At 66.6% G+C, this 115,343-nt stretch carries 103 protein-coding genes (2 of these 103 cut by a window edge); 50 read left to right on the top strand and 53 right to left on the bottom strand.

All coding sequences use genetic code 11. The features are described 5' to 3' along the window. Window positions 1-1,101, top strand: partial view of an MFS transporter gene (locus ABIA65_RS14245; RefSeq protein WP_354523937.1) — the 3' portion only. Its footprint begins 177 nt before the window's first position; only the last 1,101 of its 1,278 coding nucleotides appear in the window; its start codon lies beyond the left edge, outside the window; its stop codon occupies window positions 1,099-1,101. Window positions 1,102-1,156: 55 nt separating this feature from the next. Beyond that, the gene (locus ABIA65_RS14240; RefSeq protein WP_241405237.1) at window positions 1,157-1,630 is read left to right on the top strand and encodes a DUF309 domain-containing protein; all 474 of its coding nucleotides are present in this window, start codon (window positions 1,157-1,159) and stop codon (window positions 1,628-1,630) included. On the opposite strand, the gene ABIA65_RS14235 is transcribed toward ABIA65_RS14240, so the two are convergent. Together ABIA65_RS14235 and ABIA65_RS14230 are read right to left on the bottom strand one after the other, a co-directional pair. Then, window positions 1,627-4,392, bottom strand: coding sequence for a glycoside hydrolase family 2 protein (locus ABIA65_RS14235; protein WP_354523936.1), 2,766 nt, complete (start codon window positions 4,390-4,392; stop codon window positions 1,627-1,629). The genes ABIA65_RS14240 and ABIA65_RS14235 overlap by 4 nt on opposite strands. A 100-nt stretch (window positions 4,393-4,492) precedes the next feature. After that, complete coding sequence (locus ABIA65_RS14230) at window positions 4,493-5,125, bottom strand: TetR/AcrR family transcriptional regulator (RefSeq protein ID WP_241405235.1); 633 nt, start codon at window positions 5,123-5,125, stop codon at window positions 4,493-4,495. A gap of 59 nt (window positions 5,126-5,184) precedes the next feature. Between ABIA65_RS14230 and ABIA65_RS14225 the strand changes: the two genes are divergently transcribed. Next, window positions 5,185-6,024 carry an alpha/beta fold hydrolase gene (locus ABIA65_RS14225; RefSeq protein ID WP_354523935.1) on the top strand — a complete coding sequence of 280 codons (840 nt, stop codon included), beginning with the start codon at window positions 5,185-5,187 and terminating at the stop codon, window positions 6,022-6,024. A gap of 9 nt (window positions 6,025-6,033) precedes the next feature. Here ABIA65_RS14225 and ABIA65_RS14220 read toward each other — a convergent pair whose 3' ends face one another. Continuing rightward, entirely contained in the window at window positions 6,034-6,777 is a 744-nt protein-coding gene (locus ABIA65_RS14220; RefSeq protein ID WP_241405233.1) for a glucose 1-dehydrogenase, read from the bottom strand. A gap of 97 nt (window positions 6,778-6,874) precedes the next feature. Between ABIA65_RS14220 and ABIA65_RS14215 the strand changes: the two genes are divergently transcribed. Next, window positions 6,875-7,951, top strand: a complete 1,077-nt coding sequence (locus tag ABIA65_RS14215) for an NAD(P)H-dependent amine dehydrogenase family protein (protein WP_241405232.1) — start codon at window positions 6,875-6,877, stop codon at window positions 7,949-7,951. Here the strand turns inward: ABIA65_RS14215 and ABIA65_RS14210 are convergent. Further along, the gene (locus tag ABIA65_RS14210; protein WP_354523934.1) at window positions 7,948-8,388 is read right to left on the bottom strand and encodes an ATP-binding protein; all 441 of its coding nucleotides are present in this window, start codon (window positions 8,386-8,388) and stop codon (window positions 7,948-7,950) included. The genes ABIA65_RS14215 and ABIA65_RS14210 overlap by 4 nt on opposite strands. A 67-nt stretch (window positions 8,389-8,455) precedes the next feature. Further along, a complete protein-coding gene (locus ABIA65_RS14205; protein ID WP_241405231.1) occupies window positions 8,456-8,848 on the bottom strand; it encodes an STAS domain-containing protein in 393 nt (130 codons plus the stop codon). A 222-nt stretch (window positions 8,849-9,070) separates the two neighbouring features. Here ABIA65_RS14205 and ABIA65_RS14200 point away from each other — a divergent pair, with 222 nt between their 5' ends. Continuing rightward, window positions 9,071-9,808: an HAD family hydrolase gene (locus tag ABIA65_RS14200; protein WP_354523933.1), complete on the top strand. Its 738-nt coding sequence runs from the start codon at window positions 9,071-9,073 to the stop codon at window positions 9,806-9,808. Here the strand turns inward: ABIA65_RS14200 and ABIA65_RS14195 are convergent. Continuing rightward, window positions 9,768-9,950, bottom strand: a complete 183-nt coding sequence (locus tag ABIA65_RS14195) for a (2Fe-2S)-binding protein (protein ID WP_241405229.1) — start codon at window positions 9,948-9,950, stop codon at window positions 9,768-9,770. The genes ABIA65_RS14200 and ABIA65_RS14195 overlap by 41 nt on opposite strands. Then, entirely contained in the window at window positions 9,950-10,591 is a 642-nt protein-coding gene (locus tag ABIA65_RS14190; protein WP_241405655.1) for a fatty-acid--CoA ligase, read from the bottom strand. Before ABIA65_RS14190 ends, ABIA65_RS14195 begins: the two co-directional genes overlap by 1 nt. Before the next feature lie 195 nt (window positions 10,592-10,786). Between ABIA65_RS14190 and ABIA65_RS14185 the strand changes: the two genes are divergently transcribed. The 4 genes from ABIA65_RS14185 to ABIA65_RS14170 all read left to right on the top strand — a co-directional run bounded on the left by ABIA65_RS14185 (window position 10,787) and on the right by ABIA65_RS14170 (window position 15,333). Then, window positions 10,787-11,920 carry a nitronate monooxygenase gene (locus ABIA65_RS14185; RefSeq protein WP_241405228.1) on the top strand — a complete coding sequence of 378 codons (1,134 nt, stop codon included), beginning with the start codon at window positions 10,787-10,789 and terminating at the stop codon, window positions 11,918-11,920. A gap of 139 nt (window positions 11,921-12,059) precedes the next feature. Further along, window positions 12,060-12,623 (top strand): TetR/AcrR family transcriptional regulator, encoded by a 564-nt coding sequence (locus ABIA65_RS14180; RefSeq protein ID WP_354523932.1) that lies wholly within the window; start codon window positions 12,060-12,062, stop codon window positions 12,621-12,623. Further along, entirely contained in the window at window positions 12,620-14,854 is a 2,235-nt protein-coding gene (locus ABIA65_RS14175; RefSeq protein ID WP_354523931.1) for a molybdopterin-dependent oxidoreductase, read from the top strand. The genes ABIA65_RS14180 and ABIA65_RS14175 overlap by 4 nt, the downstream gene beginning before the upstream one ends. 92 nt (window positions 14,855-14,946) lie before the next feature. Continuing rightward, complete coding sequence (locus ABIA65_RS14170) at window positions 14,947-15,333, top strand: hypothetical protein (RefSeq protein ID WP_354523930.1); 387 nt, start codon at window positions 14,947-14,949, stop codon at window positions 15,331-15,333. 16 nt (window positions 15,334-15,349) lie between these two features. On the opposite strand, the gene ABIA65_RS14165 is transcribed toward ABIA65_RS14170, so the two are convergent. The 10 genes from ABIA65_RS14165 to ABIA65_RS14120 form a co-directional block, all read right to left on the bottom strand. Next, a complete protein-coding gene (locus ABIA65_RS14165) occupies window positions 15,350-16,507 on the bottom strand; it encodes a TRAFAC clade GTPase domain-containing protein (RefSeq protein WP_354523929.1) in 1,158 nt (385 codons plus the stop codon). Continuing rightward, window positions 16,504-17,433, bottom strand: coding sequence for a hypothetical protein (locus ABIA65_RS14160; RefSeq protein ID WP_354523928.1), 930 nt, complete (start codon window positions 17,431-17,433; stop codon window positions 16,504-16,506). The genes ABIA65_RS14165 and ABIA65_RS14160 overlap by 4 nt, the downstream gene beginning before the upstream one ends. Next, complete coding sequence (locus tag ABIA65_RS14155) at window positions 17,433-19,379, bottom strand: SaeA-related protein (protein WP_354523927.1); 1,947 nt, start codon at window positions 19,377-19,379, stop codon at window positions 17,433-17,435. Before ABIA65_RS14155 ends, ABIA65_RS14160 begins: the two co-directional genes overlap by 1 nt. Before the next feature lie 2 nt (window positions 19,380-19,381). Further along, a complete protein-coding gene (locus tag ABIA65_RS14150) occupies window positions 19,382-22,000 on the bottom strand; it encodes a hypothetical protein (protein ID WP_354523926.1) in 2,619 nt (872 codons plus the stop codon). A 2-nt stretch (window positions 22,001-22,002) separates the two neighbouring features. Then, window positions 22,003-25,533: a tubulin-like doman-containing protein gene (locus ABIA65_RS14145; protein WP_354523925.1), complete on the bottom strand. Its 3,531-nt coding sequence runs from the start codon at window positions 25,531-25,533 to the stop codon at window positions 22,003-22,005. After that, window positions 25,533-28,247 (bottom strand): VWA domain-containing protein, encoded by a 2,715-nt coding sequence (locus ABIA65_RS14140; RefSeq protein ID WP_354523924.1) that lies wholly within the window; start codon window positions 28,245-28,247, stop codon window positions 25,533-25,535. Before ABIA65_RS14140 ends, ABIA65_RS14145 begins: the two co-directional genes overlap by 1 nt. A gap of 14 nt (window positions 28,248-28,261) precedes the next feature. Continuing rightward, on the bottom strand, window positions 28,262-28,612 hold the full coding sequence (locus ABIA65_RS14135; protein WP_354523923.1) for a hypothetical protein: 351 nt from the start codon (window positions 28,610-28,612) through the stop codon (window positions 28,262-28,264). Window positions 28,613-28,796: 184 nt separating this feature from the next. Continuing rightward, complete coding sequence (locus ABIA65_RS14130) at window positions 28,797-29,480, bottom strand: DUF4190 domain-containing protein (protein ID WP_241405217.1); 684 nt, start codon at window positions 29,478-29,480, stop codon at window positions 28,797-28,799. Between the two features lie 40 nt (window positions 29,481-29,520). Then, complete coding sequence (locus ABIA65_RS33495) at window positions 29,521-29,997, bottom strand: hypothetical protein (protein WP_502919563.1); 477 nt, start codon at window positions 29,995-29,997, stop codon at window positions 29,521-29,523. Between the two features lie 1,011 nt (window positions 29,998-31,008). After that, a complete protein-coding gene (locus ABIA65_RS14120) occupies window positions 31,009-31,584 on the bottom strand; it encodes a hypothetical protein (RefSeq protein WP_354523922.1) in 576 nt (191 codons plus the stop codon). A gap of 251 nt (window positions 31,585-31,835) precedes the next feature. Here ABIA65_RS14120 and ABIA65_RS14115 point away from each other — a divergent pair, with 251 nt between their 5' ends. Then, window positions 31,836-33,119: a cytochrome P450 gene (locus ABIA65_RS14115; RefSeq protein ID WP_241405214.1), complete on the top strand. Its 1,284-nt coding sequence runs from the start codon at window positions 31,836-31,838 to the stop codon at window positions 33,117-33,119. On the opposite strand, the gene ABIA65_RS14110 is transcribed toward ABIA65_RS14115, so the two are convergent. Further along, on the bottom strand, window positions 33,076-33,420 hold the full coding sequence (locus tag ABIA65_RS14110) for a hypothetical protein (protein ID WP_241405213.1): 345 nt from the start codon (window positions 33,418-33,420) through the stop codon (window positions 33,076-33,078). The genes ABIA65_RS14115 and ABIA65_RS14110 overlap by 44 nt on opposite strands. 110 nt (window positions 33,421-33,530) lie before the next feature. Here ABIA65_RS14110 and ABIA65_RS14105 point away from each other — a divergent pair, with 110 nt between their 5' ends. From ABIA65_RS14105 to ABIA65_RS14090, 4 genes are all read left to right on the top strand, one after another. Further along, window positions 33,531-34,301 (top strand): helix-turn-helix domain-containing protein, encoded by a 771-nt coding sequence (locus ABIA65_RS14105; RefSeq protein ID WP_241405212.1) that lies wholly within the window; start codon window positions 33,531-33,533, stop codon window positions 34,299-34,301. A 70-nt stretch (window positions 34,302-34,371) separates the two neighbouring features. Beyond that, window positions 34,372-34,995: a peroxidase-related enzyme gene (locus ABIA65_RS14100; protein ID WP_241405211.1), complete on the top strand. Its 624-nt coding sequence runs from the start codon at window positions 34,372-34,374 to the stop codon at window positions 34,993-34,995. Between the two features lie 64 nt (window positions 34,996-35,059). Next, on the top strand, window positions 35,060-35,782 hold the full coding sequence (locus ABIA65_RS14095) for a FadR/GntR family transcriptional regulator (RefSeq protein ID WP_241405210.1): 723 nt from the start codon (window positions 35,060-35,062) through the stop codon (window positions 35,780-35,782). Beyond that, window positions 35,779-36,435: a sterol desaturase family protein gene (locus ABIA65_RS14090; RefSeq protein WP_354523921.1), complete on the top strand. Its 657-nt coding sequence runs from the start codon at window positions 35,779-35,781 to the stop codon at window positions 36,433-36,435. Before ABIA65_RS14095 ends, ABIA65_RS14090 begins: the two co-directional genes overlap by 4 nt. On the opposite strand, the gene ABIA65_RS14085 is transcribed toward ABIA65_RS14090, so the two are convergent. From ABIA65_RS14085 to ABIA65_RS14075, 3 genes are read right to left on the bottom strand one after another with little or no spacing between them, the layout of a single operon-like run. Further along, window positions 36,422-37,174 carry a L,D-transpeptidase gene (locus ABIA65_RS14085; protein WP_241405208.1) on the bottom strand — a complete coding sequence of 251 codons (753 nt, stop codon included), beginning with the start codon at window positions 37,172-37,174 and terminating at the stop codon, window positions 36,422-36,424. The two genes, ABIA65_RS14090 and ABIA65_RS14085, sit on opposite strands and share 14 nt — an antisense overlap. A gap of 47 nt (window positions 37,175-37,221) precedes the next feature. Beyond that, window positions 37,222-37,827: a Pr6Pr family membrane protein gene (locus ABIA65_RS14080; RefSeq protein WP_241405207.1), complete on the bottom strand. Its 606-nt coding sequence runs from the start codon at window positions 37,825-37,827 to the stop codon at window positions 37,222-37,224. Between the two features lie 12 nt (window positions 37,828-37,839). Beyond that, window positions 37,840-39,156 carry a DUF7159 family protein gene (locus ABIA65_RS14075; RefSeq protein WP_354523920.1) on the bottom strand — a complete coding sequence of 439 codons (1,317 nt, stop codon included), beginning with the start codon at window positions 39,154-39,156 and terminating at the stop codon, window positions 37,840-37,842. A 141-nt stretch (window positions 39,157-39,297) separates the two neighbouring features. Between ABIA65_RS14075 and ABIA65_RS14070 the strand changes: the two genes are divergently transcribed. After that, entirely contained in the window at window positions 39,298-40,761 is a 1,464-nt protein-coding gene (locus ABIA65_RS14070; protein WP_354523919.1) for a peptide MFS transporter, read from the top strand. 5 nt (window positions 40,762-40,766) lie between these two features. Here ABIA65_RS14070 and ABIA65_RS14065 read toward each other — a convergent pair whose 3' ends face one another. Further along, the gene (locus ABIA65_RS14065) at window positions 40,767-41,714 is read right to left on the bottom strand and encodes a threonine ammonia-lyase (RefSeq protein WP_354523918.1); all 948 of its coding nucleotides are present in this window, start codon (window positions 41,712-41,714) and stop codon (window positions 40,767-40,769) included. A 62-nt stretch (window positions 41,715-41,776) separates the two neighbouring features. Here ABIA65_RS14065 and ABIA65_RS14060 point away from each other — a divergent pair, with 62 nt between their 5' ends. Genes ABIA65_RS14060 through ABIA65_RS14050 form a run of 3 tightly spaced genes read left to right on the top strand, consistent with a single transcriptional unit; the run spans window position 41,777 to window position 43,686 of the window. Continuing rightward, a complete protein-coding gene (locus ABIA65_RS14060) occupies window positions 41,777-42,235 on the top strand; it encodes an acyl-CoA thioesterase (RefSeq protein ID WP_354523917.1) in 459 nt (152 codons plus the stop codon). Beyond that, a complete protein-coding gene (speB, locus tag ABIA65_RS14055; protein WP_354523916.1) occupies window positions 42,232-43,284 on the top strand; it encodes an agmatinase in 1,053 nt (350 codons plus the stop codon). Before ABIA65_RS14060 ends, speB begins: the two co-directional genes overlap by 4 nt. Before the next feature lie 24 nt (window positions 43,285-43,308). Then, the gene (locus ABIA65_RS14050; RefSeq protein WP_241405201.1) at window positions 43,309-43,686 is read left to right on the top strand and encodes a thiol-disulfide oxidoreductase DCC family protein; all 378 of its coding nucleotides are present in this window, start codon (window positions 43,309-43,311) and stop codon (window positions 43,684-43,686) included. Between the two features lie 9 nt (window positions 43,687-43,695). Here ABIA65_RS14050 and ABIA65_RS14045 read toward each other — a convergent pair whose 3' ends face one another. Both ABIA65_RS14045 and ABIA65_RS14040 read right to left on the bottom strand, forming a co-directional pair. After that, window positions 43,696-44,568, bottom strand: coding sequence for a cyclopropane mycolic acid synthase family methyltransferase (locus ABIA65_RS14045; RefSeq protein ID WP_354523915.1), 873 nt, complete (start codon window positions 44,566-44,568; stop codon window positions 43,696-43,698). Window positions 44,569-44,964: 396 nt separating this feature from the next. Further along, window positions 44,965-45,846, bottom strand: a complete 882-nt coding sequence (locus tag ABIA65_RS14040) for a TIGR03854 family LLM class F420-dependent oxidoreductase (RefSeq protein WP_241405654.1) — start codon at window positions 45,844-45,846, stop codon at window positions 44,965-44,967. A 61-nt stretch (window positions 45,847-45,907) separates the two neighbouring features. Between ABIA65_RS14040 and ABIA65_RS14035 the strand changes: the two genes are divergently transcribed. Next, window positions 45,908-46,375, top strand: coding sequence for an SRPBCC family protein (locus tag ABIA65_RS14035; RefSeq protein ID WP_354523914.1), 468 nt, complete (start codon window positions 45,908-45,910; stop codon window positions 46,373-46,375). Here the strand turns inward: ABIA65_RS14035 and ABIA65_RS14030 are convergent. Together ABIA65_RS14030 and ABIA65_RS14025 are read right to left on the bottom strand one after the other, a co-directional pair. After that, on the bottom strand, window positions 46,372-46,815 hold the full coding sequence (locus tag ABIA65_RS14030) for a hypothetical protein (RefSeq protein WP_371747053.1): 444 nt from the start codon (window positions 46,813-46,815) through the stop codon (window positions 46,372-46,374). The genes ABIA65_RS14035 and ABIA65_RS14030 overlap by 4 nt on opposite strands. 600 nt (window positions 46,816-47,415) lie before the next feature. Further along, window positions 47,416-49,356, bottom strand: coding sequence for a flavin-containing monooxygenase (locus tag ABIA65_RS14025; protein ID WP_354523913.1), 1,941 nt, complete (start codon window positions 49,354-49,356; stop codon window positions 47,416-47,418). Between the two features lie 95 nt (window positions 49,357-49,451). Between ABIA65_RS14025 and ABIA65_RS14020 the strand changes: the two genes are divergently transcribed. Beyond that, window positions 49,452-49,892 carry a hypothetical protein gene (locus ABIA65_RS14020; protein ID WP_241405197.1) on the top strand — a complete coding sequence of 147 codons (441 nt, stop codon included), beginning with the start codon at window positions 49,452-49,454 and terminating at the stop codon, window positions 49,890-49,892. On the opposite strand, the gene ABIA65_RS14015 is transcribed toward ABIA65_RS14020, so the two are convergent. Continuing rightward, complete coding sequence (locus tag ABIA65_RS14015) at window positions 49,889-51,460, bottom strand: PPE family protein (protein ID WP_354523912.1); 1,572 nt, start codon at window positions 51,458-51,460, stop codon at window positions 49,889-49,891. The two genes, ABIA65_RS14020 and ABIA65_RS14015, sit on opposite strands and share 4 nt — an antisense overlap. 220 nt (window positions 51,461-51,680) lie before the next feature. On the opposite strand from ABIA65_RS14015, the gene ABIA65_RS14010 reads away from it, so the two are divergent. Beyond that, entirely contained in the window at window positions 51,681-52,964 is a 1,284-nt protein-coding gene (locus ABIA65_RS14010; RefSeq protein WP_241405195.1) for a cytochrome P450, read from the top strand. A gap of 35 nt (window positions 52,965-52,999) precedes the next feature. Here the strand turns inward: ABIA65_RS14010 and ABIA65_RS14005 are convergent, their stop codons facing one another. The 6 genes from ABIA65_RS14005 to ABIA65_RS13980 all read right to left on the bottom strand — a co-directional run bounded on the left by ABIA65_RS14005 (window position 53,000) and on the right by ABIA65_RS13980 (window position 59,203). Beyond that, the gene (locus ABIA65_RS14005; protein WP_241405194.1) at window positions 53,000-53,449 is read right to left on the bottom strand and encodes a hypothetical protein; all 450 of its coding nucleotides are present in this window, start codon (window positions 53,447-53,449) and stop codon (window positions 53,000-53,002) included. A gap of 194 nt (window positions 53,450-53,643) precedes the next feature. Beyond that, window positions 53,644-54,873 carry an acyl-CoA dehydrogenase family protein gene (locus ABIA65_RS14000; RefSeq protein ID WP_354523911.1) on the bottom strand — a complete coding sequence of 410 codons (1,230 nt, stop codon included), beginning with the start codon at window positions 54,871-54,873 and terminating at the stop codon, window positions 53,644-53,646. A 46-nt stretch (window positions 54,874-54,919) separates the two neighbouring features. Beyond that, window positions 54,920-56,263, bottom strand: a complete 1,344-nt coding sequence (locus tag ABIA65_RS13995) for a glutamine synthetase family protein (protein WP_354523910.1) — start codon at window positions 56,261-56,263, stop codon at window positions 54,920-54,922. Then, window positions 56,263-57,699 (bottom strand): APC family permease, encoded by a 1,437-nt coding sequence (locus ABIA65_RS13990; protein WP_354523909.1) that lies wholly within the window; start codon window positions 57,697-57,699, stop codon window positions 56,263-56,265. The genes ABIA65_RS13995 and ABIA65_RS13990 overlap by 1 nt, the downstream gene beginning before the upstream one ends. Window positions 57,700-57,810: 111 nt before the next feature. After that, window positions 57,811-58,233 carry a hypothetical protein gene (locus tag ABIA65_RS13985; RefSeq protein ID WP_354523908.1) on the bottom strand — a complete coding sequence of 141 codons (423 nt, stop codon included), beginning with the start codon at window positions 58,231-58,233 and terminating at the stop codon, window positions 57,811-57,813. Window positions 58,234-58,282: 49 nt separating this feature from the next. Next, a complete protein-coding gene (locus tag ABIA65_RS13980; RefSeq protein WP_241405189.1) occupies window positions 58,283-59,203 on the bottom strand; it encodes a dienelactone hydrolase family protein in 921 nt (306 codons plus the stop codon). Window positions 59,204-59,270: 67 nt separating this feature from the next. Between ABIA65_RS13980 and ABIA65_RS13975 the strand changes: the two genes are divergently transcribed. The 4 genes from ABIA65_RS13975 (at window position 59,271) to ABIA65_RS13960 (ending at window position 63,889) form a co-directional block, all read left to right on the top strand. Continuing rightward, entirely contained in the window at window positions 59,271-60,194 is a 924-nt protein-coding gene (locus tag ABIA65_RS13975; RefSeq protein WP_241405652.1) for an SDR family oxidoreductase, read from the top strand. Window positions 60,195-60,258: 64 nt separating this feature from the next. After that, window positions 60,259-62,046 (top strand): N-acyl-D-amino-acid deacylase family protein, encoded by a 1,788-nt coding sequence (locus tag ABIA65_RS13970; protein WP_241405188.1) that lies wholly within the window; start codon window positions 60,259-60,261, stop codon window positions 62,044-62,046. Window positions 62,047-62,062: 16 nt separating this feature from the next. Further along, the gene (locus ABIA65_RS13965) at window positions 62,063-62,479 is read left to right on the top strand and encodes a nuclear transport factor 2 family protein (RefSeq protein WP_241405187.1); all 417 of its coding nucleotides are present in this window, start codon (window positions 62,063-62,065) and stop codon (window positions 62,477-62,479) included. A 21-nt stretch (window positions 62,480-62,500) separates the two neighbouring features. After that, window positions 62,501-63,889, top strand: a complete 1,389-nt coding sequence (locus tag ABIA65_RS13960) for a cytochrome P450 (RefSeq protein WP_354523907.1) — start codon at window positions 62,501-62,503, stop codon at window positions 63,887-63,889. On the opposite strand, the gene ABIA65_RS13955 is transcribed toward ABIA65_RS13960, so the two are convergent. The 5 genes from ABIA65_RS13955 to bfr all read right to left on the bottom strand — a co-directional run bounded on the left by ABIA65_RS13955 (window position 63,815) and on the right by bfr (window position 69,446). Further along, entirely contained in the window at window positions 63,815-64,936 is a 1,122-nt protein-coding gene (locus tag ABIA65_RS13955) for an amidohydrolase family protein (protein ID WP_354523906.1), read from the bottom strand. The genes ABIA65_RS13960 and ABIA65_RS13955 overlap by 75 nt on opposite strands. Beyond that, window positions 64,937-66,277, bottom strand: a complete 1,341-nt coding sequence (locus tag ABIA65_RS13950; protein ID WP_354523905.1) for a type I glutamate--ammonia ligase — start codon at window positions 66,275-66,277, stop codon at window positions 64,937-64,939. A 21-nt stretch (window positions 66,278-66,298) separates the two neighbouring features. Next, a complete protein-coding gene (locus ABIA65_RS13945; protein WP_241405183.1) occupies window positions 66,299-66,781 on the bottom strand; it encodes a carboxymuconolactone decarboxylase family protein in 483 nt (160 codons plus the stop codon). 55 nt (window positions 66,782-66,836) lie between these two features. Continuing rightward, window positions 66,837-68,888, bottom strand: a complete 2,052-nt coding sequence (locus tag ABIA65_RS13940; protein WP_241405182.1) for an MDR family MFS transporter — start codon at window positions 68,886-68,888, stop codon at window positions 66,837-66,839. A 78-nt stretch (window positions 68,889-68,966) separates the two neighbouring features. Further along, window positions 68,967-69,446: a bacterioferritin gene (bfr, locus tag ABIA65_RS13935; RefSeq protein WP_241405181.1), complete on the bottom strand. Its 480-nt coding sequence runs from the start codon at window positions 69,444-69,446 to the stop codon at window positions 68,967-68,969. A 527-nt stretch (window positions 69,447-69,973) separates the two neighbouring features. Here bfr and ABIA65_RS13930 point away from each other — a divergent pair. Then, complete coding sequence (locus tag ABIA65_RS13930; RefSeq protein WP_241405180.1) at window positions 69,974-70,189, top strand: (2Fe-2S)-binding protein; 216 nt, start codon at window positions 69,974-69,976, stop codon at window positions 70,187-70,189. Between the two features lies 1 nt (window position 70,190). On the opposite strand, the gene ABIA65_RS13925 is transcribed toward ABIA65_RS13930, so the two are convergent. The 3 genes from ABIA65_RS13925 to ABIA65_RS13915 are packed head-to-tail and all read right to left on the bottom strand — an operon-like array spanning window position 70,191 to window position 72,107. Beyond that, window positions 70,191-70,979, bottom strand: a complete 789-nt coding sequence (locus ABIA65_RS13925; RefSeq protein WP_241405179.1) for an enoyl-CoA hydratase/isomerase family protein — start codon at window positions 70,977-70,979, stop codon at window positions 70,191-70,193. Continuing rightward, on the bottom strand, window positions 70,972-71,412 hold the full coding sequence (locus ABIA65_RS13920; protein ID WP_354523904.1) for a TIGR03618 family F420-dependent PPOX class oxidoreductase: 441 nt from the start codon (window positions 71,410-71,412) through the stop codon (window positions 70,972-70,974). The genes ABIA65_RS13925 and ABIA65_RS13920 overlap by 8 nt, the downstream gene beginning before the upstream one ends. Then, on the bottom strand, window positions 71,409-72,107 hold the full coding sequence (locus tag ABIA65_RS13915; RefSeq protein ID WP_371747052.1) for a hypothetical protein: 699 nt from the start codon (window positions 72,105-72,107) through the stop codon (window positions 71,409-71,411). Before ABIA65_RS13915 ends, ABIA65_RS13920 begins: the two co-directional genes overlap by 4 nt. Before the next feature lie 75 nt (window positions 72,108-72,182). On the opposite strand from ABIA65_RS13915, the gene ABIA65_RS13910 reads away from it, so the two are divergent. Further along, complete coding sequence (locus tag ABIA65_RS13910; RefSeq protein ID WP_241405176.1) at window positions 72,183-74,168, top strand: FUSC family protein; 1,986 nt, start codon at window positions 72,183-72,185, stop codon at window positions 74,166-74,168. Window positions 74,169-74,185: 17 nt separating this feature from the next. Here ABIA65_RS13910 and ABIA65_RS13905 read toward each other — a convergent pair whose 3' ends face one another. Then, entirely contained in the window at window positions 74,186-74,803 is a 618-nt protein-coding gene (locus tag ABIA65_RS13905) for a PaaI family thioesterase (RefSeq protein WP_241405175.1), read from the bottom strand. Window positions 74,804-74,839: 36 nt separating this feature from the next. After that, on the bottom strand, window positions 74,840-75,484 hold the full coding sequence (locus ABIA65_RS13900; RefSeq protein WP_502919562.1) for a DUF5701 family protein: 645 nt from the start codon (window positions 75,482-75,484) through the stop codon (window positions 74,840-74,842). Window positions 75,485-75,637: 153 nt separating this feature from the next. Between ABIA65_RS13900 and ABIA65_RS13895 the strand changes: the two genes are divergently transcribed. From ABIA65_RS13895 to ABIA65_RS13875, 5 genes are read left to right on the top strand one after another with little or no spacing between them, the layout of a single operon-like run. Further along, window positions 75,638-76,225 (top strand): TetR/AcrR family transcriptional regulator, encoded by a 588-nt coding sequence (locus ABIA65_RS13895; RefSeq protein WP_241405173.1) that lies wholly within the window; start codon window positions 75,638-75,640, stop codon window positions 76,223-76,225. A gap of 13 nt (window positions 76,226-76,238) precedes the next feature. Next, entirely contained in the window at window positions 76,239-77,348 is a 1,110-nt protein-coding gene (locus ABIA65_RS13890) for an ABC transporter permease (protein WP_502919561.1), read from the top strand. Continuing rightward, entirely contained in the window at window positions 77,278-78,966 is a 1,689-nt protein-coding gene (locus ABIA65_RS13885; protein WP_354523903.1) for a tetratricopeptide repeat protein, read from the top strand. Before ABIA65_RS13890 ends, ABIA65_RS13885 begins: the two co-directional genes overlap by 71 nt. Before the next feature lie 38 nt (window positions 78,967-79,004). Further along, on the top strand, window positions 79,005-79,484 hold the full coding sequence (locus ABIA65_RS13880; RefSeq protein WP_241405171.1) for a nucleoside deaminase: 480 nt from the start codon (window positions 79,005-79,007) through the stop codon (window positions 79,482-79,484). Continuing rightward, a complete protein-coding gene (locus ABIA65_RS13875; protein ID WP_354523902.1) occupies window positions 79,481-80,812 on the top strand; it encodes an alpha-amylase family protein in 1,332 nt (443 codons plus the stop codon). Before ABIA65_RS13880 ends, ABIA65_RS13875 begins: the two co-directional genes overlap by 4 nt. On the opposite strand, the gene ABIA65_RS13870 is transcribed toward ABIA65_RS13875, so the two are convergent. Further along, window positions 80,809-81,237 (bottom strand): DUF1810 domain-containing protein, encoded by a 429-nt coding sequence (locus ABIA65_RS13870; protein WP_241405169.1) that lies wholly within the window; start codon window positions 81,235-81,237, stop codon window positions 80,809-80,811. The genes ABIA65_RS13875 and ABIA65_RS13870 overlap by 4 nt on opposite strands. 99 nt (window positions 81,238-81,336) lie before the next feature. Between ABIA65_RS13870 and ABIA65_RS13865 the strand changes: the two genes are divergently transcribed. From ABIA65_RS13865 to ABIA65_RS13850, 4 genes are all read left to right on the top strand, one after another. Next, the gene (locus ABIA65_RS13865) at window positions 81,337-83,514 is read left to right on the top strand and encodes an adenylate/guanylate cyclase domain-containing protein (RefSeq protein ID WP_502919560.1); all 2,178 of its coding nucleotides are present in this window, start codon (window positions 81,337-81,339) and stop codon (window positions 83,512-83,514) included. Next, entirely contained in the window at window positions 83,511-84,911 is a 1,401-nt protein-coding gene (locus tag ABIA65_RS13860; RefSeq protein ID WP_354523901.1) for a mechanosensitive ion channel domain-containing protein, read from the top strand. Before ABIA65_RS13865 ends, ABIA65_RS13860 begins: the two co-directional genes overlap by 4 nt. Window positions 84,912-84,920: 9 nt before the next feature. Continuing rightward, on the top strand, window positions 84,921-86,165 hold the full coding sequence (locus tag ABIA65_RS13855; RefSeq protein ID WP_354523900.1) for an alpha-hydroxy acid oxidase: 1,245 nt from the start codon (window positions 84,921-84,923) through the stop codon (window positions 86,163-86,165). 203 nt (window positions 86,166-86,368) lie between these two features. Continuing rightward, window positions 86,369-87,364 carry an esterase family protein gene (locus ABIA65_RS13850; RefSeq protein WP_241405649.1) on the top strand — a complete coding sequence of 332 codons (996 nt, stop codon included), beginning with the start codon at window positions 86,369-86,371 and terminating at the stop codon, window positions 87,362-87,364. Window positions 87,365-87,526: 162 nt separating this feature from the next. Here the strand turns inward: ABIA65_RS13850 and nagB are convergent, their stop codons facing one another. After that, a complete protein-coding gene (nagB, locus tag ABIA65_RS13845) occupies window positions 87,527-88,327 on the bottom strand; it encodes a glucosamine-6-phosphate deaminase (protein ID WP_354523899.1) in 801 nt (266 codons plus the stop codon). Window positions 88,328-88,493: 166 nt separating this feature from the next. Here nagB and ABIA65_RS13840 point away from each other — a divergent pair, with 166 nt between their 5' ends. Next, entirely contained in the window at window positions 88,494-89,348 is an 855-nt protein-coding gene (locus ABIA65_RS13840; protein ID WP_354523898.1) for a GntR family transcriptional regulator, read from the top strand. 19 nt (window positions 89,349-89,367) lie between these two features. Here the strand turns inward: ABIA65_RS13840 and ABIA65_RS13835 are convergent, their stop codons facing one another. The 3 genes from ABIA65_RS13835 to ABIA65_RS13825 all read right to left on the bottom strand — a co-directional run bounded on the left by ABIA65_RS13835 (window position 89,368) and on the right by ABIA65_RS13825 (window position 93,025). Beyond that, the gene (locus ABIA65_RS13835) at window positions 89,368-91,089 is read right to left on the bottom strand and encodes a dipeptide ABC transporter ATP-binding protein (RefSeq protein WP_354523897.1); all 1,722 of its coding nucleotides are present in this window, start codon (window positions 91,087-91,089) and stop codon (window positions 89,368-89,370) included. Next, window positions 91,086-91,970 (bottom strand): ABC transporter permease, encoded by an 885-nt coding sequence (locus tag ABIA65_RS13830; protein WP_241405163.1) that lies wholly within the window; start codon window positions 91,968-91,970, stop codon window positions 91,086-91,088. Before ABIA65_RS13830 ends, ABIA65_RS13835 begins: the two co-directional genes overlap by 4 nt. 98 nt (window positions 91,971-92,068) lie before the next feature. Next, on the bottom strand, window positions 92,069-93,025 hold the full coding sequence (locus ABIA65_RS13825) for an ABC transporter permease (RefSeq protein WP_354523896.1): 957 nt from the start codon (window positions 93,023-93,025) through the stop codon (window positions 92,069-92,071). Window positions 93,026-93,224: 199 nt separating this feature from the next. Between ABIA65_RS13825 and ABIA65_RS13820 the strand changes: the two genes are divergently transcribed. Genes ABIA65_RS13820 through ABIA65_RS13795 form a run of 6 tightly spaced genes read left to right on the top strand, consistent with a single transcriptional unit; the run spans window position 93,225 to window position 102,261 of the window. Next, a complete protein-coding gene (locus ABIA65_RS13820) occupies window positions 93,225-94,868 on the top strand; it encodes an ABC transporter substrate-binding protein (protein ID WP_241405161.1) in 1,644 nt (547 codons plus the stop codon). Next, the gene (locus ABIA65_RS13815) at window positions 94,865-96,340 is read left to right on the top strand and encodes a leucyl aminopeptidase family protein (protein ID WP_354523895.1); all 1,476 of its coding nucleotides are present in this window, start codon (window positions 94,865-94,867) and stop codon (window positions 96,338-96,340) included. Before ABIA65_RS13820 ends, ABIA65_RS13815 begins: the two co-directional genes overlap by 4 nt. A gap of 40 nt (window positions 96,341-96,380) precedes the next feature. Next, window positions 96,381-97,760, top strand: a complete 1,380-nt coding sequence (locus tag ABIA65_RS13810; RefSeq protein ID WP_354523894.1) for an aspartate aminotransferase family protein — start codon at window positions 96,381-96,383, stop codon at window positions 97,758-97,760. 28 nt (window positions 97,761-97,788) lie between these two features. Then, window positions 97,789-99,252, top strand: a complete 1,464-nt coding sequence (locus tag ABIA65_RS13805) for a xylulokinase (protein WP_354523893.1) — start codon at window positions 97,789-97,791, stop codon at window positions 99,250-99,252. A gap of 31 nt (window positions 99,253-99,283) precedes the next feature. Further along, on the top strand, window positions 99,284-100,579 hold the full coding sequence (lysA, locus tag ABIA65_RS13800; RefSeq protein WP_354523892.1) for a diaminopimelate decarboxylase: 1,296 nt from the start codon (window positions 99,284-99,286) through the stop codon (window positions 100,577-100,579). After that, window positions 100,576-102,261 (top strand): serine hydrolase domain-containing protein, encoded by a 1,686-nt coding sequence (locus ABIA65_RS13795; protein ID WP_354523891.1) that lies wholly within the window; start codon window positions 100,576-100,578, stop codon window positions 102,259-102,261. Before lysA ends, ABIA65_RS13795 begins: the two co-directional genes overlap by 4 nt. Before the next feature lie 29 nt (window positions 102,262-102,290). Here ABIA65_RS13795 and ABIA65_RS13790 read toward each other — a convergent pair whose 3' ends face one another. From ABIA65_RS13790 to ABIA65_RS13780, 3 genes are read right to left on the bottom strand one after another with little or no spacing between them, the layout of a single operon-like run. Beyond that, window positions 102,291-102,506, bottom strand: coding sequence for a tautomerase family protein (locus ABIA65_RS13790; protein WP_241405155.1), 216 nt, complete (start codon window positions 102,504-102,506; stop codon window positions 102,291-102,293). 25 nt (window positions 102,507-102,531) lie between these two features. Further along, window positions 102,532-103,290 carry a 2-keto-4-pentenoate hydratase gene (locus ABIA65_RS13785; protein WP_354523890.1) on the bottom strand — a complete coding sequence of 253 codons (759 nt, stop codon included), beginning with the start codon at window positions 103,288-103,290 and terminating at the stop codon, window positions 102,532-102,534. 60 nt (window positions 103,291-103,350) lie between these two features. Next, window positions 103,351-104,409, bottom strand: coding sequence for a YncE family protein (locus tag ABIA65_RS13780; RefSeq protein WP_241405153.1), 1,059 nt, complete (start codon window positions 104,407-104,409; stop codon window positions 103,351-103,353). Window positions 104,410-104,541: 132 nt separating this feature from the next. Here ABIA65_RS13780 and ABIA65_RS13775 point away from each other — a divergent pair, with 132 nt between their 5' ends. The 7 genes from ABIA65_RS13775 to ABIA65_RS13745 all read left to right on the top strand — a co-directional run bounded on the left by ABIA65_RS13775 (window position 104,542) and on the right by ABIA65_RS13745 (window position 112,115). Continuing rightward, window positions 104,542-105,486: a LysR family transcriptional regulator gene (locus ABIA65_RS13775; RefSeq protein ID WP_354523889.1), complete on the top strand. Its 945-nt coding sequence runs from the start codon at window positions 104,542-104,544 to the stop codon at window positions 105,484-105,486. 112 nt (window positions 105,487-105,598) lie between these two features. Further along, a complete protein-coding gene (lon, locus tag ABIA65_RS13770) occupies window positions 105,599-107,950 on the top strand; it encodes an endopeptidase La (protein ID WP_241405151.1) in 2,352 nt (783 codons plus the stop codon). An 89-nt stretch (window positions 107,951-108,039) separates the two neighbouring features. Next, the gene (locus tag ABIA65_RS13765) at window positions 108,040-109,095 is read left to right on the top strand and encodes an LLM class flavin-dependent oxidoreductase (protein ID WP_354523888.1); all 1,056 of its coding nucleotides are present in this window, start codon (window positions 108,040-108,042) and stop codon (window positions 109,093-109,095) included. Window positions 109,096-109,098: 3 nt separating this feature from the next. After that, on the top strand, window positions 109,099-109,845 hold the full coding sequence (locus tag ABIA65_RS13760; RefSeq protein WP_354523887.1) for a DUF72 domain-containing protein: 747 nt from the start codon (window positions 109,099-109,101) through the stop codon (window positions 109,843-109,845). 11 nt (window positions 109,846-109,856) lie between these two features. After that, window positions 109,857-110,186, top strand: coding sequence for a TfoX/Sxy family protein (locus ABIA65_RS13755; RefSeq protein WP_354523886.1), 330 nt, complete (start codon window positions 109,857-109,859; stop codon window positions 110,184-110,186). A gap of 40 nt (window positions 110,187-110,226) precedes the next feature. After that, window positions 110,227-110,874, top strand: a complete 648-nt coding sequence (locus ABIA65_RS13750) for an HhH-GDP family DNA glycosylase (protein WP_241405147.1) — start codon at window positions 110,227-110,229, stop codon at window positions 110,872-110,874. A gap of 11 nt (window positions 110,875-110,885) precedes the next feature. Beyond that, window positions 110,886-112,115 (top strand): NAD(P)/FAD-dependent oxidoreductase, encoded by a 1,230-nt coding sequence (locus tag ABIA65_RS13745; protein ID WP_354523885.1) that lies wholly within the window; start codon window positions 110,886-110,888, stop codon window positions 112,113-112,115. A gap of 4 nt (window positions 112,116-112,119) precedes the next feature. On the opposite strand, the gene ABIA65_RS13740 is transcribed toward ABIA65_RS13745, so the two are convergent. Together ABIA65_RS13740 and ABIA65_RS13735 are read right to left on the bottom strand one after the other, a co-directional pair. Continuing rightward, window positions 112,120-113,595 (bottom strand): acetyl-CoA acetyltransferase, encoded by a 1,476-nt coding sequence (locus ABIA65_RS13740; RefSeq protein ID WP_354523884.1) that lies wholly within the window; start codon window positions 113,593-113,595, stop codon window positions 112,120-112,122. A 41-nt stretch (window positions 113,596-113,636) separates the two neighbouring features. Next, window positions 113,637-115,343, bottom strand: partial view of a CaiB/BaiF CoA transferase family protein gene (locus ABIA65_RS13735; protein ID WP_354523883.1) — the 3' portion only. It continues 702 nt past the right edge of the window; only the last 1,707 of its 2,409 coding nucleotides appear in the window; its start codon lies off the right edge, out of view; its stop codon occupies window positions 113,637-113,639.

Raw genomic sequence — 115,343 nt, 5'->3', positions numbered from 1 at the left:
ACGGTGACTGTGTACGCGATCGGTTCCGCCATCGCCGCGGTGCCGCTCACCGCAGTGACCATCGGCTGGGCGCGCCGACGGCTACTGCTGTTCGCAATAGCGGGATTCGCGATCGCTAACACGATTACCGCCGTCTCCAACAGCTACGCACTGACCCTGGCCGCACGTTTCGTCGCAGGCGTCGTCGCGGGACTGCTCTGGGCACTGTTGGCCGGGTATGCGCGCCGCATGGTTGCTCCGCATCAGCGCGGCAAGGCCATGGCGATCGCGATGGCCGGCACTCCGCTCGCGCTGTCAGTCGGTGTGCCCGCCGGTACGTTCCTCGCGGGGCTCGTCGGCTGGCGGCACACGTTCGGGATCATGACGGTGCTGACCCTGGTCCTGATCGGCTGGGTGCTCGCGGCCGTGCCGGGCTTTCCCGGCCAAACCGAGGACGCGCGGCTGCCGCTGCGCCGCACCATTGTGATCCCCGGCGTCGCCGCAGTGCTGTTCGTGACCCTCACCTTCGTCCTCGCACACAACATCCTCTACACCTACGTCGCCCCCTACCTCGCACCGCTCGGTCTCGCTGATCGCGTTGATGCGGTTCTGCTCACCTTCGGCGTCGTGTCACTGCTGAGTATCTGGTTCACCGGCATCGTCATCGACCGATACCCGCGGCAGCTGACGATTGCCAGCTGCACCCTGTTTGCCGTCGCCGCCCTCGCGCTGGGACTCCTCGCCGCCACGCCGTGGTTTGTTTTCGCCAGTGCCGCAGTGTGGGGCCTCGCATTCGGTGGCGCGGCGACGCTGCTTCAGACAGCGTCCGCGGAGGCCGCCGGGGCGGCCGGTGATGTCGCGCAGTCGCTGGTGGTCACCTGTTGGAACATCGGCATCGCCGGCGGCGGAATCATTGGCGGCCTCCTCCTCAGTGGCGTCGGGCCGGCCTCGCTGCCCTGGGCTGCGCTTGTTCTGCTGATTCCAGCTCTCGTCGTCACCGTGTCCGCGCGCCGACACGGATTCCCCGGACTCCGCGGGGGCAACGACATTGCCAGGCAGCCCCCGTCATCGACTCCTGCTACGCGGCCGGCGACGAGGTCGTTGAGACATGGCGTTGAATAACAGGTACCCGCTGTCATGATCGACACCATTTTGATGCGACTGAACGGGAGGAACAATGGCTCGGGACCGCGACGAAGCAGGCCGTGCGCGCAACGCGCGAGCCCGCGACGAACTGGGCCGACCGCTGCCGCGAGGGGTGCAAGGCGTCCCCCGTGTCCCAGACGACGCGGTCTTCACACCACCGGAAGCCCTCACCGCAGCCCAGGACTACCTCGATCGTGGACAGGCATTCCACGCGCACGAGGTCTTCGAGGCCATGTGGAAGCAGGCTGATCCCGCCGAACGCGAGCTGTGGCAGGGACTCGCCCAGCTGGCGGTGGCGATCACCCACGTCCAGCGGGGAAACCGCAAGGGCGCACTCGCATTGCTGCGACGCGCAACCGAGGCCATCGATCAGCCAGAGACACCCCATGACATCGACACCGTCGGACTGGTCGGTTATGCCGAGAAACTGATCGACGACCTGCAGGCCGACGGCGAGATCGGTGCAGATCGATTACGCCCAGGAGTTCGACGCCAGGCGCGCTAGGTGACCGGCACAAGCACCGGAGCCGAGTTGTAGCCCGCCACCCGCACCCAGTTCGCCGTCACCTGCGGGCTCGGCACGACGGCCCTCAGCTCGACCGTCTCGCCGGGAAAGACCGACACGTAGTTATCGCTGTACTCGATCGGCAGGATCTCATCACCGTCGCGGGTTGCGGTTACCTCTGCGCGTTGGAAGAACGCGACCTTGGTGGTGGGGTTGGTCAGGCGGATTGTCACGGTGTTCTGTCCCGCGCCGTTCGCGCTGCGTTGAGCGGTCACGCCGAGCCGTACGCGGGCCATGTGGTTGAGCGGAGTCATATCGGCCCAGCTCTCCTGTCGTAGCTCGAAGGCGAAGTCCTCGTTCGGGTCTCCGACATCGTCGTCACGTTGCGACTGCCAGTAGACGTTCTCGGTGATGACATTGCCCGCGTCATCGAGCAGTTGGCAGCGGACGAAGTAGACCTGCGCGTCGCGCGCCAGCCGGGGCAACGTCATGGCCGGTGCGGTGCCACCCGATGGCACTGTGAGAGGCCCGCTGGTGCGATCGTCTCGCACCTTGCCCTGCAGGTCGTAGGCGCGGACGCGGACACGCAGACCCGTTGCGGTGCTGGGCCTCTGATTCACCGCGGTGACGTTGGCGACGTCGTGGTCGCCGGTGGCGTACGAGTCGAAGACCACCGAGAGCGGTCGCAGTCCCTTCTTCGCGCCGTAGTACGCGCCGCCGGGGCGCAGGTAGTAGTCGAAGACGTTGCCGAAGAACGACGGCCAGTGGTTGTTGAGCATCCAATAGAGCGTCATCTTGTGATCCGCCCAGCCCAGGGCGGCGAAAGACTCGAACTGGGCCCGTGTCGACTCATAATGCGCGAGTTGGGCTTTGCGGGTGAACTCCTCCGCGCCGCTGGAGTAGCCGTATCGTCGGTTGATTGCCCGCTGGATGCTGCGCAGCGCGGCGTTACCCGGGTTGGACCCGGCGTGGAAGTACCAGTAGTCGTTGATGGGCCACAGCTTGTCCGGCGGGATGAACTGCTTGAGGCTCGCCAACGGCGGAATGTGCTCGTTGTCGCCCTGTTCGGCCGAGGCGCCGCGGGCCGCACGGTACCGGCCGCTGAACCAGTACGTCGGCGGCCGCCACGTGTACGGCCCGGCCATGTGGATCCCGTCCCACAGCCGTTCACCCGTTTCATCTGTGGTGTAGGACGACACACTGTCAACGACGGCGTTCTGCCAGTGCAGATCTCGCAGAATTCCGTGGTAGGCGTCCATGACCGGCGGGGGTGGGCGTCCATCGCTGGCGTTGGCCCACACGAATGCCGAGGCGTGCGATCGCAACATCGCAACCTGTGACCGCAGACTGTCCTTGGCGACCGCGAGATCCTCGGCATCCCACTGCGGCCACTTCTCCCACTGGTTGCAGCACATCCAACCCACCATCAGCGGGATGCCGAGCTCGTCGGCGGTCTGCACGAAGCGTTCGGTGGGGATCTTCGACTCGAGTCGAAGCATGTTGAGGCCGAGGTCGCGGGTGTAGCCCAGGATGGCGTCCTCGCGGTCGGGGTCGTAGTCGTAGAGAAGGTCGGGTGTGTACGTCGCACCGCGAACCAGGAAGTCGCGCCCATTGACCTGGAGATAGAAGTTGCCTCCGCGACCCAGCTCGGGGAACTGGTCCTGGGCGTCGCGGAACTGCGACACGGTGCGGACGCCGAAGCGCAGGGTCGACTCATCCACCGAGCGGTTGTACTGACGGAACTCCAGGCGCAGGTCATACAGGTTGGGCTCACCCATCGTGTACGGCCACCACAGGTCGGGGTTCGACAACGTCAGATCGTCGAACTCGTCTGGGCTGAAGCCGACTTCACGATCGTCGCCCGGCGCGAGAGACACCGGCTGTTCCACCCGGACCGTGTCCCGGCCCGGCCGGGTGATGGTGGCCCGCAGCACTCCACGCACGCGGTCGGTGGAGAAGTTCTGCAGCCGGGCGAACACGTGCAGCCGGGCCGAGTCGGTGGCAGGTAGCGGCAGTTCGGTGTTGACCGTGGCGTCCGCAATCGCCACGGGCCCAGACATCCTCAGGTAGACCGGTTTCCAGATACCAGCATTCCGATCGGCGACGAAGGAGTTACCGTTCGCCGGGTTCTTGTCGGCCCCCTGATATCCCAGATAGTTCCAGTTGATCCAGTCGAACCAGCTGTCGGCGAGTTCCACACCGTCGACGTCCTGGATGGCGCGCTCCGGTGTCACCTTGACGGCCAGCGTGTTCGGCCGCCCCGGCTCGATCCATGGCGTCACGTCGAGGTCATGCTCGACATACATGCCCACCACCTGGTCGTCGTCGGCCACGAGGTGCCCGTTGAGCCAGATCTGGGCGCGGTAGTTGATGCCTGGGAAGCTCAGCTGGTAGGTGCTGTGGCCCGCCGGCGCCTCGAATGTGGTGCGGTACCACCAGTCCTGCAGATAGAGGTCCTGCGGAACCTCCTCAAGCAGGTTCTTGCCGTAGTACAGGTTGGGGTAGGTGCCATCGTCCTGCAGGGCCGCCAGTACCGTCGCGGGCATGCTGGGCACCTGGTGCCACGCCGAGTCCTGGTAGTCCGGCCGGGACACTTCCGCACCGTCCGCAGTGACGTCGCGTGCCGAGGCGAGACTCCAGCCGTCGGCGAGTTCGATCTGCGCCGAGGCCTGCTCCGGGCCGGAGAAGCGTGGAATGTCGCCGGCGCAGACGACCAACAGCAGCAGAGAGATGACGACGCCCAGCACGACGGTGCGGCGCATCTCGGTCGCGATGGCGCGTCTCCCTCTGGTCGGGCTTGGGTGGATCGCGCGATGCGCGGGGTTTGGGCTCCCATTCTGCCCAGGGATGCGCGGCGGCGCGTCAGGTGCCTGCGATCCCGCTGATCATCCGGTCGCACACCGAGTACATCTGGCGCAGCGCCGCATCGGCGTCATCGGCGCGCGCGACGAACAGCGCCGCCTCGTCCAGCGCCCCCAGCAGCACGTGCGCGGTGGGGCGCAGCGGCTGTTCGGGGATGACCCCGTCGGAGATGGCCTGGGCCAGCATCGCCTCGATCACACCGAGGCCGTACTTCTCCCCCACCTCGCGCCACCGCTGCCAGCCGAGCACCGACGGCGCATCGATCAGGACGATGCGTTGCACACCGGGGGCCGAGCACTCCTCCAGGAACAGTCGCGCCCCCACGCGCATGGCCTCGAGTTGGTCGGTGGGACCCGCGGCGGCGATCCGCGCCGAGATTGCCGCGACGATGTCCTGTTCGACCTGCTCGTAGACCTCGGAGAACAAACCCGTTTTGTCCCCGAACTGGTGATACAGCGCCCCGCGCGTCACGCCCGCGGCATCGACGATGGCCTGCGTGGAGACCGCGGCGTAACCCTGCGTGGCGAAGAGTTCGCGGCCAGCCGCCAACAGCAGGGCCCGCGTCGCGGCGGTGCGCTGAGCCTGTGTGCGACGCGGTGCCGAGGGGGCAGTCTGCTGGCCGTTGACTTTCATACAGTGTGCACGTAACTTTCATACGAAGTGTTCGTAAGTTTGAGAGAAGGGTAGCTGAGATGTCGCAAGTGACAGTGCAGGGCGCGACAATCGAGTACCGCGTGTTGGGCCCTTCGGACTCCCCTCATCCGCCGGTGGTGTTCGTGCACGGCATCCTCGTCGACCATCGGCTGTGGACCCGGGTGGCAGAAGATTTGGCGCGCAACGGATATCGCTGCTTCCTGCCCGACCTGCCGCTCGGCTCGCACACCGTCCCGGTCGATGACGAGGTACTACGCACTCCCGCGGCGGTGGCCGAACTGGTGCACGACTTCATCGTCGCGCTGGACCTCGATGACGTCACCCTGGTTGGCAACGACACCGGTGGCGGGCTCTGCCAGTTGCTGATCGACGCTCACCCGGACCGCATCGGAAGACTGGTCCTGACCAACTGCGACGCCTTCGACAAGTTCCCGCCGTTCCCGTTCAACGTCGTCTTCGCGACGATGCGCGGGCCTCGGTCGATCAAGGCGCTCGCCGGCCCCATGCGGATTCCGGCGCTGCGCCACTCACCGCTGGGCTATGGCCTGCTGCTGGAACGCAACGACGACCTCACCGCGGCCTGGATCAGGCCGTGCGTCTCCGACCGTCGCATCGCGCAGAACCTCGCCACCCTGCTACGAGGCGTCCGCGCAACGGATCTCACCGACGTCGCCACCCGGCTGCACCGGTTCGACAAGCCCGTGAGCGTGGTCTGGGGTCAAGCGGACCGCAGCTTCACACCCGCGCTCGGCCGGCGGCTCGCGGCGCTCTTCCCGAACGTGACGATGGTCGAGGTGCCGGGCGCACGCACCTTCGTCGCGCTGGACGCGCCGACGACGGTGGTGAATGCGATCACCACCGTCGGGGCAGCGCGTTAGCGGGTTTCGCTAGAGGAGGTCCCGGTGCGGTACGTCGGTGACGAGGCCGCCGTCCATCACGAACTCGGCGCCGGTGGAGAACGACGACTCGTCACTGACCAGGAACACCACGAACGTGGCGACCTCCTCTGAGCGCCCGGGGCGGCGCAGCGGCGCGGTGACCATATCGTCGGGAAAGTGCTTGGTCATCGGCGTCCGAATGAAGCCGGGGTGGATCGAGTTCACCCGGATGTTGTCAGGTCCGAGCTCGATCGCCGCGGACTTGCTCAGGCCGCGCACGGCCCACTTGGACGCCACGTAGGGATGCACCATCGGCGCGCCACGCAGGCCCTCAATCGAGGACACGTTGATGATCGAGCCGTGGCCAGCTGCCTTGAGCTGCTCGACGACGGCCTGCATGCCAAGCATCGTGCCGGTGAGGTTGACGTCGATCACGTTCTGCCACTTGGCCATGTCGAACTTGCCGATCTTGCCCAACGCGACGATTCCGGCGTTGTTGACCAGCGCGGTCAGACCACCGAACGCGTCGACGGCAACCTTGACCGCGGCGTCCCACTGCTCGGCGTCGGTGACGTCGAGGTGGACATAGCGGGCGGCGTCACCGAGATCGTCGGCCAGCGCCTGGCCCGGCTCATCGAGGATGTCGCCAATGACGACCTTCGCTCCCTCGGCCACCAGCATTCGGGCGTGAGCCTCGCCCATACCGCGTGCGCCACCGCTGATCAGTACGACTTTTCCGTCTACCCGTCCCATGGGGCGTCAGGCTACCGTACGGAATCGAGACTAGAACCTGTTCCAATTCAGTGGCTCAGCACGCATACTGCGTTTCATCCCTAGGAGGAGGCAACGTATGGCGATCCGCGTCGCACTCATCGGCACCGGCAATTGTGGCAGCCTCGCGTTACGGCAATTGGTGACCGATTCCCGCTTCGAGCTGACGGGCGTCTGGGTGTCGTCTGAGGCGAAGGTGGGCAAGGACGCGGGCGATCTCGCGGGCCTCGAGATCTCCACCGGCGTACGCGCCGTCAACGACCTCGACGCCATCGTGGCGGCCAAACCCGACTGCGTCGTGTACTGCGCCATGGGCGATGTCCGCCTGCCCGCGGCCATGGCCGACATCAGGTGTTTTCTCGAGGCGGGTATCGACGTCGTCGGCTCGGCTCCCGGCGTCCTCCAGTACCCGTGGCAGGTCATCCCGGACAAGTACATCGAACGCGTCGAGGCGTCTGCACGACAAGGCGATTCGAGTGTGTTCATCACCGGCGTCGACCCCGGCTTCATGACCGACCTGGTGCCCTTTGCGCTGGCCGGCACGTGCCAGAGCATCCAGCAGATCCGCACCATGGAGATCGCCGACTACGCCACCTACGACGGTGCGACGGTGATGTTCGACGTCATGGGCTTCGGCAATCAGATCGGTGACTTCCCGATGCTGTTCCAGCCTGGTGTGCTCAGCATCGCCTGGGGCACGGCCATCCGGGCGCTCGCGGCGGGCCTCGGCGTCGAGGTCGACGAGATTCGGGACTCCGTGGAACAGGAACCCGCGCCCGAGGACCTCGACGTCGCCGTGGGGCGGATCGCCAAGGGAACGGTCGCGGCGCTGCGCTTTCAGATCGAGGGGCTGGTCAAGGGTGAGCCGGTGATCGTGGTGGAGCACGTGACCCGCCTGCGCGGTGACCTCCGCCCCGACTGGGCCCAGCCGGCGCAGGAGGGTGGCTCCTACCGCGTCGAGATCGTCGGCGAACCGTCGTACGTGGTGGACGTCTGCCCAACCAGTCGCAACGGCGACCACAACTACGCGGCGATCCTTGCTGCTGCGGGACGGATCGTGAACGCGATTCCGGACGTCATCGCCGCCGCACCCGGTATCCGCACCACCCTGGATCTGCCGCTGGTCACCGGCAGGGGTGTCTACTCGGGCGCCTAGCTGGCGGCGCGGAGACCCACGTCGCTCCACTCCATGTGGACGCGGGTGCCCTCGTCGGTGGTATCGATCGACGCGTGGTCCGATAGCGCCGCGATCAGCGGAAGGCCCCGCCCGCGACTGAGACTTCGAGGTGATTGCGTACTGCGCCACGCGCCGTGGTCGGACACGGTGACGACCAGCTTGAACTTCGCCGGGTCGTAGCGCGCCTGGATGTCCATGGTGCCCGCGCCGTCCGTGCCCACGTACGCGAATTCGGCACTGTTGGCGAGCGCCTCATAGACGGCCAGGACGAGATCGTTGAACCGCGCGGCATCGAGATCGAAGAAGTGTCCCAGCCAGGAGGCGAACGCACGTCGCGTCTGAGTGGCCGCGCGTGCGTCCGCGATGACGCCGATCCGCTCGAAGCGCTCAGCGTCTGCGACGTCGGTGATGGGCATTGAATAGATCATGGCAGCGGTTGCCTACCCGATTGGCGTGCGCTGTAAGCGTGTCGCGCAGCTGGATTTATGACTGCAGTGCGGCGAGTGCCTCATCGAGCGTGGCGTACAGCGGCACGATATCCGCGATTCCCACCAGTTTGAGGGGTCGGCTGGTGGCCGGACCCTCGGCGACGACACAGAAGTTGGTGGTCGAACCGACCTCGTCATGAGTCGCGACGATCACACCCATACCTGCTGAGGCCAGGAACTCGACCGCGGTCAGGTCTACGACCAGTGCCGTCGGCTTCGTCGCCACGGCCGCACGGATCGCCGCCTCGAGTTGCGGGGCGGTCAGCATGTCGACCACACCTGCGGGGGCGACCACGGCCACCTCACCAACACGCCGCTCGCTGACCTCACACGTCGATGCCGACGAGGAGGTCGCTTCCGCGGCCGCTGCTTCGCGTTGTTCGTCCAATGCCCAACTTTCCTTTTCGGCCGCACCGCTGGCTGCGATATCGGCACCACTTTCATGCTCGCGAGGCTTCAGGCTGAACCTGGCAAGAACAAAAACTGCCGGTCTCGAACCTAGCCGATGGAGGCGCCAAAGCGTTGATCGGCCGCCAAACGACACTCATCGGCCACGGTTCGGCCACGGTCGCGGCGGCGAACGTCGGGCCTCGATGCTCCAATGGAGGAGATGACCCCGCAAGAACACCTGTCGCAGATCGCGGCGAGCCCATCAGATGCCGCGGTCGGAGCGTTCTTCGACCTCGACGGTACGTTGGTGCCCGGATTCACCGCGACCGTGCACGCCGGGCACCGCATCCGCAGACGTCAGGCCGGAATCGGCGAGATGCTCGGGGTGATCGAGGCGGCCCTGCGGTACCGGCTCGGACGCATGGAGTTCGAGCGGCTCATCGTTCGTGCAGCGGGATATCTGCGCGGAGAGTCGGCCGACGAGCTCGCGGAAACCGGCGAGTACCTGTTCCGGAGTCACATCGAGGACCGAGTCTTCGATGTGATGCGGGACATCGTTGCCGCCCACCAGGAGCGCGGCCACACGGTGGCGCTCAGTTCGTCCGCGCTCACCATGCATGTCGAGCCCGTCGCCCGCCACCTGGGCATCGAGCACGTCATCTGCAACCAGTTCGCCGTCGACGACCGGGGCCTGCTGACCGGCGGGATCGTGGCGCCCATCGTGTGGGGCGCACGCAAGGCCTCGGCTGTGCGTCACTTCTGCGCGGACAACGACGTGACCCTGCAGCGGAGCTACTTCTACGCCGACGGCGATGAGGACATTGCGCTGATGCGCGAGGTGGGTCTGCCCCGGCCGGTCAACCCCCGGTCCGGGCTGGCCGCCGAGGCGGGCAGGCTCGGTTGGCCGGTACTGAACCTCACCGGGCGGGGCGGTCGGCGGCTGTTTGGGCGTCGATGATCGCGCGCACGGTGCGCCGGCACCTGCCGCACTCCGAACCGGCGCCGCACGCATCGGCTATGTCCTTGGACGTCCGTGCGCCTGCGCACACGGCGTCGGCGACGGCTTGGTTGGTGATGCCCGCGCACAGGCACACATACATCAGGACCCGCCCGTTGAGTCCCGCTCGGCGATCTGCAGTACCCGCCGCAACCTGCCGACGAACACCGGTGGGTAAGCCCCGATGCCGGCCTTGCCCAACCACTCCGAGGACAGGTCGGTGTCGCGCAGCCAGTGTCGGGCATGGCTCTCATCGTCGATCCGGAACACCATCATGGCTTCATGAGGGTTGTCAAAGGCGCTGAACACCAAGAGATTTCGCACTCCGGCCGCCCGCAGGTCATCGAGCGTGGCGTGAATGTGCGCGATCAGCGCGGTGATGTCCTCGATGGGCGTGACAACCGAAACCATGGTCTCCGGCGCGGAGGGGTTGGTCTCGCCGACCAGGTCGACGCTGTCGACCACCTCACCCGCGAACAGCGCCGGAATGTCCTCGACTCCGACGGCGTCGAACCAGTCGAAGAACACCCGTGACCGCAGGAGTTCGAGCACGGTGTCACGCGTGTGGATGGCCATGATCACCATCACCCGCTCCGGGTCGCTGGTCGACGTGTACACCAGCACGTGGTGTGCGCCCAGTTCGGCGAGCATGTCCTGCCGTCGCTCGAGAAGCGGCGCCACCCGGTCAGGGTCGGGGATGCGGTAGTCCGAGGAGACAACGAGCGAGTGGTTGAGCCAATGCATCACGGCCTGCATTCCTTCGGCGACACGATCATCTGGCTAGCGACGATCGCAAAAACGGTAGTGGGCTTACCTGCCGGTGTCGAGTGTCGACACTCACCGGCGGGACGGCGTCATCTGTTCCCGAGTCGCACGTGGTCTACTAAACTAGAACACGTTTCACTTTTCCCGTCGCTGACGCCCCACCTAGGAGCTGGCATGCATACTTCCCTCTGCGATCAACTCGGCATCGAGTTTCCGATTTTCGCCTTCACGCACTGCCGTGACGTCGTGGTAGCCGTCAGCAAGGCCGGCGGCTTCGGCGTGCTCGGCGCGGTCGGCTTCACCCCCGAGCAGCTCGAGATCGAGCTGAACTGGATCGATGAGCACATCGGTGACCACAACTACGGCGTCGATATCGTCGTCCCCAACAAGTACGAGGGCATGGACTCGAACCTGTCCGCCGACGAGTTGGGCAAGATGCTCGCGGACATGGTGCCCCAGGAGCACCTCGACTTCGCCAAGAAGATCCTCCTCGATCACGGTGTGCCGCTCACCGCGGAGGACAACGAGAGCACGTTGCGCCTGCTCGGCTGGACCGAGGCGACGGCCACCCCGCAGGTCGAGATCGCCCTCAAGCACCCCAAGATGACGCTGATCGCCAACGCACTCGGCACTCCCCCCGTCGACATGATCGAGCACATCCACGCTGAGGGCCGCAAGGTCGCCGCGCTGTGCGGGTCGCCGAGCCAGGCGCGCAAGCACGCCGACGCGGGCGTCGACATCATCATCGCCCAAGGTGGCGAGGCCGGCGGGCACGCAGGCGAGGTCGGCTCCATCGTGCTGTGGCCCCAGGTGGTCAAGGAGGTCGCCCCCATTCCGGTGCTCGCCGCGGGTGGTATCGGCAGCGGACAGCAGATTGCCGCGGCTTTGGCACTCGGCGCCCAGGGCGCGTGGACGGGTTCGCAGTGGCTCATGGTGGAGGAGGCCGAGAACACCCAGGCGCAGCAGGCCGCGTACATCAAGGCCGGCAGTCGCGACACCGTGCGCAGCCGCTCGTTCACCGGCAAGCCGGCCCGCATGCTGCGCAATGACTGGACCGACGCCTGGGAGAACCCGGACAACCCGAAGCCGCTCGGCATGCCGCTTCAGTTCATGGTCTCCGGGCTCGCCGTCTCCGCGACGCACAAGTACCCCGACGAGACGGTCGACGTCGCGTTCAACCCGGTTGGCCAGGTCGTCGGTCAATTCCATAAGGTCGAGAAGACCTCCGCCGTGATCGAGCGATGGGTACAGGAGTACCTCGAGGCGACGACCACACTGAACGACCTCAACGAGGCAGCCAGCACCTAGCCCGCTCCCCCGCAGTCGAGACCCACGAAATGGCTGCGTGAACCTCGGTTCACGCAGCCATTTCGTCGCTTTGGGGCGCCATTCGACCGTCGATTATGTAAGGTGACATACATAGTCGACCGGTGAAGGGATTCTCGACGTGGTCACGCCCCGCGAACGGATGGTCATCTCGACAGCGCTGCTGATCCGCGAACGCGGCGCTCACTCGACGGCGATCGCCAATGTTCTCGAACACAGCGGCGCGCCCCGCGGGTCGGCCTACCACTACTTCCCCGGTGGCCGAACGCAGCTGCTGTGCGAGGCCGTCGACTACGCCGCAGACTTCACGTCAAACCGAATCGCGAGTGCCGCAAGTAGTCTCGAGGCGATCGACCACATCGTTGACGGGTTCCGGACGCAGCTGGTGGAGTCCGACTACCGGGCCGGCTGCCCCGTCGTCGCCGTCGCGGTGGAAGCAGACAACCCCGAGGTCATCGAGCGCGCCGCAGCCGCGTTCACCCGGTGGACGGGCCTGATCGCCGACCGGCTGACACACGACGGTGTCGCGACGGACCGCGCCGACGAGCTCGCGATGCTGTTCATGTCATCGATCGAGGGCGCAATCGTCGTCGCCCGCTCCACTCGTGACGTCAAACCCCTCGAGATCGTCCATCGGCACCTGCGCGCCACAGTGGCGGCAGAGTTCAAGGAGTCCCGACCATGACCACTGACTGGCAGCCGACCGCCTGCATCCTGTGTGAGTGCAACTGCGGAATCATCGTTCAGATTGAGGACCGCTCCATCGCCAAGATTCGCGGCGACAAGGACCATCCCGCGTCGCAGGGTTACACCTGCAACAAGGCGTTGCGGATCGACCACTACCAGAACAACCGCAACCGTCTGACGTCGCCGCTGCGTCGTCGCGATGACGGCACATATGAGGAGATCGACTGGGACACAGCGATCGCCGAGATCGCCGCGGGGTTCAGTAGAATCCGCGATGAGCACGGCGGCGACAAGATCTTCTATTACGGCGGCGGCGGTCAGGGTAACCACCTCGGCGGTGCTTACAGCGGCGCGTTCCTCAAGGCGATCGGATCCCGCTACCGCTCGAATGCGTTGGCCCAGGAGAAGACTGGCGAGTTCCTCGTGGACTCTCACCTCTACGGTGGGCACACGCGGGGTGAGTTCGAGCATGCCGAGGTGTCGGTCTTCGTCGGCAAGAACCCCTGGATGTCGCAGAGCTTCCCCCGCGCGAGGGTGGTGCTCAACGAGATCGCGAAGGACCCGCGCCGGTCCATGATTGTCATCGACCCGGTCATCACCGACACGGCGAAGCTGGCGGACTTCCACCTGCGTGTGCGGCCCGGCACCGACGCGTGGTGTCTTGCCGCCCTCGCCGCGGTGCTGGTGACCGAGAACCTGTGCGATGAGGCGTTCCTGGACGCGCACGTGACGGGCGCGGATGCCGTGCGCGCCGTGCTGCGTGAGGTGTCCATCGCGGACTACGCGCGGGAGTGCGGTGTCGAGGAGGAGTTGATTCGGGCCGCCGCCCGCCGGATCGCCGCCGCCGCCAGCGTGTCGGTGTTCGAGGATCTGGGCATCCAGCAGGCGCCCAACAGCACGGTGTGCTCCTACCTCAACAAGATGCTGTGGATCCTCACCGGGAACTTCGCCAAACGCGGTGGACAGCACCTCCACTCGTCGTTCGCGCCGCTGTTCAGCAGCGGAGGTGTCGGACGAACACCCGTCACGGGGGCGCCCATCATCGCGGGACTGGTCCCGAGCAATGTTGTGCCGCAGGAGATCCTCACGGACCACCCGGACCGTTTCCGCGCGATGATCGTCGAGAGCAGCAATCCGGCCCATTCGGTGGCAGATTCGGCGGCCGTGCGTGAAGCGCTGCAATCGCTGGAGCTATTGGTGGTCATCGATGTCGCGATGACCGAGACGGCGCGCCTCGCCGACTACGTCCTTCCCGCGGCGAGCCAGTTCGAGAAGCCCGAGGCGACATTCTTCAATCTCGAGTTCCCGCACAACACCTTCCACCTCCGGCACCCCGTGCTTGACCCGTTACCGGGAACCCTCGCCGAGCCGGAGATCTGGGCCCGGCTGGTCCGTGCCCTCGGCGTCGTCAGCGACGAGGAGCTCCGACCGCTGCGCGCCGCTGCCGAGCGCGGTCTGGAGGCGTACACCGAGGCCTTCCTCGTCGCGGTCAGCGGCAACCCGGCACTGGGTCGGGTGCTTCCGTTCGTGCTCTACGAGACGCTGGGGCCGAGCCTTCCCGACGGGCTTGCGGGAGCGGCGGCGCTGTGGGGACTAGCCCAGAAGGCGGCGATGACGTACCCCGCCGCGGTGCAGCGCGCCGGGCATGCCGACGGTAACGCGCTGTTCGAGGCCATTCTGAAGAGTCGTTCCGGCGTGATGTTCACCGAGCACGAGTATGAGGACGACTTCGCGTTGATCACGCACGCCGATCGCCGTATCGCGCTCGAGATGCCCGATATGTTGGCCGAGGTCGCGGCGCTTCGTACCGCGGCGTCGGTCCTGACCACGGGCGAGTTCCCGATGGTCCTCTCGGCCGGCGAGCGCCGCGCCTACACCGCCAACGACATCCTGCGGGACCCGTCCTGGCGCAAGCGCGACACCGACGGGGCGCTACGGATCAGCAGCACCGACGCTGCCATGTTGGGCCTGGTCGACGGCGGTCGGGCGCGAGTCACCACCGCTGGGGGTTCAGCGGTGGCCACCGTTGAGGTGACCGACGTGATGTTGCCGGGCCACGTGTCGCTGCCCAACGGCTACGGCTTGGACCACGTTGACGCAGAGGGGCACTCACACACGCCGGGTGTCGCGCCGAACGCTCTGACGTCAACGGGTTGGCGTGACGCGTACGCCGGGACACCATGGCACAAGCACGTGCCAGCCAGGATCGAAGCCGCCACCGCGCGCTGACCGACGTCAGGGCACCATCGCGCGGGTTGTGTCAGAACCGTCGCGTGAACACAATGGAGTTCTGCGGTTCCGCACAGCGGAGGGGGTGCCCGATGGTGTTCATCGTGTTCGGTATCGCCGTCATCGCGCTGCTGGCGCTGGTTGTAGCCATCGTGTTCGGAAGCATTGTCTCGGGGTGGATCGCCATCTGGGTCAGCGCAGTTGGCCTCGTGCTGCTTCTCGTCGACGGACTGCGTCACTACGAGAGAGAGGATGCCCAACAGGATGTGGAGATCGCACCGTCGCCCCGGTTGGACGTCACTCCGCCGGACAATGAGGCCCCCAGCACTGCACCGGAACCCACGGATGACGTAGTGCAGTTGCATCCGGACATCTGGCCGCCCGAACATGCCATGCACGAGGCACCGGGCGACGACAGTCGGCTCGAGCCGCGACGCGCGCGCGAGGGAGAATCGCTGCATCCCGACATCTGGCCGTGACGCCTTGCACAGATGCCTACAACACGCCGACCGATGACGTTATCCATCGCAGCGGATCGGTACAGCGAAAGGGCGTGATACCCCGAGAACTCACCCGGTCACCCGCGTGCGGCTGCCCCAGCGCCGAGACGACAAAGTAGCGGTACGTCAATTGCATCGCAGCGGAATGGCTTTCGATCGCGGTGACGATCGACCTCGCATGCAGTCGGAGTAGCAGGCTGCGCACCTCCTCGTGCAACAGCTCTCCGTCGTTGTCGTCGTAGTGGGTGGCCGCCGAGTTCTCTCGCAGGTACGCGGCGCCGGCATTCGACATGATCTGGCTCCACTCCGATCCCTCCACCTCGCCGAGCGCTCGCAATGCGTCGAACTTCGAGAGGACGACCGCGAGCCTCGGCCGGCCCGCACCGATGGCGAGCAGTACGTTGCTCAGCAGCGCCCGGGGGTCTCCTGCGCTGTAGGACTGGGCGGGCAGCAGATCCTGCAGCTGATCGCGAATGTCCTTGACCCGTATCGGATCTAACATGAAGAACACGGCGTCGGCGTTGGCGAAGTACCGGAACTGCGGTGACTGCATGTCACCGGACTCCAGGTCCTCACCGGCGATGTCACGGATGACCAGAAATCGTCGTACCCCATCTCGGATACCAAAGCTGAATATCAATGGAAGGCGCTGGTTGGGTGCCTGGATCTGGAACGTCGGCGTCGGCGGAACCATGCCGCGCAGGTCGTAGAGCGGCTGCTCGTAGTTCAACGCATACGCGTCGGCACTGACCCGGGTGGCGGGCTCCATCGAGACACCGAGGCCTTCGCACAGCATCTGCATCTGCCTGATCAACACCGCCAGGTAGGTGCTCTTGCCGGTGGACGGGGTTCCGGCCATGGCGATGCAGATGGCATGGCCTTGTCGCCAACCGTCGGGCAGTACGAAGTGGCATACCGGACAAATCTCCACCACTGGTGCCGCCAATGCCGCGGCGGCATCGGAGACCGACAGCAGCGGGCCGCGGAAGCCCGGGGGTCTGGTCACGCTGTAGATCGGTCCGGACTCAGAGTCGGCGCCGGCGAATGCGGAGGCCACTGGATCGATGTACCGTTGCCCGCCGGCGAGCGGCGACACCGACCACGCGTACTGGTCGTCGTGCAAATCGGAGAAGCACCGCGGGCACTTGTTCATCGCAACGCACGCACCAGTGACGATGTGATCCTATCCAGCTCGGACGAGTTCGCGAGCAGCTCGATGTCACTCTGCAGCCCGGGGGGCGGGGGTGACATGCGTACGCAGCGTTTGTCGAGTAGTGGGCTCTCGGTGAGTGCCATAACGACGCACCGCTGCACTGTGATTCGGGTCGGAAAGTCGGTGCACGCAACAATGCGGCCGCTGGTGTGTGGCAGGAGCGACCAGCGCGCGCCTGCGCTCCATCGCGGTGTGGCATGGCTGACCGCCGCGGCTAGCTGGGCGGCCGTGCCACACATCACCGGGACGGGTTCGGCACCGACGAATATCGCCGATACGTCGTTGATCCCGACGGCGGCGGCGACACCGACGATGACATCGACGGCAGCAGCGGCCCCGCCGCCTGCGAACGTGGCCAGCATCGAGGCCGACGTGTCCAGCGCCACCAGCACAGGGCCGCGAGCCGCGCGGCGCTTGCCGTCAAGGACTCTCCGCGCCGACGTGCGTGCCGCTGACCCCAACGGACTCATCGGGGTGTCCACGCCCGCTGCGGCCGAGACCAGGACCCCAGCACCGTGCGGGATGAGCCTGGCCAGCTCCACGGCCGAATCGCCGGTCACATCAACAGGATCGAATAGCACCTGCACCGGGTCGAGGTCGGTGGCGGTGTCGTGTCCGATGGCGAGGCTGACTTGGGTTCCCGGCGCGAAGAGGCTTGCCCCTGCGGCGGGGACGACGGTGACCGATACCGGTCCGCTCACCCGCGGCAACACAGCCAGGTGCGAATTGGGTTGCATCGTCACCTGGTCGTCGCTCGCGCGTATCACCAGCGAGGCGCCCCGAACAGAGCCGCTGACCGACACTGTCAGCGCCTGGTCCGGAATCTCCACGGAGCGGTTGCGGGGGCCCAACACATAGATCGGCATCAGATCGGCGATCCTGTCAGTCGCAACGTCGACACCGGCGGATCGAGCAACGCCAGCCGGCGCAGCCGCTTCGGGTCGCCGAGATTGGCGAATAGCCGGATCCATCCCGTGCGGTAACGGACATCACCCACCCACAGTTCGCCGCAGCCGTACGCGGTTATCGACGAGTATCGGATCTCCTTCGATGGCGGTGAGACGTACTCTCCCCGCTCGTTCACCGGGGCAACATCGACTGGCTGACCATCGTTGACGCTCAGTGGAATCCGGTCAGGATTGTGCACGAGCACGAACGGCGGTGAACCCCTGACGTCCACTTCGGCCCGCACCGCCAGGGCAGCGGTCATCGGCCAACCTGCCGAGTCCCGTCCGATCTGCACCGAATACCACAGCCGTAGCAGTCCGTCGTAGATGATGCTGGTGACATCTCCGAGGACACGCCGACCCGCCGAGAAGGCGACAGCGGCGAGGTGCAGCGAGCAGCCGCCCGGAGGCAACTCACCGGTGAACTGCATGCCGCCGTATCGCTCGTAGTCCTCCAGCGTGATCTCGTAGGAGCGACCGCTCAGCCCGGTGCGAGGATCGTGCGCCTTTCCTGCCAGATGGACGATGACGGCCGCCGCGCCATCCGGCCATCCGAATGTCAGCACCTGCTTGTTGCAGTACTCGATGAGCGCGACATCGCGGATCGGCGCGGTTCGCACAATCGACGCCGTCTTGCCGAGTCTGGCCCGCCCGCCCACCAACGTCACCGGGGTGAAGTAGGCGCGGCTCCAGTCGTGCGGCCACGGCACGCCGGTTATCACCGCCCGCGGGCGAGCGTGCGCATCCACCTCCTGTGAGACCGGGTGCGTCAGCCGGTGTTCGGGATGCAGGCCAGCCTGCTCCATCGCCCTCTCGGGCATCTCGTCTGCTTCCGCGCCCGCTCGGGGGCCGACTGCGGTGCGGAATATCGCGACCCGTCCTCCGGGTGGTGGCGTCCACGCCAGGTCGACTGTTACCGGGTCGCTGGCACGCACGGTCAGCGAGAGGTCGGCAACAGGGATGAGCAGAGTCGTGACGGCGACCTCTGCCTCGGTGGCCTCCGAGAGGCGGCCGACTCCGTCGACGATCACCTCGCAACGGGCCCGATATATGTACCGGCGCCCGCCTTCGGCTTCGGCGTCGACGAATCCCCCGAGGTTCTCCTCACCCGCCAGAATGCGATAGTGCGGTCCACCCAGGGCGGACTCGTCGAACGGGATTCGTTCGACGTGCACCGTCCGTACGCCGGGAAAGACAGTCCACTGCCCGATCACGCGACCGAAGTCATCCCGCACCGCCATCCCGCACACGCCAGCCACCACCAGTCCAGTCGCGTGCATACGTGGTTGTGCAGCAAGGGCCTCCTCGCGCGTGGTGCCCGCGTTGACCCATACCTGGTAGTGACGCACGGCGGCGGCTGCCTCGCGTTCGTCCACGGTCTCCGCTGAGATGGTGGCGGCCACCATGTGTGCCCGATCCGGGGAGTACGGCGCCTCCTCCTCGCTGCTGACCACGCGATACACGACGAACGGCGCCTCGTACGTTGGCCACGAGAGTTCGAGAGTTCCGTCGCCGCCGCGCCGCAGCGCGATCGGCGCTGGGGCGCCACCCTGGCCGATGGGCGTGTAGTGGGCGAATTCCTCTGGAGCAAACGATATTTCGCCTGAGCGCACCGGAGCACCGTCGCCGGGAACCTCGGCGAGCACTAGCGCCATCGCGTCGGCGTGCTCGCCCACCGGGTCGGGCAGCATCATCCGGATCTGTTCGGCGTCGGTGCGGCCGGACCGCAGCACCATCCTCACATGTGCCTCTTTGAAGGCCTGCGCCGACACCGCGCCCGACGCGATCAGCTGTTGGCGCCATGCCAGCAGCCCCGCCAAGCGGGGATCGTTGTCATCGCTTTCGATCGCGTTTGGCTCGGACATCGTTAGAAGACCAGATCACCAGAGCCGGGCGGCGATTCATTGTCAACAGACGACATCGTCTGCGGCGGAGCGAACACGGCGAAGTCGTAGGACGGCAAACCCTCACTGGCCTGGATCACCGCAGCGCGGTACCCGAGTCCGCGCCGTAACACCATCCCCTCATCGATCGCCACCGCGGAACTGCTGGCAGTTTGTGCAGCGTGAGTGAACAGCGACGCGTCGAACGGAGCCCCCCGTCCTGTATGGCGTTCGATCATCCCGTCGCCGAACTCGGCGGCCGACACCCGCGCGCCGTCGGCTTGCACGACCGTGTCGACCAACCCCTCTCCGATGCCAACGGCAGGGTCATCGAAGAGCTGCTGCACTCGACGCCAAAGGACTTCGGCCCCACTGGGCGCCACCTGTCCCTTGGCGAGCGCACGCGACCAGTGATCCAGCGCCGAACCGCTGCCCGCCCCGGGCATGGCAAGCACATCGGCCTGCCCGGTCCGCACGTCAGCGGCCACGGCGGCGAGCAGCTGCTCCCACGGGCGCGTCAGCCAGCCAAGCCGGTACAGCCGCTGTTGGATTCGGTGCGTCGTATCGCCGTGATCGTCGCCGTGCGCCGCCACCGCCACCTGCGTCGAGCGGGGCAGGCCCTGGATCAGCATCGTGCGCGCGCCGGTGGCAGGGACGACCGCGCCGAAGGGGGCACGCAAGAACGCACCGGAAGCCCTGCACCACGAAAGCAGCTGCCCATATGCCATCGACAGTCGACTCAGGTCGTCCAGCGCCGAACGCACATTGGTCTGCATCGCCTCGAGCTGGCTGAGCGCAGACTTGCGCGAGTTCATCTCGGCAAACATGTCGCGCTGGGCCACCACGAACATCGCCAACGCCACCAACACGTATGTCGCCATCAGCGCACCGCCACACGTCAACGTGAACGACCAGCTCAACCAGCCGACTGCGGCGGCAATCGCCATCACCCCCAACGCAACGAACAGCGCCCAGCCGAAGGTCTTGAGAGCCAAGGCAATTGCTTGCTGCCGACGCCGGAGCCGCTCGTCGATCGACTGGGTGATGGACGCGGCGCGGATCTGCTCCACCAGCGTGGTCACCTCTGCGCGAGCCCGGCCCATGAAGTCGGCGAGTATCGCTGCCGTCTGCCATGCGTAGCTCTTGGAGACGACCTCCTGCCAGCGCTCCAACTCCGCAGCGGCGTGGCGGGCCTCGACTCCCGCGGCCTGGTCGGCGTAGGCACGTTCCAGCCGGTCCCGCAGGTCCGTCGCGGCCAGTACGTCGACAGGTTCCACCGAGTCCATTCCGATCACCGCTGCTAGCGACGCAGGGATCGCCGAGAACCTCTCCGAGGCGCCGGGCACCACATCCGCGCTTCTGCGAACCACCCCTACCCCGGCACCGACGCTCACCGGTTCGAGCCCGGCATCGCGGCGACCGCCATCAGCCAAAGTGAGTGCGCCGTTGATGAAGTCGGTCCAGAGCGAACTCAGATCGCGTCGGGCCCGGTGGCCGTCCTCTACCCCACCAAGCAGCTCGGTGCTCATCGCCTCAGCGCTGCTGCCGAGCTGCTCCCAGCCGGCGACTTGAGTGTCGGCGACAACCGCGAACGCCGAGCCGGTGCGCCCGAACATCGTGCTCTGCACGGTCGCGGCGACCGCGGAAGACACCGATCCGAGCATCGACGACATCCAAGCCGACGGCGCGCGGCGCAGTGCCATACCGAGAAAGCGCAAGAACATCTTCAGCGCCTCCCAGATGGAAATCGTCTGTGGAGCTGGGCTTTCCAACGGGATCCGAGGTCCGCGCAGGACGTCGCGGCGTTTGGTCCACAGCGCTCGCGCCATCTTCCGCGCGGCGAGCTCCGCGTCGTCGATGTAGACCACCGGTACAGGCCCCCCGTTGGGCAACGGCAGCTGGCCGGCCCCGCCGAAAAGCTGTGCGCGCAGCTGGTCCTCCACTTCGGCCGAGTCGAGCTCGCGGTAGAAGCCGCGCACCGCGCGCACGGTCTGGCCGGGCACGATCTCGACGGTGTCGAACGGAGTGGCCTCGATGCCGGTCCACATCCCGGCGGTCCCGCAGATCACCGGGGCGACATGGCGGGCCAGCTCAAAGGGATCGTCAAGCGGGTCGATGATCACCGATCCCAATTCAGGCGACGGGGCGTCCTCCGGCACGATCAGCAGGTTGTGCCACCCCTCCAGCACCAGCGGTTGATCCTCATAAGCCGACCCGGCGTCGGCCGAGCCGGTCAGCAACAGCCGCAGCAGGGTGACCTCCGCGCCCACCGAGGCGCTCCGCACCACCCGCTCCACCGCCTGCTCGGCCGCGAGTGGCACTCGGTCCATCGCATGCGCCTGCACTGGCACCAGCACCGCGAGCCGGACCCGGCCGTAGCGCTTCCCGGTCAGCAGCCGCTGCAGCGAGACCACCTCAGAAGTCCCGTCCCGCACCAGTGTTGTCGGGACCGAGCTGCGGCCCACCTCGTTTGCATCGATCCACGCGAACGCGGTCAGCATTCCGGCCGCGCTGTAGTCGGCGAGCACGGCGAGAATCTCCTCGGTGGAGGCTCGAGGTGCGAGCAGGACAATCAGCGCCGGGAGACGGGCCGAAGCAGTCATCGCTAGAACATCACCCCTCGGGACAGCACGACCTGATCGTCGGCAGTCGGCTCATCGTCGTCGTCGCCGAGAGTCAAGATCCGTTGCAGCGTCTTGATCAGGCTCTCGGTCGCCCAGAACACGTCGGGCGCCATATCGCGGAAGATCGGCGTGTTTGTCGCCTTTGCACGGCCAGAGATCGTCGTGAACGAACCGTTGGGGTCGGCGCCGGGAGTACCGGCAGGCAGGTATTGGGCGGCGGTGTCGCGAACCCGACCCAACCAGGTTGTGGCGGCGCTGATGCGTTCGGCGGGTGTCGATGCGGCCGCGACCGGTGTCACCCGGGAGATCAGGCCGGGCCCTGACGAACCCGTCACGACGAAGTCTCGGAGCAGGTGTACCGCCGACAACTGCAGAATTCCGCTGGCCGGAGCCTGCGAGTTTGCGTCGAAAAGCTCCCGCAGCACCTGGTAGGGCCGCAGCGAGGACATCAACGGCGGTTCGTGCGACTGAGCTATCGCCAACAGGATCGACTCGAGCACCGCAGGTAGCCAGTCATAGCTGGCCTTGTACTCCGAAGGCGGGGTCAACAACGGATTGGGGAAGCTCAGCCACCGGCCCGCATCACCGTCGTAGATGCGCACTGGTTCCGTATATGGAGGCGCGGGAATCTGGATGCGTCCGATGATCTGTCCCACGAACCAGCCCCCGGTCATGGTGCGGCGTTCGGCGTCGGTCATCGGCAGCGACGCAGGCAGCGGGCGGGACCGCCGGAAGCGCCAGAACCCCGCCCGGCCAGGGCTAGCCATCGATGCCCACTCCTGTGCGGCGGGTACGAGTACCGAGTCGAAGGCCAATGGCGAGTAGTTCGGGTACGAGCCGAAGATGTCGACGCGGGTTACACCGTCCTCGTCCGACAGCGACCGGGCGAAGTTCTCCTTCGTGGCGCTGTCGATTCGCGGATTGGATGCCAGCGCGTCCTCCAGTGCCGCTGCGACGGGCTGGCCCGCGAACGGGATGTCGGAGAACTTGTAGCGGTACTCGACCTGCTGGCCGGGATGCACCCGTTGCATGGCCTGGTCGTTCACGCTGGCCAGCGGGCGCGCGAGCGACAACGCCTCCGCGAACTTGCCCGCGATGTCGTGTCTGCGGGCAGACAGTTCGGACTCCGATGCGCCCATGCCCTGCACGAAATCTCGTAGCGACACCTTGCAGAACTCGTAGAAGGACTCACCCGGTCGGTCGACGTACTGCCGCGCCCGGGCCAGAAGCTCCGCGGGGCGGGTGTGCACATCGAACTGCGCCATCGACGGCACGCGTGTCCGGCCGGTCTCGGGGTCGGTGCCCAATGCCCGGGTCGTCCACGTGGAGGTGCGCTCCAGCAGCCCCTCGGGGGCGGACACCCCGCCGGTGGTGTCCCACTGGCCGGCGATGACACCGGTGGTGGCTCTGTCCACCGAGGTTGCGAACGGTATCAGCCCTTGCGAACCAACCACCGCCTTGACGAGATCCGATTCATAACGGGCCTTGAACGCAGACGAATTGATCAGCAGTACCTCATTGTTCGCCTCGGCGAAACGGCCAGGTACCAATTCGTCCGAGTCGGCAGGCCACGCCGCGTACTGGTCGGTCGCCAGCCTTGCCAAGCCGATGTCCGTTGGCGGCTCAACACTTGCCTGCTCGAGCGTCACCAACGCCTCGCCGAGCGCATGACGCAGGGGAATCAGCAGTTCGGTGCCCATCACGCGCATCACATCGGCGATGCGCGCGGATGCCGAGGCATAGAGCTGGCGGCGCACGCCGGCGTGGAAGCCCTCGAGTGCCGTCGCCAACACCTGATCGGTGTTGGACAGCACGCCCCTCAGCCCGCCAAGAGCCGTCTCGACGTGTGCGGGCAGGGCGGCGATCTCGGCAGGACCCATCGTCCCGAGCTGGGTTAGGACACCGGTCAACACGTCGTCGATGTGGTGGCGTACCCGGTCGACCAGCGCCCGCGTGTACGGCAGACCCAGCGTCGAGACGGCCTCGATCACCGTCTGCTCGAGCCGTCTTGCGAAGTCGCGGTGCCAGCCGAACGCCATGTCGTAGGCGGCCTCGGTGCACGCGGTCGTCAGCGCGTCGCGGCGGTTCGCGATCGCCTGGCGGAACATCGGCACCCACTGCTCGGCGCTCATCCCCTCGGGATGTGGCAGGTAGCCGCGCAACTGACGGTCCACCAGCCCACTCACCGTCGAGCCGACCACCTCTGGCGAGAACGCGGTGTTGGCGACCCAGGTGCCGAGCATGGTGACCCGGCTGTCCTCGTCGCCCACCGCGGACGGCAGACCCAGGCCGGTGCAGATTGCGTCCCACTGGCTGGACAACAACGACTCGAGTTGCTCGTTACCCGAGGCGGGGTTGCCTGGCTGCAAGTGGCCGCGCAGCAGCTTGTCCGCGCTGCTGCGAGCCAGCCGCTGTGCCGCGTACTCGGCGTAGCGGTCACGGCCCATCGACAGCGAGGAGAACCCATAGGTGCCCCACGGCAGCGGGTCCCACACCGATATACCCCAACCCAACAGATCCTTGTCACCGGCCGGGGATGCGGTGTTGCCCAGGTCGTACGAGACGAACTGATCGCTGGCGCTGCCGCTCATCATCAGCCCGGCCAGGCCACGGCCGAGCCCGCGATAGACCGCGAACTGCGAGCCGTCGCCGAACTGGGTCCGGTCGGCCCCGACGTAGCGGCCCACCGGAAACACCCTGGCGAACGGGATCGGCTCACCGTCACCGTGCTGGTGTCCGAGCGCACGCAGGATTCGCACATCGTGGTCCCGCGCCGCCCCGGACTGAGAGGCGACGATCTCACCGAGCATCGCGAGAGCGTTGGCCCGCACCCCGATTCGCGCACTCGGTGGCAGCGACTCGAAGATGTCCGGGGTGACCATGAAGACGCCCATCAGCTTCACGTCGACGCCCGACACCATGGTCAGCAGCCGGCACACATCGAGTGCCATCGACGCACCTGCACCGCCGGCCATCGAAGACACCACCAACACGAGTGGTGGCTGGTTCGGGTCGAACCGCCCCATTCCGGGGACATCCAGCGACGCCATCTGTGACATGGTCTCCACGCGGAAGAGCTCATCGGTGGCCGACTGCAGCTTGCTGCGGATCTCACCGGCCTTGCTGAGCGTGATCATTCGCCCGATCGCCCGGTACTGGCCGGCACCCGCCGAGATCGGATTGGTCACCTGATCCGGCTGGCGCGGCGCCCACGTCGCGATGGCGTCCAGTGCGGTTCCTGCGGCGAGCCGCGCCGAAAGCGCGCCGTCGAGAATCGAGTAGCTGCTCCCCCGCGGGCCACACCCGACGTACGTGCCACCCTGCATGGCCACGTTCGCCAACCCGTCCGGGCCGGGATCTGCCGCGCTGGGCACATCGATGTGAACGAATTGCCAACCGGCAATCAGCTTGTCGACGCCTGCGGTGTGCAGTTCGGAGCGCAGCTGGTCCATCATGTAGGACAGCGTCGCGCCACCCGAACCACCACAACCCACTACCAAGAATCGTCGCATCAGGGTCCTCCATCAAACGGGTCGAACGGATCGGGATCGGACCGCCACCGCGGGATGGCTGGGGACATCGCGGTCACATCGGCACCGAACGGATCGGCTTGCGTTGCCGCTGCGGCCGTTTCACCGAACGGTGATGAGTGCGACGTTGGGTCGTGCGGTGGAGCCACACCGGCTTCGACCGCACGCAGCCGCAGTGCAGCCAAGAGCTCGGGAAGCCTGCGGGCCACATCGTCGTAGATACGCTGACGGGCAGCGTTGTCGGAGCGCCCGCCGACCAGTAGCAGCACCTCCGCCTCACCGGCAGGCCCGTCGGGGTCGTGCAGGATCACCCAGTTGTTGTGCACCGCCAGTGGCAACACGGCGTGCAGGCCGCTGCGGTCTGTGCCGGGAAGCGCGGATCCAGTGCTGATGCGGCCGTCGGCCTCTACGCGAACATGTCCACTGCCGAACGGGCTTCTGCCGGTCGTCGCGATCAACGTCGTGCCGAGCACGCTCAGCCTGCGGGTGGCGCGCGCCAGGCCTGGCACGGGGTGCACCAGGTCGGTATCGGCCATTGCGAACGGTGCGCCGTCACGCTGGACAACGTCGTCGTTCACCACCACCGGAATGCGCTCAGCCAGCAGAGGTTTCGGCGGTATTCTGCTCACCCGCCACTTGGCGGCGTATAGCAGGGCGAGTGGTATACCCGGTCCGAGCAGTATGGCAGCGATCAGCACCACCAGAAAGTTCGTGGTGCTCAAGGGATGGGTCAGGGAGGCGAAGAACGGCACGTCAATCACCTGTGGGCCGTCCGGGTCGGCAAGCGCGGCGACGTGTACCCCAATACTGCCGTCGAGTCCGCCGTGGCCGTCATGGTCGGTACGCAGTGTGACCGGCAGGTTCACGGTCTGACCCACCTGCACCTTCAAGCAGTTGTCGGGACTGCTGGCGTCGGAGCTGAAGTGCGGGGCACCGATGCCGTCGGGTGTCGCTCTGACTTTGGCTACTTCAGAAGGCGAGATCCACGCGCAGCCCGGCCCGGTGATCGGTAACAACGCCGTCGCCCCTTTGACCCCCTCCATGGTGCCGAAGTCGATACGGCTACCGGGGCTGGGCAGATTCGCCTTGGGCAGGATCTGGATCGGGACCTCGACATTCTGCGGCGACAACATCGTGCCTGGCGCGATCTGTTCACCATTGCGACCGGTGGCCGGCGCGGTGGTGACGACGAGCGACATCCGCAACTCGGCACGGCCGGGTTTGACGTCGGTCAAGTTGGCGTCGACCGGTTTGGCGATATCGGACTTCGGCGCGGACTCGACAAGCGGTATGGGTGCTCCACCGTCGGGTACCAGCGCCACCGACATCCTCGCCGTGCCCGCCAGATCGGTCGGAGCCAGTGCGTGACCCTGACCATCGGCAAGACCGAACGTCAATCGCTTGACGACCTGCCCGCTGCGCCAGTCGATTTGACCCGCGTTGGCCAGCGCGGGGTAGATGTCGGTGGTGATGTGGATGTTGACCTTGGATACCGCGTCCGGGTGCTGTCCTGTGGTGTCGACGTAGACGACGGCCCATCTGCCCGCCCACTCTGGCCCGCTGTTGCGAATCGAGATGGTCTGCGCGGAGTCGGACTGCCACTCGTATTGCACCGGCGTCCCGCCTATCTGGACATCGGTCGTGCCAGGCTTCTTGGGCAGCTCCAACGTCTTACCGGACGGAGAGATCAGGTAGGGCTCGATGCCGGGCACGCCACCTGAGCCAAGGATGTTCACAGACTTGATGGAGCGGTCGAGCACGAAGTCGTGGCGCGCTTCTGGACACACCCGCAGGTGGCACACGGGCCCCTGCCGCGTGATCCCGGGATCGGGGTTCAGTGCGTCGAACGCGAACAACATGTCGTCGAGGTTGGACACCGGATAGAAGTCACCCGGCACCGGGGTGGTGATGCTGCCGCAGTCCGTCCCAAGGACACCCTTTCCGGTGGCTATCGCCGACATCGTGTCGAAATCCCCTGGAGCACTATTGCCACTGAGGCCGACCGCCAACATCACGATGCCGCGGGAGCGGATCTGATCTGCCACCCCTCCGGCCCTGCAGATCCCCTCGGTGGCTCTGCGCACCATCTCGCCGATACCGCCCGCGCTGTCCAGACTGACGTCGGGTGCATACGGCTTAACCACCGGCCGCGCCGTGAAATCGATCTTCCCGTCGGAGAACCAAGCGATGGCCTGGCATCGGTCGGCATTGCCGGGGCCGCTCTCCCGGGATGCCAACGTCTGGCGCGCACCATCGAGGGCGAGCCAGTAATCAGTGTCGATACCGGTGTTACGCGTTGCCTCTGGGGCCAGCTTGTCAGCAATGGAACCGGTCGTCGCAGCGCTCAGCTTCGTCCAACTCTCATGCAGCACATAGCTGTCTGCAAAACCGGCCACCGCGACGTCGAGGTCGGCGCCGACCTGGTCGGCGTATGCGCCCAGCGTCTGGATGAGATAGTTCGCCGCCGACACTCGCGCCGCCTTGGCGTCGGTCGACTGCAGGCTGCTCGACTCGTCGAAGAGCAGCAGAAGATCACCGCGCTTCTGCGCTGCCAGGCACCCTCCGTATCGGTTCGCGCCACCCGCGTCGGCATGTGCGAGAGGGACAGGCGAACCCAGCAGGACGAGCCCCCCGGCAAGGAAGGCCGCCGACAACCAGCGCAACAGCCGCCCGGCTCGGTGTCGGCTGTTGCGCATCGTGTTCATCCGCCCTACCGCCTACCTGCCCACAGCGCGAGATACCATGCGCTGATTGCAATTCCAGCCATGCACACCGTCACCGCCGTCCAGTACGCGGCACCGGTCCAGCTCGGCGCCGAATAGACGGCGTTGGTGCGGCGTCGGGTGTCGACAAGGGTGTAGATGGCAAGCAGTCCGATCGCCAACGGACCGGCCAGAAGCCAGCCGACACCCGCGGCCGCAAGCGCATCGCCCCATACACCGGCGATCACCGCACCCGCTGTCGCGAGTGCGATGGCGAGACCGAATAGGGCCAGCGGCGGCCGGGCCACGGTGAGGCTGTTGGTCGATTCGGTAGCCCACGGTGTGGTCGGGCGGAACACGTCGTGGGGCTTTGCCTGTCGGGGCGGTGCATCGCTGAACGGATCGAACCCAGTGTCGAGGTTTGTGCGTTGCCGCGGTGCCTCTACTCCGGCGGTCCCTCCCGGCGGCCTGGCGTCGGACGCAAGCGCTGCGGCTGTTGTTGGCGTTGAACCGAAGTCGCTGAAATCAAACGGATCTAGCATGTCAGTACTCGTTGAGGCACAGTGCGAATGAGTGATCGGGCGGGGCTGCGATGTAGGTGGATTGGCAGTCGAAGTCGTTGGCAACGCGGGCGACGACGGTGTACACCCCTTGGCGGTGTTTGCACGGTACCGCGAACAGATCTAGCGCATCGGCGCCGATGTCACGCTTCTGAATTTCCGCGCAGGTGCCGACGGTCACCTGCGTCAGGTCGAGCTTGACCCTGGGGCTGACCGGCGGTGGCGCCACTGAAGTCACCACCACCGGAGGCGGGGCCCGCAGCGGCGGATCGGCTCCGACGGTGCCAGGGCCCGGCGCCGGTTCGGATCTTCCGGATGGATCGGTGATGGCCCACAGGATCAATCCGGCCAGCAGTGCCGCAGTCAACACATATCCGATGACCACGCCCCAGATCGCTGCCGTGCGTCCCCTCTCACCTGACCGGCGTATCTGCATCAGGGCCCGATGACCGAGAATCACGCCAACTGGCGGCGCCACGACGGCGAAGACAGGTGACAGTGTTGCGAGTGTGTTGTGGGGTGGTTCCGTTGGCGGATAAGGGTTTCCGCCGGTCGGGCCGAACGGCCACGGCTGCGGCTGCGGCAGATACGTGTGGGGAGCCGGTCCATTGGGCGGACTGGGCGGATCGGCCGGCACCTGTCGGAACGGATCACCGGCGACGGTCATCGTAGGCGCCTCTGCAACGCGTGGTCACCGTACATCGGCATCAACCTTTGAACTTCGTGATGCAGGCGACGATCGTGTTTCCCGGGTTGGCCAAGTACTCATCACTGCAGGGGTTGGTCGACGATGAGACTACGTCGACAAGGAACACGCCATCCCGAACCTGGCAGTTCACTGGGTAAATCTTGATCAATTGGGTATCAGCGTTATTCGGATCAGGTTTGGTCTGCTGAATCTCGACGCAGTCGCCCGCGTGTAACTCATTGACACTCACCGTTCTGCGGACAGGCGGTGCCCGAGTGACGACTGTTGTTTCGACCTTCGGGATGGGTGCCGCCTGTGTGGGCGGTGTCATGCCGGTGGGTTGGGCCGCCGTCGATGACGAGCCGGATTGAGCGGTGATCGCCCACAGCAGCAGCGCGATGACTGCGAACAGGATGAACGCGTACGACAGCGACAAGCCAACCAGCGCACGGTCGCGGGCCTGTCGTGTCCCCCGTTTGCTCTGGGAAAGCGCCACGTGGCCCAGTACCGCACCTACGGGTGCGAACACGAACGCAAAGACAATCGATAACGTCGCCAGCGTTTTGGCGTCGACATCCGGTGGCCTTGGTGTGTACGTAGATCCCGGCCCTCGAGCGGGCTGCGAACCGTTGAAGGTGGGGCCGCCGAACGGATCCAGTGGCCCTGCGCGGGTTCTGTTTGATGCCATCGGCGTGTCCTTCGCCAGACGTAAGCGAAATACCGAACGGTCCGTGAGGACCGCGCCGCAAACCCGGGGGCCAACACCTAGACGTCGGTGAGCAGACTGTGTCCCCCGGCGCCCCTCCCGTCAAGGATCGACATGTCAGCCCCTAATGACATGTCATCCTCTTATAAACGGCGAGGTCAAATGTAGTGTAACACTGGGCTGCACTTCTGCGCGGCGCAAACTTTCGGGGCCACCCGAGTGCATCACTGGTATCGCATGTCGTTGGTAGGCGCACTCATTGCGATTAGCCGCGAGGGCAGCAAGCCCGAAGGCGGATACCTTCAATGCCCTGGTGACATCCGCCAACTCGCCGGTCGGAGACCAGCTTCCCACCGCACCGGTGAGCGCTCGAGAACACGCGTCGCCGAAGTCGGACACCCATGGGGAGTTGTGTTGATTCACTTACGATCTGGCGCGAGAACTCACGCGGCGACGTTGTTCTCGCTGCCGTGGGTCACAACCGGGTGACGGCCCATCGGCTCACGCGAGCGAGCTCGCGCCGAGACCCGGGCCCAGCAGGAGTCCGGTCTAGTCGAGGCCCGGCGAGAAGGTAAGCGGAGCACGGGCTTCCACGTCGTCCTGATCGTCGACGGGGGTCAGGCCAGGTCTCTGGTCGGGACCATGTTGACGCAGAGGGGCACTCAACACACCCCAGGCGTCGCGCTGAAAGCCCTGACGTCAGTGGGTTGGCGTGACGCCTACGCGGGGGCTCCGTGGCACAGGCACGTGCCAGCCAGAATCGAAGCCGTCACCGAGGCGGTCCTCACGCACTGATCACCGTCAGGGGGCCGGCGCAGGAGATAGCGGTGCCGGAGCCGGTGGCGGCAGCGGTGCACCGGGCGGGGCCAGCGGGGCCTGAGGGTCAATCGGGGCCAGCGGGGCCGTCGGGTTCGCCGCGTTCGCCGGGCTGAGGGGAACGTTCGGGCCTGCCGCCTGCTCCGGGTACGGCGTGTTCATACCGCGCTGCGCCAGGCCCATGATCAGGGCCTCCTTACCGCTGATCTCCTGGCTCTGCACGGCATGCCAGAGGTCCTTCAGGTAGCTCACATTGGGACGCTCGTTACCCTGCGCGGACGGATCCATCGTCGAGCCCGGCGGCAGAGCATCAGGACTGGCCAGGTGTGGGACGCCCTCGGGCTTCGGGATCTCCGCCGCAGCCGGGCTGTCGCCCGCCGCCGTCGATAGAGGCGCCGCCTCCGCCGGCAGTGGTGCCTGTGCTGCGGGTGGGGCCTCGCCTGCCGGCGCCGGCGGCGGTGGCATCGGCGGAATCGGATCGGCGCTCGCCACACCGGAGCCAGCGAGCGCCATCAGCGCGCACGCTGCTCCGCCGACGGCTGCGGTCAAAAAACTCGGCATGTTGACGCCCATCACGGTGGCCTCCCGGGAGTTGCGGCTGGGACAGATGTTACCGACGGTAGTTGACGCGTTCTTCCGTTTTCACCGGCCAATCGTTACAGCTGTCCACCGGACGCGCATCTCAATCGTCGCCGCGGGGTGAGAAGAACACGTTTCACTTGCGAGTTTTCCGAACCCTCCTCGGTACCTGTCATCTGTGGTGTAGCAATGAGTTACGCCACTAGATCACGTCGTGTGAGGAGCCTTTTACAATGGCCACCCCGAACTTGCCACCCGGTTTCGACTTCACTGATCCCGACATCTACGCCGAGCGACTGCCGGTCGAGGAACTTGCCGAGATGCGCAAGGTGGCACCGATCTGGTGGAACGAGCAGCCCGACGGTGTCGGCGGGTTCGGTGACGGCGGATTCTGGGTGGTGACCAAGCACAAGGACGTCAAGGAGGTGTCGCGCCGAAGCGACGTCTTCTCCAGCCTGGAGAAGACGGCCCTTCCGCGGTACCAGGACGGCACCGTGCAGCAGCAGATCGACACCGGCAAGTTCGTCCTGCTCAACATGGACGCGCCGCACCACACCCATCTGCGCAAGATCATCTCGCGGGCGTTCACCCCACGCGCGATCGAGCGGCTGCGCGACGACCTACGGGAGCGCGCCAAGAGCATCGTCGAGACGGCGGCGGCGCAGGGTTACGGCGACTTCGTCGAGCAGGTCTCCTGCGAACTTCCGCTGCAGGCCATCGCCAGCCTGATGGGGGTGCCGCAGGAGGACCGGATGAAGCTCTTCCACTGGTCGAACCAGATGGTCGGTGACATGGATCCCGAGTTCGCCAACAACGACGCGATCTCCGCGTCGGTCGAACTCATCACCTACGGTATGCAGCTTGCGGCCGAACGCGCCGACGCCCCTGGCGAGGATCTCGTCACGAAACTCGTGCAAGCCGACGTCGACGGGCACAAACTCTCCGACGACGAACTGGGCTTCTTCGTCATCCTGCTGGCGGTCGCGGGCAACGAGACCACCCGCAACTCGATCACCCAGGGAATGATGGCCTTCACCGACTTCCCCGACCAGTGGGAGCTCTTCAAGCGTGAGCGACCCGCCACGGCGGCCGATGAGATCGTTCGGTGGGCAACCCCGGTGACGTCGTTTCAACGCACGGCGCTCGAGGACACCGAGCTGGATGGTGTGCCGATCAAGAAGGGCCAGCGGGTCGTGATGTTCTACCGCTCGGCCAACTTCGACGAAGACGTCTTCGACGACCCGTACACCTTCGACATCACGCGCGACCCGAACCCGCATGTCGGTTTCGGCGGCACGGGCGCCCACTACTGCATCGGTGCGAATCTGGCCCGGATGACCATCGACCTGATGTTCAACGCCATCGCCGACGAGATGCCCGACCTGACCCCGCTGGCCAAGCCCGAGCGGCTCCGGTCGGGCTGGCTCAACGGGATCAAGCACTGGCAGGTCGACTACACCGGCGGCCAGGGTTCTAAAGACCCCGTGGCGCAACAGGCTTCGCCGCAACGGGCTTGACACCACCGGGGTAGTCGAATATCGAACGCCAGTAGTCCTCCGGGATATCGGCGCCCGTTCGCAGCACCATGGCCAGCCCGGTCGCCATCGCCAGGCCCAACAGCCCAAGCCACAGTCCGGCGAGCGCGATCGCGACCCACAGCACCGTCGTCACGGCCGGCCACGGTGAAACAATGGCCAGCACAGGCGCGAAGAAGAACCCCAGGCCGACATACCACGACGATCCCGCGCGGTCGGACTTCAGCACGAACCGCAACCAGCGCGGAATCTGCGGGACGGTGTGTTGCCGGTGGGACTCCATCATCTGCTCCTGCCGTTGATGCGGACATGTCCAGCGTGCGGCGACCAGGTAAGGGTGGCAATTACCGCGGAGGTAATGGATGCCGACGGACTCCTGCGCAACACTGAGGCATGGCCACCGCCTCCCCCGTCCAGTTCGGCACCCTCGTCCGTCAGTGGCGGCAGCGTCGGCGGCTCAGCCAGCTCGATCTCGCCCTGCAGGCCGACGTGTCGTCGCGACACGTGAGCTTCATCGAGACCGGGAGATCGGCGCCCAGCCGCGCCATGGTGCTGAGGCTGGCTGAGGCCCTGGACGTCCCCCATCGCGAACAGAATCACCTGCTGCTGGCGGCCGGCCTCGCCCCGGAGTTCACCGAACGCTCGCTGGACGACCCCGATATGGCCGCCGTACGCGAAGGCGTCGACCGGGTACTGCGGGCCTACGACCCGTATCCGTGCCTCGCGGTGGACCGCGGTTGGCGCATCGTTGCGGCGAATGCTGGGGTGTCGATGCTGATGAGTGGCGTTGCCGGGCACCTGCTGGAAGCGCCCAACGCGCTCCGCATCTCGTTGCACCCCGATGGACTGGCACCCCACATCCGAAATCTCGGGCAGTGGCGCCATCACGTCATCGGCAGGCTGCGCCGCGAGGTGGCGGCCAGTGGTTCCGAGGAGCTGCGTGGCCTGCTCACCGAGATCGAGGCCTACCCGGGCGGCTCGGAGGAGACCCGCGATCTGGGTGGCGTCGTCGTGCCGTTGGTGATCGAGCGCCCCGACGGTGCGGTGCTGACGTTCATGAGCACGGTCACGACGTTCGGCACCGCTCTGGATCTGACCGCCGCCGAACTCAGCATCGAGGCGTTCCTACCCGCCGACGAGCAGACCGCCGCGGCACTGCGATAGGCGCGCAACGGTTTTAGTCTGCTGGGGCGCAAATGTTGTCGCTCAGCCCGACGCGCCGCATTCTCGAGCCATGACCGCCACCGCCGACGCACCCGCCGCCAACGCCACCTCACCATCGCCCGGTCGGGTGTCGCGGTTGCGCGTGCCCGATCTCGACGAGCTGACCACCCCCGGTGTGCGCGGCTTCTTCTCCCGCCAGCAGCGCGATGAGGGGTTGACCTCCAACTGGTTTCGCGCGCTGTCACTCAACGAGGCTGACCTCGAGCGGCTCAACGGCTACCTGCTCCCCCTGCTCGGAACCGATGGTCGCGGCGGGCTGTCCGCGCGCGAACGCGAGGTGATCGCGACGGTGGTGTCGGGCGAGAACCGGTGCGCCTACTGCCACACCAACCACGCCAACAAACTCGGCAAGCTGGCCGGTGACTGGTCGTTTGGCCAGCGCGTCGCGATCGATCACCACCAGGTCGCCGAACTCACCGATCGTGAGCGAGCACTCGGCGATCTGGCCGTGGCGGTCAACAACCATCCGCAGTCGATCCGCGACGCCGACCTGGACCATCTGCGCGATCTCGGTCTCGACGATCACCAGATCCTGGAGGGCATCTCGATCGCCGCATTCATCGGTGCGACCAACCGCATCGGGGTGGCGTTGGCGGTACCGCCGAACCCCGAGTACACCGGCATCCCCTCCTAGCCGCTGGGACTCGCTACTGGTAAGACCACTTGACCTCTGACCGGGTGAGTGGCAGCCTGTCGACATGGCGCTGCAACCCGTCAACCGCCGATCGGTACCCGAGGACGTCTTCGAGCAGATCGTCAGCGAGGTCCTCAGCGGCGATATGCAACCCGGTGAGGCACTCCCCAGTGAACGCCGGCTCGCCGAGGTGCTCGGGGTCTCGCGGCCGGCGATCCGGGAGGCACTCAAGCGACTCACCGCCGCAGGCCTCGTCGAGATTCGACAGGGCGACGCCACCACGGTCCGCGACTTTCGGCGCCACGCAGGTCTGGACCTGCTCCCCCGGCTGCTGGTGCGCGCCGGCGAGGTAGACGTCGCGGTGGTTCGCAGCATCCTGGAGACCCGCCTGCACAACGGACCGAAGGTCGCCGAACTCGCGGCGCGCCGCCGAACGCCCGAACTGCCCGACATCCTGGACGCGACGATCGCCGCGCTGGGCGCCGAACAGGATCCGATCGCGCGGCAGCGTCACGCCCTGGCCTTCTGGGATCACATCGTCGACGGTGCGGACTCGATCGCCTTCCGGTTGATGTACAACACCCTGCGAGCCACCTACGAGCCCGCACTTCCCGCGCTCGCGGCGTTGATGGCCGAGGAGGTCGGACGCCCGGAGAACTACCGCCTGGTGGCCGACGCGATCCGCGCGGGCGATCCCGACACCGCCGAGCGTGCCGCGCGCGCCCTGCTCGAGCCGGCCACCCTGGCCATGCTCGGCGCGATCACCACATTGGAGGACGGCCAATGACGAACGGACGGCGAGGCTTCACGCTGGCGGACGCGTTCGCCGAGTTCTGGCGTCACCCCTCGCCGTGGATGATCGGCGCCACCTGGCTCGCCGCGGTCGCCGCGCGGGCTGCCGTCGGCGACTGGCAGCCCACCGACGCGCTGGTCCCCCTGGCGATGCTCGCGGTGTTCCCGTTCTTCGAATGGATGGTGCACGTGTTCGTACTGCATTGGCGGCCACGGAGTCTCGGCGGGATCACAGTCGACTCCCTGCTGGCCCGCAAGCATCGCGAGCACCACGTGGACCCCCGCGACGTGCCGCTGATCTTCATCCCGTGGCCCGCGCTTTTGTGGGTCCTGCCTGCGGCGGTCGCGATCGCCCTGTTGGCCTTTCCGCGGTCCGGCCTGGGGTTGACCTTCCTGGTGTTCCTCGCGACACTCGGCATCGTCTACGAGTGGTGCCACTACCTGATCCACAGTGACTACAAGCCCAAGACCGCGGCCTACCGCGCGGTGTGGCGCAACCACCGCCACCATCACTTCAAGAACGAGCACTACTGGTTCACCGTCACGACCGCGGGTACGGCCGATCGGGTTCTGGGCACCAACCCGGATCCATCAACCGTGGCTGCCTCACCGACGGTGAAGAACCTGCACGAGGCTACGCGCGGATGATGATCGGATCCCCGATGCTGACGTTGTCGAAGTACCACGCGGCGTTGTCGGGGCTCAGGTTGATGCACCCGTGGCTCACGTTGGCGTAGCCCTGCGACCCCGTGGACCACGGCGCACCATGCACGTAGACGCCACCCCAGGTCACGCGAACCGCGTCGTAGACCGTGAGCTTGTAACCCTCCGGGTCGCTCAGCGGGATACCGATGGTGCGTGAGTCCATCACGACCACGTTCTCCTTCCCCAACACGGAGAACGTGCCCGTCGGCGTCGGGAACTTGGGCTTGCCCATCGATGCCGGCATCTCGCGGACGACCTGGTCATCGATGCTCACCGTGAAGGTGTGCGCGTCGATATCGGCGACGCCGACCACCGCCGCACTTGTCTCGAAGCTGGTCTTGGCGCCACCGACGGACACCGTGATCTCCGAGTGTGCGGGCCAGAACTCCTTGGGCGTCCACTGCAGGACGTCGTTGTCGAGCCACGAGAACGTGCCCGTGGGGGTGTCGGTCGAAGAGAACCCGATGCTGCGCTCGACCGCGGCGCGGTTGGCCACCGGCCCCGCGAAGGTGACCGTCACCGCGGCAGCGACGCCGACGACATCACCAGGGCCCGGTGAGATGTTCGCTACGGGGGTCGGCTGCGGCACCGCCGAGACACCGATACCCGTCGAGGCCCCGAGTAGCAGGGTTGCGGTCCCTGCCGCTGCCAGCACACGCGATAGCGCTGTACGCAAGTTCATCCTCCGATGTCTGGTCGGTAACTACATGCTAGATCGCAATCCGAGGATCAAGCGTTAGCCGAGGTCGCGCGCGCCAGACCGACGAGCAAATAGCCCAGACCGAGGAACCCCGCGGCGAGAAGGCCCACGTTCACCAATACGGACGCCACACCGACGCTTCCCGGATCCAGGAAGTAGTACGGCGCTCGCCTGCCTGCGTTGTTCAGTACCAGAAACGCGAGCGCACCGTAGGCCGCCGGGTAGGACAACCACGCGACCGGCTGCCACCACCGCACCGGATTCCGCCCCTGGCCGACCACCACCCAGTCGATCACGGCCAGCACCGGAACTGCCACGTGCAGAAGGAAATTCGCGGGCGTGTAGCCCATGCTGTGTCCGGTGAGGAACAGATTCCACACCACACCCGCGGCGACGACGTAGAGCACGACCGCGCCACGCAGGCCGGAGCGGGCGTCCGCCCTCGGCGAGCACAGCGTCCACGCGTAGTAGGCCGCGGCAAGGATGTTGGCCTGGTAGGTGAATGTGATCAGGCGCCACGACACACCCGACCGTGACGACGTCTCGACCAGGACGAGCGCCAGCGCGACCGCAAGCACGATGGTCAGTCGGAGCGTGAGGCGAAGGCCCTCCCGGGCCTGCGATGGTGGTGCCAACGGGCGCTCCGGCTACCCGCCGGGCATCACGGTGTACGACGGCGGCAGCGCAGGCGGAGGTGGCGGGTTGTCGTCGCCGATCCGGAGCTTGTCACGGATGCGAGTCAGGATGCCCGGCTTCTTCGTCGGGTAGGGCGCAACGACGGGCGGTGGCGTCGCCGGGACCTGGGCGATCACAGGCGCTGGCGCGATCGCGGGTGGTGCGACGACCTCGGGGTACTCGGGTGTGGCGGCGGGAACCTCGTCGATCGGCGCTTCGGGAACGTAGGGGGCCTCCGGCGGGGCGACGTCCACAGGCGGCGCCTCCGGAACGACAGGGGCCTCGGGCGGCGGCGGCGCGGCCGGAGCCGATGGCAGCCGCGTCGGCGGCTTCAGGCCTGCTGAGGCCGGGGCCTCAGGAGCGCTCACCCTGGCCTGGGGTTCGCTCGCGGCGGCGTTCACGGCATCGGTGCGTGGGGAGAGTTGCAGGCTGACCGCCAGTGACACCGACACCACGAACGTCACGACGCCTGCCACCAGCATCGCCGCGGGTCCGACCTGGACCAGACGACGTGCCAATGTTGTGCGTTGCGGGCCCCGGGCGCCCACGGCACCGAAGGCCTTGAAGCCATTGTCGAGATCGGCTGGGGTCTTGAGGGTTTGGGCCGAGGCCAGCGCCGCGCCCCTGGCCAGTGCCAACTCCGCTTCCTCTGGCGCGAAGACGGGAACCGAGAGCGCGAGTTCGAGATCGGGAAGGATCGACGCGAAACCGCCGGCCGATCCGACGATGACGAGCGCATCGGGCTGCCAGTCGGCGCGGGCGAACACGGTGCTCAGCCAGTTGATCAGGTCCACGTCCGAGTCGATGGCGTGGTTGAAGGCGGTCTGTACCGCGCCGTCGCCTCCGTGCACGATCAGTGTCATCGCGGTGTGGGGTTCGATGACACACACCGCGGTGGTCTCGTAGCCGATCACCGACGCCATACCGCGCGCGAGCGCTTCGGTGGCCTCCGGCATCCGGACGGGTACGACGGTGTCGTACCCGGCTTCCGACAGTGCCGTCAACAGCAGCGACGCCTCAGGGTCGCTGTCCTCGCTCCAGGTCACGCCGATCGAGTGCAGTCGGAGCCCGCGGGCAGCGGCCAGCGCCTCTGTGTGTCGCACGGCGTCGGCTGCCTGCGCCGAGGTCCGGACGGCCCCGTGGCGCACGTCGAACGCTTTTCGATCCACCGTGGCACCGTCGGCATCCTGACCTTCCACGAGGACCAGCCCGACGGACGTGGGAGTCATCGACAACCCGAGTACCGCGTCCACTTGCACACCCTTTTCGAACATCGAGGTGGCTGACACCGGACGGAACCTTGAGTCGGCAGGGTTCCAGCCCGGACCACACCGGCGCACGGCAACGGAGGCGCACGCCAAACGCGGGTATCGCTCACCCTTTGCGGCGACACTACCGGGCCAGCGGCCCGACGTGGCAACCTAGCGCCCATGACAGCGGGCAGTCACACCGAGCAACCAGCGCAACGCACCGTATTCGGACACCCGATAGGCCTGGTCAACCTGTTCGGGGTCGAGTTGTGGGAGCGCTTCTCCTTCTACGGCATGCTCACGATCCTCGGCTACTACCTCTACTACTCGGTCACCGACGGCGGACTCGGGTTACCGCAGAGCACCGGCACCGGGATCGTCGGCGCCTACGGCGGGCTGGTGTACCTGTCCACGGTGCTCGGGGGGTGGGTCGCCGACCGCCTGCTGGGGATGGAACGCACCGTGTTCTACGGCGGGGTGGTGGTCATGGTCGGCCACATCGCGCTGGCCGTTCTGCCTGGGCTCTCCGGTGTCGGGATCGGCCTCGTCCTGGTCGCGCTGGGCTCCGGGGCGCTGAAGGCCAACGCGTCATCACTGCTTGGCACGCTCTACGACCGGGGTGATGCCCGAGCGGATGGCGGATTCACCCTCTTCTACCTGGGTATCAATCTCGGCGCCTTTGTCGGGCCCCTGATCACCGGACTGCTGCAGACGCACGTCGGCTTCCACTACGGATTCGGTGCGGCCGCGATCGGCATGGCGTTGGGACTGGTGCAGTACGTCGTGTTCCGGCGCAACCTGGGCGAATACGGTCGGGAAGTACCGAATCCACTGCCGCACAACAGAATCGCGATGTACATCGGTATCGCGGTGGCGGGGCTCGTCGTGATCGCCGCGGTGATCGCCACCGGGCTGGTGACGCTGGCGAACCTGTCTCAGGTGACGACGGGAGTGATCGTGGTGGCGGCCATCGCCTACTTCGCCGTCATGCTGACGAGCCCGAAGGTCGCACCGATAGAGCGCACCCGCGTGCGGGCGTTCATCCCGCTGTTCATCGCCAACGCCGTGTTCTGGTCGCTGTTCCAGCAGATCTTCACCGTCCTCGCGGTGTACTCCGACGAGCGGATGAACTGGTCGATCTTCGGCTGGACGGCGCCATCGAGCTGGGTCGGCTCGATCGAACCGGTGTGGATCATTGCGCTGTCACCGGTGTTCGCGGTGATGTGGACGCGGCTCGGAAACCGGGCGCCGACGACCCCGCGCAAGTTCGCCTACGGCGTCATCGGCATGGGCGCGGCGTTCCTGTTGTTCCTGCCGATGGCAGGCACCACCGGGCGTGCGGTGCCTGCGCTGCTGGTCTTCGCCATTCTGGGCGTTTTCGCGGTGTCGGAGCTGATGATCTCCCCGATCGGTCTCGCCGTGACCACCCAACTCGCCCCGCAGGCCTTCCGGGCCCAGATGATGGCGCTCTACTTCTTCTCGGTCGGGTTGGGCACGGCGTTGTCAGGTGTGTTCGCCGGCTACTACGACCCGTCGCGCGAGTTCGCGTACTTCGGCATCCTGGGCGCCGTCGCGATTGCCGTGGGAATCGTGGTGTTGGCGCTGTCTGGATGGGTGAGCAGGCTGATGGAGGGCGTGCACTAGGCGGCTCAGCCGGCCAGGATCCCGGCCAGCATGGCGGGCTCGATGTTGCCACCCGAGAGAATCGCCACCGTACGACCTGGCGGGGTCGCGGCCGCGCGGTACGCCGCCAACGTGACGGCCCCGCTGGGCTCGCTGACCAGATGCGCGCGCTCGGCCAGTTCGCGGACAGCGGCCCTGATGTCGTTCTCCGACACCGTGATCACATCATCGAGCACTCGCTGCAGATGAGCGAAGGTCAGCGCCGAGGGCTGCGATCGCAGCCCGTCGGCGATCGTCCGGTTGCGGTCCTCGATCGACCAGTCGACGCGGTGACCGACACGCAGCGCCTCGGCGGTGTCGGCGGCCAGGTCGGGCTCGACGCCGATAACCCTGGCCCGCGGACACAAGGCCTTGATCGCCGTGCCGACACCGGAGGCCAGGCCACCGCCGCTGACGGGGACGAGCACGGTTTCGACGTCAGGCAGGTCCTGCGCGATCTCCAGTCCGATGGTGCCCTGCCCCGCGATGACGTCCGGGTGGTCGAAGGGAGGTATCAGGACGCCGCCCGTCTTGGCGACCACCTCCTCGGCGACCCTCTCGCGTTGCCCTGCCGCGCACAACACGACCTCGGCGCCGTGCCCGCGGGTGGCAGCCACCTTCACGTTCGGGGTCTCCTCCGGCATGACGATGTGAGCCGGGATGGCGTACGCCGCCGCCGCGTAGGCGACCGCCTGCGCGTGGTTACCGCTGGAGTACGCGACGACTCCCCTGGCCCGGGTCTGCGCATCGAGTGACCCGATAGCGTTGAACGCGCCCCTGACCTTGAACGCTCCGATCGACTGCAGGTTCTCGGGCTTGATCCACAGCGGCCGGTCCGGGTCGGCCCACGGCGCGGGCACCAGCGGCGTGCGCAGTACCGAACCCCTGATCCGTTCCGCGGCGGCGCCGATGTCTTCCAACGTGACGAGTTGCACCGGGAGAAGCGTAGCCGCGTCGTCCATTGCCCGGATCGCCCCGGCAGGGCATGGTGACTGGCGTGAGTCAGCCGTTCTCTCTTCCGGTCGTCCCCCGCTACGCCGAGATCGACCAGCAGGGGGTGGTGTTCAACGGCCACTACCTCACCTGGTTCGACGAGGCGTCGACCGCGTTCTTCGACCACCTCGGCGTGTCATTTCCCGAGCTGGCGTCCGCAGGTTACGACGTTCAGGTGGTGCACGCCGAGATTGACTACCTCGCGCCGGTCCGCTGGCGAGACACTGTGCGTGTGGCCGTGGTGTGCGAGGCCATCGGGACGACGAGTTTTACGCTGGGCTTCGAGGTGTGGCGGTGCGGCGCAGGTGATTCGGCCGAGCGAATCGCCGTCCACGGGCGCAACGTCTACGTCGTGGTGTCCACACAGGACTGGACCAAGCGTGCGATACCGGACCTTCTGCGCGACGCATTGATTTCCGTTGCGGCCCAACGGCTGACGCCGGGCGGTACCCTCGGCCAATGAGCCACGAGCACGACGACGGGCCGCAACGCGACCTGCCGCCCGGCTTGGCCGAACAGCTCGACCTGCCGTACTCCGGGCTGGCCACCTTCGGGCACCGTCCGTTCCTCACCGAGACCGAGCAACTCGACTCCTGGCGTCCCGACGTGGCCATCGTGGGAGCACCGTTCGACGTGGCGACGACCAACCGGCCGGGTGCACGGTTCGGCCCGCGGGCGATCCGTGCCACGGCGTACGAGCCGGGGACCTATCACCTCGACCTGGGGCTGGAGATATTCGACTGGCTCGAGGTCGTCGACTTCGGTGATGCGCACTGCCCGCACGGCCTTACCGAGGTGTCCCACAACAACATTCGGGAGAGAGTGCACGCCGTCGCCTCGCGCGGCATAGTGCCCGTCGTCCTCGGCGGCGACCACTCCATAACGTGGCCCTCGGCCACCGCGGTCGCCGACGTGCACGGTTACGGCAACGTGGGCATCGTCCACTTCGACGCACACGCCGACACCGCCGACATCATCGACGGCAACCTCGCCAGCCACGGCACACCCATGCGGCGCCTGATCGAGTCGGGTGCCGTGCCCGGCACGCACTTCGTGCAGGTCGGCCTGCGCGGGTACTGGCCGCCGCAGGACACCTTCGAGTGGATGCTCGAACAGGGCATGGTGTGGCACACCATGCAGGAGATCTGGGAGCGCGGATTCAAGGCCGTCATGGCCGACGCGGTCGGTGAGGCACTCGCCAAGGCCGACAAGCTCTATGTGTCGGTGGACGTCGACGTCCTCGACCCGGCGCACGCCCCGGGCACCGGCACGCCCGAGCCCGGCGGCATCACCAGTGCCGACCTGCTGCGGATGGTGCGCCGGCTCTGCTACGAGCACGATGTCGCCGGCGTCGACGTCGTCGAGGTCAGCCCCGCCTACGACCATGCCGAACTGACGGTCAACGCCGCGCACCGCGTCGTGTTGGAGGCACTCGCGGGCATGGCAGCACGCCGCCGGGACGCGGCAGGCGGTACAGCGGGCCCTCCTGCGCGCCCGGGCGCACAATCGTGATGCGGCCAGGCGCACAATGAGGTCATGACTGGAACGCTGTACTTCGACGGCGTATGTGGCATGTGCACGCGCGCCGTGAACCGAATCGTCCGAATGAACCGGACGGGCGATCTCGAAATCTGCCCGTTTCAGCAGGCGGGCACAGCCGAACTGCTGGGTGTTTCCGAGGAGCGGATGTACGAGTCCTCTTGGTGGCGCGACTCGACGGGCACGGTGTATGCCGGAGCCGAGGCGATCAACGCTGCGCTGGCCGCCGCATGGGGCACTCGACTCCCGCTTCGCGTCTACCGATTGCCCGGGGTGGGCCGGCTGCAGGAAGCTGTCTACCGGTGGGTCGCCTCGCACCGGTACCGGTTCCCCGGGACCACGCCGTATTGCGAGTCACACCCCGTTGCCTGCTGAAGGCGCTGGTCAGTCCTTGCGCAGCGTGAACTGGCAGATGTCGGTGTAGCCCTCGGTGAAGAGTTCCTCACAGCCGGTGAGGTACTTCATGTACCGGTCGTAGACCTCTTCGGACTGGATGGCGATGGCCTCGTCGCGGTGGGCCTGGAGCGCCGCCGCCCAGATGCCCAACGTGCGGGCGTAATGCAACCGGAGTGGCTGTACCCGCGTGAGTTCGAAGCCGACCTTGGTCGCGTGCTCCTCGACCTTGGAGGCGTGGGGCAGCTCACCGCCCGGGAAGATCTCATCCATGATGAATTTGAAGAATTTGAGCTTCGTCATGGTCAGAGGCAGCCCGCGTTCGGTGAACTCCGCATCGCTTGGCTTGATGATGGTGTGCAGCATCATCACGCCGCCGCTGGGCAGCGCCGCGTAGGCCATCTTGAAGAAGTCGTCGTAGCGCTCGCGACCGAAGTGCTCGAAGGCCCCGATCGACACAATGCGGTCGACGGGCTCGTGGAATTGCTCCCAGCCCTCCAGGAGTACGCGCTTGGTGCGTGGACTGTCCGACTGATCGAGCACGCCCTGCACGTGGGCCTGCTGGTTCTTGCTCAGCGTCAAGCCGACAACGTTGACGTCATACTTCTCGATGGCGCGCTTCAGGGTCGCGCCCCAGCCGCAGCCGATGTCGAGCAGCGTCATGCCCGGCTCGAGGCCCAGCTTGCCCAGTGAGAGGTCGATCTTGGCGAGCTGCGCCTCTTCGAGCGTCATATCGTCGCGTTCGAAGTACGCACAGCTGTACGTCTGCGTCGAATCGAGGAACAGCCGGAAGAAGTCGTCAGACAGATCGTAATGCGCCTGTACGTCTTCGAACTTCGGCTTCAGGCCTTTTGTGTCGGTCATTGTCTCTTGCAAGTCCTAGCCTTCTGGCTCTATGTTCTTCGGCTGCGTCTGTGGCTCCACTCGGCTGGAGAGCCTCCCCCGTGCATCAGCGCAGCTTATTTACAGTACCCGAGTTTTCGCGGGCTCAGCGAATTGGACATTCACTTCTCTACCCCACGTCACCATGCCGTAATCACCGAGAGAAGCTACGCCTGCGTTCGGGATGAGGACCGGCCTCGGAGTTTGCTGTGCGACCTTTGCCGCTGATCTGCGCCGTTACCGAAGTGCCGGGGGGTCTGCACGCCCCGCACTGAGCGTGATCATGAAGTTCACGGGTTGCCCGTCCGCTACACGGCGGCGCCGTGCGAACATGGCTAAGCCGCAGGCCACGGTCAGAAGGTGGTTGCGGCGGTGGTGTCAGTTCTCCCGGGGCAGGAGTTCGGCGGCGAACCGGTCGACGAACCCGTCGATCGAGGCGCCGTCGGCGGGGCGGACCACGAATTTGGTCAGGCCTGCCTTCAGGTAGCCGTCGATGAGGCGGTGCAGCGCGGGCCACCCGTCGGCAACCAGTTCGGCGGGGTCGACGTCGGGTCTGCGTCTGCGTACCGCTGTGGTGAGGTCATCGCTGAGTCCGGCGTCGCTGACCGCCAGGTTGATGCCGAAGTGGTCGGGTTCTATCGATCGCCCCGCATCGGCAGCCGCCTCCTCGATCAGCACCCGTCCGCGCCGCGCCTCGTCGGGCGTGAGGAAGCTGCCGAGCCAGCCGTCCGCGAGACGGCCGATGCGCTGGAAGCCTGCGGGCGCCGAGCCGCCAAGCCAGATGTCGAGGCCCGCGGCAGGCCGGGGTTGGACCGCGACCGTCGGCACATCGAAGAACTCACCCGAGAAGCTCGTACCGTCGGATTCCAGAGCGGCCCGCAACAACCGCAACGACTCGTCGAAGACCGCCGCACGGCGTCCGTCCGGCACGACGAAGGCCGCGCGTTCGGCGGGCAGTGCCGAACGCAGCCCGAACACCGGAAGGACCCGCTTGGGTGCCAGCGCGGCCAACGAGGCCAACTGCTTGGCGACCAGGACTGGATGGCGGCCGGGTAGCACCACGACTGACGTGCCGACCTTGAGCCGCGCGGTCCTGGACAAGGCGAACGCCATGCCGACGAACGGGTCAACCGCGTTGGAGTACACCAACTCCGAGAACCACAGTGAGTCGATGCCGAGTGCTTCGAGTCGATCGACGAGTGCGGGCAGGGCCTCGGGTGCGGTGTCGCCGGCCAATCCGACGCCGAAGCGGATCTTCATCACGAGCCCACGTTAACGCCATATCCACTCGCGCCGCGTTGGCCTGTCTGACAATGGGCTCATGCATGCATCCGTGACGGTGCCTATGTCGGCACCCGCGCAGACCATCTGGGACCTCGTCTCCGACGTGCGGAACACCGGCAAGTTCTCCCCGGAGACCTTCGAAGCCGAATGGCTCGACGGTGCGACCGGTCCGGCGCTCGGCGCGAAGTTCCGCGGTCACGTCCGGCGCAATGAGATCGGTCCCGTCTACTGGACGACCTGCAGAGTGACAGCCTGTGATCCCGGCCGCGAGTTCGGCTTCGAGGTGCTCGTCGGCGACCGGCCGGTGAACAACTGGCACTACCGGTTCGAGAAGGTGGACGGCGGCACCGATGTCACCGAGTCATTCCGCATGACCGAGGGGCTTTTCACCTCGTTGTTCGGCGTGCTCGGCGGCCAGCTTCGACGACGACGCAACGAGCGCGACATGCGCACCACGTTGCAGCGGATCAAGGCCGTCGTCGAAGCCGACGATCCCGCGGTCTAGTTCACCCCGACGCCGAAGACCGGGATCCACTGCCCGAGCACCCAGATTCCCCACTGCCGGTTGCCGTCGTTCCACACCGGATTGGCCCGATAGCCGTAGTAGTCGATGTACTGCGGCAGCGGCCCACCGTTCCAGTGGTACGGCGGCGGCGGTCCCCAACCCCACGGCGGTGCTCCGTTGCGGTCGTCCCACCAGTCGTGCTTGTTGTTGGCCCACCACGGGCCCTTGTCCCACTTGGGTCCTCCGCCGCGGCCGTTGCCGTTGTTGCCGTTGTCACACCACGGGCGGCACCAGTCGTCTCCCCCGTGTCCCGGCTTCAGCGGTACCGGCGCCGCTGGTGCGGCGGACGTCACGGGCGCTGCCCCAACGGCCGAACCCATGGCCAGTCCGCTCGCGATCACGGCGGTCGCCGTCAACTCGGCGATCCTGCGCAGCTTCATTGTCGTCACTCCTACCCGTGACCATCGACGGCGAATACCACGAGATGACTTCCCGTGCAATCCGATGCCGACGCGGTCACGCTCGTTTCGCACACCCTGATGTGACCCCAAATGTGACCCTACTTTGATCATCGTCGCCGCCGCGCAGAGCGTTACCGGCACGGTGTCCCAACCCGTCAGTGTCGGCGTCGATGACCGACGATGGGCGGACGGACCCGGAGTTTGCTACTCGGGGTGTGCTGGCGATCTCCGGGATATCGCGATTCTGCATTGCACTACAACAATATTCGGCCGCGGATACTGGTTCGACGAGGTGTACATGCTGGCCATCGGCCGGTAACACCTGAACCGGGGTTCGGCCGACCAGCCGCCCCCCAGCGCCAGCGTTCGCCGCCCTGATTGCACATGAGATCGGATGCGACCGCCGCGCACAGCTTTTCGTCGCCGCTGCCCAGGTCACCGCTTTGTGGACGTTGTTCGCAAGCCACTGGCTGACCCCCTACGGCCGGACGCACATGCAATGGATGTTGCTGGTGTGGTTGCTGATTCGATGGCAGTGCCTCGCTGGTGATCGTTTGCTGCTGGCAGCCGGTGCCATCTTCAGCGGAGTACGAAGTCACCCGCGTCGACGTCGCGCGTCCAGGTCCAGTAGTCCACCAGCCGCCACGGGCTGAGTGTGTACACCTCGCCGAAGCTGTTCTTGTAGAACGAGTGAGTGATGGACGGCTGCGCCCACACCATCCTGCTCATTTCGTCCTGGCTGCGCCGAACCCAGTCGTCGCAGCGATCCTGCCGGGGTTCCATCGACCTGTGGCCACTGCCGATCAGGTGCTCCAAACACGCGGTGATGTAGCGCATCTGGCACTCTGAGTGGAATATCAGGCTGCCGCCACTGGCCAGGTTGGTGCCCGGGCCGTACATGCAGAACAGGTTCGGGTACCCGGGCACCGTGATGCCCAGATAGGCGACGGGACGTTCACCCCACCGCGTACAGAGGTCCTCCCCGTCCCGCCCGACGATCGACATCGGCCACATCACCTTGTTGGCATGGAAGCCCGTGGCGTAGACGATGACGTCGGCGGGGTGGCGGCTCCCGTCCTCGGTGACCACGGCATCGGACTCGATGCGGGCGATCGGCGTCCGTACCAGGTCGACGTCGTCACGCGTCAGGGTGCGCAGCCAGCTGCCGTTGTCCTGCAGGGTGCGCTTGCCGGTGGCCGGATAGTCCGGCACCACCTTGGCGGCCAGGTCGGCGTCATCCCCGAGCTGGCTGGTGATCCACTCGGTGAAGACCAGCCGGGTGATCTCGCTGATCTCACTGACCGCACGCTGCTGATCGGGATAGTCCGGATCGACCCGCGCGGCGTCCAGCCCCTTGTCACAACCGGGCCAGAACAGCAAGAACCGGTACCAGCGCCCGTAGAAGGGCAGATGCCGCAGTGCCCACTGCACGCCCGGGCCCACCTCGACGTGGTAGTTCGGGTTGGGAAACATCCACTGCGCGGTGCGCTGGAACACCGTGAGGTGCTCGGTCTCCTCGGCAATGGCCGGTGCGATCTGGAATCCGCTGGCCCCGGCGCCGATCATCGCGACGCGCTTACCGCGCAGGTCCACCGAGTGATCCCACTCCGCGGAGTGGAAGGCCGGACCGGTGAAGTCGGTCTGGCCGGCGATATCGGGAGTCTTGGGCCGGTTCAGCTGGCCCACCGCGCTGATGAGCGCCCGCGCGGACAGGGTGGACGGGTTGCCATCGCCGTCGCGCACCGACACCGTCCAGGACGCTTCTGCGTCATCCCATATCGCACCCGTCACCTCCGTGTCGAACCTGATGTGCGGGCCGATGCCGTACCGCGCTGCGACGTCCTCGAAGTACGCCTGGAGTTCGGGTTGCTCGGCGAAGTAGTGCGTCCACTGGTCGGTCGGTTCGAAGCTGTAGCAGTAGAAGTGGTTTCCCACGTCGACGCGGGCGCCCGGGTAGGTGTTCTGATACCAGGTTCCGCCCACGCCCGCATTGCGCTCGATGATGGTGAACGGGATGCCGGCCTCCTTGAGGCGGATGCCGGCCAGCAACCCGGACTCGCCGCAGCCGATCACGACGACGGGGAACTCGGCACGCGCTTCTGCATCCGCGGACGCCGGGTCGTCGACGCGGGTGGCTCGCTGATCGACACCGTCGAGCTCCATCTCCTCGAGCAGCATCGGCACGTACTCATCGGGTACGGGCTCGCAGACCAGCCACTCCATCATCTCCTTGAGCAGCTCGGCGCCCACCGGCTCGGGCTCGGGGCAGCCGCGGTCGCGGTAGTCCGCGATCACCCCGACGGCGAGGTCACGCGCGGCGGCCTTGTCCTGCTCGGACATGTATCCCTGCACCTCGTTGAGGAACAGGCCTGCGGGCTTGAGCGCGCCCCGGATCAGCTCCGGATTCCCCGACATGTGCACCAGCGACAAGATCAGCGTCGGAATGCTGACGTCGAGCAGTGCATCGGCGATCTCCTCATCAGAGGTCGTAAAGGGTTGTCCCGCATGTGAGTTCCGCACCCCAAGGTGCTATCACGGCGCGGCACCGCGACGCAGGGTATCGGAGGAATGGCCCGCCGCGGTTGATGTGCCCTCAGGCGGGGTACTGATCTTGAATGAGCGAGCGCGATGATGCGTACGGTCCGCAGCGACGTCCCCCTGGCGTGGACGACGACACCATCGCAGCGGTCGGGAAGGTGTCGGAGGCGCTGGAGTACGTCGAGCGCGCGCGTGGCCATCTGTACTCGTTTCACCAGCTCATCGGCCATGCCGACCTGGTACTCGGGAACGCTTGCGACGAGCTGCGAGCAGCAGGACACGACGCGATCGCCGATCGCATCGAGACGGAACTCGTCGGGCTCAACGTGCTGCACGGGCGCTGGACGTTCCAGATCATGGAGGAGTTCGACGACGGGTACTGGTCGGAGTTCCGCCGTCACGAACGCGCCGTGCGTGACGAACTGCAGCTGGGCCTGCGTCACGCGTACGAGGCCGATATGAAGGAGCGCAGGCGCACCCACGGCCGTCAGGGCCATGAGTCGCGGCCCGGGGACTAGTCGGTCCGGCCGCCCGACGACTCCTCGCCCTCGTCGCCGACGCCCCAGCTTCCGGGCAACATCGGAAGTGTCGCGCTGTTGCCGAACGGGTCACCGGCCAGCGTTGTCAGCCCGCCGGGGGTGGTGGCCACGGACTTCGTGGCGGTGCCGGTGAGCTTCGTGGCGGCGCCAGTGAGTCCAAGTCTCCCTGCGCCGTGACCCGATGCGGTGGTGGCTGCCGGCTTCCCCTCACCGGATGGCGTCGGGATGTCATCGTCGATGGTCATGAACTCGTATCGATAGCCGCGTTCCTTGGCGGCAGCGCCGCGCCGCTTGCGCGCCTTCGACTTCGCACGGCTGGAGGCCAACGCGGCCGCGCCAACCGCAGCCGCCGCACTGTTCGGGGCGTGCGCCACCGCTCCCGCGCTGTTGCGCATCGGCGGGCCGAAGCCGAAGCCCGGCCCATCGCCGCGGATCGCGTACCCCACACCCTCGGCACCGGCGGGCACGGGCGTCGGCGCCGGTGCCGGTGCCGGTGCGCTGGCCGTGGGCGCAGGCGCGGCAGGCGCGGCGGCACTCGCCGCACTGGCCGGTGTACCTGGCATCGCAACCGCACTCGGCTGGTCGGCGGGGCTGGCAACGACCGGCGCGGGTTCATCGATCGGGATGTTGTAGGCCTGGGCCATCCCGGCCAACCCAAGAGCCAGCGGGAGGGCCACCCCGGCCGCAGCGCCCGCGACCGCGGCGTAGATCGGCGTGCCCATCACGGCGAAGGTCGCCGCGTAGGCGAAGACGTACATCAACGGCAGCCAGGTGACCATCGCGGTCGACGGGCTCGTCGCGAAGTCGACGATGATCTGATAGATGGTGCCGATCGGGTTGGTCACCAACTGTTTGAGCGCTCGGTACATGCTGAGGAAGTGCTCGGAGCCTGACAGCAGCTCCTCGATCGGATCCGCGAAGGCCAGCGCCGAAGCTGATTCCGCGGCGCTCATCTGCGCCCTCGACTGCATCCCCGTGGCCGAGGCGGTGCCCGTCTCGCCGACACCGGGTGCGAGCAGCAGCGGCGACGGTGCGGTGTGCGGTGCTGATGTCACCGCTACCCCGGTGATGGCCTGGTAGATGCTCATGGTCGTGGCGGCCTGCACCCACATCCGGGCGTAGTCGGCCTCATTGAGCGCGATCGGGATCGTGTTGATGCCCAGGAAGTTGGTCGCCACCAGCACGCCGCGAGTGGTGTGGTTGGCGGCCAGCTCGGCGAGGGTGGGCATGGTCGCCAATGCCGCGGAGTAGGACGCGGCCGCCGCCTCGATCTGGAGTGCCACGCCGGCGCTGTTGGCGCTCGCCTGAGACAGCCAGGCCAGGTAGGGCGTGTGTGCGGCGAGATACCGGTCGGCGCTGGACCCTGTCCAGGATCCGCCGAGCACGGTGCCCATCAGTGCACTGAGTTCAGCGGCCGCCGCGGCGTACTCGGCGCTCAATGAACTCCATGCGCCGGCGGCCGCCAGGAGCGGTCCGGCGCCCGGCCCCCCACTGAGCAGCGTCGAGTGCACCTCTGGGGGCAGCGCCATCCACACGGGAGCGGTCATCGGCGTTTTGTCCGGGCAGCCGCACACCGGGCCCGGCACATCCTTTCGTAGCTTTGGCTAGCCTAACTTAATTTATCCAAGGGTAACCTAACTGTGGGAGGAAATTGACGGCCGCCATGTTTTTGGCGGGTCGCCGACACCTCGGCCAGTCCGCGAGCCGGTGACGCCGGGCGGGTCTAATCTCGGCGGGAGCATGTTCTCGACGATGAGGTGATGCGATATGGGTGTGGTGCAGCGAGTCAACGGAACAGTGCCGCCCGACGTGCCGCTCTCCGATATCAACCTCGGGTCATGGGACTTCTGGGCCCTCGACGACGATATCCGCGACGGCGCCTTCGCCACACTGCGCCGCGAGGCGCCCGTGTCGCATCACCCCGAATTCGTCCAGGATGGTTTCGAGCCGGGCCGCGGCCACTGGGCCGTCACGCGGTATGACGACGTGTTCCACGCCAGCCGGCACCCCGAGTTGTTCAGCTCGGCGCTCGGCATCACCATCGGCGATCAGACCCCGGAACTCGCCGAGTACTTCGGATCCATGATCGCGATGGACGACCCGCGCCACACCCGGTTGCGCAACATCGTCCGCAGTGCCTTCACCCCGAGGGTGCTCACCCTCATCGAGGACTCGGTCCGGGACCGAGCACGACGCCTGGTCGCGAAGATGCTGGCCGACCATCCCGACGGCAACGCCGAACTCGTCGCCGAACTCGCCGGCCCACTGCCGCTGCAGATCATCTGCGACATGATGGGGATCCCCGAGTCGGACCACCAGCGGATCTTCCACTGGACCAACGTCATTCTGGGATTCGGCGATCCCGACATCACGTCCGACTTCGACGAGTTCTTCGGCGTCGCGATGGATATCGGAGCCTACGCCTCGGCACTGGCCGACGACCGTCGAAGCAACCCCGGCGACGACCTGACCACCGCCCTGGTGCAGGCCGAACTGGACGGTGAGCGACTCACATCCAGCGAGGTCGCCTCCTTCTTCATTCTGTTGGTCGTGGCGGGCAATGAGACCACCCGCAATGCGATCAGCCACGGGGTACTGGCGTTGAGCAGGTTCACCGATCAGCGCGACGCGTGGTGGCAGGACTACGAGGGCATGGCACCGACCGCCGTCGAGGAGATCGTGCGCTGGGCGTCACCGGTGAGCTACATGCGCCGAACCGTCACACGCGATCTCGAACTCGGCGGGGTCGATCTCAGTGCCGGTGACAAGGTCACGCTGTGGTACGGGTCGGCCAACCGCGACGAGTCAAAGTTCGCCGATCCGTGGACATTCGACCTGCGGCGGCACCCGAACCCGCATGTCGGCTTCGGCGGCGGTGGAGCTCACTTCTGTCTTGGCGCGAACCTTGCCCGCCGCGAGATCACCGTCGCCTTCGAGGAACTACACCGGCAGATCCCGGACCTGGTTGCCACCGAGGAACCCGACCGACTGCAGTCGGCCTTCATCCACGGCATCAAACGACTACCCGTGGCCTGGACACCGCGGAGGTAGCCAGCGCCTGCCCCGCAACGGGTCTCGCCTCGGGCCTACCGAACGGAGCGCCGAGGTTGGCGGTGGGAGGTGTGCTCCCCCCGGCCCTCGGGCCGAACGTCGGCCGGGGTCGTCTCCTCGGATGCGGTTGTCTCCTCGGACGGAGTCGTCCGAGGATCCAGCGCATCGGCACGCTCACGGCGTTCGTCGAGCTGCTCACGGGCGGAGTCGACCTCGACGCGGTGGCTTGCCGCACGCTCCTGCAGGCGTGCGGCCTCGGCAGCCTTGGCCTCGGATTCGGCCTGCGCCGCGCGTGCCTTGGCCTCGGTCTCGGCGGTGATGGCCTCACGCCGCTGTAGACGCTCGTCGCCCTCGCTCACCTCCGCGCGGATTCGGTCGGCCTGCACGCGCCTTCTCCGCTGGGTCGCTGCACGCGCGATGAACGCGACGGCCAGAACGGCCAGTACGGCGACGACGGCGATGATGATCCAGCCGGTGGTCGTCATGACGACTCCTTCAATCGGTAGTACGTCAGCTGAATTGACGTACGCGCTGATTGAGCGGATGCCCGTCGGCGCCGATCCTCAAACGCCGGGTCCCACGCCACGCTCACCACCCGCCGAGACTGCGGGGAGATCGCGGTTTCGGAGCAAATCGCGATCTCCCCGCAGTCTCGGTGCTGTTCAGCTGGGCCGAGCGCTCAGAAGTAGCCGTTGGCCGGCGGCCAGGTGCCATTGACCAGGTAGTCCCCCGTCGCGTGGGCCTTGTAGGCGAGCGGGTTGTGGCTGGCCAGGGTGCGCGCATTGCGCCAGTGCCGGTCCAGATTGAGTGTCCGCGCGGTGGCCGATGCGCCGCCGGTGTCGAACAACCGTTGCGCACCCGACAACGTCAGGCGCTCCGCGATCAGTTGCGCCTTGGCGATGACGACCGCCAGGTCGGCCAGAGCAGCGGCATCGTCCTGGCGCCCGGCGTCGGTGATTTCATCGATCGCGTCGGCCGCCACGAGCACCAGAGCCTCCGCGGCGGCGGCGTTGGCCGCGATCTCGCCGACGGCCTCCAGCACGAACGGATCCTGTGCCGCCGTCGCGGCCACCGAGTGCGCCGCCGGTCGCGCCCGCTCGCGGACGTAGGCCACCGCGTCGTCAGCGGTCGCGTGCGCGATGCCCGCCGCCACGGCAGCCAGATACAGCTGCAGGAAGCCGGTGCTGTGGCCCAGGTGCGCACCGTCCGAGATCGTGGTGACCTCGTCGGGGTGCACCGCAACATCGTCGAATCGGGTTCCGCCGCTGGCGGTGAGGCGCTGACCGAAACCGTCCCAGTCGTCGAACAGCTCGACGCCGACGCGGTCCGTCGGCACGATCGCCTGCAGGTCACGGCCACCGGAGTCAACGGCCGACACCGCGATGACGTCGGCGAAAAGCGTTCCGGTGGAGTAGAACTTGTGACCGTTGAGGCGCAGCACGCCCGCCGCGTCGGCGATGAGGGTCGTGTCCGCACTCGATGGCGCCTTGCCGTTGAGGTCGGTGATCGCGTTGCCGAACACGGTTCCTGCACTGATGACCGGAAACCACTGCACCCGTTCGTGTTCGGTTGCCCGGTTGCTCAGCAGACGCTCAGCGAAGCCGTAGTGTGCGCGCAGCGACTGCGCGACATTCGAACTGCCCCTCGCAATCTGAATCACGGTGAAGAGCACATCGCGAACCCGCCCTCCGGGACCGCCGTATCGTGCGGGAACGCGCAGATCGAGCAGGCCTGCACGGCGGATTCGCTCGACGGCGCCGTACTGCAGGATGCGATCCCGCTCGGCGTTGGCATCCGCACGACGCAACTCCGCGACGATCTCTGGCAGTCGAGCCAGGCGGTCGGCGGTCGTGCCACGCAACGGTTCGTCGGAGAATGCGGGCCGCGCCGCGACGGAATCGAGTGTCATGGTCGGTCTCTCCTCACCGAAAGCGGGGAACGATTCGCTGGGCGGCTCACGATCGCGTCAGGTAGCGCTGGCGTTCCCAGTCGCTGACGTGGCCGTTGTACTCGATCCACTCACTGCTGGCGATCGCCGCGAAGTCATGTACCGACGCGGCGCCCAGGATGTCGGCGATCGTGTCGTTCCTGGTGGCCAGCGCAACGGCCACACCAAGGGATTCCGGCAGTGGAGTCCCACTGCCGTACAGGTTTCCGCCCTCGGCCAACGGTGGCCTCCTGGCCGCCTCAAGTCCGGCGACCACGGCTGCGAGTGCCGACGCGGTGAGCCAGTAGGGGTTGGCGTCCGAGCCGCCCGTCCGCAGTTCGATGCGATTGCCCTCGGGTGTCGACTCAATCAGTGACCGCACCGCGGCGCTGCGGTTGTCGCGACTCCAGGTGACGGTGGCAGGCGCAAACGAGTCGGGCACGAACCGGCGGTAGGCGTTCACCGAGTGTGCACCGAACAGGGTTATCGACGGCAGATGTTCGAGCAGGCCTGCGATCGCGTGCAGGGCGACGTCGTTCTCGTTGCCATCGTCGGACCCGAACGCGGGCTGGCCGTCCCGCCACAGCGAGATATGCAGGTGTGCAGAGCTTCCCGAATGCTCGGAGAAGGGTTTGGGCATGAAGCTGGCGATCTTGCCGTGCCTGCGCGCCACCTCCTTGGCCGCGTACTTCAGCCGCGCACTGTCGTCGGCGGCCTCCAGCGCATCGGTGTAGATCAGATTGGTCTCGACCTGGCCCGGCCCGTACTCGGTCTGGATGCCCTCGAGCCTGGTGAATGCGCCCAGGGTCTCGTGCAGGTCGGTCAGGATCGGATCGAGGGCGTTGGCGTTCTCCAGCGAGTAGGCGTGAATGTCCTCCTGGAACGGCGACCCGTCCGGATTCAGCAGGTAGAACTCGAGTTCCACCCCGACCTTGGCGGTGTAACCCAGCGCGAGGAGTCGAGCCAGCACCCGTTTGAGCACGCCGCGCGGATCCAGCGGTGAGGGCTGCCGGTCGTGCCGCACGACATCGGACACGACGTGGCCGACGCCGGGACGCCACGGCAACGGCCGGAACGTCGCGAGATCGGGCACTGCCAGCACATCGGGATAACCGCTGTCCCAGTTGGTCAGCCGCAGCGAGTCGATGACGGTGCCGTCGGTGTTCCAGCCGAGCGCGGCCTCGCAGAACGCGAACCCGCTGCTCCTGGCACGCTCGAGGAAGCCCCGCGCCGGGATTCGCTTGCCCGCGGCGTGACCGAACGCGTCACTCCAGGCCACTTCGATCTCGCCAAGAGACCCGTCCTCGAGCCCCCGCAGCAATTCGAGTTCGGGGGCGGTCGCCGCGGATCGTCCGTCAATGATCTGTGTCATTAGGCGACCTGGTCTGACTTGTCCGGGACCCGGGCACCGATGACGAAGCCCGCGGCGAACGCGACGGCGAGCAGGCCCACGATGATCCACGCGAGCACGCTGGAACCACCGACCAGATCGCTGAGGTTGGCCAGGATCAGGCCGAGGGCGGCGACGAGGCCGACCAGACCCAGCGCCGGCGCGATGCGAACGCGCCACTGGGAGTGGCCCTTTCGATCACGGGCGAAGAACACCAGCACCGCGACGGTGGTCGTGACCATCAGGATGATCACGCCGACCGTCGTCACACCGGCGAACCAGGTGTAGAACTGCGCCGCGGGGTCGAGTCCGAACACCACCGCGGCCAGGATGCCGACCGCGACGACGCCGGAGATCCACAGCGACGCCCGGTGCGGCGAGCCGTGCCGGTGGTGCGGCCTACTCAGCGTCGCCGGTAGGACGTCGCGCGCGGACAGCGCGAAGACGTACCGCGACGCGACGTTGTGGAACGCGAGGATGCACGCGAACAGGCTCGTGAAGTACAGCACCGTGACGAGGTCTGCGCCGACGACGCCGAGGTAGCGCTGGGCGGTGTCGCCGAGGAATGTCGCGCCCTCGTCGGTGGCCCTGCGAACGGCCTCCTCGTCGCCCCAGCCCGAGATGAACGCCCAACTCGTGATGGCGTAGAAGACGCCGATCAGCACCAGTGACACATACGTCGCACGCGGGATGGTGCGCTCGGGGTCGCGTACCTCGTCGCGGAACACTGCGGTCGCCTCGAAGCCGACGTAGCTGATGATCGCGAAGAGCAGGCCGATGCCCAGCGATCCGGACAGGATGGCCTGGGGATCGACTATGCCGGTGGACAATCCGCTGTCACCGCCCTGTACGACGATCACCAGATCGAGGACGGCGACGATCGCGATCTCGGCCGTCAGCAGGATGCCGAGCACCTTGCTTGACAGTTCGATGCTGCGGTAGCCGAGGTAGGTCGTCACCGCGAAGGTGACCACCGCGACCGACCACCACGGCACCGCGGGGCCGCCGAACAATTCGACGACGCTCGATCCCGCGAGGCCCAGCAGGCCATAGACGCCGGCCTCGAGGGCGACGTAGGTGACGATCGCGACAAAGGCTATGCCGATGCCGGTCGGTGCGCCCAGCGACGTGCGCACATAGGAGAAGAACGCCCCGGCCTCCTCGACGAAGGGCGTCATCGCGGTGAAACCGACCGCGAACAACAGGAATACGGCGGTGGCCACGATGAAGGTCGCGGGGAAGCCGGTGCCGTTGCCCGAGGCGATGCCCAGCGGCACGACACCACCGATAACCCCAAGCGGCGCGGCCGCTGCGACCACCATGAAGACTATGGAGGCGACGCCGAGGCGGCCCCGCAGCTTGCGGTCCGGTCTCTCGGGGATGCCCAAATCATCTGTTGCAGCAATGGTTTCGGACATGCTTGTACCCGCCCCTTCATGGCGCCGAGTGCCGGCGACTAGAGGGACGATAGGGCTCGGTGGATGGCCGCGACCATATCTGGAGTCACCGTGATCGAAACGCCGCAGGGGCTACAGCGTGGCGGTCAGCGGGCCCGCGGTCTGGCACAGCGATCGGGGTGGATTGCCCGTCGACGCGCAGCCACGACCCGTCGCCACATAGGTGGCACCGGGCCGGTACGGACCGTAGAAGACCTTCGCGGTGCCGGGCCCCTCGGTTGAGGCGCACTGCTGTACCGCGGAACTGCCCTCCATCTGCACGCAGGCGACCGATGACGTCGGCTCGGCCGCGACCGAGCAACCGGCCGGGTTCACCGACGCCGTCACCATCGGGGTGCCCGACACATCCACCAGACGCGGCGGGGTCAGCGCGAACGCACAGGGTGGTGATTCCGGCTCGGCCGTGGCGGGTGCGGACGCGGTCACCATCGCGAACGCTGCGGCCAAAACCGCCCCGAGCACGCTCGCCAACGTCACGTCAGCCCGTCGAACCATGCTCGGATCCTAGGTCACCGCAGGACCCATTCGTCGTCGATGGACGGGACTAGCCGACGTACCGGGTGAACCAATCTTGCAGACGCTGCCACGCATCAGCGGCCGCCGCCGGGTCGTACCGCGGCCCCGTGTCGTTGAAGAACGCATGGTCGGCGCCAGGCTCCATGACCAACTCGTGCACCAGACCGGCCCTGGTGAGCGCCTGCTCCGCCGCCTCCCTCGTCGCGTTGACCCGGGCGTCCTTCTCTGCGTAGAAGCCCAGTACCGCGACATCGCGGGAGCCGCCGAAGTCAGCGCCATCGGGCAGCGGGCCGTAGAACGGGACAGCCGCTGAGAGCCGTGGCTCACCGGATGCGAGCAGCTGCCAAACCAGGCCGCCGCCCATGCAGAACCCGACCGCGGCGAGTTTGACGCCCGGTGCGCGCCGGGCCACCTCGGCGACACCGGACTTCAGATTGGCCACGAACTCCGCGGGCGGGATCGTGCTCAGCGCCGCGGTGGCCTCGGCGGGGTCGGTGAAGGTGGCGGTCCCACCCTGGGCAGAGAGTAGGTCGATGGCCAGGGCCGAGTACCCGATCCCCGCCAGCCGCCCCGCGACCGACCGGGCCCAGTCGGTGAGCCCCTTGTTCTCGTGGATGACGAGCACGCCGCCCCTGGGATTCTGTGCCGGTGCCCAGACACCCTGCAGGTCGCCCTGGGGTCCGGCCCAGGTGATGGGCTCACCTGCGACCGCGGTCTCCGCACCGGGTGGCGAAGCACCGCCGGGCGCGGTCGTCGGGCTCGTGGCGGAGTCACTGGTCGGGGCCGTGTCCTGCTCGCGTGACTGCCCGCACGCGGTGATCAGCGCGGTGGCCGCGGCGGTGCCGACACCGATCAGCGCGAGGCGCCGCAGCGCCTCCCGTCTGGACAGCAGACCGTCAACGTGATCGGTGGCGATCTCCTCGGCGATGTACCGCTGCAGCGGGGTCACCATCGCGAGTATGCCCGCGTATGCGGAAGTGCCGCTGGCGAAGCGCCACAACACCAATACTGGGTGGATGTCGCAGCATGTTCCACCAGACCTCCGGGGCCGCGTCGCCGTGGTCGCAGGGGCCACCCGTGGGGCCGGCAGGGGTATCGCCGCTGCTCTCGGTGAGGCCGGCGCGACGGTGATCTGCACCGGGCGCAGCAGTGCGTCGGGCCTGCTGCAGTCGGACTACGACCGGCCCGAGACCATCGAGGAGACCGCCCAGTTGGTCACCGACCTCGGCGGTGTCGGCATCGCGGTCGCCGTTGATCATCTCGAGCCCGACCAGGTGCGCGCGCTGGCCGACCGGGTGCGCACGGACCATGGCGCCATCGATGTACTGGTCAACTCCATATGGGGCGCGGAGGTCCTCAAGGGGTCGCCGTCATCGTGGAACCGGCCGCTGTGGGAGCACGACCTCGCCGATGGACTGCGCATCCTGCGCCTGGGCATCGACACCCACCTGATCACCTCGCACTGTCTGCTGCCGCTGCTGGTGTCGCGACCCGGTGGTCTGCTGGTCGAGGTGACCGACGGTACGGCGGAGTTCAACGCGAATCACTACCGCATCTCGGCGTTCTACGACCTGGCGAAGGTCGCCGCGAACCGGTTGGCGTTCAGCCAGGGGCACGATCTGGCGCCGTACGGGGCGACCGCGGTCTCAGTGACTCCGGGGTGGCTGCGGTCGGAGATGATGCTGGACAACTACGGCGTCAGCGAGAGTGACTGGCAGGCGGCGATGGACCCGGAACGCACCGACGGCCACTCGGTCGCACCGCCGCCCTTCGCGGAATCGGAGACGCCTCGATACCTGGGCCGCGGTATCGCCGCGATCGCCGCGGACCCCGACCGTGCCCGCTGGAACCTGCGGTCGGTGAGCTCGGCAGAACTGGCGCGCGAGTATCGCTTCACCGATACCGACGGGCGAATGCCCGACGCCTGGTCGGTCCAGTAGACAAATTTCAGAATCTGTTCACGATTTCGTTGACACCGCTGGCCGGGGACGGTTCTATGACGGGGTGACCTACGACACGATCATCCGCAACGGCCGCTGGTTCGATGGAACCGGCGCCGCGTCAGCGGTGCGCAACCTCGGTATCCGCGACGGTCACGTCGTGGTGATCACCACCGATGAACTCGACCCGACGGGCTGCCCGCAGGTGATCGACGCGACCGGCAAGTGGGTGCTGCCCGGGATGCTCGACATCCACACCCACTACGACGTCGAGGTGCTCAACGGTCCCGCTCTGGCCGAGTCGCTGCGACACGGCGTCACCACCGTCATGCTCGGTTCGTGCTCGCTGTCGACCATTCACGTCGACGGCACCGAGGCAGGCGATCTGTTCGGCCGGGTCGAGGCCATCCCGCGCGAGCACGTCATCGGCGCGGTCGACGGCAACAAGACGTGGACCACCTGTGACGAGTACATCGAGGCACTCGAGGCGCGCCCGCTGGGCCCGAACCTCGCCGCGTTCATCGGCCACTCCGACATGCGAACCGCAGTGATGGGCCTGGACCGGGCCACCCGCAAGGACGACCAGCCGACCCGGCAGGAACTGGCGCGCATGGAGGAGATGCTCGGCGAGGCGCTGCGGGCCGGCTTCGTCGGTATGTCGTCGATGCAATTGCTGTTCGACAAGATCGACGGCGAAGTCTGCCGGTCGCGCACGCTGCCCTCCACCTACGCCAAGCCCCGCGAGCTGCGCAGGCTGAAGTCGCTGCTGCGGCGGGCGGGCCGGGTCATGCAGTCCGGACCGGACATCTCCAACCCGCTCAACCTGGCCTCCCAGGTGGCGCAGTCGCTCGGCATCTTCCGCAATCCGCTCAAGACCAGCCTGCTGTCGGCGGCCGACGTGAAGTCCAACCCCTACGCGATCCACATGATGGGCCCGCTGGCGCGCGCGGTGAACCTGCTCGGCGGCAACTTCCGGTGGCAGCACCTGCCCGTGCCGTTCGAGGTCTACGCCGACGGTATCGACCTGGTGGTGTTCGAGGAGTTCGGCGCCGGTGCCGCCGCGCTGCATCTGGCCGAAGAGGTGGAACGCAACGAACTCATGCGCGACGAGGCCTACCGGCGTCAGTTCCGCAAGGACTACGAGAACAAGCTCGGCGTGCGGGTCTGGCAGCGCGACTTCTACGACGCCGACATCGTGGCCTGCCCCGACGCGTCGGTTGTCGGCAAGACGTTCGGCGAGGTCGCTGACGCCCGCGGACTGCATCCGGTCGACGCGTTCCTCGACCTGGTCCTCGAGCACGGCACGGATCTGCGGTGGCGCACCACGATCTCCAATCACCGGCCCAAGGTGCTCAAGAAGCTGGCGCGCGACCCCGGCATCCAGATGGGCTTCTCCGACGCAGGCGCCCACCTGCGGAACATGGCCTTCTACAACATGGGCCTGCGGCTGCTGCGGCACGTCCACGATGCGCAGCGGGCGGGTACGCCGTTCATGACCGTCGAGGCCGCGGTGCACAGACTCACCGGCGAACTCGCCGACTGGTACCGCCTTGACGCGGGGCACCTGCGCGTCGGCGACCGCGCTGACATCGCCATCATCGATCCCGAGCGCCTCGACCACTCCCTCGACGGCTACGCGGAGGATCCCGTCGACCAGTACGGCGACCTCTCACGGATGGTCAACCGCAACGATGAGACCGTCACGGCGGTGTTCGTCGGCGGGCGAGCCGTTTTCGTCGCCGGCCAGGCCACCGATCTGGTCGGCAACCAGCGCACGGGCCGATTCCTGCGCGCCGCCCACAACTCCCCCGCTCTCCCCAAGCAGAAAGACGAGTTCGCCAGTGTCAGTTGAGGATACCGTTCTTGGAATGTGGAAGGCGCTGTCGGCGCGGGACTGGGAGAGCCTCAAGGGCTTCCTCTCCGACGACTGCATCTATCTCGACGTGCCGGTGGGGCCCGCGGCGGCCGCCAAGGGGCCCGATGACATCGTCAAGCGGCTCAAGATCGGCCTGGAACCGCTCGCGTCCTACGAGAACTTCGACGGCCTGCTCGTTGAGAACGGTCACGACGCGATGTACGAGCATCATGAGGAATGGCATTGGAGCACAGGTGAATCCGCGGTGCTGAAGTTCGTCACCGTGCACCGGGTCGAGAACGACAAGATCACGGTGTGGAAGGACTACTGGGATATGGGCGCCCTGGCCAACCACGCTCCCCCGACATGGCTTGAGGACTTCGCGAACGCCGACATGTCCTGGGTGTACGACGCGACCGGTGAGGTCTAACCAGGAGCATATGCTGGCGGTATGAGCGCTTCGTCGCTGCCGCCCGGGCCGCCCCTGCCCAGGCTGGTGCAAGCCGGACTCATGCTGAGGTTCTGGCCGCGGTTCGTCGCTGGCTGCCGACGTCGTTACGGCAGGGTTTTCACACTCCGGATCGCCGGGATCGGAACGCTGGTCTACGTCGACGATCCGACCGACCTCAAGACGGTCTTCGCGGGAGATCCCAGCATCTTCCATGCAGGCGAGGCGAACTCGATGTTGGCCGGGCTGCTCGGATCCAGCTCCGTGCTCGTCGTCGACGACGATGTGCACCGCGAACGGCGCAAGCTCGTGATGGCGCCGTTTCACCGTGACGCGGTGGCACGCCAAGCGGGGGTGATGGCCGAACTCGCGGCCGAGAACATCGCATCCTGGCCGATCGGTACCGAGTTCGCGGTGGCACCGCACATGTCACGGCTCACGCTCGAGGTGATTCTGCGAACGGTCATCGGCGCGAGCGATCCAGTACGGCTGACCGAGTTACGCGCTGTCATGCCCAAACTGCTCACGTTGAGCGCCTGGCAGACGTTGGCGGTCGCCAACCCGAAGCTGCAGCGACGCCGACCCTGGCGAGCGGTGCGCGGACATATCGCCGAGGCCGATCGCCTGTTGTACGCCGAGATCGCCGACCGGCGCGCCGATCGGCACCTCGGCGAGCGCAGCGATGCACTGGCCGTGATGATCCGTTCGGGGGTGATGACCGACAGGGAACTGCGCGACCAACTGATGACGCTGTTGGTGGCGGGGCACGACACCACCGCCACCGCATTGTCGTGGACGTTGGAGCGACTCACCCGCCACCCCGATGTCCTGGCAAAGGCGGTTCGGGCGGCCCACGCCAGCGCGGCAGGAGATCCCGCGGGCGACGAGTACCTCGACGCCGTGGGCAAGGAGGTCCTCCGAATCCGGCCGGTGGTCTTCGACGTGGGCCGGGTGCTGCAGGCACCGACGGTCGTCGCCGGATATCGGTTGCCCGCAGGGGTGATGGTGGCCCCGGGTATCGGGCTTGTCCACGCCAACGCCGAGTTGTATCCCGACCCGGAGCGCTTCGATCCCGACCGCATGGTGGGCGCAACGCTCGGTCCGACCACGTGGCTGCCGTTCGGTGGCGGCAACCGCCGCTGCCTCGGTGCGACGTTCGCGCTGACCGAGATGCGGATCGTGTTGCGCGAGGTGCTCCGTCGAGTCGAGTTCGCGACGACGACGGCGGCGGTCGGCGAGCGGCAGCGCGTCAAGGCGGTGATCCTGGTACCGCACCGCGGGGCCCGTGTCACGGTTCGGGCGATCCACGAGGTCGGCTCAGCCCAGGCCGTAGACCCGTCGAGCGTTAGTGGACGCGATCAACTCGACCACCCGCATGGCATCGCCCACTGACCACTCGTCGGCCTGCACGAACTCCGTGACCACGTCCCGGATGCCGTTGCGCCACAGGCGTGCACCGAGATAGTGCAGTTCCGGTGGGCCGTATCCATCCGACGAGTACAGAATCTTGTGGAACGGGGCCAGCTCGAGCAGGCGGCCGATGAAGTCCCTGGCCCGCGCTCCGAGGAAATTGATAGACAGGCCGCCGTCGAGGTACACGTTGTTGAACGCCTGAGCCAGATAGCCGGCCTCGCGCTCGAACGGATAGCAGTGCAGCAGCATGACCGGGGTGTCTCCCGCTGTGCACAGGAAGTCGCGCAGGTGCAGCGGGTTCGCGCGAGCCAGATCGCAGTCCCGATCCCCGAACCCGACGTGAAACTGCAGTGGCTTGCCCAGCCGGAGGGCCTGATGCAGGCCGAAACGCAGTAGCACCCGATCGGTGAGGCGGGTGCCGCCCTCGTCGCGCCAGCGTGCGGCGGCCTCGCGCACGCTGGCCGCCGACGGATCCGACAGGTCTCCGACGAAACCGCCGCGATAGGCCAGGATCGACTTCGTCGCGATCGCCGCCGCGCCGCGCGTGTGCAGCAGCTCCTCGAAGACCGCGGCGTAGTCACCGCTCATGTGCGCGGCGTCCTGCGCGAGCGTCTCGAGCCGCAGCACTTCGTGTGCGCGTGCACCCGAGACCTCCGACACCAGTGCGGGTTCCGCGACACCCGAGGAGAGTCCGGTGTCGACGAGCCAATCCGAGACCCCCGCTGCACCCAGGAACACGCGCGCCAACTCGATGTCGTCGTACCCGCTGCGATGGTCCCAGTAGGTGTCCGCATCGACGTGGCGCGCCAGCCCCAGCAGAGGGGCGCAGTGGGCACGCAGTGCGAATCCGAGCTGCGTGTCGAATGCGGACCCGAAGTCGGCCATGGGGTTGGCGTTGCCCTCACTGAGGCCGCTCTCGAAGCGGCTGCGGTCGCCGGACTCCAGCCAGAAGCCGTGCACATGATGGTCGATCAAGCGCACGGATTCGATGTGGTCTGCCAGCACGTGATCCGACGAACGAATCATCTACACACTCCAGGACATCCGGAACCTGGCCGTCAGCTCGTCGTCGGTGAGGTCCGCATATGTGTCGTGCTCATATCGCCGCACCGCGACGATCGCGTCAACCGCGGAGCTCCCGAGAATCCCCCGGACGAGCTCCGACCCGGCGAGTGCGTCGATCACCTCGATCTGATCACTCGGGAGTGCTGTCATGCCAACGGCTTCCCGCTCCGCCGCGCTCAGCAACGACGGGTTGACGGTGACCTCGGGCGGCAGCGAGAGGTCGCGCTCAATACCGTCGAGGGCGAGCCCGAGGATGGCTGCCGTGGCGAAGTACGGATTCGCCGACGGGTCGACGGCCTTCACCTCGACGTTGGCGCCATGGGGATTCGCATCACCACCGGCGACGAACCGCATGGCGGCTTCCCGGTTCTCGGTTCCCCAGCAGACGTGTGCCCCCGACCAGAGGCCAGGGCGCATCCGGAGACCGGACAGGATCGAGCCACTCAGCACGCCCTGGGCGGCGGGCAGACCCGCCAGCAGCCCGGCAATGGCCGATGCACCGGCCGGTGTCATACCCCTGGGCCCCGTACCTCCCGAGAAGGTGGGCTCGCCGTCTGCGATGAGCGAGAGATGTTGGTGAGCACCGGATCCGACGCTGCCCGCGAACGGAACTGGGGAGAGGCAGGCTCGCACACCGTACTTGCGGGCCACCCGTCCGATCACGATACGCATCGCCATCAGTTGATCGGCGGCCGCGACGGGGGCGAGTGGCGCCAGCGAGATCTCGAACTGATTGGCGCCGTACTCGGGATGGAGTTGTTCGAGCACAATGCCCGATGCGGCGGCCGCCTCGATCACGTCACGGACGAAACCCTCGTGCTCGAGCACGCCGGCCACACCGTACTGCGCCCACAGCGTGGACGGCAGCCGGGCACCGTCAGGCCCCACCAGGACGAATTCGATCTCGTGGCCGACGAGCGCCTCGAACCCGGCCGCGGTAAGTCGCTGCTGGACACGGTGCAGGGTGCCACGGCTGCACAGCGGATCTGGTGAGCCGTCCTGGTGGAAGAAATTCCCTGGCGCCCAGGCCAATCCGTCGCCGAGCACGCGCACCGCGTCGGGGTCTATGCGGACCCGCAGATCGCCGACCACGCCGATGGCGTCACCGGTGACGACGCCGAGCTGGTCTATCGCGAAGACGTGCCACACGGGGCTCGCGCCGAGCCCCGGCTGCACGAACGCCGCCGATTTGGCCAACGGCACCGTCTTTGCGTGGATCAGGCCGGCGGGATTGACCACCGTCCCTACCAGTGCAAGGACTCCGTCGGCTGCAAGCTGCGCGATGGCCGCCATGGCAGCCATTCTGCACCGCCGCCGGTTGGGCTACAGCGTGATCTTGCAGCTCTGACCGATATCCAGCGTGCGCAGCATCCGGCCCATGCCCAGCCACATCGCGCACGACAGGGCCAGATCGGTGATCAGTTCGTCGCTGAAGTGCTGGTGAGCGCGGTCCCAGAAGTCCTCATCGTCGCGCAAACCGGTGTGATCAGAGGCGAAGCGCTCGGCGAACTCGGCGGCAACGCGCTCGGCGTCGCTGTACCCGGGCCAGGTTCGCCACACCCCGGCGTTGTCGTACAGATCCTCGTCGACACCCGCGGCGATGCCCTCGGAGTCCCGGGTGTTCTGGCAGACAACGCATTCGTTGTTCAGTGCGATGACCATGCGCGCAAGCTCACGCACCCGCATGGGCAACCGGTTCTGGTTGTAGACGGCGTGTGTGTAACCGGCCATCGCGGTACCGATGTCAGGTGAGCGGGTCACCCATGCCACTGCGTCGTCGTCGGCGAAGTCTCCGATTCGGCTCATGGCGAAAGAGTACGCCCGATGGCCCATTTCTGGAACACGTTCTAGTTATTTCTGCTCAGCGCGCCGCGGTCAACTCTCTGCGGTCATCGGTCCAGTCGCGTTGAAGCAGCATGCGATGGGCGATGTGCTCCAGTGCGGCGTCGACCGCCTCGCGATCCGGTATGCCCTCGAAGGTCGGCGACTGTGCGAGCTTGTCGACGATGCGTCCGACGATTCCCGCCGACAGCGCCTCCACGTGTTTCGCACCGGCCTGCGTGAGCCACAACTTGCCACCCGTCCCGAGCGCCAGGCCATCGTGGATGACACCCTCGAACGTGGGCTCGATGACCTCGTGGGGCACCCGGAGCCGTTCGGCGATATCAGTCAGGGTCGCCGACCCGAAGACCTGGTTCTGTCGATAGATCTGCAGCAGCGCCCACAGTTGTGCGACGTCGAGTTCGCATCCGGGCTCACGGGCCAGGCTGCGCAAACGGATCTCGGGCGAGTCGCGGAACATCCGCCCGACGGCGACCTCGAGGATCTTCTCCGGCGAGTCGGCGCCTGGCATGCCGAAGCCCTCGCCGAGGTCAGTCGCCGCCGCGGCCTCCATCTCCCGCAGCGGGATCTCCTTAAGGAACAGCGAGACGATGAACCCGACGACGGCCACCGGCGCCGCGCACAGGAACACCGTGCCCAGCGCGTCGGCGTAGGCCTCGACGATGGGCGCGGCCATCTCCGGTGGGAGCGCATGCAGCGCCTTCGGAGACTCCGCGGCGGCCGGCGGCGCGCCGCCCGCGATCAGTGCCGGGCCGATCCGGCCCGCCAGGAAGTTGGCGAACAGGGAGCCGAATATCGCTGCGCCGAAAGAGCTTCCGATGGTGCGGAAGAACGTGACACCCGACGTCGCGACACCAAGATCGGTGAAGGTGGACGTACTCTGCACCACCAGCACGAGCACCTGCATGCACAGGCCGATACCGGTGCCAAGCGCGAACAGGTATAGCGACTGCTGCCAGGCCGGCGTCGTCGCGTTCATCTGGGACAGCAGCACGAACGCCACCGTCATGATGGCCGTGCCCGCCACCGGGAACACTTTGTACCTGCCGGTGCGACCGACGATGTTGCCGCTGCCGATCGATGTCAGCAGCATCCCGACCACCATCGGCAGGGTGCGCAGACCCGACTCGGTCGCCGATACCCCGTCGACGAACTGCATGAAGGTTGGCAGGAAGGTCAGCGCACCGAGCATCGCGAAACCGACGATGAACGCCAGAATGCAGCACACCGTGAAGACCGGGCTTGCGAACAGGCGGATGGGCAGGATCGGTTCGGGTGTGCGCATCTCGACCCTGACGAAGACGGCCAGCGCGACGACGGAGCCGGCGAAAAGGCCGATGATCACCGGAGAGGTCCAGGCGTACTCACCGCCGCCCCAGCTGGTGGCCAGTGTGAGCCCCGAGGCGGCGATCCCGATGAGGACGATGCCCGCGTAGTCGATCACCGGCTTGGCGGCCTTCGCCAGCGACGGGATCGCTAGCGCGCCGACGATGAGGACGACGATCGCCACCGGAACGTTGATCCAGAATGCCCAGCGCCACGTCAGATGGTCGGTGAAGAACCCGCCGAGCAGCGGGCCGATCACGGTGGTGACCCCGAAGACCGCGCCGAGTGCGCCCTGATAGCGGCCACGATCGCGTAGCGGGATGACCTCACCGATCACCGCCATCGCGGTCACCATGATGGCGCCGCCGCCGATACCCTGCAGCGCACGCGAGGCGACGAGCATCGTCATCGACCCGGCCAATCCGCACAGCACCGAGCCGACCAGGAAGCACACCACCGAGACCTCGAAGACGATCTTGCGGCCGAACAAGTCGCCGAGCTTTCCGACGACAACGGTGGCGATGGTCGAGGCGAGCAGGTAGCTGGTCACCACCCACGCTTGATGGCCGGCGCCGCCGAGATCGGCGACGACGGTCGGAAGTGCGGTGGCGACGATCGTCTGGTCCAGTGCCGCGAGCAGCATGCCGAGCAGGACCGCGACGAATATGAGGTTGCGTCGCTGCGGACTGAGGAGCGCGGCCGCGGACTCGGGGTCCGCGACCGCACTCGGTGCGGAACTCGTCATGAAAGCCTCTCGAACGTCGTTGCTGGCGCTCAGAGCGCCCACCACGATATCGTTAGATAGGCTACAAAAGTTACAGCGCTACTTCGGCGGACGTGAGACGCACTGCGCCGAGTACAGTTCCACACCGAGCTTGTCCATCAGCTCGAGCTGGGTCTCGAGGTAATCGACGTGGCTCTCCTCGTCGGCGACGATCGACTCGAAGAGGTTCGCAGTGGTGGGGTCTTCCTTGGATCGGCACAGCGTGATCGCGGGCTTGAGGCGCTCAAGGACCTCGTACTCGATCGCCAGGTCGGCCTCGAACTGCTCGCGGAGCGTCTGCCCAACCCGCAGCGAGAAGAGCCGCTGGTAGTTCGGCAGCCCATCGAGAAGCAGAATTCGATCGGTAATCGCCTCGGCGTGACGCATTTCATCGAATGATTCCGCGCGGGTATGACTCGCTAATTCAGTGAAGCCCCAATTGTCCTGCATCTTGGAATGCAGAAAGTATTGATTGATGGCGGTGAGTTCGCTCGTCAATTGCTCATTGAGCAGCTTCAGAATTTCTGGATCGCCTTGCATGATCGCTCCTTGGGCAGCGGACTGGCCGACCGCGTGTCATGGGTTGTTCGTGGCTGTCGAACGCTTCCCAACCTAGTCCAGGAGGCCGTCGTCGGCGATCGAAACTTGGCACCCCTCGGCGTGTCCGGTCCCCCGTTTGCCCATGTCTTTGGTGAGGCGAACCTTATCTGGCCACCGATGATGGACTGGCTGCCCTTAGTAAGGTTAGACTGCACTAACCTACTGGCAGCGGGGCTCGGTCGTACGGCTGAGCGCCTTCGATTACGAGGCGGAAGTGATGAGCGATCAGCGTATTCAATCGCTCATTTCGGCTGCGACTCGTCGTCCCGACGGCATTCGCGAATCGACGAATTGCCGTGTCGGCCACAATCCCGCCCCATTCCATTCCCGGCTAATTGTCTCGACCTCAATTCACCGGGGTGAACCAACGGTCGGCCATTCGGAGGCCAGCCCCGCAGTGATCGCATTTCTGCCGTACGCGCGGAAAGCCGCACTCGCGTGATTGCCGTACCGGGGCGGGTGCTCTGATGTTCGTCTGCCTCTGTAATGGTGTGACCAGCCAGGTGGTCGCCGACCTCGCCGCATCCGGAGCGTGCACCTCCAAGCAGATCGCCGAGGCGTGCGGTGCTGGCTCCGACTGCGGGCGCTGCCGCCGTACCGTCCGCGCCATCATCGATGCAGTTCAGGTGCAGGGCTGTCCCAGGCAGGCCGCGTTGGCCTGCTCCCGCCGCGCAGTCGGGTAAGTCAGTCCGAGCCCTTGCGCCTGCCGGAGAACTCCGACAGCGCATCGACGTTGGCGGATGCGCCGAGCAACACCTCGAACAACGCGTACTCGCGTGCCGCTGCCGCGGTGATCTCGGCGCGAGTGGGGTCAACGATCGTCTGCTTCACCGCCATGAGGCTGGGAATCGATCGGGAGGCAAGGACTTCCGCGTGCCTGCCCGCCTCGCCCAGCAGATCGTCGGGCTCGCACACCTTCCACGCGAGCCCCATCCGCAGGGCCTCCTCCGCGTGCACCCATTCCGAGGACATCAACATCCAGGCGGCGTTCTGCCTGCCGATCAGCTGCGGCAGCAGATATGACGATGCCGCCTCGGGTGCCACGCCGAGGCTGGTGAACGGGCACTTGAGGCGTGCGGTCGAGGACATGAAGACGAGGTCCGCGTAGCCGAGGATCGTCGCCCCGATACCGACGCCGAGACCATTGACCGCCAGGATCAGCGGCTTGCGCAGCGCCGTGAGCGTCCTGATCAGCCCCGGAAACCCGTGCTCGCCCTGCTGGAAGTCCGGGTCGGTGATACGCGCCTGCATCTCGAGCAGGTCGTTGCCTGCGGAGAACGCTCGGCCGGCGCCGGTCAACAGGATCACCGCGACCGAGGGATCCTCGTCGGCCGCCAGCAACGCGATGGTGGTCGCGTCGTAGAGCGCCTCGTTGAAGGCGTTGAGCGCCTCGGGCCGATTCAGGGTCAGGGTGCGGACGCCATTGGCGTCACCGGTCTGCACGAGCACGTCTGAAGCGTAAGGGTCAACCATTGCTGTAGACCCGCGTGGGTGCGATCAACACGACGGTGCGTCGCTGTTCGGCCATCACCCTGTCGTACTCGTTCCAGTCGTCGTGCGTGCTGCCCGCGGCGGTGAAGACGTCGCGCAGCAGCACGCGCAAACCGTCGTCGGTCAACCACGGTCTCGGGTCGTCGGGCCCGGCCAGTTCGGCGGTGCCCTCGACAGTCGCCCAACGCCAGCCGTCGCGGAACGTCACGGCGAGCTGCGGTCGCGACCGCAGATTGGCGAGCTTGACCCGGCCGTAGGTGACGAACGCCAGGCTGGGCTCGCCCGTCGCGGGATGAGTCAGCACGCCGGCGTTGATGAGCGAGGACTGGATGGTCTGGTCAGCGCGCAGCGTCGCCACGACGGCAAGGCCCTGGTCGGCGGCTGCGAGCGCGACGGCATCGGAAAGTGTTGTCATACAACGACCTCTGGGGCGAAGGGACTGCGCAGGAGATAGCGGCTGGTGGGCACGCAGTCGACCTGCTCGTTGGCCCCGAACGCCGACGTGCTCGCCACCATGCGGTTCATCCGGTCACCGAGATCGGCGTCGTCGGCCGCGCCGAAGAACGCGTGCAGATCCCTGGTGGCCTCAATCGGAAAGTTCTCCTCCACGATGGCGGAGACGAGCGGCGCGCCGGGAGTGAGCGCACGCACGACGGTGTTCTGGGTGTAACCGAATGTGGACTGCGTCGCGATCGCGACCGGGGTGTGGTCGATATGCCAACGGGTGAGCCAGGTTTGCGGATCGAGGTGCTCCGGGCGTCGCAACAGCGCCACATTGGCCAGCCCCGCGGTCCGCGCTCCGATGACGTCCGGAGGCGGCATTGGCACCGACTCGGTCACCAGGTAGGCGGCACTGAGCTCGCACTCGCGCTCGAGCAGGGACAGCGCCTTTTGGGACGCCTCGCCGTAGTACTGCTGTGTCCACAGGCTCACGACCGCGACGACGGGCGGGTCGAGCGTCGTCAGCGTCATCAACGAATCCCGCACCGCGCCGTCGCGCACATTCACCGCGACACCCGGCAGACCGAGGGCCAGCAGCTCGTCCCCGACCTGCGAACGCAATCTCGTGCACCAGGACTCGTCGGCCACCGACCGGCGAAGTGTGACCATCAACTTTTCCACTCGTTGAACCTACCCAGACGTGGCACCCGGATCGCAGCGTCTCGGTGGAGTAGAAATGGTCTCGTGATCAAGGGCCTGGCCCGGAGGCAGTACCTGACGGACCCCGGCGCGGTGATTCGCAGTCTGCTGGGTGTCCTCGTGGTGGCCGGAATCGGTCTGTCCACAGTGGGTGCCGCCGGGGCAACGGCCGCAGCCGGAGCCGCTGCGATCGCCGGCGCGACGGCGCTTCGGGACAGCCCACGCGGCAGAATCCCGATGGTCATTGGCGTCTCGATCGCGTTGGGCGTCGCGGTGCTGCTTGGCGCAGCCACATCGGCGCACTCGGTGCTGTTCGCGGTCGTCGTCGCCGTGTGGTGCTTCTGGGCCGGCATGACATGGGCCGCAGGCTCGAACCCGGGGCTGATCGCGGCGGCGGCGAGCGGCCTTCTGGTCATCTCGCCGCCGATCACGCCGTCCTGGGCGGCAATAGGAGGCACCGCCGCTCTCGCCGTGGCAGGCGGCGTGGCGCAGGCCGCACTCATCGCGATCTGGCCGAGACGGCGCTGGCGGATCCAGCGCGAGGCGCTGACTCGCGCGTATGTATCCCTGGCGGTCGACGCTCGCAGCCTCGCCGAGGACCCCGCAGCCCAGTTCACCGAGGAACCGCTGCAGGAGTTGCGCGATGCGTTCGCCCTCACCGACAGGCAGGCCAGCCACCACCCGGTTGCCTACCGCGCCTGGTACAGGTTGCCCGAACGGATCGCGGCGACCATGACGGCGATCGCACGACGGACAATGGACGGCGACGCCCGCACACGGATCCTGACGGCCGCCGGTGAGGTGTTGGACGCCGTCGCACGGCCCAAGCAGATCGGCTCCGCCGAGGACGCCATCACCAGGTTTGAGGCAGTCGCCGCCGAGACGGGTGAGTCTGACCAGTTACTGGTGGAACGACTCTCCGACCAACTGCGCGAGGCCGCGACACTCAGATTCAACGAGTTCGGGCCGCGGCCGAACGAGCTGGCTCAGTTACCGCGGTCGCACTTCTTCGGCGTGCTCGCCAACACGATCGCCATGGCCCGCGGGCAGCTCACCAAGGAGTCACCGGTGCTGCGGCACGCCGTACGGCTCGCGGTGGCCGCCGGTTGCGGCGTAGCGATCGCGCGTTTCGCGGAGGTGGCGCATGGTTATTGGATCCCGCTGACCGTGGTGATGGTGCTGCGCCCCGAGACCGCGCACACGTACACGCGCTGCGTGGGACGCGTCGGCGGCAACGTGATCGGCGTCGTGATCGCCACGGTCATCGCCCTGATGGTGCATCCGACCGGTATGGCCGCGGCCACGCTGGCGGTGGCCCTGCTCGGTGTCGCCTACCTGGCATCGGGGATTGGCTATCTGGCGGTGAGTGCGGCACTGGCCGCGGCCATCGTGTTCCTCATCGACATCGCCGGGGTGGACGGTCTTGCCTCGGTCAGCGACCGCGTCGCCGCGACGTTGATCGGCGGCATGCTGGCGGTGCTCGCGCACGTCGTGTTGCCGGATCAGGCCGCCGTCCGGCTGCGGCAGCGTGCCAGCGAACTACTCAAGGCCGAGATCGATTACGCGGCAATGGTGATCGGGGCGTCGGTGCACGATGGGTCCGATGACATCGTTGCGGCGGCGTGGGAGCGTGCGTACCGGGCCAGGGCTGCGTTCGAGGCCGCGGCGGCTGTCGGCGCCATGGACGAGCGTCATCTGCGCAGGTGGCTGCGTGAGTATCGCGCCGGGCTCAACGCCGTGACCGCGGCATGCGCAGCGCTCGAGGAGAGCCTGCCCCCGCATCGTCCCGCCGAGTTCAGTCACGACCTGATCAACACCGTGGACGAGTATGTCGCTGCCCTGCGCGGCGACCCGCAGACCGCGGGTTCGGCGTGGACGGTGGATGTCGCCGCGCTGACGGTCGCCACCGATCGTGCGCGTGCAGAGCTAGCGGCTGCCGACGATGCGTGGGCGCGGATTCTGGCGGCCGAGATCGAGACCGTGACCGACCAACTGGTGGTGATCGCAGCGAGTACGCCCAGCGCGCCCTGATCCCGCGGGGACAGCGGTCAGCGGGCCCACTTCGGCGTGATGAAAACCCCCTCGGCCTCCACGGTGACGCCGTCGGCGTCCGAGAGCTGGCCGACCGCGTAGGTCTTGATCCCCTCGGTGCGAACGATTCTCGCCTCGGCGTGCAGATCGCCGAGTGGGGTGGTGCGGAGGTAGCGCATCGAGATGGTGCCGGTCAGGCGCGGCGATGTCCCATCGCTGGCAGCCTCACCCAACAGGTGGTCGAGGACCAGTGCCGAGATCCCGCCGTGGACGTGCCCGGGCGGGCCCTCATAGGGGCCGCCCAGGTGGAAGTCGCAGAACACCGAACCGTCGGGTGCGCGGTGTATCACCAGCGGCGGCGCGATCGGATTACGCAGCCCAATCACCGGGTTCCCCCAGGGCATCAGGCCATTCTCCGAAATCCGCACACCGTAGGGGCCGTCGATCTGGCGGTCGCGCAGCCTGGCGGTGGCTGCCTCGATCTCGGCCCTCGCGGTCGCAACGGTATCGGCGTCGACCTCGGTGCGAATGGTTGCGTCGATGAGTTCGCGGACCGACTCGGCCAGTGGTCCATAGATACCGCGGAGGCGTTCGACCTCTGCCGCACTGAGGTTGTCAACGGTGAACTCAACCATGGCTGCACTAGAACACGTTCTAGCAGTGGTGTCGAATCACGCCTGCGCGACCGGCGTGCGGGTGGATGCCGAGGCGAATCCCAGCCAGGTGTGCCGGTTGCCTGCCCAGCACCACCCCACCTTCGGCGCATCACGCCGGTCGGAGCCGTCGCGACCGGTGCCGTTGCTGATCCAGATCGCCGGCGTTCGGGTGTCGAGTGCGCCGGTGGGCTTGCGCTTGCGTGAGCCGATGGTCATGTAGCAGTGCCCACGCTCAAGGACGTCGGGGCACTGCAGCAGCCAGTGCAGGCCCTCGGTCAGCGTGAGGGCGGTCCGGCCTGCCGAGGCAATGGCGGGGGCCGCCTCGTCCGGGCTCCAGTTGGCCATGTCATCGCCCCGATCGAGATCGTCGATCAGGTACAGCGGCGAATCAGGCAGCGGTGCCACCGAGGTGAACTCGTCGACATCGGTCATGTCGGCGACCACGAACCCGGGCTTGTCGTCGTGGCACACCAGCGGTGCGAGGGCCGAGGCTGGCACCAGATCGGGGTGAACGACGAGCAGCGACGCCTGTCCCCCAATGGGTTCGGCGGCGGCGCGCAGCCGGTTCGCCTGCCATCCCATGAGGCGGTGCACCCCAAGATCGATGAGTCGATTCGCTTGAGTCGGCAGGTCCGGCAGGGTTGCTCGCACGATGGTCACCAGCCCGCAACGAAGCGAGACCGCGACCGAGTTCCCGCACGTCTCGCGCGAGCGGTGCGCGGTGAGCGCTGCGTCACAGCGTGGCGCGACCGGTGGCCGAGATCATCTCCTAGTTCGTGGACAGATGTCTACGAACTTGCCTACGCTCTCCCCATGGCCGCACGAACGCACAGCGTGGACCCCCGCGCCGAACGCGTCCGCACCCTGTTGCGGGACGCGGCATTCGCACTGGCCCATGAACGACCCGTCGACCAGATCACCGTCGCCGATCTGGTGGCGCGTGCCGGAGTCAGCAGGCAGGTCTTCTACCAGCACTTCACTGACCGCGACGATGCGGTCGCCTCGGCGTTCACCCTGACCTTCGCCGCTGCGACCGCCGATATCGACGGCGAGCCCCGGTCACGGATCCTGCGGATCTTCGACCTGGCCGCCGAACACCGCGCGATGTATCACAACGTCGTGCCCAGCGCGGTGACACAACGGGTGGTGGCGGCATTCCGCGCCGAACTCCTGCCCGCCTGCGAGGAGCTTGCCCGCCAGGGCATGCCCGTCGTCGGCTCCATTCCGGGTCTCTCGCCGGAGGCGGTCAGTCGGTTCCTCGTCGGCGGCTTCCAGGAGGTTCTGCGGTCCTGGATGGAGGAGCCTCCGGGCTCCGAGCACACCACCGATCTTCGTGGCAGGGTGACCGCTGCGCTCGACACCGTCGACGCACTGCTCACTCGCGCCGCGACCATGAACTGACGAAAGGTCCATCGTGGGCAAGCACCGCACTCCCCCTCGCCCTGCCGCCGAAACGGCGACCAGGACAACACCGTCGCGTGCCGACGTCCGCAACGTGGCGTTGGTCATGGCGGCGCTGGCTGTCGTCGTCATCGCCATGATCGCCAGCTACTCAGGCGCTTTCGCCAAGCCGACGCTGCACCATCTGTCCGTCGCGGTGGCCGCCCCACAGCAGGTCGTCGACGGCATTCGGGCTCAGGACACCCTTGAGGTCACCCCGGTGACCGATGCGACTGCAGCACGTGACGCGGTTTACGAGCGCACGGCGGACGCGGCATTCGTCGTGAACCCGGACGGGCACATGGACGTCTACGTCGCGGGTGGAGGCGGACGCAGCGTCGCCAACGCCGCGGAGACCGTCGGTCGTGGCATCGCCCAGAACGCCGGCCTCACCGCGAGCGTCACCGACGTGGCCCCCAGCACGACCGCCGACCCACAGGGCACAGTCGTGTTCTACGCGGTCATCTTTCTCTCGATCGGCGCATCGGTGGGTGCCACGCTGTTCGGCCGCATGATGGGCGGTGTGCACGCGCCATCGACACTGGTGTGGCGCACACTCAGCCTCGTCGCGTTCGCGGCGTTGCTCGCCGGGGGCGTCACGCTCTACACCGACGTCATACTCGGCGCGCTCACCGGGCACACCTGGTCGGTGTTCGGTGCACTGTTCCTCTACGCCATGGCCGTCGGCGGCGCCGTCACCGGTGTCGCCGCCGCGTTCGGGACGGTGGCGTCCGCCGTGCTGACGATGTTTCTGGTGATCGTCGGCAACGCGGCGGCGGCGGGCCCCGTCGGCAAACCGCTGCTGTCGGGCTTCTACAGCGCGCTCAACGCGGTCGTGCCGCAGGGCTCCGGAGTCGCACTGCTGCGCAGCGTCCAGTACTTCGGCGGCAACGGCGCGATGACACCGCTGGTCACACTCCTTTGCTGGGCGGCCGTCGGCTGCCTGCTCGCCGGCGGTGCCGCCGTCGTCCGATCGGGCGCGCTGCGGTCAGCGCTGAATTATCGTGCGACTCATGACGATCACAGCGGCACCGATCGAGATGGAGCCGTACTACGACCTCGGGTCACATCACCGACCGGTTGACACCACCTCGCCCGAGGCGCAGGTGTGGTTCGACCGCGGCATGGTGTGGGCGTTCGCGTTCAACCACGAGGAGTCGATTCGGTGTTTCGAGCGTGCTCTGGCGCTGGATCCCGGCCTCGCGATTGCGCGCTGGGGCATCGCGTATGCGGTCGGCCCGAACTACAACAAGGCCTGGGAGGCCTTCGACCCCGTCGACCTGGCCGACTCGTTGGCCCGGGCACGCGACGAGCTGGACCAGGCCCGCCGGGGCCGGGCTTCGGTGCTGGAACTCGAGCTGATCGAAGCGCTGTCGGCGCGCTTCCCCACCGCTGATCCCGCCGACGCCGCCGCGCTCACCGCGGGGCACGCCGGCTACGCCGAGGCGATGTCGGCGCTGGCGGCGGCCCATCCCGACGACATCGACGTGCAGGCGCTGGCGGCCGACGCACTGCTCAACGTCACGGCATGGGCGTTGTGGGACACCGGGACCGGTGAACCCGCTCCTGGTTCCCGGGTTGTCGAGGCGGTACGGATCCTGGACACCGCGCTCGCCACGCCTGCAGGTCGCGAACATCCCGGCATCCTGCATCTCTACCTGCACGCGATGGAGATGTCGGCTCACCCGGAGACCGCGCTACCCGCCGCCGACCTGTTGCGCGGACTGGTCCCCGACGCGGGCCATCTGCAGCACATGCCGAGCCACATCGACGTGCTGTGTGGCGACTATCGCAGCTCGATCATCGCGAATCAGATTGCTGTACAAGCGGATCGCCGGTTCGTCGAACGGGAGGGGCCGCTCAACTTCTACTCGCTGTACCGGGCACACGATCTTCACTTCGTGGTCTACTCGGCGATGTTCGAGGGCCAGTTCCGGCTCGCCCTGCAGGCCGCCGACGAACTCGCGGCACAGCTGACGCCCGAGCTGCTGGCCGTCGAGTCACCGCCGATGGCCGACTGGCTAGAGGCATTCGTGGGATTGCGGATTCACGTTCTGGTTCGGTTCGGCAAGTGGGACGAGCTGATCGCCGAACCCCTACCCCTTGACGAGGCCCTGTACTGCACCACCACCGCGATCGTCCGGTATGGCCGCGGTGTCGCCCACGCCGCCAAGGGCGAAATGGCCAAGGCGTGGGCCGAACGGGAGGCCTTCGCCGCCGCATATGCGCGTGTCCCGGACAGCCGCTACCTGTTCAACAACACCAGCCGGGACATCCTGGCCGTCGCTGCGGCGATGCTGGACGGTGAGATCGCCTACCGGGAGGGCGATTTCGATGCGGCGTTCGCGGCGCTGCGCCAGGCCACAGCGCTGGACGACCAGCTCCCGTACGACGAACCGTGGGGCTGGATGACGCCAACGAGACACGCCCTCGGCGCGCTGCTTCTCGAGCAGGGCCACGTCGAGGAGGCCGCCCGCGTCTACGCCGAGGATCTCGGGCTGGACCCGACGCTGGCGCGGTGCTGTCAGCACCCGGGCAACGTGTGGAGCCTGCACGGCTACCACGAATGCCTGCGACGGCTGGGCCGCGATGACGAGGCGAGCATCATCGAACGGCAGCTCGAGGTGGCGGCGGCCCGCGCCGACACGCCGATCCGGGCCTCGTGCGCCTGCCGGCTGGAAGTCGCCGACGGCTGCTGCTGAGCCCTCGCCGCTCGGGTGTCCGCGTAGACTCACCCGCTGTGGCCATCGGCGGTGACGATCTCAAGCGGCTGCGACGCTGTGTCGATCTCGCCCGCATCGCCCTCGAGGCGGGCGACGAACCGTTCGGCTCGATTCTGGTGGACGCCGAGGGGCGAGTCCTCTTCGAGGATCGCAACCGAGTGCAGGGCGGTGACGCCACCCGTCACCCCGAGTTCGAGATCGCCCGCTGGGCGGCAAGCCACCTGACTCCGACGCAGCGGGCGAGCGCGATCGTCTACACCTCGGGTGAACACTGCCCGATGTGCTCGGCCGCGCACGCCTGGGTTGGGCTCGGACGCATCGTCTACGCGACCTCATCGGCACAGCTGACCCAGTGGCTCGCCGAGTGGGGATCGGATCCGTCCCCCGTTGCACCGCTGCCGATTTCGACCGTGGCCCCAGGCGTGGTCGCCGAAGGGCCGGTCGCCGAGTATGCCGCGGAGATGAAATCCCTTTATGCGGCGAAGTTCGCGCGATGACAGGGTCTTCGCGCGAGCGCTCATCCGCGACGGGACCGGGGTGGGTCGAGCACGCGATCTGGTGGCAGGTCTATCCACTGGGCTTCGTCGGCGCCTTCCCCAATGATCGGCCGCCGACGCCCGACCAGCACCGGTTACGCCGCGTCGTCGACTGGTACGACCATGCCCTGGAGCTGGGCGCCTCCGGTATCGCGCTTGGCCCGATCTTCGCCTCGCGCACGCACGGTTATGACACCACCGACCACTACCGGATCGACCCCCGCCTCGGCGATGACGCCGACTTCGATTACCTCGTCACCGAGGCGCACCGACGCGGCCTGCGGATCCTGCTCGACGGTGTGTTCAACCATGTCGGCACCGACTTCGCCCGCTACCAGGAGGCCGTCAGCGGCGGGGATGACGCGTGGTTCCGCAAGCGGCGCAACGGCTTCGTCGCCTTCGAGGGTCACGACGGTCTGATCACGCTGAATCACGACAACCCGGAGGTCACCGACTACGTCGCCGACGTCATGTCGCACTGGTTGCGCCGCGGCGCCGACGGCTGGCGACTAGATGCGGCCTACGCGGTGCCCGACGCATTCTGGGCACGCGTGCTGCCGAGGGTTCGCACGGAGTTCGGTGACGCCTGGTTCGTGGGCGAGGTCATTCACGGTGACTACGCCGGTACCGTCTCGGCGGCGACGTTCGACTCGGTCACGCAGTACGAGCTGTGGAAGGCGATCTGGAGCAGCCTCAACGACGCCAACTTCCACGAACTCGACCACGCCCTGCGTCGGCACGCCGAGTTCCTCGACGCCTTCGTTCCCATGACGTTCATCGGCAACCACGACGTCACCCGCATCGCCAGTCAGGTCGAGGACCCGCGCCACGCCGCGCACGCCCTGGTCGTCCTTCTCACCACCGGTGGCACACCGAGCATCTACGCGGGCGACGAGTGGGGCTACCGCGGTGTCAAGGAGGAGCGCTTCGGCGGCGACGACGCCGTACGTCCGGAGTTCCCCGCGCGCCCGCAGGACGCCGAGCACCTGGGCGAGGATGCCTTCCGCTTGCACCAGCACCTCATCGGTCTGCGCCGCAGACATCCGTGGTTGCACACGGCGCGAACAACAGCCCTGTCACTGACCAACAGCCGATACGTGTACCGAACCAGTTCGCAGACCGGATCGCTGGTGGTGGCACTGAACCTCGACGACGCGCCCCTGCAGATGTCGTTGTCGGAGATCGGCCTTGGCAGTGCCCGCATCCTCGCCGGCTCCGGCGCACCTCCCGAGGACCGCGTCGAGGCGCTCGACGTCGAACCGCACGGGTGGGCGATCCTGGCCCCCTAGTCCGACGCCAGCAGATCAAGGGTCCTCGGGTCGGGTTCGCCGCCGTAGTACTGCGCAAGCACCGCAACGAAGTCACGGTCGTCGTCGGCCACCGCCGCGAACAGGGTCATCGACGAACGCAGCTTGACCGCGTCCACCGGACCCAGCACCAGGTCGGCCGAGGTTTCCTCAAGCGAGGTCAGCAGTCGTGCGCACCGTCGCAGTCGAGCGCCGAGCACCCCGTGCTCGAGGTAGGCGACGGCCTCGTCGCGCGATCGGATGCCGAAGTGCGTCGCGGTCGCGCTGTGCCCCAGTCCGCGCATCTGCGGAAAGATGAACCACATCCAGTGGGTTCGTTTGCGGCCGGCCTCCAGTTCTGTCAGAACGGTCTCGTAGACCGGGTCCTGAGCGTCGAGGAAGCGCCGCAGGTCGTAGGCATCGGCCATCACACCACGGTGCCCGCCACGCGCCCCGGTGTCGATGCCTGCCGAACATTCGCCGACTGGGTCTGGTCGAATGGTTTTGCGAGCTAGTCTTTGCAATCGATGACAATCTCGAACGACGATGTCCACCAGATCGAGACACCTGACTCGGCCACCACCGCGAAGCGGAGTCGTCGTCGCGTGTTGTCGAGGGTGAGCATCCAGTCCAAGCTCCTCGTCATGCTCCTGCTGACAAGCGTCCTTTCGGCCGCCGTCGTGGGGGCCATCGGCTATCAGTCGGGCCGCAATTCCTTGCGTGCCGCGGTCTTCGACAGCCTGACCGAGACCCGGCAGGCACAGAGTCGGCAACTGCGGGCATCAATTCAGGACCTGAAGGACTCGCTGGTGGTCTACTCACGCGGCTCCACCGCGACTCAGGCCATCGAGGCGTTCACGAAGGGCTTCGACGAACTCGGTGCGGCCCCCGTCACTCCCGCCCAGCAGCAGTCGCTCGTCGACTACTACACAAACCAGTTCGTGAGGGACAAGAAGATCGAGACCGGCGACGAGTTGGACGTCAAGTCACTCGTACCAACCTCGAACGCGCAGCGCTACCTGCAGGCCCTCTACACCGCTCCGTTCTCGGACTGGGAGGAGGCCATCAACTTCGACGACGCCCGCGACGGCAGCGCGTGGTCTGCCGCCAATGCTCAGTTCAACGACTTCTTCCGCGAGATCGTGACGCGGTTCGAATTCGAGGATGCGCTGCTGCTCGACACCCGGGGCAACGTCGTCTACAGCGCCTACAAGGCCGTCGATCTCGGTACGAACGTCTACACCGGCCCGTTCAAGAGCGGCAATCTCACCGAGGCGTACCAGGACGCGCTCGACTCGAACGTCATCGACCACGTCGGCATCACCGACTTCGGCGACTATCCACCGGCCGACGAGCCGACGGCGTGGCTCACCTCACCCGTCGGTCCGCAAGGCAGGGTCGAGGGTGTGCTGGCCCTGCAGTTTCCGATCTCGAAGATCAATCGCCTGATGACAATGGACCGGCGCTGGAAGGACTCGGGCATGGGCGACACGGGCGAGACGTTCATCGTCGGGCCCGATGATCTGATGAGATCGGACTCCCGGTTATTCCTCGAGGATCCCGAGGCCTACAAGCGCGACGTGATCGACGCGGGCACCGCACCCGACATCGCAGAGGAGGCGATCAACCGACGCGGCACCACGCTGGTTCAGCCGGTGCCGACCGAAGCGACCCAACTGGCTCAACGGGGCCAACGCGGCACGTTGATCGCCGAGGACTACCTCGGCCACGACACCCTGCAGGCCTATGCGCCCGCCGACATCCCCGGGCTGCGCTGGAACGTCATCGCCAAGATCGACACCGCGGAGGCGTTCGCACCGGTCTCGGCGTTCACCCGCAAGCTGGTGCTGTCCACCGTGGCCATGATCTTCGTGGTGTGCATCGCGTCGATGCTGCTCGCGCGACTGTTCGTGCGGCCGATCCGCCGACTCGAGGCGGGTGCCCAACAGATCAGCTCGGGTGACTACGGGGCCACGGTTCCAGTGACGTCCCGCGACGAGTTCGGCGACCTGACACACGCTTTCAACGATATGAGCCGCAATCTCGCAATCAAGGAGGATCTGCTCAACGAACAACGCCGCGAGAACGACCGCCTGATGCTGTCATTGATGCCCGAGAATGTCGTCGCGCGGTATCGCGAGGGTGAGGAGACCATCGCCCAGGATCACCAGGACGTGACGGTGCTCTTCGCCGACATCGTCGGACTCGACGAGCTGTCGGCAGACCTGAGCTCTGATGAGTCCCTGGCCATCGTGAACCGGCTCGTTCGCCAGTTCGACTCCGCCGCGGAGTCCCTTGGCATCGAGCGGGTCCGGACGTTGCACAACGGCTACCTCGCGAGCTGCGGGCTCAACGTGCCACGCATCGACAACGTGCGGCGCACGGTCGACTTCGCCATCGAGATGCAACGCATCGTCGACAGGTTCAACGGTGAGTCGGGCCATGGACTGAAGCTGCGCGCCGGTATCGACACCGGCACCGTGAGCAGCGGGCTGGTCGGTCGGTCCAGCCTCGCCTACGACATGTGGGGCGCGGCGGTCGATCTCGCCTATCAAGTGCAGAGCGGATCGGCTCAGCCGGGCGTGTATGTCACGTCGGACGTCTACGACGCAATGCGCGACAGCCGCAGCTTCGCCGCCGCGGGTGAGGTCACCGTCGCCGGTGAGACCCAACGGATCTGGCGCCTCACGGAGCGCCACCAGTGACCAGCGTGGTGGATGCCTCCTGGTTCTACTGGGCCCTGGGTGTGGCGATCGGCCTGCCGATCGCGTTGGTACTGCTCACCGAGGTGCGAGCGGCGCTCACCCGCCGCGGCAGCGCGCTGGCCAAGCCGGTCGGGTTGGTGCGCAACTACATCCTGCCGCTCGGCGCGCTGCTGATGCTCCTGGTGAAGGCGACCGAGGTGTCGGCCGAAGCCACCCCGGTCCGCATCGTGTCCACGGTGCTGGGCTTCGTGGTGCTCGTACTGGTGCTGTCCGGACTCAACGCCACGCTGTTCCAGGGTGCGCCGGAAGGGTCTTGGCGCAAGCGGATTCCGTCGATATTCCTCGACGTGGCGCGGTTCCTGGTCATCGCGATCGGGCTCGCGATCATCTTCTCCTACATCTGGGGCGCCAACGTCGGCGGACTCTTCACCGCGCTCGGTATCACGTCGATCGTTCTCGGCTTGACGCTGCAGAACTCCGTTGGCCAGATCATCTCGGGGCTGCTGCTGCTCTTCGAGCAGCCGTTCCAGATCGGCGACTGGGTCGACACACCGTCGGCGCGTGGTCGCGTGGTGGAGGTCAACTGGCGCGCCACCCACATCGACACCGGCAGCGGCCTGCAGATCATTCCGAACTCCGTGCTGGCTGGCGCATCGTTCGCCAACTTGAGCAGGCCGCCCGGCGAGCACTCGATCTCGGTGATCACCGAGTTCGATCAGAACGATCCCCCCGACGACGTGTGCCGACTGCTGGTCCGGGTGGCGGGCGGGCTGCCTCAACTGCGCACCGGGGCGTTACCGTCCAGTTCAGTGGCCGGCGCCGGCCAGTACAAGACGTCGATTCCGGTGCACTCCCCCGCCGACGGTGGCGCGGCCCGGGCGACGTTCCTGCGGTGGGTCTGGTACGCGGCACGCCGCGCAGAACTGAATCTGGACGGCGTATCCGACGACTTCGCGACGCCGGAGCGGTTGGAGAAGTCACTACGGGTGATCGCTCCGACCCTGCGGCTGAGCCACACCGATCAGCAGGAGCTGCTCCCCCACGCGCGTATCACCCGGTACGGCGCCGAGGAGAGTCTTCAGGTTCGCGGTCAGGTGCCGACCCATATGTCCTTCATCGTCAACGGCCGCGTGCGGCTGGTCGCCGCGACCGAGGACGGCGGGCTCGTCCCGGTGCGCATCGTCGACGAGGGCGATTTCATCGGGTCGACCGCGTTGACCCGCGAGCCCGTGGCGTCGTCTGCGTTCGCCGTCGACGAGGTCACGGTGCTTCAGGTCGAGCGCGAGCACATGGAGCAACTGGTGCTGGGCAAACCGCTTCTGCTGCAAGAGATCGGCCGCACCATCGAGGAACGCCAGCAAGAGGTGCAGCGCGCGCTGGCGGCCGCAGCGGAGTGAGTGGTTGCCGTGAAACGACATATCCCACGACCACGTGATCTGACCCCGCTGATCGGGTTCCGCAAGCCACGCCTGGATGCGACGGCCAGAAGGTTGGCGGCGGCGCTCACGATCGCCGACCTTCGGCAGATCGCCCAACGGCGCACGCCGAGGGCGGCGTTCGACTACACCGACGGTGCCGCCGAGGACGAGCTGTCGCTGGCCCGCGCCAGACAGGCGTTCAGCGATATCGAGTTTCATCCGACGATCCTGCGCAACGTCGCCGAAATCGACACCAGTCGTGAGGTATTGGGCGGTCGCGTCGCACTGCCGTTCGGTATCGCACCGACGGGCTTCACGCGGTTGATGCACACCGAGGGGGAGATCGCCGGCGCCCACGCGGCGGCCCGAGCGGGTATCCCCTTCTCACTGTCCACGCTGGGGACGGCGTCGATCGAGGACGTCGCGGCCGCGAATCCAGATGGCCGCAACTGGTTCCAGTTGTACATGTGGAAGGACAGGGACCGCTCGATGGCGCTTGTCGAGCGCGCCGCGGCCGCGGGGTACGACACGCTGCTCGTCACGGTCGATGTTCCGGTCGCAGGCGCACGGCTGCGCGACACGCGAAACGGTATGTCGATACCGCCCACATTGACGTTGCGCACGGTGGCCGATGCGATACCGCACCCGCGGTGGTGGATCGACCTGCTGACCACCGAACCTCTGTCGTTCGCCTCGCTGGACCGGCTGCCGGGAACCGTTGCGGAGTACCTGGACAGCGCATTCGATCCCACGATGACGTTCGAGGATCTCGCCTGGATCAAGGATCAGTGGCCGAATCGATTGGTGGTCAAGGGCATTCAGACCCTCGATGACGCCAGGGCGGTGGTCGACCTCGGCGTCGACGGTATCGTGCTGTCCAATCACGGCGGGCGTCAGCTCGACCGCGCACCGGTGCCGTTTCATCTGCTGCCGAGCGTCGCGCGGGACGTCGGCAGCTCCTGTGAGGTTTTGCTGGACACCGGGGTGATGTCCGGGGCCGATATCGTCGCGGCCATTGCGCTCGGTGCCCGCTTCACGTTGATTGGGCGCGCCTACCTTTACGGTTTGATGGCCGGTGGCGAGGCGGGTGTGGACCGTGCCATCGAGATCTTGTCCTCGCAGGTCAGCAGGACAATGCGACTTCTTGGCGTGACCTCTTTGGACGAGTTGGAACCGCGCCACGTCACTCAGCTGCACCGCGTGACACGCAACGCGTCGCCCGACCGGCCCTAGTCACACCAATCACTTCATTCACACAGGTCACACGCTAGATCCGCTTCTGGGGTCTCGGCGCCGAGTCGGAATCGTTAGCCAACCGCGATGTCATTTCTCGGTGTTGGCACCCGGAACGGATTACATCGACGTGATTCACTGACGCTCACAAGGCAACGGCGATTGCCTTATGGGACAGAAGGAGAGGCAGGTCGGTGACCGTTATGAAGTACGTCAGAAAGATTCGTGGAGCGTGGTTGCGACGGCTGGCGGTGCTCGCAGTCACAGCAGCTGTGCTGCCCGCACTGATTGGCTTCGCGGGGGGTTCGGCAACGGCAGGAGCATTCTCGCGGCCGGGACTCCCCGTGGAGTACCTCGACGTGTTCTCCCCGTCGATGAACCGCAATATCCGGGTGCAGTTCCAGGGTGGCGGCCCGCATGCCGTCTACCTGTTGGACGGTCTGCGCGCACAGGACGACTTCAACGGCTGGGACATCAACACCCCGGCGTTCGAGTGGTACTACGAGTCCGGTCTCTCGACGGTGATGCCCGTCGGTGGTCAGTCCAGCTTCTACACCGACTGGTACCGGCCGTCGCAGGGCAACGGCCAGGACTACACCTACAAGTGGGAGACGTTCCTGACCCAGGAGCTCCCCGCGTTCCTTGAGGCCAACCGGGGCGTGTCGCAGAACGGCAACGCCGTCGTCGGTCTCTCGATGGCAGGCGGCACCGCGCTGACCTACTCGATCTACTACCCGCAGAAGTTCATCTACGCCGCTTCGCTTTCGGGCTTCCTCAATCCCTCCGAGGGTTGGTGGCCGATGCTGATCGGTCTGGCGATGAACGATGCCGGCGGCTACAACGCCGAGAGCATGTGGGGCCCGTCGAGTGACCCGGCGTGGAAGCGCAATGACCCGATGATCAACGTCGGGCAGCTGGTCGCCAACAACACTCGCGTCTGGATCTACTGCGGCACCGGTACGCCGTCAGATCTGGACACCGGCACGGCTGGCGCCAACCTCATGGCTGCGCAGTTCCTCGAAGGGTTCACGCTGCGGACCAACCTCACCTTCCGCGATAACTACATCGCTGCGGGTGGCACCAACGGCGTGTTCAACTTCCCGCCCAATGGCACCCACAGCTGGGGCTACTGGGGTCAGCAGCTTCAGATGATGAAGCCCGATATCCAGCGGGTGCTGGGAGCACAGGGCGCCGCATAGCCCGAGCCTGACACCTGCAAGACCTGGGAGCCTGCCGCGAACCCCCCGAGCGGCAGGCTCCCTTTCTTGTGTGAGCGCCTTCCCGCCGACCCCGCTTTGGCGAGTTTCACCCACAACCGTGCTGCCCCATAGCGATACGCGCTCCGCGGTGACGTCACAGTGTCATAGCGGCGAGAATGATATTCGCCGAGGCGCACGCCGCCGTTCACGGTCATGCACGTCGCGGTAGTCATCGGCGAGCGTGAGCCCTGCGGCGGCCTCCTCGTCAACGACGATGACCGCGTCGCGGTGATGCTGCAGGATCGAGGCCGGGCAGAATGCGGAGACCGGGCCCTCCACGGCGCGCGCTATCGCGTCCGCCTTCGCCGCACCTGTCGCAATCAACAACGCACGACGCGCGTCCATGATGGTGCCCAATCCCTGTGTCACACAGTCGAGCGGGACGTCGTCGGGGGTGGCGAAGAAGCGTGCGTTGTCCTGCCTCGTCTTCCTCGCCAATGACGTGACCCTGGTGCGCGATGCGAACGATGAGGTCGGCTCGTTGAAGCCAAGGTGGCCGTTGCGCCCGATCCCCAAGATCTGCAGGTCGATACCCCCTGCGTTGGCAATCGCCGCCTCGTAGTCGCGGCACACCGCATCGAGGTCGTCGCCGACCCCCGCCGGTACCCGCACCCTGTCCGGATCGAGCCCGAGTGGTTCGGTGACCTGCGTGCGAATGACGTGCGCATAGCTGCGCGGGTCACTCGGGGGCAATCCGACGTACTCATCGAGCGCGAAGCCGGATACCTCGCTCGTGTTCAACCCCGCTGCGACCCGGGCGGCCAGCTCGGTATAGAGGCCCAGCGGACTCGACCCGGTCGCGAGGCCGAGGACGGCATCGGGCTTCTCGTTGAGCAGATCGGTGACCATATCCGCCGCAGCGACCGCAGCACTCGCTGCATCTGGGACGATGATGACCTTCATTAAATCCTCATTCCTTGTATAACAATGTATGGGAACTAAGCCGTCGCGGCTATGCTGCGGTGGCGCCGTGATGACGCCGATTTCGGCGATTTCGCGGACCAGCCCGAACCTCGAGGGACGGCCCGGAACTCGTGGCAGTTGGCTGCCAGCTCAAACTGGAGGATGTGTGACCGAAGCCGCAGAACCGAAGCGCGGCAGATCGCGTGACGGTGGCTCTCGGCGTCCGCTTCGGTATCAACGCGTCTACGACCTCGTCGTATCGCTCATCGAAGACCAGGGCTTGCGCGAGGGCGATCAGCTGCCCAGTACGGCCGAACTTGCCGAGATGGCCGAAGTCAGCGTGATTTCGGTGCGCCGCGCGCTCGACGAACTCGCACACAGCGGAAAGATCGTGCGCCATCAGGGCGTCGGCATCTTCGTTGCGCCGCAACGGTTGGTCAGCGAACCGTCGCGGCCCGGTGCCCTGCTGGAGACCCTCAAGGGCCAGCGCGATGAGATCGAACTCGACACCGAGTTGGTGAGCTTGGTGGTTGGCCTGCCGAACAGCAAGCACGCGGCCGCGCTCGGGATCGATGCAGGCGAACCCGTTTGGGAGATCTGCCGACTTCGACGCATGGGAAGAGCTCCGAAGGTCTTGGAGAAGGCCGTGCTCCCCCTCAGCCTGGTGCCCTCGCTCGATGAGGGCCGGCTGGCCGCTGGGGAGTCCCTGTACGGCTTCCTCTCCGAGCGTTACGGATTCACCGACGACTTCGTGGAGCAGGTCTTCGAAGTCGACCAGCCCAACTCGCTGGAGCGGGAGCATCTGCAGCTGACCGCGAAGGACTACGTGGTCCGCATTCGTGGCGTGAGTGTTGACGCCACGGGTAAGGCGTTCGACAGCTTCCAGCAGACGTACCCGGCGCGGGAATTCCTCTTCTATGTCTCCAGAGCAACCGGTCGCCGTCTCATGGAGCCCGATCACAGCGGTTCGTGGTCGGTTCGTCCATTCGGTTCTCCCGCGTCTCCTGCCAGCTCGGATTGAGCCACCCGAGGCGGGTGACTCAGGAGGCGCGGTGATGCTGCGGATCGAGGCTCGGAACACTGTCCAGCAGTTTCTTGGTGTAGGGCTCAGCAGGTTCATTCACGATCTGCCAGGGCTCACCGGCCTCGACGATCCGTCCCGAGCGCATGACGATGATGCGGTCCGCATGGGCTGCGGCAGTTGACAGGTCGTGAGTGATCATCAGGATCCCCACGCGATGTTCGCGCCGGAGTCGGTCGAGCAGTTCCAGGACTCCGGTGCGCACCGACACGTCGAGCATCGACACCGGCTCGTCAGCCAGTAGAAGACGCGGCCGAAGCACCAGGCTGGCGGCGATCGCGACGCGCTGGCGTTGCCCACCAGACAACTCGTGCGGGTAGCGGCCGGCAAGCAGGTGCGGGTCCAGACCGACGTCACGGAGCGTCTCGGCCACCAGTGCGCGGCGATCGCGGCGACTGCCACCGATTCCGTGCACGATGAGCGGTTCCATCACGGTGTCCTCGACGCGCAACCTGCCGTCGAGTGCCTCATAGGGATCCTGATAGATCATCTGGACGTTTCGACGTAACGGACGCCAGGCGCGCGAGTTCAAACCGGTGATCTCGACATCGTCGATCCGGATGGACCCCGACTGCACGGGTTGCATGCCAAGAATCGCCTGCAAGGTGGTGGTCTTCCCGCAACCAGACTGGCCGACCAGCGCCACCAGCTCACCTTCGGCGACCTGAAGGCTGACGTTGGCTACGGCATGGCCGTCCCCGAGTTCGACCGACTGCTCCTCCCCGGGTGCTCCCGCACCTGCCGGTGCCGGCGTGCCGCGGCTGATCGCGCCCGGAATCAGTCGGCGTCGACGCGAGCGAGGCCGATCACCGTACGCCACACTGAGATCGGTCACCTCCAGCAGATTCGACGACTGGCCGTGGGGGTGGGCCACCGGTCGGACGTCGGCGAGATTCGGTGTCGCCTCGAACAATTGCCGCGTGTAGGGATGAGCCGGCTGGTGATACAAGTGCTCGACGGTGTCCTCCTCAACGATCTCACCACCGCGCATGACGGCCGCGCGGGTACACGCTCTCGCGACCACCCCTAGATCGTGAGTGACGAGTACGAGCGCCAGGCCCAGCTCGCTCGACAGCCGAACCAGCAATTGCAACACCTGATCCTGCACGACGACGTCAAGCGCCGTGGTCGGCTCATCGGCGAGCAGCACCTTCGGGTCGCACGCCAATGCCATGGCGATCACTGCCCGCTGCTTCATACCGCCCGAGAGCTGGTGTGGGTATCGCGCGTCGCTGGATGGCGGCAGGCCGACGAGTTCGAGCAGTTCTCGGCTACGTGCGACGGCTTGTTTACCGTGGGCAACGCCGTGCACTTCGAGGGCCTCGCGGATCTGCCAGCCGACGGTCTTGACCGGGTTGAACGCGCTCATCGCACCCTGGAACACCATCGCGATATCGGTCCACCGATGCGACCGGATGCTGTCCTCGCCGCGCTCGATGATATTGGTACCCCCGACCCAAACCTCGCCGCCGACGGTGGCCGAGGATGGCAGCAGACCCATCGCCGCCAGGATCGTCGTCGTCTTGCCGCAACCGGATTCGCCCACCAGGCCGATGCGTTCTCCGGGGGCCACCCTCAGTGTGAGATCCCGGACGGTGTGAACCGACTCCCCACCTCGTTGGTCTCGCGGGTCGAACCACACATTCAGATCGATGATCTCTAGTGCCGCAGGCGTTTTCACAGCGCATCCTTCCCGCGGCCGACCAGAGGTCGCATCCGCCATGACTTCATCGAAAGATGAGAGGACCGCAATCGGGGATTCAGCCCATCCTCGATCGAGTTGCCCACGAAGTAGCACCCGACTATCAATGCGGCCACGCACACGCCGGCCGGCACGATGGCCCACCACGCTCCCGTGCTGATCGCCCCGCGTTCGAATGCGTGCTCCATGATGGTTCCCCAGGTCACCGCGGTGGGATCGGACAGCCCGAGGAACGCCAGGGCGGTCTCGTTGAAGATCGCCAGGGTGATCGCGAGCACGGTGTTGGCGATCAGTAGGGGTCCGAGCTGAGGCAGGATGTGAGTCAGGATGATCCGGGTGTGGCTGGCGCCGATCGATACCGCTCGCCGGACGTAGACGCGTTCACGCAGAGTCTTCACCTGGGCCCGGACGACGCGGGCGGTACTGGTCCACATCAGGAAGCCGATGACGACGATCACGTGACTCAACTTGGGCCCCCACACCGCGGCCACCACGATCATCAGCACGATCTGCGGGATCACCATGAAGTAGTCGGTGATCCTCATGAGCACGGTGTCGACCCACCCGCCGAAGTAGCCCGACAGAACCCCGACTACCGCACCGATCACTATGGCGATGACGGCCGCGGTGAATCCGACGAACATCGACACCCGGCCGCCCTGCAGGATGAGGCTCAGCATGTCGATGCCGCCGTCGTCGCAGCCCAACCAGTGTTGCGCTGACGGCGGCTCGAATACGCCGCAGGTGGGGTGTGACGTGCTGTACGGCTTCAAGACCTGTGAGAACAGCGACAGTGCGAGGAACAGCCCGACCAGGACGAGCCCGAAGATCGCCTGCGGTGCGGCGATGGCGGTGAGCATTGCTCCCCAGACGCCTCGGCGACGTCGCGGCTCCGTGCGCGTGGTCAGAGTCGTTTCCTCATTCGCTAGCTCGGTGGTTTGCTCGGTGGTTTGCTCGGTCACTGTGAAACCCTCGGGTCGAGGCGGAAGTACAGCAGGTCAGCGAAGTAGTTGAGCACCACGACGGCGATGGTGATGGCGAGGAAGCCGCCCTGAAGCATCGGGTAGTCCCGCTGCAGAACCGCGTCATAGAGTGCGCGGCCGATTCCCGGCCAGGAGAAGATGACCTCCACCAGGATCGAGCCACTGACGATGGTTCCCAGGGACAGTGCCACCTGAGTGATCGTCGGCAGTGCGGCGTTTCGCAACCCGTAGGCCCAGATGATCCTGCGGCGCGTGAGCCCCTTGGCCCGCGCGGTCAGGATGTAGTCCTCGCCGAGAGTCTCGAGCATGGCGGACCTCACGATCAGGGCGTTCTCGGCGTACAGCGTGAGCACGAGAGTCAGCACAGGCAGGATCATGTGCCGCAACATGTCGGCGAACTGCTCCCCCGGCGACAGCGCCAGGGCGAATGGATCGGTCATCCCCACCGACGGCAACACGCCGGCGAAGACGATCAACAGCATCATGCCGAGGAACTGGGTGGGAAACGCATAGAACACCACGGCCAGGCCGGTCCCTATGTGGTCTCCGGCAGAACCACGATGCATCGCCGAGAAGACTCCGACGCACACCCCGACGACGATCGCGATAACCGTGGCCGTTGTGACCATCGGCAGTGTGTTGCCGAACGCCTCAATCAGGTTGTCCAGCACCGGCTGACGGTTGGTGAACGAGACACCCAAGTTCCCGTGCAGCAGCTGTTTCAAATAGAGCACGTACTGCTCAAGAATCGGTTTGTCGAGTCCGAACTCCGCCTCGAGCGCTAGTTTCAGGTTGGGCGATGCATTCGGTACCCGTGAGATCCGCGTGACCGCGTCCCCGGGAAGAACCCGAAACAGGACGAAATTGACGGTGAGAGCGACGAATATGGTCACCACCGCGAAGACTGAGCGTTTCCATAGGTAGCCGCGCACCCGGCCCCCTTTCTCCCTTGACGCCACACGTGATGGTCATCATACTAAGCACGCCAAGTGAAATCGGGTGTCACAACGCGTCATACGTCCACTGCGGGCTTCTTCGCCGAAGCGACGCGGATCGTGCTCGGAATCGATTTTCTTCCGGAGTTCGGCCGATAGCCGACCGCGTGGCTCCACCGACGAGGAAAGGTCCTCCATGAAGCCCTCACGAATCCTTGCGCTGGTCACTAGCTGTGTCGTCGCGTTCTCCGCGATCGGATGCGGCGGCTCCACCGGGTCGTCAGCCGCAGTGCTGCGAATAGGGGTGAGCGCCGCGATCGACTCGCTCAATCCATTCGTGTCGGGTTCTGACTACAGCAGCGTCGCGTACCAGTACGTCTACCCCCACCTCACCGAGTACGACACGAATGACCTGTCGCTGCAGCCATCGTTCGCAACGAAGTGGGAGACGTCGCCAGATGGGCTGACCTGGACCTTCGAGACGGTCAAGGACGCCCAGTGGTCTGACGGTCAGCCGCTGACGGCAAAGGATGCGGCCTTCACGCTGAACATGATTCATCAGTACCAGGACGGACCAACGGGCAAGCTCGCCGGTTTCATGCAGAACCTGACCTCCGCGGTTGCCGACGGTGACGACAAGCTGGTCGTGACCTACGCCGAACCGGTTTCCAACGTGCTCGCCCAGATGCAGCAGCTGCCCATCCTGCCCGAGCACATCTGGTCGCAGTACGCCACCGGCGACGGCAAGGCCATCACGACCTTCCAGAACGATGCGCCCATGGTGTCGGGCGGTCCGTTCCTGCTCAAGGAGTACAAGAAGGATCAGCTCGCCCTCTTCGATCAGAATCCGAAGTGGTGGGGCGACACCAAGCCTCAGATAACCGGCTTCGGGCTGCAGTTCTTCGCCAACTCCGACGCGATGGTGACGGCGCTGCGGACCGGTCAGGTCGACATGATCGGTGAGTCGACTCCGGCGACGACCGTTCCCTCGTTGAAGGACGCCGGACAAGAAGTCGGCACCACCGCAGGCTCCGGGTTCTACGAACTCATCATCAACACCAATCCCAAGAAGAAGAATCACCACGAACTGCTGAACCCCGAGGTGCGCAAGGCGTTCGAGTACGCGATGAACCGAGCGGAAATGGTCAAGACCGCGTGGCTCGGGATGGCGACTCCAGGCTCGACAATCGTCGCACCGGCCACGGGATGGCATGACGACTCGATCAACGGGCTGCCGTTCGACGTGGTCAAGGCCAATGCGATCCTCGATGGTCTGGGCTACACGAAGGGTTCGGACGGCATCCGGGTCGCCGACGGGCTTCCCATGACGTACGACGTGATCTTCCCGACCGAGATCAACGGCGCCGGGGACCGGATGTTCCAGACCATGCAGAACGATCTGCGTGATGTCGGCGTGCGCCTGGTGATGCGCAAGATGGACACCGATGCGGCCACCAATGCAATCCTTGGCCCCGATGGCGGCTACGACGAGTTCGACCTGGCGATGTGGGACTGGATTCCGCCGGTGGACCCCGACTTCCAGCTCAGTGTGCTCACGTGCGCACAGTGGGGCAACAACAACGACAGCGGCTACTGCAATCCTGCCTACGATGAGCTGTACGCCGCGCAGGCGGTGGCCCGCGACCGTGCGGAACGCCAGCAGATCATCAACCAGATGCAGCGGATCGCATTCGACGACCGTCCCTACATCGTGCTCGTCTACCAGAACGTGATCGAGGCGCACTCACCGTCGTGGACGGGCTTCCTGTTATCTCCGCTCGTCGGGTCGGTCAACAATCTCTCGACACAGACGCTGCTCCAGGTTCACCCCGTCAAGTGAGCGGTACATCCATTAACCGCTGGCCGAGCCACGACCTCGCCCGCGCGCTGGAGCGAAACCCTGGAGCCGACCTCGTCGTGGGCATGTTCTCCGGACCGGACGGTGTGCACGGGGGGCGAGGATCTGCTGTGGTGGGTGATGTGCTCGGCGCCGAACTCGGTGCCATCGCGGCTGCCAGTCCTGATTTCGACGGCCGGCGCGCGGCACGCTGCACGGCCGTGCTGACGGGTCCCGCGGGCCCGGTCCGAGTCGTGCTGGTCGGACTTGGGCGTCGTGTCGACACTGCGTACGACCTGTTCGAAGCGGCCGTGGCGTCGGGAAACGCTCGCGCCGTCGTCTCGACGCTCGCCCTGGAGGCAAAGGGCGCCCTCGATGCGGTCGCGCAGGGCCATGCGATCGGCGCCTGGCGGTATCAACGTGACCCGCACGCGCCTGCGACGCCCGTCGCCGTGGAAGTCGTGGACGATTCGCAGCCGGACTCGGACTCGATCCTTGCCCGTGCCGCGACGGTGGCACGGGCCACCGGTTGGGTGCGCCAGTTGGTCGAGATGCCACCGAACTCACTGCGCCCCAACGACTTCGCCAGCGCCATTGCTGAGTTCGCCGATGAGCTGGCACCCGGTTCGGTCGTCGTCGAAACATGGGACGAGGCGGCACTGGGTCAGCGGGGATTCGGCGGGACCCTCGGCGTCGGAGCCGGAAGCGTCGAGGCTCCCCTCGTCGTCGCATTGCACATCGCAGGCGATGGTCCACTGACGGCGTTGGCGGGCAAGGGGATCACGTTCGACTCCGGTGGGGTGAACCTGAAACGCAACCTCGGTGAACTCAGTTGGATGAAATCAGACATGGCCGCGGCGGCGTCCGTCGCTGCCGCGGTGATCGCCGCGGCCCGCCTCGGCGTCCCCGGACCAGTGACTGCACTCCTGCCGATCGCGGAGAACATGCCGAGCGGAAGCGCGCTTCGACCGGGAGACGTCGTGTCACATCCCGGCGGGCGAACCACCGAGGTTCTCGACACTGACTCCGAGGGCCGCGTGGTACTCGCCGATGCGCTGAGTTGGCTTGCCGCACTTAACCCATCCCGTCTGATCGACGTGGGAACGCTGACGGACTCCGGTGGCGTGGGATCTGCGTTCTGGGGGTGCTGGGGAACATCGGACGAACTCGCCCGCGCCGTCGTGGATGCCGGCCGTCGTGCGTTCGACCGCGGTTGGGCACTGCCGTTGCACGATTCCTACGTCTCGCTGCTGTCGTCACGCGTCGCGGATATCGCGAACGCGCCCACCGCCGTTCCCGACTCCGGCCAGTTGGCGGCCACCTACCTGCGCACCTTCGTCGACGACGTGCCGTGGGTGCACATCGACAACGGTTCGTCTGCCTGGCTCGAGGGTGAGGCTCATCCGTGGCCTGCGGGGGCAACCGGCACTCCGGTGCGCGCCCTCATCGAGTTGCTCACCTCGCCCACGTATTGATCTCCTTGCTCTACATACTTAGTATAATGAGTGCACTGGGATGACCAGTCAGCAAGAGGAAAGGCACTCCATGACGACGTTCGACACCACCTACGCCGAGCGGACCGCGACCACCAAGGCTCTCTACGAACGCGCGCGCCGCTCGATTCCCGGCGGGGCCGGCAGCACCGCTCGCCTACCGCGCAATGGTTGGAAGCCGTACCCGATCTTCATGGCCGAGGGGCAGGGTTCGCGCCTGCGCGACGTCGACGGCAACGAGTACATCGACTATCTGCTGGGCCTGGGCCCGATGATCCTCGGGCACCGGCATCCCGGTGTGACCCAGGCCGTCACCGACGCGATCCACGACTACGGCACATGCTTCGGCCTGCCATACGAACTCGAGATCGAGGCGGCCGAGAAGGTCATCGCCGCCGTGCCCGGCGTGGAACAGGTCCGATTCACCAACTCCGGATCCGAGGCCGTCGGTACGGCCGTCCGGCTCGCCAGGGCGACCACCGGACGGCGGCTGATCGTGCGGTTCGAAGGTCACTATCACGGTTGGCAGGACACCGTGTACTGGTCCAACCACGTGGATCCGAAGCTGGCGGGCCCAGCTGATCGGCCGCGCCCCGTCGCCATGGGAGGCGGCGTTCCCGCCGAACTGGAGCACACCCTCGTGGTGCTCACCTGGAACGACCCCGAGAGTTTCGTCGCACTCATGGAGGAGCGCGGCGAGGAAGTGGCCGCCGTGCTGACCGAACCTGCGGTCTTCAACACCGGTTGCATTCTGCCCGAGCCGGGCTATCTGGAGCTGCTCCGAGAGCAGACCACGAAGTATGGCGCGATGCTGATCTTCGACGAGGTCATCACCGGCTTCCGGTTCGCACGCGGCGGCGCCCAGGAGTGGTTCGGAATCCGTCCGGACCTCACCACGTACGCCAAGGGCATCGGTGGCGGCTTCCCCGTGGCAGCGGTGGGCGGCACCACCGAGGCGATGAGATTGATCGCCGACGGTACGTACTCCCACTCGGGAACGTATAACGCCAACGTCGTGCAATGCGCCGCAGTTTCGGCCACCATGGACATCCTGGCCGAACCAGGTCTTTACGAGCGCCAGCGAGCGCTGGGCGACCGGCTCGGTCGCGGGCTCAAGACCCTCGCGCAGGAGAAGGGCATCGACGCGTACGTGGAGGGGATCGGAACGGTGTTTCAGCTGTGGTTCACCGACCAACCCATCAAGAACTGGCGTGATGCGGCGGCCAACGCCCGTGAGGACGTCTTCACGCGGTGGTATCAAGAGATGGTGGTGCGCGGCGTGCTGTTCCACCCGCTGCAGTTCGAGAACCTCTTCGTCTCGCTTGTACACACCGACGCCGACATCGACGACACACTGACCGCGGCCGATGCCGCGCTCTCCGTGGTGGCGCGTGAGTTCTAGCCGGCCGCGGCCGAACCGGGCCGTTTCGATGACAGAGGGCGAGCCTCTCGCACTCGGCCTGGACCTGGGGACCAGCAGCCTGAAGGCGGTCGCCGTCGGCGAGGATGGCCGGTGCGTTGCGCGCGCCCGCGTAAGCTATCCGACCTCGCAGCCGGAACCCGGTGCAGCTGAACAGAATCCGGCCGACTGGCTCGATGCCTGCCACCGAGCGCTTGCGCAGCTCGCCACGCAGACCGATGCGACGTCGTGGCGGGCCATCGCGCTCTCGGCGATGCTGCCGACCCTGGTGAGCCTGGGGCAGGACGGCGTCCCCATCGGTTCGGCCATCACCTGGAAGGACGGGCGTGCCGAGGCCGAGGGTGACGACATCGCCGCCGCCATCGGCCCGGCCACCCTGTATCGGCGAACCGGACAGAGGTTCGACGGCAGATACCTGCTCGCGATGCATGCCCGCCGCGTACGGCTCGGCCTGACGCCGGACGCCATCGTGGCGGGCGCGAAGGACTACCTGTACCAGGTACTGACCGGGGAGCTATTGACGGATCCGAGCACGGCATCCGGCTACGGCGCGTACGACTTGCACGATGGTCGTTGGGACGGCGAGATACTGGCCGCCGCGAAGGTGAGCCACGTCCCCGATATCGCGGCGTCGAATGCGAGCCGGCCACTTCGTGCCGACGTCGCCGCTGGGTGGGGTTGTCCAGCAGGCATACCCGTCGTACTCGGTGCAGCCGACTCGGTGCTGGGGGCATACGGCCTCGGGGTGCGGGCACCCGGGGCCGTCGCGTACATCGCAGGCACGAGCAACGTCATCCTCGGCCACTCGTCGACGGCCCGAGTCGACGACGACGGACGCTTCCTGGTGACGCCCATGGCCGATGACGGGTTCGGACTTGAGATGGACCTCCTCGCAACGGGATCGGCGGTGGAATGGCTCGCGAATCTGCTCGGCGTCGCAGGCGGGCCCGCCGAATTGGCCGATCTCGCCGCAACGGCACCTCTGGCGTCGGCTCCGCTGGTACTCCCCTACCTGTCCCCGGGCGAGCAGGGCGCACTGTGGGACCCCAACCTCATCGGGTCGATCGAGGGTTTGACCCTGCGCACCACCCCGGCCGACTTGGCGCGGGGGCTCATCGCGGGCATCGTGCTCGAGTCGCGCCGGTGCATCGAGGCGCTGGACGAGGCAACCGGGGCTCGCGGCCCAATCTTGATGAGCGGATCCGGTGCCACCTCCGAGACGTTCCGGCGCGACCTCGCCGACGCCACCGGTCGGGCCGTGCACTGCCAACGCAACGAGCGCGACCACTCGGCGTTGGGCGCCGCGCTGTTCGCGGGCCGAAATGCCTTGAACTGGACGGACACCGATCGGGAACTCACGCCCGACGAGCGGCCCGAGATCGTCGAACCCGATCCCCGGCGCGCCGCGGAGTGGGCCGACCGTTTCACCCGCCACGAAGAGGCGTGTCGATCCCAGCAGGCACGACGCCAGTGATGAACCCAGACGTCCACCCGGAGAAGTCGTCATGACCGCAATGCCGAACGCCGCCGACATCGACCTTTCCCTGTATCCCGAGGGCACGACCCTGGATACAGACGGGCGCCTCGTCATCGGCGGATGCCTGGTGGCAGATCTGGCCGAGCAGTACGGCACCCCTGCGTATCTGATCGATGAGGGTGCGCTGCGGCGCAGAGCACGTGCCTACGTCGACGCGTTCACGCGCCGACATCCTCGATCGCTAATCCTGTTCGCATCGAAGAGCTTTCCATCGGCGTCGGTGATCGGCGTGGTGGCACGGGAGGGGTGCGGTACCGATGTCGCCTCGGCGGGTGAACTGCGGCTGGCCTTGGCCAGCGGCGCCGACCCCGGCCGAGCTGTCTTCCACGGCAACGCCAAGACCGACGAGGACGTGCGCGTCGCGATCGAGTCGCGTGTGCGCTATGTCGTCGTCGACAATCTCGACGATGTCGAGCGCATCGCTCGCATCGCGGATGCACCCGTACCCGTGCTGCTGCGGGTGAGCCCGTCATTGGACGCGAAGACGCATGCGGCGATGATGACGGGTCACGACGCCTCCAAGTTCGGCATCCCGTCCGACCAGGTTGCCGACGTGATTCGCGAGATCCGCCGGGAGCCCCTGCTCGATCTTCATGGCTTACACGCTCATGTGGGGTCGCAGCTACTTGACCTCACACAGTTCGAGGCCGCCGTGGCCGCGCTCGCGGAGTTCGAGCGGTTCGGCGTCTACGACCTCGGCGGAGGCCTTGGCGTGCGGTACACGAGCGATGACTCAGCGCCGTCGGTCGACGAGTACGCGGAGTGCCTGGTCTCGGCTGTGCACCATCGCCTAGGCAAAGACGTCGAACTCCTGGTGGAGCCCGGCCGCTCGATGGTGGCGCGCAACGGGATCACCGCCTACCGCGTCGTCACCGTCAAACGCGGTGTGCTCACCCACGCGGCTGTCGATGGTGGCATGGGAGACAACCTCGAGGTGTCGCTCTACGGTCAGGCGTTCCAGCCGTCGGTGATCGACCGGAGTGGCCCCGCCGAGATCGTCGACGTCGTCGGTCGCCACTGCGAGTCCGGTGACCGGATCGCCCAGCAGGTGCCGGTGGTCAGTCCGCGGGTGGGTGATCTCATCACCGTGCCGACGACGGGCGCCTACTGCTACACGATGTCGAACAACTACAACACCGCGCTGCGGCCTCCAGTGGTGTTCTGCGACAACGGCACGTCTCGGTTGGCGGTCCGACGCGAGACGTTCGACGACCTGCTGCGCCGGGAGCAACTGGTCCCCGCTGCCGAGTCGGTGAGCGGGTGAGCGATTCGGCACGCGCGGTCATCAACGCCATCGCCAAACAGTGGGCAGTGCCCGGCGGTGCGGTGGTGGCCGTCGACCGCCGAGGTGAGATCTTCTCCCACGTGTTCGGGAAGTCGGACCTCAGTTCGGGGACCCCCGTCGGCTCCCACCACCGCTTCGAGATCGGCTCGATCAGCAAGACATTCACGTCGATCGTGCTCCTGCAGCTCGCCGAGCAGAAACTCGTTCGACTCGATGCGCCCGCTGCGAGCGTGCTCGACTGGGTTCCGCAGCCTTTGCGCGCAGACGGGATCACGCTCGAGCGGCTGCTCAATCACACGGCAGGGCTGGTCGCCAGCGTGGACGCGCTGCCCGACGAGATCGGTCAGGCCACCCTGTACGCGAGCGAATCATCGCCTGCGGCCCCGGGGAGCTTCTTTCACTACTCGAATCTCGGCTACATCCTGCTTGGCCTGACCGCGGCGCAGGTGTCCGGGCGGCCGCTGGCGAATCTGGTCCGGGACGGCATCCTTGCCCCCCTCGGCATGAAGGACACCATCGCCCGCATCACACACGACGACTACGAGTCGCTGGCCCGGGGCCACCAACCTCTGCACGACGATCGGCCGTGGATCCCAGGAGACCGCCTCGTGCCCGCACCGTGGCTGGAAGTCGCTGGAGCCGACGGCAATCTCGCGGCGACCGCCTCCGATCTGGGCCGTTTCGCCCGCATGTTGCTCGGACGAGGCACTGTCGACGATACGACGGTGCTGAGCGCCGCCGCATTCGACACCATGCTGTCGTCCGTTGCGCCCGCCGGTGAGGACGTGCTGGATCTACCTGGCGTGCCCACCACCGAATCGAGCCGCTACGGCCTCGGAGTCAATGTCGAACGCATCGAGGGCCGTAGCGTTTTGACGCACGGTGGCGGCATGGTCGGCTACGCGTCGTTCCTGATGGCCGACCTCGATCATGGCCTCGCCGTGTGCGTGGTCACCAACGCCAACGGTGACACGCCCGTCGCCGAGGCGATCGCGCGCAGCACCGCGACAGAACTCACCACACCGGGCCGGGTGGACACCGACCGGCTCGACCCGCGCTGGTGGGACGCATCACGCGTCGAGGAGCTGGGATGCCTTGGCGAATTCACCGATGCCCCAGCGGAAATCCCCCCGATGGAACCAGCGTTGTCCGTGTGCGTATCGATCGCCGAACACCGCGGGAATCGGGTACGACTGATGGTGTCCAGCGGCGGTGAGCAGGCACCCATGCTGCGCACCTGGGGGCGACACGTCGTCACGACGTTGCCCTCCCTGAATCAGTACGCACTCACCTTTGACGACGGCCATTGGACCTGGGGAGCCAAAGAGCTGACTCCCGTCGGCACCGGCCGCCCCACCGACACCGATGGATCGGTGTCCGCTGGTGCACTGGAGGCGTTCTGCGGGCACTACCGATGCTATTCCCCATGGTTCACCAACTTCCGCGTGGTGCTGCGGCGCGGACGCCTGGTGCTCATCGCCTCCGGCGGTGTCGAGGCACCCGGCGAGGACGCCGAACTCATCGCGGTCGGACCGTCCACCTTCCGCATCGGAGCCGATGAGCGGTTGCCGGAGCGCATCACCTTTGGGCCCGTGGCACGAGGTGTCACGCCGTGGGCCGACCGCGACGGCTGCAGGTACTCGCGCGCCTTCACCGACTGATCACTCGCGAGCTTGACGACGCCATCCCCTCAGGATGAGCCGAGGCGCGGCGCAGGGTGCTCGACAACGCTGCGGTCTTTGCCGCCGACGAAGAACATGCCCGGCGGTACCTGGCGGACGATGACGCGCACCGACTCGACGGGCGCTTCGAGGAGCTCGTGGGCCGCTCGGGTGATGGTGTCCGCGAACTCGCGCAAAACGTGCGGCGGGCGTCCTTCGATGAGTGTCACGTCGATGATGGGCACGGGTGGTCTCCTGAAATTGTCGGCGCTAGGTGCAGGTCTGTGCGATGCGGCCGAGGTGACCTATATCGACAGTGATGGTGTCGCCCGCGGCGACGGGAACAGCGGCGGTCAGTCCGCCGGAAAAGATGACCTGACCGCGGCGCAGCCCCTCTTCGCCGTCATCGTGCAGTCGGCGGGCCAGCCAGGCGACCGCGGCGGCGGGATGGCCCATGACAGCGGCACCGGCCGCGGTGGCGACGATGTCGCCGTTCTTCGTCAGGACGGCACCGAGTAGATCGAGTTTCAGTCCGCGTGGTGGGCGTGGTGGTCCGACCAGGTAACGTCCGGCCGATACGTTGTCGGCGGCTAAGTCGGCCGCCCGGAAACGGTAGTCCCGGTAGCGCGAATCGAGGATTTCAATACCGGCCGCCACCGCTGCGGTTGCTGTGAGTACGTCTGCAGAAGTGATGTGTGGTCCGGCGAGGTCGTCGCCCAGGATGAAGACGATCTCTGGTTCGGCTCGCGGTGCGATCAGCGTGTCGGTGGGTAGCGGTTGGCCCAGGCTCAGGCGATCTGCGGCGTCGAGAAAACCGTACAGCGGGGTGTCGACGCCGACTTGGCGCTGTTTGACTTGTGCGGTCAACCCCAGCTTCCAGCCTGCGAGCGGGCGGCCTAGACGACGGTGGTGTTGGACGCGGTAGCCCAGCTCGAGTTCGAACCCGGGATCGGCATCGCTGAATGGCGCGATGGCCAGGCGTTCGTGGCGTGCCGTGTCCAGTCGAGCAGCGATGTCGCTGACGGTCATTGTGGGTGCTCCGTGTCTGGTAGTTGCTTAATCGGGTCGCCGAGGCTGCTGATCCCGTGGTCAGCTCAGCCGCGGAATGTAGGCCAGCCCATGCGCTCCGGGTTCCCCGCGTTTGGCGATGGTGAGGCTGTTGAGCACCTCCCAGGTCTGCAGGTCGACGATGTCGACCGTCGACGAGGTGACGGCGGCGACGTAGCCGAGCCGACCGTCCGGGGACGCGGTGATCGTTAGGGGGAACCTGCCAGTCAGCTCCACGGCTGCGACCCGCTCGCGCGTCGCAGTGGAAAATGCGATGAGTCGGCCAGGAGCGTGACGGCCCAGAGCGGACGAATCGTCGGCCGACATGCGCAGCTCACCGGCCAACAACACGCCGGTGCTGCTCAGATACACCGGAAAGACCACGTTCTCGGTAGGCAACATATCGAGAACCACGGCGGCCTTGGTGTCGATAATTCGTATGCCGCTGAGCGGACGTTGTTCGGCCTGTCCCGGTGAGAATGACCCGTACGGTGCCGCGACATAGAGTTCGCTGCCGTCGGTCGACACCGCCAAACCCTCGCTGCCCGGCACCTCCACCGGCGTGAACGTTCCCGCCGCCAGATCGACGATAGAAACGAATGGGGCCTCCTTGTTGGAGGCATAGCCTTTCTCGCCTTCTGGATCGATGACGAACCAATGTGGGCCGGGTGCACCGGTATCGATGCGCCCCAACATCTTTCGTGTCGCTGTGTCGATGACGACGACGCCTCCCTGGCGATCGTCGGACCCTTCGACGCTGACGTACAAGCGGCCCCGCGTCGAGTCGAGAGCCAACCCGTGTGGCCCATGTTCAGGCGCAAGATCAACCGTGTCGACGACACGACGAGCATCGGGGTCGATGACCGTGAGCTGAGTGCGACGCCCAGCGTTGGCGTGGTAATAGCCGGAGAAGTAGGTATTCGTGCACCACAGCAACCGCTGCTTGGGATCGAAGCACAGCTCATGGGGTTCGGCGAGAAGCTCCACGGTGTCGAGCATGGCGTCGGAGGCGGCGTCGAAGAACGAAACCGTCGGGCCACTCTGGCTGACGACGGCCAGTACGTCTCCGCTGCGGCCTTCGCGAACAGGCGAGAAAGTCATGATGGCTCCTAGGTGAATGAGATCTATCGGATTCACCACCAGCGTGGACCGCTTGACTTTAGCTATCAATGCAAGAATCGCTATTGATTACTTATCATCGTTGATAAGTATCTCTGGAGGTGTGATCCGACGGTGGATTTGAATGTGTTGCGGGTCCTCGATGCGTTGTTGCAGGAGAGCAGCGTCTCCGCCGCGGCGCAGAGGTTGGGCACCTCTCCGCCAGCGGTCAGCCGATCGCTGTCCAGGTTGCGACGCCTGAGCGGTGACCCACTCCTGGTTCGGGCCGGGCAGGGTTTGGTACTCACACCGCGCGCTGCTGAGATCCGGGACCCGCTGCACACACTGCTAGGTCAGGCAGATCAAATCCTTTGGCAGGGAACGGAATTTGATCCCGGTGCGATTGAGAGAACGTTCACCGTGCAGGTATCCGAACTGTTCCTTACGAGCGTGGCGGTGCCGCTTCTGGACATCCTCCAGCGAGAGGCCCCTGGACTCAATGTCGTTTTCCTACCGGAGGCGCTGGAAGGGTCTGCGGCGCTGCGTGACGGCGCCATCGACGTCGAACTCGGCGTCCTGTCACATCTGGATTCCGAAACCCATCGTCGTAGCCTCACTGCGATCTCCATGCTCGGCGTGGCCCGCGAGACCAACCCGATATTTGACGCCCCGATAGACGTCAAGCGTTTCGCCGCGGCCTCTCACATCGGTATCTCGCGACTGGGGAAGCGACGCGGGCCCATCGACGACGCGCTGGGCCGGTTGAGTCTGAGCCGTCGCGTCGCGGTCGTGGTCCCCAGCCATACCAGCGCGATGCTGCTCGCACGATCCACCGACCTGGTCGCACTCACCGCCCCGGTCTGGGCAGCCTCCATCACGCCCGACTTCGGGCTTAGGGCTTTCCCGATCCCACTAGAACTGCCGACTGTTGAACTCGGCATGGCCTGGCATCCCCGGAACGACGCCGACCCCGCGCACCGTTGGTTCCGCCAGCGCCTGTCTGAGACTTTCGTCGACTCGCAACCGGCAACTCGCTCGGGCAACGCACAGCTACCCATTGCTGCCGACGCAGCGACCTGAGGTCTACGCGGTCATGATCGGCAACCACCGCAATGTTCTGCTCACAGCGGACGGTGGGAACAAAGTGGACCACGCCAAGGTTGAGCGCATCAGGCTGAACTTTGGAGGACAGATGCCAGAACCGATTTCTGTGCCGGTGTTGTTCGTCAGTGAGCCGATCGTGCTGCCAGGCATGGTCGTGCCGATCGAGCTCGACGACACCGCCCGCGCTGCCGTGGACGCCGCGCAAGCCAGCGAGAGCGGAAAGCTGCTCATCGCACCGCGGCTCGACGACCGCTACCCCACCTACGGCGTGATCGCCTCGATCGTGCAGGTCGGGCGGGTCGCCGGTGGCGGAGCTGCCGCCGTCGTCCGCGGTGAGGGGCGTGCCCACATCGGATCCGGCACCACCGGACCGGGCGCGGCACTCTGGGTCGAGGTGGAGGAAGTGACCGAGGCCGAGGCCGGCGAGGAGACCAAGGCGCTGGCGGCTGAGTACAAGAAGCTGCTGCTGGCGATGCTGCAGCGCCGCGAGGCCTGGCAGATCGTCGACGTGGTCAACAAGATCACCGATCCGTCTGCGCTGGCCGACACGGCCGGATACGCGTCGTACCTGACTGACGTGCAGAAGCGCGACCTGCTGGAGACCGAGGATGCGGCCCAGCGGTTGCGGATGCTGATCGAGGTCACCACCGATCACCTGGCCGAGACCGAGGTCAACGACAAGATTGCTGAGGACGTCCGCTCCGGCATGGAGAAGACGCAGAAGGAGTTCCTGCTCCGTCAGCAGTTGGCCGCGATCCGCAAGGAACTCGGCGAGGGTGAGCCCGACGGGTCCGATGACTATCGCGCCCGGATCGAGGCGGCCGTGCTGCCCGAGAAGGTGCGCGAGGCCGCGCTGCGGGAGGTCGGCAAGCTGGAACGCTCCAGCGAGCAGAGCCCCGAGGGTGGCTGGATCCGCACCTGGCTCGACACCGTGCTTGACCTGCCGTGGGACGTGACGACGGAGGACTCGACGGACCTCAAGTCCGCGCGGGAGATCCTCGACGCCGACCACCACGGGCTCGACGACGTCAAGGACCGCATCGTCGAGTACCTGGCCGTGCGTGCACGCCGTGCTCAGCGCGGTATGGCCGTCGTCGGCGGCCGCGGCTCCGGTGCCGTCATGGTGCTGGCAGGCCCTCCCGGCGTCGGCAAGACATCGCTGGGCGAGTCCGTCGCACGGGCGTTGGGCCGCAAGTTCGTTCGTGTGGCGCTGGGTGGCGTGCGCGACGAGGCCGAGATCCGTGGACACCGGCGCACCTACGTCGGCGCGTTGCCGGGCCGCATCGTGCGGGCCATCGGCGAGGCGGGGTCGATGAACCCCGTCGTGCTGCTGGACGAGATCGACAAGGTGGGCTCGGACTACCGCGGCGATCCCAGCGCGGCGCTGCTCGAGGTGCTGGACCCGGCGCAGAACCACACGTTCCGCGACCACTACCTGGACCTCGACCTGGACCTGTCCGACGTCGTGTTCCTGGCCACCGCCAACGTCATCGAGAACATTCCGTCGGCGCTGCTGGACCGGATGGAGCTGGTGACGATCGACGGTTACACCGAGGACGACAAGGTCGCCATCGCTCGGGACTACCTGCTGCCAAGGCAGGCCGACAAGGCGGCGCTGACCTCCGATGAGGTGACGGTGACCGACGCGGCGCTACGCAAGATAGCCGCCGACTACACCCGGGAACCCGGTGTGCGTCAGTTCGAGCGGTTGTTGGCCAAGGCGCTGCGCAAGGCCACGACGAAGCTTGCGGTGCGGACGCGAGGAGCAGATGGAGTTGAAGCGGCCGACGCGCCGTTGACCATCGACGAGCCGGATCTGGTTGCCTACCTGGGGCGTCCGCGCTTCACACCGGAGTCCGAGGAGCGCACGGCGGTGCCGGGCGTTGCCACGGGTCTGGCCGTCACCGGCCTCGGTGGCGACGTGCTGTTCATCGAGGTGAACGCCAACGACGGTGAGCCGGGCCTGAAGCTGACCGGTCAGCTGGGCGATGTGATGAAGGAGTCCGCGCAGATCGCGCTGTCCTACGTCAGAGCCCACGCCGAGCAGTTGGGCGTCGATCCCAAGGCGCTCGATCGGCAGATCCACGTGCACGTGCCCGCGGGTGCGGTGCCCAAGGATGGGCCGTCGGCCGGTGTCACGATGGTCACCGCGCTGGTGTCCATGGCGACCGGGCGTCAGGTTCGCGCTGATGTCGGCATGACCGGTGAGGTCACGCTGAACGGTCGGGTGCTGCCCATCGGCGGGGTCAAGCAGAAGCTGCTTGCCGCGCAACGGGCCGGGCTGTCAACGGTTTTCATTCCGCAGCGCAACGAGCCTGACCTGGACGACGTGCCAGCCGAGGTGCTCGAGGCGCTCGAGGTCAAGCCGATGACGGATGTCGCCGACATCGTCGCGCTGGCGCTGGAACCGGCCGCCGAGGCCACGACCGCCGCCGCCTGACAACTCAATAGCGCAAGCAGACGCAAACTCGCATGTTCCGAGAGGATTCATGCGAGTTTGTGTCTGCTCAGCAGAGAGGTGACCGGTAGATGCCCCGACGCGGAGAACCGCTGCGCAAGCTAGGTTTCCTGACGATCGGCCGGTTCGAGGCCGCCGATCCGGGACCCGGAATGACCGAGACACTGGACGTCATCGTCCGCGCCGAGGACATCGGATATGACAGCGTCTGGCTGCGCTGCCGACATCTGCAACCGGGTATCTCATCTCCGGTCGCCATCATGGCGGCCGCCAGTCAGCGCACGTCGCGCATCGAATTGGGCACCGCGGTCATCCCCCTCGGATTGGAGAACCCGTTCCGGCTGGCCGAGGATCTGGCCACCGTGGACATCCTCTCCGGCGGCCGGATCAATCCCGGTGTCTCGGTGGGCACGCCGATGCTCTACGCGAACTACCGGCACGCCCTGTATCCCGACACCCACGATGTCGAGGACTTCTCCAAGGAACGCGTGGTTCGGCTGCTGCGGGGCCTGCGCGGCGAGCCGGTCAGCGACTTCGTGGGCACCGTCGGCATCGAGCAGTTCACGAACCGCATCCAGCCGCACTCCCCTGGCCTGGCCGATCGGGTCTGGTACGGCGGTGGACGCGACTCGGCCATCTGGGCCGCCGAACAGGGCATCAACTATCTGACCAGTTCGGTGGTCAGTATCGAGGGCACCGAGTCACGCGACTTCGCCACCATTCAGGGCGAGCACATAGACGCATTCCGGAGTGCTTTCGCAGCCAATCACCCGCATCCCGAAAGGGCCAGGGTGTCACAGGGTCTCGTCGTGATCCCCACCGACTCGGCGACCGACGATCAGGCCCGTCGCTATCGCGAGTACGCGGCCAGCCGCTTCGAGCGCACCAAGTCACCACAGGGCGCGCGGGGCATGCTGTTCTCCCCCGACTACGTCGGCACCTCAGACGAACTCGCCGACCAGCTGTACGCCCATGCCGGCTTCCAGCGGGCCAACGAGGTGGCCTTCGCCCTGCCGTTCACCTTCGGCGCGGACGACTACCGCCAGATCATCACCGACCTTGCCGAGAAGTTAGGACCCCGGCTCGGCTGGGAACCTGCCAGTGATGGAAACCATCGCCGAAGTTGAGCCGTGACCGTCCGGATCGGCACGTCGGGCTGGTCATATGACCATTGGAACTCCGTGCTGTACCCGCCCGGTACAGCGGTGGCCAAGCGGCTCGCACGCTACGTGCAGGCATTCGACACCGTCGAGCTGAACGCCAGCTTCTACCGTTGGCCCAGTAACAGTAGTTTCGAGAGCTGGCGACGGCGTCTGCCCGACGGATTCACCATGTCCGTCAAGGCACATCGCGGCCTGACCCATTTCCGGCGATTGAACTCACCAGAACCCTGGGTCGAGAGGTTCGAGCGGTGTTGGCGTGCCCTGGGTGACCGCGGAGAGGCACTCCTGGTGCAGCTGCACCCTCAATTCGCATTCGACTCCGACTCCGCTGCCCGGGTCGACCAGTTTCTCACCCTGATGCCCGCCGGGATTCCAGTGGCAGTGGAGTTCCGGCATGCCTCATGGGATTACCCCGATGCCTACGCGCTGCTTGAACGTCACGGCGCCGCATACGTCGTGATGAGCGGCGCAGGCCTGCCCTGCGTCCTGCGCGCCACCAGCACCCTGGTCTACATCCGTTTGCACGGACCCGACGACCGGTTGTACGAGGGGTCCTACTCGGACGACGATCTCCGGTGGTGGGCCAGCCGAATCGGTGAGTGGCAGGACCAGGGCCGCGACGTCGTCGTCTACTTCAACAACGACGGCCACGGGAACGCGGTCCGAAATGCTTGGTCGCTCAGGAGCATGGTGGCCGATGCGACTGGAACCTAAACTCGACTGATATGGCCTACGACGAGGATCTGGCGCACCGCATCCGCGAACTGCTCGGATCGGAGAAGCACGTCGAGAAGGCGATGTTCGGTGGGCTCGCCTTCATGATCAACGGCAACATGGCGGTCGCCGCCAGTGGGCACGGCGGTCTGATGGTTCGGGTACCTCCCGATCAGACCAATGCTCTGCTGGACCGCGAACACGTCGAACCGATGGTGATGGCGGGCCGGGAGACCCGAGGCTGGCTGCGCGTCTCGGCCGACGGCATCAACACCAAACGGCAGCTGCAGTCCTGGGTGAAGCGTGGTGTCGACTACGCCAAGAGCCTGCCGGGGAAGTGACGAGGGTTTGTCCTCCCCCGCGCCGGGTATGCGACCCGAGATGGGAGCCACGAAGGACATTGTGCGTCGGCTCGTCTCCATGGCTGGTGAGACCTACGCCGAGCAGAGCGGCATTCGGCTGCGAGACAAGCCGAAGCCGCTGTTCCAGCTTCTCACCCTGGCGATGCTCGTCAGCAAGCCCATCGGCGCGGACACCGCGGCGGCGGCCGCCCACCACCTGTTCAAGTCCGGGCTGCGGACCCCGCAGGCAGTCATCGATGCCGACCGCGCCACGATGATCGCCGCATTCGGCCGCGCCGGATACGCACGCTACGACGAGAGTTCGGCAACCCGCCTGTACGACATGGCCGTTCGAGTCCGCGACGAGTTCGACGGCGATCTGCGCAACCTGGCTGTTCGCTGTGGCCAGGACCGCGACCGTGCGATAGCCGAACTACAACGGTTCAACGGTATCGGGCCGACCGGCGCTGCCGTGTTCATGCGGGAGGTTCAGGCCGTCTGGACATGGGCACGCCCCTTCTTCGATGCCAGGGCGCTCGCCGCCGCCGCTGACGTCGGCCTGCCCGCATCCCCCGATGAGCTCGGCGACCTTGCGCCACGCAGCAGTGCCGAACTCGCCGCGGCGCTCGTCCGGGTCTCCCTGGACTCGAGGCTGCGCGAACGGTTCGCACCCTCGCACGGCGAATAGGAGCACACCTCATGACGACCCCATCCACCCACATCATCGTCGGCGGCGGCCTGGCAGGCGCCAAGGCCGCGGAAGCGCTGCGCGAGAAGGGCTTCGAAGGGCGCATAGTGCTGTTCGGTGCGGAGGACCGACTGCCCTACGAACGGCCGCCACTGTCCAAGGACTACCTGGCGGGCAAGAAGACGCTCGACGAGTTCACCGTGCAGACCGCCGGCTGGTACGCCGAGCACCAGGTGGAACTGCGGCTCGGCACGCAGGTCACCTCAGTCGACCTCGCCGGGCACTCGGTCGGCCTCGCAGACGGTGGCCAGGAGAACTACGACAAGCTGCTGCTGGCGACGGGATCGAGTTCACGACGTCCGCCCATCCCCGGTGCCGACGCCGACGGCGTGCACTACCTGCGCACCATCGATGACGCCTCGGATCTGCTGGAGACCCTCAAGGCCGGCGCGACGCTCGCCATCGTCGGCGCCGGGTGGATCGGGCTGGAGGTGGCGGCCGGCGCCCGCGGACGGGACCTCGATGTCGTCGTCGTCGAGACCGCCGAGCTGCCGCTGCTCGGCGCGCTGGGACGCGAGGCGGCGGAGGTGTTCGCCCGACTCCACCGCGACCACGGCGTCGACCTCAGGCTCAGGACCCAGGTGGAGGAGATCACCACCGAGGACGGGCGCGCGACGGGTCTACGGCTCGGCGACGGTTCGACGGTCCGTGCTGACGCCGTACTGGTCGCCGTCGGCGCCAAACCCAATGTCGAACTCGCGCAGGGTGCGGGGCTGGAGACCGGCGATGGTGGCGTGTTGGTCGACGCCTCACTGAGGACCAGCGACGCCGATGTCTATGCGGTCGGTGACATCGCGGCCGCCGAACATCCGCTACTGGGTACGCGGATCCGCACCGAGCACTGGGCCAACGCCCTCAAGCAGCCCGCGGTCGCGGCCGCGGGCATGCTCGGCAACCCCGGCTCGTATGACGAACTGCCCTACTTCTTCACCGACCAGTACGACCTGGGCATGGAGTACGTGGGACACGCACCCGACTACCAGCGCACCGTGTTTCGCGGTGAGGTCGACGGCGGCGAGTTCACCGTCTTCTGGCTCGACGCGGACGATCGGGTGCTGGCGGGCATGAACGTCAACGTCTGGGAGGGCCTCGACGACATCAAGTCGCTGGTGCGCTCCCGTAAGCCCGTCGACGCGGGCCGTCTCGCCGACACCAAGGTGCCGTTGCCCGACCTGGTGTGACCCGTCAGTGCAGCGACGCGGTGCCGTCGGCGGCCACCGCGACCTTGGCACCCGCGATGTCCTCACGCGTGCTCGTCGCGGCGTCCGACGGATCGGTCAGGACGGCGAGCGCCCGGGTGTCATCGGGTGTGCGAACCGCGACAAAGGCCTTCTCCGGGACCCCGTCACGCGTGAACGGAGTGGTCCACGTCTCGACGGTCCCAGTGCCCGACCAGTCGCCCTCGGCCACGCGAGTGGGCTCGGCGTCGACGGCGGACTGCACATCCTCCCAACGGAACTCGCCCGTCGGAGGCTGCGCACCGTAGACACCGAAGCTGTGCTTCGTGAGGTAGCCGCCGTTAGCCGTGATCAGGCCGATCTGATCGGGTGCAGCGGCCAGCCGCTCGGCCATGGTCGCTATCGAATGTGACACGTAGTTGTTCCACGGCCCACCCGCAAAGGTCAACCCACCGGTCACGGTGAGCGGCCGGGCGGCGTCATCCAGCGGCAGCCCCAGCTCACGAGCGGCCACCTGAACGGCAGACGGGAAGCACGAGTACACGTCGACCAGTGCGATGTCATCGATGCCCGTGCCTGCCAGTTCCAGTGCGCGACGACCCGCGATCCGGATCGCCGGCGACCGGTGAAACTCGGCCCGCTCGCCGATCAGATAGGTGTCGTGGGCGTCGGTGCCCGCATACGGGAAGATCCAACGGTCCCTGGGGATCTGGAGGTATATGGCCTTCTCCACCGACGTCAGGACCAACGCCGCGCCCTGGTCGACCATGTTGTTCGAGTTCATCAACTTGGTGTAGGGCCAGCTGACCATGCGGTTGCCGGGTCCGGCCTGCCAGATCTCCTCGGCGGTCAGCGAATCCCTACTCCAGGCATGGGGGTTGGCCTGGGCCACGGCACTGAATCGGGCCCAGAGCTCGCCGATGCGACGGCGGTGCGCCTGCGGCGACTCCCCCGCGTCGATACGGACCGCCTGCTCGAACATCGGGTACACGTAGGCAGGGCGATCCAGTTTGATGCGGATCTCGACGTCCCCCGCCATCTGGAACTCGTCGTCCGCGCCGGGTGGCACGGGCACCGACTCGTCCTGCTTGGTCCAGTCCAGCCTGCCGCCCGCCGCGCGTACCCGGGTACGGGTTCGCCACGTCTCGCCACCGGCGATCAGCACGGTGTCGAGGCGGCCGGCCTGTATGTCCAGACACGCCTGGTTGACCAGGGACTGCGGCACGTTGCCCCCAATGCTGGTGTAGCGACTGTCCGCGTTCGTGGCGCGGATGCGCTGCGCCAGAAGCAGACCGGGGTTCCGGTATCTCCAGGACAGCAGGTTGACGATGCGCACCGAGTCCACCGCCTCAAGCACCCGAGGGTCGGCCGCGGCGCGGGCGGCCCGCTCCATCAGGTCGACGGGTTCTATCGCTGGATCGGAGTCATGCTGGTTGACCTGGCCGTAGCCGACGAGCACAGGTGTGCGTGGATCGATGGACAACTATTGGCCTTTCTCGGATTCGGTTACCGCTGAGCCGCTCGTCACGATGTGCTCCTCGTGTCGGCCATCTCAACCGAACTGAACAACACCTCGGCGGCGATGAGACCGTCGATCTCGTCATCGGCCATGCCGAGCACATCGCGACAGATCTGCCGGGTCTGTTCACCCGGCAATGGCGCCGGACGCAGATCCGCGTCGGGAATCCGCCGAAACGGAGCGGGATTCGTCTCGGTCGGCATCGGCACGTCGAAGAGCGGGTGAACCATCTCGGTGTAGAGGGCGCGGCTGCGCAACTGCGGATCAGCGAGCACCTCGGGCGCCCTGTACATCGGTCCGGCAGGCACCCCCGCCTCCTGCAGCACGCGAGTGACCTCGGCCTTGCCGCGTACCGACGTCCAAACCGACAGCGCCTCACGAAGTCCGGCGCCATCGGCAGGCAACTCATGCACACCGAGCACCGTCGCCAGGACGCCGCGCACCGCGGTGGACGTGACCGACACCGCGCACCATTCGTCATCACCCGCGCACGGCAGCACCGTATGGAGTGCATCGTCGGCCGACAGCGCCAGGCCCCGCCCACGGGCGTCGTCCGTGACGTAGGCCGCGGCGAGTTGGTTGACCGCGACCTCGGCCTGCGGGATGTGGACACGCGCGGCTGTCGACTCCGACTCCCGCGCGATCAGTGCGGCCAGTGCGGCGATCGCGGTGATCTTGGCAGCGACGTGGTCGGGAAAGATGGTGGTGGCATCGTAGAAACCGGTCGCGTAGAAGCCGCTCGCGGTGGCATCGGTGTCGCCGGCGTGTGGATCGGTCCAGAGCCCACTGACGCCGGTCGTCGCCCGCACCAGCGGCCCGTACCCCATCCGAGTGCTCCACGGCCCGCCCTCGCCAAACGCGCTGCTCTCGGCCACCACGAGTCGAGGATTCAGCGCGCGCAGCTCGTCATGCGAGAAACCAAGCGACGCAAGTGTTCCCGGCTTGAAATTGGCGAACAGTGCGTCACTGGTCGCGACCAGGCGACGAAAGATCGCCGCACCGTCGCTATGGCGGAGATCCAGGCCGAGGCTGCGCTCGTTGCGGTGGGTCAGCGCCCAGGAACGGCTCATCGGCTGACCCGCCGGCGTCTGGCGCAGCCCGTCTGGATAGGCGGCGCTCTCCACCTTGATCACATCGGCTCCGAGGTCGGCGAACAGGCGCCCCAGTTCGCCGCCGGCGACGATCACCCCGAGATCGATGATCCGCAGTCCGTCGAACGGCCGACTCGTACCCGCCACCGGCCCGGCATCGGCAGGCTCGGGTCGGTCCGAACTCCACTCGGCGCAATGTGATGCCAGCTGCGGTGCGGGCCAGCGCAGCCCGGCGTGTTCGCCGTCGACGACGAACGGGCCCGTCGGCACGCTCAGCGCGGATCCTGTGGTGGTCAGGCTCGTCGCGGTCAGGGCCCCGACCGCACGGAAGTGCTCGGACCGCAACGCATCTGCGGGAGTGAGCACGGCCGCGATCGGCACCCCGCGGGCCTGCCCCTCGGCGACGAGGTCATCCATGGTCTGGTCGGCGAAGGCGGCGGCGATCAGTGCGTTGAGATCCTTGGACGCGGAGTAGCGGGCGGCGATCGTCTCGAACTTCGGATCCGAGAACTGTTCGGGCTCGCCGAGCCACGCCCGCATACCGCGCCACTGGCGCGCCGACAGCAGGCAGAGCCGGACGTGGCCGTCACGGCATGGCAGCGTCGGATAGATCTGTTGATT

Origin of the sequence: Mycolicibacterium sp. 624 (assembly GCF_040548615.1) — a bacterium.
GTDB lineage: Bacteria > Actinomycetota > Actinomycetes > Mycobacteriales > Mycobacteriaceae > Mycobacterium.
Note: the sequence above shows the minus strand (reverse complement) of the source record. Positions and strands in the feature narration are given on the sequence as shown.

Coding starts and splice junctions, on each gene's coding strand:
- ABIA65_RS14110 (WP_241405213.1), bottom strand. CDS start 33,420: ATGGAGTCCCACCGGCAACACACCGTCCCGCAGATTCCGCGCTGGTTG.
- ABIA65_RS13865 (WP_502919560.1), top strand. CDS start 81,337: ATGACAATCTCGAACGACGATGTCCACCAGATCGAGACACCTGACTCG.
- ABIA65_RS13950 (WP_354523905.1), bottom strand. CDS start 66,277: ATGGCTGCCATGGCGGCCATCGCGCAGCTTGCAGCCGACGGAGTCCTT.
- ABIA65_RS14240 (WP_241405237.1), top strand. CDS start 1,157: ATGGCTCGGGACCGCGACGAAGCAGGCCGTGCGCGCAACGCGCGAGCC.
- ABIA65_RS14195 (WP_241405229.1), bottom strand. CDS start 9,950: ATGTATGTGTGCCTGTGCGCGGGCATCACCAACCAAGCCGTCGCCGAC.
- ABIA65_RS14230 (WP_241405235.1), bottom strand. CDS start 5,125: ATGAAAGTCAACGGCCAGCAGACTGCCCCCTCGGCACCGCGTCGCACA.
- ABIA65_RS13895 (WP_241405173.1), top strand. CDS start 75,638: ATGGCCGCACGAACGCACAGCGTGGACCCCCGCGCCGAACGCGTCCGC.
- ABIA65_RS14190 (WP_241405655.1), bottom strand. CDS start 10,591: ATGCATTGGCTCAACCACTCGCTCGTTGTCTCCTCGGACTACCGCATC.
- ABIA65_RS13750 (WP_241405147.1), top strand. CDS start 110,227: ATGGGAGCCACGAAGGACATTGTGCGTCGGCTCGTCTCCATGGCTGGT.
- ABIA65_RS13915 (WP_371747052.1), bottom strand. CDS start 72,107: ATGGTCACACTTCGCCGGTCGGTGGCCGACGAGTCCTGGTGCACGAGA.
- ABIA65_RS14040 (WP_241405654.1), bottom strand. CDS start 45,846: ATGAAGATCCGCTTCGGCGTCGGATTGGCCGGCGACACCGCACCCGAG.
- ABIA65_RS14170 (WP_354523930.1), top strand. CDS start 14,947: ATGGTGTTCATCGTGTTCGGTATCGCCGTCATCGCGCTGCTGGCGCTG.
- ABIA65_RS13930 (WP_241405180.1), top strand. CDS start 69,974: ATGTTCGTCTGCCTCTGTAATGGTGTGACCAGCCAGGTGGTCGCCGAC.
- ABIA65_RS14200 (WP_354523933.1), top strand. CDS start 9,071: ATGACCCCGCAAGAACACCTGTCGCAGATCGCGGCGAGCCCATCAGAT.
- lysA (WP_354523892.1), top strand. CDS start 99,284: ATGACCGCAATGCCGAACGCCGCCGACATCGACCTTTCCCTGTATCCC.
- ABIA65_RS13945 (WP_241405183.1), bottom strand. CDS start 66,781: ATGAGCCGAATCGGAGACTTCGCCGACGACGACGCAGTGGCATGGGTG.
- ABIA65_RS14085 (WP_241405208.1), bottom strand. CDS start 37,174: ATGAACTTGCGTACAGCGCTATCGCGTGTGCTGGCAGCGGCAGGGACC.
- ABIA65_RS14015 (WP_354523912.1), bottom strand. CDS start 51,460: ATGACCGCTCCCGTGTGGATGGCGCTGCCCCCAGAGGTGCACTCGACG.
- ABIA65_RS14035 (WP_354523914.1), top strand. CDS start 45,908: ATGCATGCATCCGTGACGGTGCCTATGTCGGCACCCGCGCAGACCATC.
- ABIA65_RS14095 (WP_241405210.1), top strand. CDS start 35,060: ATGGCGCTGCAACCCGTCAACCGCCGATCGGTACCCGAGGACGTCTTC.
- ABIA65_RS14220 (WP_241405233.1), bottom strand. CDS start 6,777: ATGGGACGGGTAGACGGAAAAGTCGTACTGATCAGCGGTGGCGCACGC.
- ABIA65_RS13885 (WP_354523903.1), top strand. CDS start 77,278: ATGACGATCACAGCGGCACCGATCGAGATGGAGCCGTACTACGACCTC.
- ABIA65_RS13850 (WP_241405649.1), top strand. CDS start 86,369: ATGAAGTACGTCAGAAAGATTCGTGGAGCGTGGTTGCGACGGCTGGCG.
- ABIA65_RS13755 (WP_354523886.1), top strand. CDS start 109,857: ATGGCCTACGACGAGGATCTGGCGCACCGCATCCGCGAACTGCTCGGA.
- ABIA65_RS14030 (WP_371747053.1), bottom strand. CDS start 46,815: ATGAAGCTGCGCAGGATCGCCGAGTTGACGGCGACCGCCGTGATCGCG.
- ABIA65_RS13905 (WP_241405175.1), bottom strand. CDS start 74,803: ATGGTTGAGTTCACCGTTGACAACCTCAGTGCGGCAGAGGTCGAACGC.
- ABIA65_RS13985 (WP_354523908.1), bottom strand. CDS start 58,233: ATGGTTCGACGGGCTGACGTGACGTTGGCGAGCGTGCTCGGGGCGGTT.
- ABIA65_RS13780 (WP_241405153.1), bottom strand. CDS start 104,409: ATGACTTTCTCGCCTGTTCGCGAAGGCCGCAGCGGAGACGTACTGGCC.
- ABIA65_RS14175 (WP_354523931.1), top strand. CDS start 12,620: ATGACCACTGACTGGCAGCCGACCGCCTGCATCCTGTGTGAGTGCAAC.
- ABIA65_RS13830 (WP_241405163.1), bottom strand. CDS start 91,970: ATGCTCACCGCCATCGCCGCACCGCAGGCGATCTTCGGGCTCGTCCTG.
- ABIA65_RS14145 (WP_354523925.1), bottom strand. CDS start 25,533: ATGCGACGATTCTTGGTAGTGGGTTGTGGTGGTTCGGGTGGCGCGACG.
- ABIA65_RS14130 (WP_241405217.1), bottom strand. CDS start 29,480: ATGACCGTCGCCGGTGATCCGTTCCGACAGGTGCCGGCCGATCCGCCC.
- ABIA65_RS13810 (WP_354523894.1), top strand. CDS start 96,381: ATGACCAGTCAGCAAGAGGAAAGGCACTCCATGACGACGTTCGACACC.
- ABIA65_RS14105 (WP_241405212.1), top strand. CDS start 33,531: ATGGCCACCGCCTCCCCCGTCCAGTTCGGCACCCTCGTCCGTCAGTGG.
- ABIA65_RS13920 (WP_354523904.1), bottom strand. CDS start 71,412: ATGACAACACTTTCCGATGCCGTCGCGCTCGCAGCCGCCGACCAGGGC.
- ABIA65_RS13955 (WP_354523906.1), bottom strand. CDS start 64,936: ATGATTCGTTCGTCGGATCACGTGCTGGCAGACCACATCGAATCCGTG.
- ABIA65_RS14210 (WP_354523934.1), bottom strand. CDS start 8,388: ATGCCCATCACCGACGTCGCAGACGCTGAGCGCTTCGAGCGGATCGGC.
- ABIA65_RS13940 (WP_241405182.1), bottom strand. CDS start 68,888: ATGACGAGTTCCGCACCGAGTGCGGTCGCGGACCCCGAGTCCGCGGCC.
- ABIA65_RS14045 (WP_354523915.1), bottom strand. CDS start 44,568: ATGACCGACACAAAAGGCCTGAAGCCGAAGTTCGAAGACGTACAGGCG.
- bfr (WP_241405181.1), bottom strand. CDS start 69,446: ATGCAAGGCGATCCAGAAATTCTGAAGCTGCTCAATGAGCAATTGACG.
- ABIA65_RS14160 (WP_354523928.1), bottom strand. CDS start 17,433: ATGCCGATCTATGTGTTGGGCCCCCGCAACCGCTCCGTGGAGATTCCG.
- ABIA65_RS14150 (WP_354523926.1), bottom strand. CDS start 22,000: ATGACTGCTTCGGCCCGTCTCCCGGCGCTGATTGTCCTGCTCGCACCT.
- ABIA65_RS13975 (WP_241405652.1), top strand. CDS start 59,271: ATGTCGCAGCATGTTCCACCAGACCTCCGGGGCCGCGTCGCCGTGGTC.
- ABIA65_RS14115 (WP_241405214.1), top strand. CDS start 31,836: ATGGCCACCCCGAACTTGCCACCCGGTTTCGACTTCACTGATCCCGAC.
- ABIA65_RS13820 (WP_241405161.1), top strand. CDS start 93,225: ATGAAGCCCTCACGAATCCTTGCGCTGGTCACTAGCTGTGTCGTCGCG.
- lon (WP_241405151.1), top strand. CDS start 105,599: ATGCCAGAACCGATTTCTGTGCCGGTGTTGTTCGTCAGTGAGCCGATC.
- ABIA65_RS13960 (WP_354523907.1), top strand. CDS start 62,501: ATGAGCGCTTCGTCGCTGCCGCCCGGGCCGCCCCTGCCCAGGCTGGTG.
- ABIA65_RS14215 (WP_241405232.1), top strand. CDS start 6,875: ATGGCGATCCGCGTCGCACTCATCGGCACCGGCAATTGTGGCAGCCTC.
- ABIA65_RS14070 (WP_354523919.1), top strand. CDS start 39,298: ATGACAGCGGGCAGTCACACCGAGCAACCAGCGCAACGCACCGTATTC.
- ABIA65_RS14165 (WP_354523929.1), bottom strand. CDS start 16,507: ATGAACAAGTGCCCGCGGTGCTTCTCCGATTTGCACGACGACCAGTAC.
- ABIA65_RS14100 (WP_241405211.1), top strand. CDS start 34,372: ATGACCGCCACCGCCGACGCACCCGCCGCCAACGCCACCTCACCATCG.
- ABIA65_RS14120 (WP_354523922.1), bottom strand. CDS start 31,584: ATGCCGAGTTTTTTGACCGCAGCCGTCGGCGGAGCAGCGTGCGCGCTG.
- ABIA65_RS13875 (WP_354523902.1), top strand. CDS start 79,481: ATGACAGGGTCTTCGCGCGAGCGCTCATCCGCGACGGGACCGGGGTGG.
- ABIA65_RS13965 (WP_241405187.1), top strand. CDS start 62,063: ATGTGGAAGGCGCTGTCGGCGCGGGACTGGGAGAGCCTCAAGGGCTTC.
- ABIA65_RS13745 (WP_354523885.1), top strand. CDS start 110,886: ATGACGACCCCATCCACCCACATCATCGTCGGCGGCGGCCTGGCAGGC.
- ABIA65_RS13995 (WP_354523910.1), bottom strand. CDS start 56,263: ATGACACAGATCATTGACGGACGATCCGCGGCGACCGCCCCCGAACTC.
- ABIA65_RS14050 (WP_241405201.1), top strand. CDS start 43,309: ATGACTGGAACGCTGTACTTCGACGGCGTATGTGGCATGTGCACGCGC.
- ABIA65_RS13785 (WP_354523890.1), bottom strand. CDS start 103,290: ATGACCGTCAGCGACATCGCTGCTCGACTGGACACGGCACGCCACGAA.
- ABIA65_RS14235 (WP_354523936.1), bottom strand. CDS start 4,392: ATGCGCCGCACCGTCGTGCTGGGCGTCGTCATCTCTCTGCTGCTGTTG.
- ABIA65_RS14020 (WP_241405197.1), top strand. CDS start 49,452: ATGAGCGAGCGCGATGATGCGTACGGTCCGCAGCGACGTCCCCCTGGC.
- ABIA65_RS14010 (WP_241405195.1), top strand. CDS start 51,681: ATGGGTGTGGTGCAGCGAGTCAACGGAACAGTGCCGCCCGACGTGCCG.
- nagB (WP_354523899.1), bottom strand. CDS start 88,327: ATGAAGGTCATCATCGTCCCAGATGCAGCGAGTGCTGCGGTCGCTGCG.
- ABIA65_RS14155 (WP_354523927.1), bottom strand. CDS start 19,379: ATGTCCGAGCCAAACGCGATCGAAAGCGATGACAACGATCCCCGCTTG.
- ABIA65_RS13990 (WP_354523909.1), bottom strand. CDS start 57,699: ATGTCCGAAACCATTGCTGCAACAGATGATTTGGGCATCCCCGAGAGA.
- ABIA65_RS13925 (WP_241405179.1), bottom strand. CDS start 70,979: ATGGTTGACCCTTACGCTTCAGACGTGCTCGTGCAGACCGGTGACGCC.
- ABIA65_RS14005 (WP_241405194.1), bottom strand. CDS start 53,449: ATGACGACCACCGGCTGGATCATCATCGCCGTCGTCGCCGTACTGGCC.
- ABIA65_RS13765 (WP_354523888.1), top strand. CDS start 108,040: ATGCCCCGACGCGGAGAACCGCTGCGCAAGCTAGGTTTCCTGACGATC.
- ABIA65_RS13870 (WP_241405169.1), bottom strand. CDS start 81,237: ATGGCCGATGCCTACGACCTGCGGCGCTTCCTCGACGCTCAGGACCCG.
- ABIA65_RS14000 (WP_354523911.1), bottom strand. CDS start 54,873: ATGACACTCGATTCCGTCGCGGCGCGGCCCGCATTCTCCGACGAACCG.
- ABIA65_RS14225 (WP_354523935.1), top strand. CDS start 5,185: ATGTCGCAAGTGACAGTGCAGGGCGCGACAATCGAGTACCGCGTGTTG.
- ABIA65_RS14185 (WP_241405228.1), top strand. CDS start 10,787: ATGCATACTTCCCTCTGCGATCAACTCGGCATCGAGTTTCCGATTTTC.
- ABIA65_RS14140 (WP_354523924.1), bottom strand. CDS start 28,247: ATGCGCAACAGCCGACACCGAGCCGGGCGGCTGTTGCGCTGGTTGTCG.
- ABIA65_RS14090 (WP_354523921.1), top strand. CDS start 35,779: ATGACGAACGGACGGCGAGGCTTCACGCTGGCGGACGCGTTCGCCGAG.
- ABIA65_RS13805 (WP_354523893.1), top strand. CDS start 97,789: ATGACAGAGGGCGAGCCTCTCGCACTCGGCCTGGACCTGGGGACCAGC.
- speB (WP_354523916.1), top strand. CDS start 42,232: ATGAGCCACGAGCACGACGACGGGCCGCAACGCGACCTGCCGCCCGGC.